Below are 114,364 nucleotides of genomic sequence, written 5' to 3'. Positions count from 1 at the left end.
CACGATGGGTCCGGCCCCGGCCCCCACCCCCGTCGCCGACCGCCTCCAGGTCCCACCCGGCACGGACGTTCTCTACATCGAACGCCTGCGCCGCCTGAACGGCCTCCCCCTCTCCCTCGACCTCACCTACATCCCGCTCGACATCGGCACCGCCCTGCTCGGCGCCGACCTGGAGAACACCGACGTCTTCCGCCTTCTGGAAGCCATCACCGGGCAGCGTCTCGGCCACGCCGAGATCACCCTGGAGGCGGTGAACGCGGACACCCACTCCGCCGCCGTACTCGAAGCCCCACGCGGCGCGGCCGTCCTGATGCTGGAACGCCTCACGCACCTCGCCGACGGCCGCCCGGTCGACCTGGAGTTCATCCGCTTCCGCGGCGACCGCATCACGATGAGCGGCCTTCTGCACCGGTCGTTATGACCACACGCCGGTCGCCGTACCGGCCGCTGTACCGGTCCTGCGCCGGTCCCTGTAACCCGTAACCATCACCCTTGCTCGCGCACCTCCCTGGAGACAGCCATGCCCTTGGTGCCCCAGCGGGCCGACGTGCCCGTGACCATCGACGAGTCGAAGTGCATCGACGGCTGCACGCTCTGTGTGGACATGTGCCCGCTGGACTCCCTCGCCATCGACGAAAGCAACGGCAAGGCCTACATGCACGTCGACGAGTGCTGGTACTGCGGTCCCTGCGCGGCCCGCTGTCCCACCGGAGCCGTCACGGTCAACATGCCCTATCTGCTCCGGTGAGAGGCCCCGATCTCCGATGAATCACCAACGCACCGCAGTCGCCACAGCCGCCGTCGCCCTGCTCCTCCCCCTCAGCGCCTGCGGCGGTGACGCGTCGGCCGGTGACAGCTCCACGGTCACCGTCACCGTCGGCTACCAGTCCAAGACGATCAACACCGTCACCGCCGGCACCCTCCTGCGCTCCCTCGGCTACTTCGAGAAGGAGCTCAACGCCCTCCACGACGGCCACACCTACAGGGTCGACTGGCAGGACTACGCCACCGGCGCCCCCATCACCGCCCAGATGACCGCCGGGAAGATCGACATCGGCTCGATGGGCGACTTCCCGCTCCTCATCAACGCGGCCCGCGGCAAGCAGCTCAACAAGCCCACCCGTCTGGTCTCCGTCACCGGCTACAACCTCCGCGGCGGCCTCAACACGATCGTCACCTCCCCCGGCTCCAAGCTGACCTCCCTCACCGACCTCCGCGGCAAGAAGGTGTCCACGAGCATCGGCTCGGCCGCCGACGGCACCCTCGTCCGCGCACTGCAACGCGCCGGCATCGACGCCGACAAGGACATCGAGAAGCTCAACCAGCAGCCCGCGGTGGGCGCTTCCTCCCTCACCGCCGGCAGCGCCGACGCGCTCTCGCAGTTCGTCGCCTGGCCCGGCCTGCTCGCCTTCCAGGGCAAGGCGAAGGCCCTGTACGACGGCGCCCAGCTGAACCTCCCCACCTTCCACGGCGTCACCGCCCGCGAGGACTTCGCCAAGGAGCGGCCCACCGTCCTGGAGACCTTCCTGAAGGCCCAGGCGGAGGCGACCGACTACCTCGACGAACACCCCGTGACCGCCGCCGAGAAGGTCGCCAAGGCCACCAGCCTGCCCGCCGAGGTCGTCTACCTCTACAACGGCGCCCACGGCATCTCCACCTTCGACCCGGCGATCAAGCCCCAGCTCGTCTCCGCGCTGAAGGACGACGTGTCGGTGCTGAAGTCGGCGAAGCTGACCGGTGACGTGGACGTGGACGCCTTCGTCGACGACCACTACGTCAAGAAGGCCCTCGGCCCGGACTACGCGAAGCGGCTCTCCACCGCGCCCGCCCCGGCCGCGAGCGAGGTCTGGCCCAAGGGCGCCGAAGAGACCCGTAGCTTCAAGACGCCCGCCGAGCTGCTGAGTTACGTCGCCCAGCACAAGTCCGACATCCGCGCCTCCTACGTCCCCGACGCCACCACCGGCACCCTCTGGTTCGCCGACAAGGCGGTCTGGGTGGCCGACGGCGACCAGCTCCTCCCCTTCGTCGCCCCGGCGACCGCCCGGACCTACTTCGCCGAGCACGGCGGCGCCCGCGTCATCACGTACGCCGACGCGCTGGGGCGGGCCTCGTGACCCGGGACGCGCGGCAGACGGACCCTGACACGCGTCGGCGACCGAAGCAGACAGACCCTGCCGTGCCACGACTCCCGAGGCGGGCGGGCCGGTTCGTGCCCCGGTACCCGCGGCGGGCCGGCCGGTACGCGCTGCGGGTCGCCTCGCTGGCGGCCGCCCTCGGCACCTGGCAGCTGCTGACCAGCCTGGACGTCAACCTGTGGCTGCGCTTCTCGCAGTTCCCCACGGTCACCGACGTGGCCCACGCCTTCACCGCCCGGCTGTCCGGCCCCGACTACTGGACGGACCTCGCCGACAGCCTCACCCGCATCCTCACCGGCTTTCTCCTGGCGGCCGTCCTGGGCGTGGCGACGGGCGTACTCGTGGCACGCTCGCGGCTCGCGGAGGACCTGCTCGGCCCGGTGCTCGAGGTGATCCGGCCGGTCCCCGCCATCGCCCTCGTCCCTGTCGCGATCCTCCTGTTCCCCTCCAACGAACAGGGCATCGTCTTCATCACCTGCACCGCCGCCTTCTTCCCGGTCCTCGTCTCCACCCGGCACGCGGTCCGCGCGCTGTCCCCGGTGTGGGAGGAGGCGGTGCTCACGATGGGCGGCGGCCGGTGGCGGATCCTCGCCTCGGTGGTGCTGCCGGGCGCGCTGCCCGGCATCTTCGGCGGCCTGTCGGTCGGCATCGGCGTCTCGTGGATCTGTGTGATCTCCGCCGAGATGATCTCCGGCCAGTACGGCGTCGGTTACCGCACCTGGCAGGACTACACCGTCGTCGACTACCCGGGCGTCTTCGTCGGCATGGTCACCATCGGTGTCCTCGGCTGGCTCACCTCCACGGCCGTGGAGCTGCTGGGCCGCCGCCTGACCCACTGGCTCCCACGCACGTCGTACGCCCCCGGGACGCGTGTCCCCCGGGCCCGCGCTGTCGCCCCCACCCCTGTGACGGCGGGTTCCAAGACCGAGGAGGAGGTGCCCCATGACCAGCTCGTCTGAGGTCCGCTCCACGCGGCAGGCACGGACCGGTGCCGGGCTCACCCTGCGTGGCGCCACGCTCGGCCGCCCTGGCGCGATCGCGCTGGACGAGATGGACCTCGACGTGGCGCCCGGCGAGATCCTCTCCGTGGTCGGCCCCTCGGGCTGCGGCAAGTCGACGCTGCTGCGCACCTTCGCGGGGCTGCTGCCCCCGCTCGCCGGCACGGTCGCCCAGGACGGGGGTCCGCTGACCGGCCCCGCCGCCGACCGCGCCCTGGTCTTCCAGGAGGACGCCCTGCTGCCGTGGCGCAGCCTGCGCGCCAATGTCGAACTCCCGCTCGCCATCCAGGGGTTGCCGCGCGGGCCGCGCAGGGAACAGGCCGACGCCTGGCTCGACCGGGTCGGACTCGCCGACCGGGCCCGGCAGTTGCCGCACCGAGTCTCCGGGGGCCAGCGCCAGCGCGCGCAACTGGCCCGTGCCCTCGCCACCCGACCGCGTGCCGTCCTGATGGACGAGCCGTTCGGAGCGCTCGACGCCCAGACCCGCGCCGGCATGCAGGACCTGCTGGTGGAGGTGCTGCGCGGCACGGGCGCGACCGTCGTCTTCGTCACCCACGATGTCGACGAGGCCCTGTTCCTCGGCGACCGTGTGGCCCTGCTCGGCGCGGGCGGCCTGATCGCGGTCCGGGACGTCCCGAGCCCCCGCGACCGCACGGCGCACGACGACCCGGCGCGCGTGGCACTGCGGCGTGACGTCCTCACCTCCCTCAGTACCTGATTCCTCAGTACGTGAAAGGCACCCTGGTGGACACCACCCCGGACACCCCCACGGCCGGCACCGCGGACAGCCCCCTGGCGATCCCCGCTCTCACCGACGCCGAGGAACTGACCTGCGACGTTCTCGTCATCGGAGGCGGCACCGCCGGCACCATGGCCGCCCTGACCGCCGCCGAGCGCGGTGCGAACGTCCTGCTCCTGGAGAAGGCCCACGTCCGCCACTCCGGCGCCCTCGCCATGGGCATGGACGGCGTCAACAACGCGGTCATTCCGGGTCGTGCCGAGCCCGACGACTACGTCGCGGAGATCACCCGCGCCAACGACGGCATCGTCGATCAGTCCACCGTCCGCCAGACCGCGACCCGCGGCTTCGCCATGGTGCAGCGCCTGGAGTCGTACGGCGTGAAGTTCGAGAAGGACGAGCACGGCGACTACGCGGTCCGCCAGGTCCACCGCTCCGGCTCCTATGTGCTGCCGATGCCGGAGGGCAAGGACGTCAAGAAGGTGCTGTACCGGCAGCTGCGGCGGCGCGAGATGCGGGAGCGGATCCGCATCGAGAACCGGGTGATGCCGGTGCGCGTGCTGACCTCGCCGGGGGACGGGCGGGCCGTGGGGGCGGCGGGCTTCAACACCCGTACGGGGCAGTTCGTCACCGTCCGCGCGGGCGCGGTGATCCTCGCCACCGGCGCCTGCGGCCGCCTCGGCCTGCCCGCCTCCGGCTACCTGTACGGCACGTACGAGAACCCCACCAACGCGGGCGACGGCTACGCCATGGCCTACCACGCGGGCGCCGAGCTCACCGGCATCGAGTGCTTCCAGATCAACCCGCTGATCAAGGACTACAACGGCCCGGCCTGCGCCTACGTCGCCAACCCCTTCGGCGGCTACCAGGTCAACCGGCACGGCGAACGCTTCGTCGACTCCGACTACTGGTCGGGCCAGATGATGGCGGAGTTCGCGGCGGAGGTCGCCTCCGACCGGGGCCCCGTGTACCTGAAGCTGAGCCACCTCCCGGAGGAGTCGGTCTCGGCCCTGGAGTCGATCCTGCACTCCACGGAGCGCCCGACCCGTGGCACCTTCCACTCCGGCCGCGGCCACGACTACCGCACCCACGACATCGAGATGCACATCTCCGAGATCGGCCTGTGCGGCGGCCATTCGGCCTCGGGCGTCCGCGTCGACGAGCACGCCCGTACGACCGTCCCCCGTCTCTACGCGGCCGGCGACCTGGCCTGCGTCCCGCACAACTACATGATCGGCGCGTTCGTCTTCGGCGACCTGGCGGGCTCGGACGCGGCCCACTACCGGCCGTACGAGGGCGAGTTGCCGACCGATCAACTGCACGACGCCCACGAGCTGATCTACCGCCCCCTGCACAACCCGGACGGCCCGCCGCAGACCCAGGTCGAGTACAAGCTGCGCCGCTTCGTGAACGACTACGTGGCCCCGCCGAAGTCGGGCGCCCGGCTGTCCCTGGCCCTGGAGGCGTTCGAGCGGATGCGCGCCGACATCGCGGAGATGGGTGCCCACACCCCGCACGAGCTGATGCGTTGCGCGGAGGTCAGCTTCATCCGTGACTGCGCGGAGATGGCCGCCCGTGCCTCTCTGGCCCGCACGGAATCCCGCTGGGGCCTCTACCACGATCGTCTCGACCACCCGCAGCGCGACGACGCGTCCTGGTTCCACCACCTCGATCTGCACAAGTCCCCCTCTGGTGCGATGGAGTTCACGGCTCGTCCCGTGGCTCCCTATCTGGTCCCGATCGAGGAGTTCACCCCGACCGGCGGTGCGTCCCGGCACATCGGCGAGGTGCACGCCGAACAGGTGGCGAAGGCCGGGGCGCAGGATGTGACTCCGGTGGCCACCCAGGCCGGGGCGGCAGAGCCGGAGCGGGACGGTGACCGGGAGAGCGCTCACGCCCGCCCTGTCGCCGAGCAGTCCTCGGCCCGTCTCCTCGAACTCGTCGCCCTCGCCGAGGAGCAGCCCGAACTCGATGCCCTCCGGCCGTACTTGGCCGACCCTTCTCCCGCCGTCCGACGCGAGTCGGTCGCCGTCCTGACCGAGGCGCTGCCGACGGGGACGGGGCCCGCCCTCGCCGAGGCGCTCCGGGACCCCGCCGCCGAGGTGCGTGCCACTGCCGCCGCCTCGTTGCGCGAGCTCGTCGAGACACTCCCGCCCGAACCCGCCCTGCGCGACGGCCTCGGCGCCGCCCTGGCCGAGTCCGATCCGGTCGTCCGCGCCGCCGCACTGGATGTGCTGCGCGCCCTGCGTCTCGGTGACGCGGCACTCTTCGCGGGCTCTCTGGCGGATTCCGACACCGCCGTCCGCATCGAGGCCGTACGTGCGCTGGTGTCCGTCGACGCCGCCGAAGAGCTCGCCCGCGCGGCGACCATCGACCCGTCACGCGAGGTCCGCGTCACGATCGCCAAGGCCCTGGCGACGGTGTTCGCGGGCTCGGCTGCGGGGGGCTCGGCTGCGGAGGCTGCGACCGGGAAGGGCCCGGCCTCCGAGAACCCGGCTTCGAAGGGCACCGCGCCTGAGAACCCGCGTGCGGCCACCGTCGAGCCCACGCACGACCCCGTGCTCGACTCCGCTTCCGACCCCGACCCCGTCCACACCGCCCTCGCCGCCCTGATCGACGATTCCGACGCCCTGGTGCGCGGCGCGGCCTATGGAGCGCTGGGCACCACCGGCTGCCCCCCACCGCTCGCCACCCGGGCCACGGCCGCTCTGGCCGACCCCGCCTGGCAGGTCCGGTCGGGCGCCGCCACCGCCCTGTCCGCGGCGGACCCCGACACGGCCGTCCCCGCGCTGGCCAAGGCCCTGGCCGACCCGAACGCCGACGTCCGCAAGGCCGCGGTCCTGGCCCTGACCCGCCACGCCGACACCGAGGCTGCCCGGGCGGCCCTGTCCACGGCCACCACCGACACGGACGCGGACGTCAGGGCGTACGCCACCCGGGCCCTGTGAGAAGGCCGGCGCCGGTGCCCGAGCCGGTGCCAGAAACCTCGCCTATGCCTATATCCAGTCCTCCGGCTCGGGCTCCTCATCCATCTCCGGCCAGTCGTCGAAGCCCGATGCCGAACTCGATCCCGAGCCTGAACCTGGCCCCGGGTCGGTGTCGCGCGCCGGGCTCGGCGCGGGGGCCACGCCGGCTTCCGTCGGGTTCGGCGCCGCGGCCCCCGGAGGTCCGCCCAGTCCGGCGAGCACCCCGACCACGCCCTCCCCGTACGTCACCAGCTTCTTCTCACCGACGCCGCTGACCCCACCGAGCTGCCGCACCGAGGTGGGCCACACCGTCGCGATCTCCCGCAGTGTCGCGTCGTGGAAGATGACGTACGCCGGAACGCCGTGTTCCCGTGCCTGCTCGGCCCGCCAGGCACGCAGCGCCTCGAAGGCCGGCTGCAGGGCCTCGGGCAGCTCGGCCACCGCGGCCTTGGCCTTGCGCTCGCCCCGCCCGGAGCCGGACGAGCCGGACCCCGACGCCGACCGCGAGGCCACCGGCTTCTTCGGCTCCTTGCGCAACGGCACCTCCCGCTCCCGCCGCAGCACCGACCCGCTCGCCTCGGTCAGCACCAGCGTGCCGTAGTCCCCCTCGACCGAGAGGAGTCCCTGCGCCAGCAACTGCCGTACGACACCTCGCCATTCGCCCTCGGAGAGTTCCTCGCCGATACCGAACACGGACAGCTGGTCGTGGTCGAACTGGATCACCTTGGCTGTCCGCTTGCCCTGCAGGATGTCGACGATCTGCACCGCGCCGAACTTCTGTCCCCGCTCCCGCTGCAGCCGCACCACCGTCGACAGCACCTTCTGCGCGGCGACCGTGCCGTCCCACGTCTCCGGCGGGACGAGGCAGGTGTCGCAGTTGCCGCAGCCCGTCGGATCGGGGTCCTGACCGAAGTAGGCCAGAAGCTGGCCGCGTCGGCACTGGGCCGTCTCGCACAGCGCGAGCATCGAGTCCAGGTGGGCGGCGGCCCGGCGCCGGAACGCCTCGTCGCCCTCACCGGACTGGATCAGCTTGCGCTGCTGTATGACGTCGTTGAGTCCGTACGCCATCCATGCCGTGGACGGCAGCCCGTCACGGCCGGCGCGGCCCGTCTCCTGGTAGTAGCCCTCGACCGACTTGGGCAGGTCGAAGTGGGCCACGAAGCGGACGTCCGGCTTGTCGATCCCCATGCCGAAGGCGATGGTGGCGACCACGACCAGGCCGTCCTCCCGCAGGAAGCGGGACTGGTGGGCCGCGCGGGTGCCCGCGTCGAGGCCCGCGTGGTACGGCACCGCCTCGATGCCGTTGCGGGACAGGAACTCGGCGGTCGCGTCCACCGACTTGCGCGAGAGGCAGTACACGATGCCCGCGTCACCCGCGTGCTCCTCGCGCAGAAAGCCCAGCAGCTGCTTCTTGGGGTCGGCCTTCGGCACGACCCGGTACTGGATGTTGGGCCGGTCGAAGCTCGCCACGAAGTGGCGGGCCTGCGGCATGTTCAGCCGCTGGGTGATCTCCTGGTGCGTCGCGTGCGTGGCCGTCGCCGTCAGCGCGATGCGCGGGACATCCGGCCAGCGCTCGCCGAGCAGTGACAGGGACAGGTAGTCGGGGCGGAAGTCGTGGCCCCACTGGGACACGCAGTGCGCCTCGTCGATCGCGAAGACCGCGATCTTGCCGCGCGAGAGCAGGTCCAGGGTGGAGTCCAGCCGCAGCCGCTCCGGCGCCAGGTACAGCAGGTCCAGCTCGCCCGCCAGATACTCGGCCTCCACGACTCGCCGCTCGTCGAAGTCCTGCGTGGAGTTCATGAACCCGGCGCGCACACCCAGCGCCCGCAGCGCGTCGACCTGGTCCTGCATCAGCGCGATGAGCGGCGAGACCACAATGCCCGTACCGGGTCTGACCAGGGACGGAATCTGGTAGCAGAGTGACTTTCCGCCGCCGGTCGGCATGAGGACGACGGCGTCACCGCCGGCCACCACATGCTCGATGACCTCTCCCTGCGCGCCGCGGAAGGCCTCGTACCCGAAGACGCGGTGCAGCGCGGCCAGTGCCTCGCTCTGCGTCGCCGACGTCTCGGTGATACCTGGCATCTCGATGATCCCGCCCGTCCCGCCCATAGCCATGTCCCCCGTACGTCGTCCCTCGACCACTGCGTCCACGATAGGGCTCAGGACCGACAGCGCCTGAGTTATCCACAGGCGGCACGGGCCAGGCGGCGCCCGCAGTGTTCCCGCAGTGCGCCCGAGAACAAGGAGTGGGCCCCGGTTCCCCATCGGGGAACCGGGGCCCATCACGCCAGAGGCGCAGGTCAGCGCACGAACACTCCCGCCTGGTTCGCCAGGTCCAGGAAGTACTGCGGCGCGACACCCAGGACCAGCGTCACCGCCACACCGACCCCGATCGCCGTCGTCGTCAGCGGCGACGGCACGGCCACGGTCGGGCCATCGGGCCGCGGCTCACTGAAGAACATCAGCACGATGACGCGGATGTAGAAGAAGGCCGCGATCGCGGACGAGATCACACCCACCACGACCAGCGGGGCCGCGCCGCCCTCCGCCGCCGCCTTGAACACGGCGAACTTCCCGGCGAACCCGGAGGTCAGCGGGATGCCCGCGAAGGCCAGCAGGAAGACCGCGAACACGGCCGCCACCAGCGGTGAACGCCGGCCGAGCCCAGCCCACTTGGACAGGTGGGTCGCCTCGCCGCCGGCGTCCCGTACAAGCGTGACCACCGCGAACGCCCCGATGGTGACGAACGAGTACGCGGCCAGATAGAAGAGGACCGAGGACACACCGTCGGGCGTGGTCGCGATGACACCCGCGAGGATGAAGCCCGCGTGCGCGATGGACGAGTACGCCAGCAGCCGCTTGATGTCGGTCTGCGTGATCGCGACGATCGCACCGCCGAGCATGGTGACGATCGCGACGCCCCACATGACCGGCCGCCAGTCCCAGCGCAGCCCCGGCAGCACCACGTACAGGACCCTCAGCAGCGCGCCGAAGGCCGCCACCTTGGTCGCCGCCGCCATGAACCCCGTCACCGGCGTCGGCGCGCCCTGGTAGACGTCGGGCGTCCACATGTGGAACGGCACCGCGCCGACCTTGAAGAGCAGGCCCATCATCAGCATCGCGGCACCGATGAGCAGCAGTGCGTCGTTGCCCATGGTGTCGGCGAGCGCCGGGTCGACGGTCGTGATCGTGCCGTCGACGACCTGCGCGATCGTCGCGTACGACATGGAGCCCGCATAGCCGTACAGCAGTGCGATGCCGAACAGGGTGAACGCGGAGGCGAACGCGCCGAGCAGGAAGTACTTGACCGCGGCCTCCTGCGACATCAGCCGCTTGCGGCGGGCCAGCGCGCACAGCAGGTACAGCGGGAGCGAGAAGACCTCCAGCGCCACGAACAGTGTCAGCAGGTCGTTGGCGGCCGGGAAGATCAGCATGCCGGCGATCGCGAACAGCAGCAGCGGGAACACCTCGGTGGTGGTGAACCCGGCCTTCACCGCGGCCTTCTCCGCGTCGCTGCCGGGCACCGAGGCCGCCTGTGCGGCGAAGGAGTCGACGCGGTTGCCGTGCGTCTCGGGGTCGAGCCGCCGTTCGGCGAAGGTGAACAGGCCGACCACGCCCGCCAGCAGGATCGTGCCCTGCAGGAAAAGGGCTGGGCCGTCGACGGCGATCGCGCCCATCGCCACGATGCCGGCCTTCGTCGTCGCGTACCCGTCGGAGGCGAGTGCGACGACCGCGGCGAAGGCGGAGGCCAACGCGACCACGGACACGAACAGTTGGGCGTAGTAACGGGACTTGCGGGGGACGAACGCCTCGACCAGCACCCCGATGAGCGCCGCGCCGACGATGATCAGGATGGGCGACAGTTGTCCGTACTCGAACTTCGGTGCGTCGATCTTCGAGATCGGATCGGCCGCGGTTGTCCACAGGCTGTGGACGGCTGTTGCGCTCACTTGGCCGCCTCCACCTCGGGCTGGGGGTCCTTCTTCTGTACATCGGACATGGTCTGCTTGACCGCCGGGTCGATGATGTCCGTGACCGGCTTCGGGTAGACACCCAGGAAGATCAACAGCACCACCAGCGGGGCTACGACCACGAGTTCCCGCACCCTGAGATCCGGCATCGTCGCGACCTCGGGTTTCACCGGGCCCGTCATCGTCCTCTGGTAGAGGACGAGGACGTAGAGCGCGGCGAGCACGATGCCGAACGTGGCGATGATCCCGACCACCGGGTAGCGCGCGAACGTGCCCACCAGGACCAGGAACTCGCTCACGAAGGGCGCGAGCCCCGGCAGTGACAGCGTCGCGAGGCCACCGATCAGGAAGGTACCGGCGAGCACCGGGGCGACCTTCTGCACTCCGCCGTAGTCGGCGATGAGCCGCGAGCCGCGACGGGAGATCAGGAAGCCGGCCACCAGCATCAACGCGGCGGTCGAAATCCCGTGGTTGACCATGTAGAGGGTCGCCCCGGACTGGCCCTGGCTGGTCATCGCGAAGATGCCCAGGATGATGAAGCCGAAGTGCGAGATCGACGCGTACGCCACCAGCCGCTTGATGTCCCGCTGGCCGACGGCGACCAGCGCCCCGTAGATGATGCTGATCAGCGCCAGTACGAGGATGACGGGCGTCGCCCATTTCGACGCCTCCGGGAACAGCTGGAGGCAGAAGCGGAGCATCGCGAAGGTGCCCACCTTGTCGACGACCGCCGTGATGAGGACGGCGACCGGGGCGGTGGCCTCCCCCATCGCGTTGGGCAGCCAGGTATGCAGCGGCCACAGGGGCGCCTTCACCGCGAACGCGAAGAAGAAGCCCAGGAACAGCCAGCGTTCGGTGTTGGTCGCCATGTCGAGCGAGCCGTTGGCCCGGGCCTCGGCGATCTCCTGGAGCGAGAAGCTCCCGGCGACCACGTACAGACCGATCACCGCGGCCAGCATGATCAGGCCGCCGACCAGGTTGTAGAGCAGGAACTTCACGGCCGCGTACGACCGTTGCGTGGACGCCGTCTCCTCGCCGTGTTCATGGGCACGGTCCCCGAAGCCGCCGATGAGGAAGTACATCGGGATCAGCATGGCTTCGAAGAAGATGTAGAAGAGGAAGACGTCGGTGGCCTCGAAGGAGAGGATCACCATCGCCTCGACGGCCAGGATCAGGGCGAAGAAGCCCTGAGTCGGCCGCCACCGCTTGTTGCCGGTCTCCAGCGGGTCGGCGTCGTGCCACCCCGCGAGGATGATGAACGGGATCAGCAGCGCGGTCAGCGCGACGAGCGCCACCCCGATGCCGTCCACGCCCAGCTCGTACCGGACCCCGAAGTCCTTGATCCAGGAGTGGGATTCGGTGAGCTGGTAGCGGTCGCCGTCCGGGTCGAAACGCACCAGGACGACGGCGGCGAGCACAAGGGTGGCGAGCGAGACGAGCAGCGCGAGCCACTTGGCCGCGGTGCGCCGGGCGGCCGGTACGGCGGCTGTGGCGATCGCGCCGAGGGCCGGGAGCGCCGCCGTCGCTGTCAGCAGGGGAAAGGACATCGGTATCAGACCGCCCTCATCAGCAGGGTCGCGGCGACGAGGACCGCCGCACCGCCGAACATCGAGACCGCGTACGACCGCGCGAAGCCGTTCTGCAGCCTGCGCATCCGCCCGGAGAGGCCGCCCATCGAGGCCGCCGTGCCGTTGACGACACCGTCGACCAGGGTGTGGTCGACGTACACCAGGGAGCGCGTGAGGTGTTCCCCGCCTCGGACCAGGACCACGTGGTTGAAGTCGTCCTGGAGCAGGTCGCGCCGGGCGGCCCGGGTGAGCAGCGACCCGCGAGGGGCGAGGACCGGGACCGGACGGCGGCCGTACTGGCCGTACGCGATGGCGACACCGACGACGAGAACCACCATCGTGGCGCTGGTGACCGTCAGGGCGCTGACCGGGGAGTCCCCGTGGCTGTGGCCGGTGACGGGCTCGAGCCAGTGCAGGAAGCGGTCGCCGATGCTGAAGAATCCACCCGCGAAGACCGATCCGAAGGCCAGCACGATCATCGGGATCGTCATGGACCTGGGCGACTCGTGCGGGTGCGGTTCGGCGTGCTCGCCGTGGTGCTCGGCGGCGGGCTCCACGCTCGGCTCGGCCGGAGAGGGCGTCGGAGCGTTGCGCCAGCGTTCCTCTCCGAAGAACGTCATCAGCATCACGCGCGTCATGTAGTACGCCGTGATGGCCGCGCCCAGCAGGGCGCATCCGCCGAGGATCCAGCCCTCGGTGCCGCCCTTGGCGAACGCCGCCTCGATGATCTTGTCCTTGGAGAAGAAGCCGGACAGGCCGGGGAAGCCGATGATGGCGAGGTAGCCGAGGCCGAAGGTGATGAAGGTGATCGGCATGTACTTCCTGAGGCCGCCGTACTTCCTCATGTCGACCTCGTCGTTCATGCCGTGCATGACCGAACCGGCGCCGAGGAAGAGCCCGGCCTTGAAGAAGCCGTGCGTCACCAGGTGCATGATCGCGAAAACGTAGCCGATGGGGCCGAGGCCCGCGGCGAGGACCATGTAGCCGATCTGCGACATGGTCGAGCCGGCCAGTGCCTTCTTGATGTCGTCCTTCGCGCAACCGACGATCGCACCGAACAGGAGCGTGACGGCACCCACGATGGTGACGACGAGTTGGGCGTCGGGGGCGGCGTTGAAGATGGCCGCGGAGCGGACGATCAGGTACACGCCCGCGGTGACCATCGTGGCGGCGTGAATGAGGGCCGAGACCGGAGTCGGGCCCTCCATGGCGTCCCCGAGCCAGGACTGCAGCGGCACCTGGGCGGACTTGCCGCAGGCGGCGAGCAGCAGCATCAGGGCGATCGCGGTGAGCTTGCCCTCGGTGGCGTCACCGGCGAGTCCCGGCTCCTCGAGGGTGCCGAGCAACGGGCCGAAGGCGAAGGTGCCGAAGGTCGTGAACATCAGCATGATCGCGATCGACAGGCCCATGTCGCCGACGCGGTTGACCAGGAAGGCCTTCTTCGCCGCGGTGGCCGCGCTGGGCTTGTGCTGCCAGAACCCGATCAGCAGGTAGGACGCCAGACCGACGCCCTCCCAGCCGACGTACAGCAGGAGGTAGTTGTCGGCGAGGACGAGCAGCAGCATCGCCGCGAGGAACAGGTTCAGGTAGCCGAAGAAGCGGCGACGGCGCTCGTCGTGCTCCATGTACCCGACCGAGTACAGGTGGATCAGCGAGCCGACGCCGGTGATCAGCAGCACGAAGGTCATCGACAGCTGATCGAGTTGGAAGCCGACGTCCGCCTGGAAGCCCTCGACCGGGACCCAGCTGAACAGGTGCTGGGTGAGCGTGCGGTGTTCGGCGTCCTTGCCGAGCAGGTCGGCGAAGAGGACCACGCCGACCACGAAGGACGCGGCGGCCAGGGCCGTGCCGATCCAGTGGCCGACGGCGTCCAGTCTCCGGCCGCCGCACAGCAGGACCGCCGCTCCGAGCAGGGGCGCCGCGACGAGCAGCGCAATCAGGTTCTCCACGATTCAGCGACCCCTTACAGCTTCATCAAACTGGCGTCGTCGACCGAGGCCGAGTGGCGGGAACGGAACAGCGACACGATGATCGCGAGCCCGACCACGACCTCCGCGGCGGCGACGACCATCGTGAAGAAGGCGATGATCTGGCCGTCGAGATTGCCGTGCATCCGGGAGAAGGCGACGAACGCGAGGTTGCAGGCGTTGAGCATCAGCTCGACGCACATGAACACCACGATCGCGTTGCGCCTGATCAGCACTCCGGTGGCGCCGATCGTGAACAACAGGGCGGCGAGATAGAGGTAGTTGACGGGGTTCACTTCGACGCCTCCTCGGCCCGCTTGAGGTTCGCCGGTTGGATCTCGGTACGCTCCAGGCGCTCCGTGGAGCGCTGCTCCAGGACCCGCAGGTCGTTGAGCGCCTCCTGCGACACGTCACGGATCTGTCCCCGCTCCCGCAGCGTCTTGCTGACGGTGAGGTCGGACGGGGTGCCGTCGGGCAGCAGGCCCGCGATGTCCACGGCGTTGTGCCGGGCGTACACGCCGGGCGCCGGCAGCGGCGGCAGGTGCTTGTTCTCGCGCACCCGCTGCTCGGCCAGCTCGCGCTGGGACTTGGGGCGCTCGGTGCGCTCGCGGTGGGTGAGCACCATGGCGCCGACGGCCGCGGTGATCAGCAGCGCGCCGGTGATCTCGAAGGCGAACACGTACTTCGTGAAGATGAGGGCGGCGAGGCCCTCCACGTTGCCGTTGGCGTTGGCCTGGCCGAGACCGTTGAACTCCGTGAGGGAGGCGTTGCCGATGCCCGCGAACAGCAGGACGGCGAAGCCGAGTCCGCACAGCAGGGCCAGCCAGCGCTGGCCCTTGATGGTCTCCTTGAGGGAGTCCGCCGCGGTGACGCCGACGAGCATCACCACGAACAGGAACAGCATCATGATCGCGCCGGTGTAGACGACGATCTGGACGACGCCCAGGAAGTAGGCGCCGTTGGCGAGGTAGAACACCGCGAGGATGATCATGGTGCCGGCGAGACAGAGCGCGCTGTGCACGGCCCTCTTCATGAAGACGGTGCACAGAGCGCCGATCACGGCGACGGTGCCGAGCACCCAGAACTGGAAGGCCTCGCCCGTGGAGGTGGAGTAGGCGGCCAGAGTCATGTCCCCACCTCCTCCTCGGAGGACTTCTCGCCCTTGGAGACGGCGATCTGCTGCTCCGTGCCCGGCGCCGCCTCCGTCACCAGGCCCCGGTAGTAGTCCTGCTCGTCCGTGCCGGGGTAGATGGCGTGCGGGCTGTCGACCATGCCGTCCTCGAGGCCCGCGAGCAGCTGTTCCTTGGTGTAGATGAGGTTGGCGCGGCTGGAGTCGGCCAGTTCGAACTCGTTGGTCATCGTCAACGCGCGCGTGGGGCACGCCTCGATGCACAGGCCGCACAGGATGCAGCGGGCGTAGTTGATCTGGTAGACGCGGCCGTACCGCTCGCCCGGCGAGTAGCGCTCCTCGTCGGTGTTGTCGGCGCCTTCCACATAGATGGCGTCGGCGGGGCAGGCCCAGGCGCACAGCTCGCAGCCGACGCATTTCTCCAGGCCGTCCGGATGGCGGTTGAGCTGGTGCCGTCCGTGGAAGCGGGGAGCGGTGGTCTTCTGCTGCTCCGGGTACTGCTCGGTCAGCCGCTTCTTGAACATGGCCTTGAAGGTCACGCCGAAGCCGGCCACGGGGTTCTGGAAACCGGGCTTGGTCTCCTTGGGCTCCTCAGCCATCGGACGCCTCCTTTCCATCCAGAGATCCGTCACTCTGAGTATCGGGCCCACCACTGACAATCAGCTCCCGCTCGCGGGACGAGCGGCGCCTTGGCACTGGTGGAAGCTCCTGTCCGGGCAGCGGCGGTACGGGGAATCCGCCCGCCATCGGGTCGAACCCGGCCGGTTCCTCGGCGGCCCGCTCGGCCGTCTTCGCCTTCTCGCGGAACATGTCGACGACGAAGGAGAGAAGCAGCAGGACGAGGACCCCGCCGACGACGTACAGGACGATGTCGGCGAAGTCGTAGTTCTCGTTCCTGAGGGTCCGCACGGTGGCGACGAGCATCAGCCAGACCAGGGAGATCGGGATGAGGACCTTCCAGCCGAGCTTCATCAGCTGGTCGTAGCGGACCCGCGGGAGGGTGCCGCGCAGCCAGATGAAGAAGAACAGCAACAGCTGCACCTTGATCACGAACCAGAGCAGCGGCCACCAGCCGTGGTTGGCGCCCTCCCAGAAGGTGCTGATCGGCCACGGGGCCCGCCAGCCGCCCAGGAAGAGCGTCGTCGACACGGCCGAGACCGTCACCATGTTCACGTACTCGGCGAGCATGAACAGCGCGAACTTGATCGACGAGTACTCGGTGTTGAAACCGCCGACCAGGTCGCCCTCGGACTCCGGCATGTCGAAGGGGGCGCGGTTGGTCTCGCCGACCATCGTCACGATGTAGATCAGGAAGGAGACCGGCAGCAGCAGGATGTACCAGCGGTCCTGCTGCTGTTCGACGATCGTGGAGGTCGACATCGACCCCGAGTAGAGGAACACCGACGCGAACGCGGCGCCCATGGCGATCTCGTACGAGATCATCTGCGCGCAGGAGCGCAGCCCGCCCAGCAGCGGATACGTGGATCCGGAGCTCCAACCGGCGAGCACGATGCCGTAGATGCCGACCGAGGCGACCGCGAGGATGTAGAGCATCGCGATCGGCAGGTCGGTGAGCTGCATCGCGGTGCGGTGCCCGAAGATCGAGATCTCGTTGCCGGCCGGGCCGAAGGGGATCACCGCGATCGCCATGAAGGCCGGGATGGCCGCGATGATCGGCGCGAGGACGTACACCACCTTGTCCGCGCGCTTGACGATGACGTCTTCCTTGAGCATCAGCTTGATGCCGTCGGCGAGCGACTGGAGCATGCCCCAGGGACCGTGCCGGTTGGGGCCGATGCGCAGCTGCATCCAGGCGACGACCTTGCGCTCCCACACGATGGAGAACAGCACGGTCACCATCAGGAAGGCGAAGCAGAACACCGCCTTGATGACGACGAGCCACCAGGGGTCGGTGCCGAACATCGAGAGGTCTTCAGCGGCGAGGTACGGCCTCATGCCTCCACCTCCTCGGTGACTTCGGCGGCGAGCGTCGCCGGTCCGATGCGGACGAGTGAACCGGGCCGCGCCCCGGTGTCGGAGGCGACGCCCCCGCCCACGGAGTTCAGCGGGAGCCAGACCACCCGGTCGGGCATCTCGGTGATCCGAAGGGGGAGTTCGACCGTGCCGGTGGCCGCGGTCACGGCGAGCACGTCGCCGTCCTTCACGCCCGCCTCGGCGGCCGTGGCGGGCGACACGCGCGCGTGGGCCGCGTGCCGCGTCCCGGCGAGCGCCTCGTCGCCCTGCTGGAGGAGACCCCGGTCGAGCAGCAGCCGGTGCCCTGCCAGTACGGCCTCTCCGGCGGCCGGCCTCGGCAAGGAGGCCGCGGTCTCCAGGGGGTCGGTGGCGCGCGGCCCGTCCCAGGGTCCCAGCCGGTCCAGCTCCGCGCGCGCGGTGCGCAGATCCGGCAGCCCCAGGTGTACGTCCATGGCGTCGGCCAGCATCTGCAGTACGCGCGCGTCGGTGGGCGCGAGACTGCGGGTCATGTGGTCGGGCTTGAGCGCGGCCTCGAAGAAGCGCACCCGGCCTTCCCAGTTGAGGAAGGTGCCGGCCTTCTCGGCCACCGCGGCGACCGGAAGGACGACGTCCGCGAGCTCGGTGACCTCGCTGGGCCGCAGCTCCAGCGACACCAGGAAGCCGGCCTCCTGGAGTGCTTCACGCGCGCGTGCCGGGTCCGGCAGGTCCTCGACCTCGACGCCGGCGATCACCAGCGCCTGGAGTTCGCCCCTGGCGGCGGCCTCGACCATCTGGCCGGTGTCGCGCCCGTAGCGGTGCGGCAGTTCGGCCAGGCCCCAGACCGCGGCGACCTCGTCCCGCGCGCGCGGGTCGGTCGCCGGACGTCCGCCCGGCAGCAGCGAGGGCAGCGCGCCCGCCTCGACGGCACCGCGCTCCCCGGCCCGGCGCGGGATCCACACCAGCTGCGCGCCGATCGCGGACGAGGCCCTTACGGCGGCGGCCAGTCCGCCCGCCACGGAGGCCAGCCGCTCTCCTACGACGATCACCGCGCCCTCGGCCCGCAGTGCCTCGGCGGCCGTCGCGCCGCCGTCCTCCAGCCCGACCCCGCTCGCGAGCGCTTCGAGCCACTCGGTCTCGGTGCCTGGGGCGGCCGGCAGCAGCGTGCCGCCCGCCTTCTCCAGGCCGCGCGTGGCGTGTGTGGCGAGGGAGAAGACCTTCTGTCCGTGCTTGCGCCAGGCCTTGCGCAGCCTCAGGAAGACGCCGGGCGCCTCCTCCTCGGCCTCGAACCCGACCAGCAGAACGGCGGGTGCCTTCTCCAGAGCGGTGTACGTGACGCCCGTACCGTCGAGGTCACGGCCGCGTCCGGCGACCTGGGCGGCCAGGAAGTCGGCTTCCTCGCCGCTGTGCACGCGCGCGCGGAAGTCGATGTCGTTGGTGTCGAGTGCCACGCGTGCGAACTTGCTGTACGCGTAGGCGTCCTCGATGGTGAGGCGGCCGCCGGTCAGGACCCCGGCCCGCCCGCGCGAGGCGAGCAGTCCCTGGGCCGCGATCTGCAGCGCCTCCGGCCAGGAGGCCGGCACCAGGTCACCCTCCGGGTTGCGCACCAGGGGTGTCTGGAGCCGGTCCCGCTGCTGCGCGTACCGGAACCCGAACCGTCCCTTGTCGCAGATCCACTCCTCGTTGACCTCGGGGTCGTCGGCCGCGAGCCGCCTCATGACCTTGCCGCGCCGGTGGTCGGTGCGGGTGGCGCAGCCGCCGGAGCAGTGCTCGCACACGGAGGGCGAGGAGACCAGGTCGAAGGGACGGGAGCGGAATCGGTACGCCGCCGAGGTCAGCGCGCCGACCGGGCAGATCTGGATGGTGTTGCCGGAGAAGTACGACTCGAAGGGGTCGCCCTCGCCGGTGCCGACCTGCTGAAGCGCGCCCCGCTCGATCAGCTCGATCATCGGGTCGCCCGCGACCTGGTTGGAGAACCGGGTGCAGCGGGCGCACAGCACGCACCGCTCACGGTCGAGCAGCACCTGCGTGGAGATCGCCACGGGCTTCTCGTACGTCCGCTTCTTTCCCTCGAAGCGGGACTCTGCCTGCCCGTGCGACATCGCCTGGTTCTGCAGCGGGCACTCGCCGCCCTTGTCGCAGACGGGGCAGTCCAGCGGGTGGTTGATGAGGAGCAGCTCCATCACACCGTGCTGGGCCTTCTCGGCGACCGGCGAGGTGAGGTGGGTCTTCACCACCATCCCGTCCGTGCACGTGATCGTGCAGGACGCCATCGGTTTGCGCTGGCCCTCGACCTCGACGATGCACTGGCGGCAGGCGCCGGCCGGGTCGAGGAGAGGGTGGTCGCAGAACCGGGGGATCTCGATGCCGAGCTGCTCGGCGGCCCGGATGACCAGGGTGCCCTTGGGCACGCTGATCTCGACGCCGTCGATCGTCAGCGCCACGAGGTCCTCCGGCGGGACCGCCGCCTCGCCCCCGCCCGAGGGAGCGCTGGTGGTCACAGTCATGCGTTCACCTCCGTGCGGTCGGCCCAGGCCGTCGACTTGGCCGGGTCGAAGGGGCAGCCGCGGCCCGTGATGTGCTGCTCGTACTCCTCACGGAAGTACTTGAGCGAGGAGAAGATCGGCGACGCGGCACCGTCGCCGAGGGCGCAGAAGGACTTGCCGTTGATGTTGTCGGCGATGTCGTTCAGCTTGTCGAGGTCGGACATGACGCCCTTGCCGGCCTCGATGTCACGCAGCAACTGCACGAGCCAGTACGTCCCTTCGCGGCACGGTGTGCACTTGCCGCAGGACTCGTGGGCGTAGAACTCGGTCCAGCGGGTGACGGCACGGACCACGCAGGTCGTCTCGTCGAAACATTGCAGAGCTTTTGTGCCGAGCATGGAACCCGCGGCGCCCACTCCTTCGTAATCAAGAGGGACGTCGAGATGCTCGTCGGTGAACATCGGAGTCGAGGAGCCGCCCGGCGTCCAGAACTTGAGGCGATGTCCGGCTCGCATGCCGCCGCTCATGTCGAGGAGTTGGCGGAGCGTGATGCCGAGCGGGGCCTCGTACTGACCGGGATTGGTGACATGGCCGCTGAGCGAGTAGAGCGTGAAGCCCGGGGACTTCTCGCTGCCCATCGACCTGAACCACTCCTTGCCCTTCTGCAGGATCGCGGGAACTGACGCGATCGATTCGACGTTATTCACCACAGTCGGGCACGCATAGAGGCCCGCGACGGCAGGGAAAGGGGGACGGAGCCGCGGTTGACCCCGGCGGCCTTCGAGCGAGTCGAGCAGTGCGGTCTCCTCACCGCAGATGTACGCGCCCGCGCCCGCGTGCACGGTGAGTTGGAGGTCGAGTCCGCTGCCCAGGATGTTCTCGCCGAGGTAGCCCGCCGCGTAGGCCTCACGCACGGCCTCGTGCAACCGCCGCAACACAGGGACGACTTCACCACGCAGATAGATGAAGGCATGCGAAGACCTGATGGCATAACACGCGATGACAATGCCCTCGATGAGGCTGTGCGGGTTCGCGAAGAGGAGCGGGATGTCCTTGCAGGTCCCTGGCTCCGACTCGTCGGCGTTGACAACTAGATAGTGCGGCTTTCCATCTCCCTGCGGAATGAACTGCCATTTCATTCCCGTCGGGAATCCCGCGCCACCGCGCCCGCGCAGACCGGAGTCCTTGACGTACGCGATCAGGTCGTCCGGCGACATGGCGAGCGCCTTGCGGAGTCCCTCGTATCCTTCGTGCCTTCGGTAGACATCCAGAGTCCAGGACTCGTCCTCGTCCCAGAAGGCCGACAGCACGGGTGCGAGCAGCTTCTCGGGGCTGGTGTCTTTGAGTTCGGCTGCCAACGTCATCACTCCCCCTCCTCGGCGGCAGGCCCTGCCGGGTGGGCTGGGTCGGAGGCCGACGTGTCCTGTGGCGCGTCGTGTGAGCTCAGGTGCTCGGTCGGTGACGGTTCATGGACGGCCCTGTCCTGCGGCTCGTCGTGCGGACCGCCTTCGTGCGGACCGCCGTTGCGCGGATGGACCACGCGCGCGGGTGCGGCCTCTCCCCTTGCCAGGCGAAGGCCCACCAGCGAAGCGGGTCCCGCTCCGCCGCTTGCCCCGACGGCCCCGGGCCGCTCGTCGGGGAAGCCGGCCAGGATCCGGGCGGTCTCCTTGAAGGTGCACAGCGGCGCCCCGCGCGTGGGCTCGACAGTGCGGTCGGCACGCAGGTCGTCGACGAGGCGCTTGGCGGTGGCGGGGGTCTGGTTGTCGAAGAACTCCCAGTTGACCATCACCACCGGCGCGAAGTCGCAGGCCGCGTTGCACTCGATGTGCTCCAGGGTGACCTTGCCGTCGTCGGTGGTCTCGCCATTGCCGATGCCCAGGTGTTCCTGGAGGGTCTCGAAGATCGCGTCGCCGCCCATCACCGCACACAGCGTGTTGGTGCAGACACCCACCTGGTAGTCACCGCTGGGCCGCCGCCGGTACATGGAGTAGAAGGTGGCGACCGCGGTGACCTCGGCCGTGGTCAGGCCCAGCACGTCCGCGCAGAACCGCATCCCGGTGCGCGTGACATGGCCCTCCTCCGACTGCACGAGATGCAGCAACGGCAGGAGCGCCGAGCGGGAGTCCGGGTAGCGGGCGATGATCTCCCGCGCATCCGTCTCCAGCCTCGCTCGGACGTCGTCCGGGTAAGCGGGTGCGGGCAGTTCGGGCATGCCCAGGCTGACGCCCCGCTCCGAAGAAGAGGTGGTCACCGGTCGACGCCTCCCATCACGGGGTCGATGGATGCGACAGCGACGATGACGTCGGCGACCTGGCCGCCCTCGCACATCGCCGCCATGGCCTGCAGGTTGGTGAAGGACGGGTCACGGAAGTGGACCCGGTAGGGGCGGGTGCCGCCGTCGGACACGGCGTGCACCCCGAGTTCGCCCTTGGGCGACTCGACCGCCACGTACGCCTGTCCCGGCGGCACGCGGAAACCCTCGGTGACCAGCTTGAAGTGGTGGATCAGGGCCTCCATGGAGGTGCCCATGATCTTCTTGATGTGGTCGAGGGAGTTGCCGAGGCCGTCCGGGCCCAGGGCGAGCTGGGCGGGCCAGGCGATCTTCTTGTCGGCGATCATGACCGGGCCGGGCTGCAGCCGGTCCAGGCACTGCTCGACGATCCTGAGGGACTGGCGCATCTCCTCCAGCCGGACCAGGAAGCGGCCGTAGGAGTCGCAGGAGTCGGCGGTGGGGACGTCGAAGTCGAACGTCTCGTAGCCGCAGTACGGCTGCGCCTTGCGCAGGTCGTGCGGCAGGCCGGTGGAGCGCAGGATCGGGCCGGTGGCGCCGAGGGCCATGCAGCCGGCCAGGTCGAGATAGCCGACGTCCTGCATACGGGCCTTGAAGATGGGGTTCCCGGTGGCGAGCTTGTCGTACTCCGGGAGGTTCTTCTTCATCTTCTTCACGAACTCGCGGATGTGGTCCACCGCGCCGGGCGGCAGGTCCTGCGCGAGTCCGCCGGGGCGGATGTACGCGTGGTTCATCCGAAGGCCCGTGATGAGCTCGTAGATGTCGAGAATCATTTCACGATCACGGAATCCGTAGATCATGATCGTGGTGGCGCCGAGTTCCATGCCGCCGGTGGCGATGCACACCAGGTGCGAGGACAGCCGGTTCAGCTCCATCAGGAGCACCCGGATGAGGGTGGCGCGGTCCGGGATCTGGTCCTCGATGCCGAGGAGCTTCTCGACGGCGAGACAGTAGGCGGTCTCGTTGAAGAAGGACGTCAGGTAGTCCATACGCGTCACGAACGTGGTGCCCTGCGTCCACGTGCGGAACTCGGTGTTCTTCTCGATGCCGGTGTGCAGATAACCGATGCCGCAGCGGGCCTCGGTGACCGTCTCGCCGTCGATCTCCAGGATGAGGCGGAGCACTCCGTGGGTGGAGGGGTGCTGCGGCCCCATGTTGACGACGATGCGTTCGTCGTCGGCGCGGGCCGCGGACTGGACGACCTCGTCCCAGTCACCGCCGGTGACCGTGTAGACGGTGCCCTCTGTGGTCTCCCGAGGGGAGGCATGCGAAGTGCTCACGAGTACGACCTCCGCTGGTCCGGAGCCGGGATCTGGGCGCCCTTGTACTCGACGGGGATGCCGCCGAGGGGGTAGTCCTTGCGCTGCGGGTGGCCCTGCCAGTCGTCCGGCATCATGATCCGCGTCAACGCCGGGTGACCGTCGAAGACGATGCCGAAGAAGTCGTAGGTCTCGCGCTCGTGCCAGTCGTTGGTCGGATAGACGGAGACCAGCGACGGGATGTGCCGGTCGGTGTCCGGGGCGCTGACTTCGAGGCGGATCAGCCGGTTGTGGGTGATCGAGCGCAGGTGGTAGACGGCGTGCAGCTCGCGGCCGGTGTCGTGGGGGTAGTGGACGCCGCTCACGCCGGTGCAGAGCTCGAAGCGCAGGGCGGGGTCGTCGCGCAGGGTGCCGGCGACGCGGAGCAGGTGCTCACGTTCGATGTGGAAGGTGAGCTCGTCGCGGTCGACGACCGTCTTCTCGATCGCGTTGCCGGGCAGGAGACCCTGTTCCTCCAGCGCGCCTTCCAGCTCGTCGGCGACCTCGTCGAACCACCCGCCGTAGGGACGGCTCGCCACTCCCGGGAGCCGGACCGAGCGGACCAGGCCGCCGTAGCCGGAGGTGTCGCCGCCGTTGTTGGCGCCGAACATGCCGCGCTGGACGCGGATCTCCTCGCCACCCTCGCCGCGCTGGCCGGGGAGGTTGTCGGTGCCGAGGTCCTTTTCGGGGTTCACCCCGTTCGACCCGCCCGCACCCGTGGTGCCGTTCGCGTCGCTCACCGCAGCAGCCCCTTCATCTCGATCATCGGCAGGGCCTTGAGCGCCGCTTCCTCCGCCTCCCGAGCCGCCTCCTCGGCGTTCACGCCGAGCTTGGAGGTCTGGATCTTCTGGTGAAGCTTGAGGATGGCGTCCATCAGCATCTCCGGCCGTGGCGGACAGCCGGGGAGATAGATGTCGACCGGGACGATGTGGTCGACGCCCTGGACGATGGCGTAGTTGTTGAACATGCCGCCCGAGGAGGCGCAGACCCCCATGGAGATCACCCACTTGGGGTTCGGCATCTGGTCGTAGACCTGCCTGAGCACCGGCGCCATCTTCTGGCTGACCCGGCCGGCCACGATCATCAGGTCCGCCTGCCGCGGGGATCCGCGGAAGACCTCCATGCCGAAGCGCGCCAGGTCGTAGCGGCCGGCGCCGGTGGTCATCATCTCGATGGCACAGCACGCGAGGCCGAAGGTGGCGGGGAAGACGGACGACTTGCGCACCCAGCCCGCGGCCTGCTCGACGGTGGTCAGTAGAAAGCCGCTCGGCAGCTTTTCTTCGAGTCCCATGACTAAAGGCCTCTCAGTCCCATTCCAGGCCGCCGCGGCGCCATACATACGCGTAGGCGACGAAGACGGTGAGCACGAAGAGCAGCATCTCCACGAGCCCGAAGACACCCAGGGCGTCGAAGGTGACGGCCCAGGGGTAGAGGAAGACGATCTCGATGTCGAAGACGATGAAGAGCATCGCCGTCAGGTAGTACTTGATCGGGAAACGCCCGCCGCCGGCCGGCGTGGGGGTCGGTTCGATCCCGCACTCGTAGGCCTCGAGCTTGGCCCGGTTGTACCGCTTCGGACCGATCAGCGTGGCCATGACCACGGAGAAGATCGCAAAGCCTGCCCCGAGGGCTCCCAGTACGAGGATGGGCGCATACGCGTTCACCGCTCCTCGCTCCTCTCAGTCGGCACTGACTGCTGGCGATGGCGTTGGACCCACATCCGCCTCACCTGTTCCACGAACCCCGCTCGTCCCGGCGAAGATCGAGAACATGTGAAGCAGGTCACAAGCCCAACTGCCTCGCATCCTATGCCTGCCACTCTGTGATCTGCGACACGGGGTATTGGACAAGCTTTGTGATCTCCACCACCTGACGAAGGATCATGAAGTCGGATGAGCGGTGATCTTCACACGCGAAGCGTCCGAGTGATCACGAGAGGTGACATTTGCGCTAGTCAGCGCCGTATGGGCGGGGCGTCTCCATATCAAGAGACTTCCCTTGCATGCAAATTGGTGCTGGACGTGAGGCCTTGATAGAGGGCCGTATTCACACATCAGAAGGAGCGGGCCGTGGGGGTGTGGATGCGTGCACGCGTTCACGAGCGGGGTCCGCTTGTGACCCGCTCGCAATCGGTCCGTGATCTCCCCCGGGACGCAGCCGTTCTTGTAACCGTTGCGTGACCTCCGCCACATCCACAAGAGCCACACAAGAACCAGGGTTGGCCACTCACTGCAACAGATGGTAGGCGGAGGGCAATCCGGACGTAACGACGAAAGGTCATGATCACAGGCTTGATCACCTGCGTCCGCAATGTCCGTTACGGCGTCAATAAAGAGCGACACGCCCGGCGTTCAGAGGTCCGATTGAACAACTGTGGCGCAGCACACGTTTCTTGAAGGTATGGAGGAGCCCCTGATACCGGTTGTTCTCATGTCCCACACCGCTCACATACGCAGCCACCGGAAACCCCGCCGCAGCGCGTCGAAAAACGCGATGCGGGCCGGAGTAGCCGGTGGCGTTCTCAGCACCCTGGCAGTCGTCGGGGCGTCCGGCGCGGCCAACGCCGCCGAGCCGGTGACGCAGACTCTTGAACTGCCCACCCTGACCGCCGACATGTCCACGCAGGTCGCCCAGTCCGCCGACGCCACACAGCAGGCCGCGGCGAACTACCAACTGCAGGCCGAGCGTGACGCGGCCGCCACAAAGGCCGCGAAGCAGGCCAAGGCGGACCTCGCTGAGGCGAAGCAGAAGGCCGCGGCCAAGAAGAAGGCCGCCGAGGAGGCCGCTCGCAAGGCCGCTGCCGAGCGCGCGACCCGCAGCAGCGAGCGGACCACCCTGTCCGCCTCCTCGAGCGCTGACACGTCCGTCAGCACGTCCCCGTCCACGTCGACGGCCACCGGTTCGGCCGCCGCGGTCGTCTCCTTCGTGAAGGCTCAGGTCGGCAAGGCGTATGTGTCCGGCGCGACCGGCTCGTCCGCCTACGACTGCTCCGGACTCGTCCAGTCCGCCTTCAAGCAGGTCGGCATCAGCCTGCCGCGTGTCTCGCAGGACCAGTCGACCGCCGGCACCCAGGTCTCGCTGAGCAACCTGCAGCCGGGCGACATCCTGTACTGGGGCAGCGCGGGCAGCGCGTACCACGTGGCGGTGTACGTCGGTGACGGCATGTTCGTCGGCGCACAGAACTCGTCCACGGGTGTCGCCGAGAAGCCGCTGTCGTACGACCCGCCGACCGGCGCGGTGCGGGTGCTCTGACACCCGGGCACGCACAGTCGTACGGAGGGGGCCGCAGCCGCTCGGGGGCTGCGGCCCCCTCCGTCGTGCCCAAAGATCGTCCGAGGGCTGTCGGTCGAACCGTCGAAGGTGTCGGTCGGGCAGACCGAGCCTGTGGCGCGCGCAGTCGCCCGCCAGGAAGAAGTAGAGGGTGCCCGTCGCGCGGACCGGCGGGCGTTGGACTTCGCACGCCGGTCCGCCAGGACAGCCGCGCTCAGCGACTGGTCGCGCCCTCAGCGACTGATCCGCACCCTCAGCGACTGATCACGCCTTCGGGGCCACCTTGCTCAGCCCGTTGATGATGCGGTCCATCGCGTCGCCGCCCGTGGGGTCGGTGAGGTTGGCGAGCATCTTGAGGGTGAACTTCATCAGCAGAGGGTGGGTCAGGCCGCGCTGCGTCGCGATCTTCATGACCTTCGGGTTGCCGATGAGCTTCACGAAGGCGCGGCCCAGTGTGTAGTAGCCGCCGTAGGTGTCCTTGAGGACGCGCGGGTAGCGCTGGAGGGCCAGTTCACGTCCCGCGGGGGTGGAGCGGGCGTGGGCCTGGACGATGACGTCGGCGGCGATCTGGCCGGACTCCATGGCGTAGGCGATGCCTTCGCCGTTGAAGGGGTTCACCAAACCGCCGGCGTCGCCGACCAGCAACAGGCCCTTGGTGTAGTGGGGCTGGCGGTTGAAGGCCATGGGGAGCGCGGCCCCGCGAATGGGCCCGGTCATGTTGTCCGGGGTGTAGCCCCAGTCCTCCGGCATCGACGCGCACCAGGCCTTCAGGACCTCGCGCCAGTCCAGCTCCTTGAAGGAGTTGGAGGTGTTCAGGACGCCCAGGCCGACGTTCGACGTGCCGTCGCCCATGCCGAAGATCCAGCCGTAGCCGGGCAGGAGGCGGTCCTCGGCACCCCGGCGGTCCCACAGTTCCAGCCAGGACTCCAGGTAGTCGTCCTCGTGGCGGGGCGACGTGAAGTACGTACGCACCGCGACGCCCATCGGACGGTCCTCGCGACGGTGCAGGCCCATCGCGAGGGACAGCCGGGTGGAGTTGCCGTCGGCGGCGACGACCAGCGGGGCTCGGAAGGTGACCTCGCGCTTCTCGTCGCCGAGCTTGGCGTGCACGCCGGTGATACGGCCCGTGCGGTCGTCGAGGATCGGCGCTCCCACGTTGCAGCGCTCGTACAGCCGCGCGCCCGCCTTCTGTGCCTGGCGCGCCAGTTGCTCGTCGAAGTCGTCACGCTTGCGGACGAGGCCGTAGTCCGGGAAGGAGGCGAGATCCGGCCAGTCGAGCTGCAACCGCACGCCCCCGCCGATGATCCTGAGGCCCTTGTTGCGCAGCCAGCCGGCCTCCTCGGAGATGTCGATGCCCATGGCCACGAGCTGCTTGGTGGCGCGCGGGGTGAGGCCGTCGCCGCAGACCTTCTCGCGCGGGAACTCGGTCTTCTCCAGCAGAAGCACGTCGAGTCCGGCCTTGGCGAGGTGGTACGCGGTGGTGGAGCCGGCTGGCCCCGCGCCGACGACGATCACATCGGCGGTGTTTTCGGAGAGGGGCTCGGTCACGGCGGGATCTCCCCAAGTTCTGAATCTACGTGCCGACCGGCACTGGACATGGGCAGTCTATTCAGCAGAATTGATCACCCGGCTGAAGGGCTGCCCAGTGAACCGAGCTCTCCCTGTAGTACGGCTGCGTGTCCCCACCGACGAGGACGCCGTGGCCTGGCACCGGACCTTCGCCCACCCGGACGTCATGGAGTTCCACGGCGGCAAGATCGCGGAGCTCTCGGTCTATGAGGAGCTCACCGCGCGCCAGCGCCGGCACGACGCCGAGCGGGGCTACTGCCTGTGGACGATGCTCGACGAGTCCGGGCAGGTCATCGGCTTCACCGGAGCCCAGCCTTGGGAGCGTGAGTGGGGCCCCGCCGGCGAGATCGAGATCGGCTGGCGGCTCGGACGGGAGCACTGGGGCCAGGGGTACGCCACCGCGGCGGCGCGGATGACGGTGGAGCGGGTACGGGCGGCGGGCGTGCCGAGTGTGGTGGCGATGGTGATGGCCGACAACGCGCGCTCCATCGCGGTGACCCGGCGCCTGGGCATGAGCCTCGCCGAGGTCTTCATGACGCCGACCACCCGCCAGGAGGGGCACTGCTACCGCCTGAAGCTGTAGCACACGCCATCTCACCGAGAGTAATCGACTGCTACAGAAAGAAACTTGGCGCTTCCGGGCGGTACCGGGCCGGGGTTACCCTGCCTGTACCGCTGGGGGTGACATCCGTGCGAATAACACCCAAACCGTCTGATGTACGAGTGCCGAAGCTGGTCGGTCTGATGGCCATGGACGCGCGTGAGGCGGCCGCGACAGGCGGCGTGCTGCTCGCCGCGCCCGACCGCCCCGACTTCCCTCGCACCGTCGTCGACTACGTCGTACGGCAATATCCGCCACCTGGTGTCGAGGTGCCGCGCGGGGCCGTGGTCACCGTCTGGTTCGAGTTCGGCGAGGGCGACGGCGGCGGAGGCGCGGGCGTCCACGAGCCACGCCTGCCCCGGCCGGGCGGCGGCGGTATGCAGCGCGAGCTCGATGAACCGGGCGGCCTCTTCGCCACCGTGGCCGGTTTCGGCTCGCCGTACTGACCGCCGGTCTCGAAGCCGCCCTGCTGCCCCACCGGCCTACTGCCCCACCGGCCTACTGCCCCACCGGCCTACCGCCCGACCGGCCTACCGCCCCACCGCACTACCGCGCCACAGGCCTACTGCCCGTCGGTCTTGTACCCCCGGTGCAGGGCCACGATCCCGCCGGTCAGGTTGCGCCAGGCCACCTTCGACCAGCCGGCCTTGCGCAGCCGCTCGGCCAGTGCGGGCTGGTCGGGCCAGGCGCGGATGGACTCGGCGAGGTAGACGTACGCGTCGGGGTTCGAGGAGACGGCACGGGCCACCGGGGGCAGTGCACGCATCAGGTACTCGGTGTACACCGTGCGGAACGGCGCCCAGGCCGGATGGGAGAACTCACAGATCACGACCCGGCCGCCGGGCTTGGTCACCCGGTACATCTCCCGCAGCGCGGTGTCCGTGTCCTGCACGTTGCGCAGCCCGAAGGAGATGGTGACGGCGTCGAAGGTGTCGTCCTTGAAGGGCAGCCTCGTCGCGTCGCCCGCGGTGAACGGCAGCCAGGTGTGCTTGCGCTTGCCGACCTGGAGCATGCCGAGGGAGAAGTCGCAGGGGACGACGTACGCGCCGGTGCGGGCGAAGGGCAGGGACGACGTGGCCGTACCGGCGGCCAGGTCCAGGACCTTCTGCGCGGGGCGGGCGTCGACGGCCTTGGCGACCTCCTTGCGCCACACCCGGTCCTGGCCGAGCGACAGCACGTCGTTGGTCAGGTCGTACCGTTCCGCCACGTCGTCGAACATCGAGGCGACTTCGTGCGGCTGCTTGTTCAGGGAGGCGCGGGTCACGTGGGCCATTGTTGCAGTACGTCCCCCCGCGCCCACTCAGGGGAGGAACCGCGGCTTCTTCTTCGCGGCCACGTCCTCCACCCACCCGCACAGCAGGATGAAACCGGCGATCAGGACCCAGCCGACGCCGAACATGAACCACTGGCTCTCCAGCGGCAGATACGTCTCGAACGCGGGCACCTTCCAGAACTGGTCGATCAGCGGGACCGCCAGGATCAGCGCGAGCTCGTGCCAGAGGTAGATCGTCACGGCACGGGCGTTGAAGACCGTCACGATCCGGTCCAGGCGGCGGAAGCGGGTCAGTCCGGCGAAGTCGATCCGGAACCGGGCCTTGGCCCACATCAGGAGCATGACGAAACCGGCCGACCAGAAGGCCTGCGCGAGCGGAATCTCATCCAGGTCGTAGGTGCCGAACTCGGCCTGGTGGGAGTAGGCGTACCAGCCGCCGTAACCGAGTGCGGCGAGTGACAGCAGGACCACCACGGCCGGCTTCAGCCGCTGCAGCACACCGTCGCGGTGGGCGAAGCCGAGGATCCAGCAGAACAGGTACGTCGACAGGTCCCACATCGCGCTGCCGACCCGGTTGTCCGGGCCGGACCAGACGAAGTTCAGGGCCAGGATCGGGGTGAGGGACCCGAACAGCACGGGAACGGGGGCGAGTCGGAACACCTTCAGCAGGAGCGGGGACAGGAGCACGAACCAGAGATACGTCCGCAGGTACCAGAGGATCTCCCAGGCCTGCTCGCCCCACGCGTTGCCCGGGGGGTCGCCGAGCGGGACGATCCAGTAGACGATCTGCCAGCCCGGCATCCAGTCGTGGACCAGCATCGCCACGACCACGAACAGGCCCCAGAACCAGAACGGGGGCAGGAGGCGGCGCAGCCGGCTCCTCACCACCTTGAGCGCGGGCCGTTCCAGGGACTTCGCCATCAGGGTGCCGGCCAGGCCGAACATGATCCCCATGGAGGGGAAGACCAGTCCGGCCCAGGCCCAGCCGAAGGTGTGGTAGGTGACGACACGGATGAGGGCGACGGCCCTGAGGGTGTCGAAGTAGCGGTCGCGGCCGGCGGGTTTCGCCGGTGGCGGAGGCTTCTCCTCCTCCGCCCCGACGGCAGCCTCGGCCTCCGGCGCCACCCCCGGCACCGGTTCCGGCCTCGGCTCCTCCAGCACGGGCAGCGCCGCCGTCACGTCGGGCGTCGGCTCCACCTGCCCGTAGTCCATGTACTGCTGCGGATACGGCTGTTGGGGGTACGGCTGTTGCGGGTACGGCTGCTGCGGCGCATACGGCTGTTGGGCGTACTGCTGCTGGTCGTGACCCCCGTACCCCTCGTACCCGTGGTCGGGCTGCTGCCCGTACCCATAGCCAGACCCCTGCGGATGCCCTTGCGGATAACTCTGCGGATGCCCTTGCGGGTATCCCTGCTGCTCCTCCCCCCAGCTCATCAGCTCGCCCCCGCCGGAGTGCCGACCTCGCCGGTCCGCTTCAGTTTCTGCCAGCGCAGGCGGCCGCCGGTGAGGGCGGTGATGGAGGAGTGGATGAGGACGAGGTACATCATCTGGCGGTAGGCCAGTTGTTGCAGGGGCATCATCAGCAGGTAGCGGTACTTCTCGCGGTCGAGGCGGAAGGCGTACGCCGCGCACACGAGTTGGATCGCCAGCACCGCGAACCACGCCAGCAGTGCGGCCTGGAAGTCGATGAAGATCATCGAGTAGGCGGTGAACACGTCGATGAGCGGGGCGAAGACCGGCGTGACGATCTGGAAGATGACCACCAGCGGCATGCCGACCCGGCCGAAGCGTCCCGAAGGGCCCTTGTCCGTGAGGGACTTGCGGTGCTTCCAGAGCGCCTGCATGGTGCCGTAGGACCAGCGGTAGCGCTGCGACCACAGCTGCTTCAGGGAACCCGGGGCCTCGGTCCAGGCGCGGGCGTGCTCCTGGTAGACGACCCGCCAGCCCTCGCGGTGCATGGCGATGGTGATGTCGGTGTCCTCGGCGAGGGTGTCCTCGCTCATCCCGCCGACCTGGAGGACCGCCTCGCGGCGGAACGCGCCGATCGCACCGGGGATGGTCGGCATGCAGCGCAGCAGGTCGTACATGCGGCGGTCGAGGTTGAAGCCCATCACGTACTCGATGTGCTGCCAGGCGCCGATGACGGTGTCGCGGTTGCCGACCTTGGCGTTTCCGGCGACCGCGCCGACCTCGGGGTCGGCGAACGGCTGCACGAGCTGTCGTACGGTGTCCGCCTCGAAGACCGTGTCGCCGTCCATCATCACGACGATGTCGTAACTGGCGCTGCGTACCCCGTTGTTGAGGGCGGCGGGCTTGCCCGCGTTCTCCTGGCGGATGACCCGGACGTTCGTCATGCCGAGGGACTCGGCCGCACTGCGCGCGATCTCGGAGGTACCGTCGCTGGAGCCGTCGTCCACGACGATGACCTCGATCGGATGGGTGCTCTGCGCCAGCGACTTGAGGGTGTTGGCGATGCACTCCTTCTCGTTGTACGCCGGGACGATCACGCTCACCGGCCGGGTGATCGGTGGTCCCCAGCTGAACCGGCGTTTGTTGCGCTGCACGTAGTGCCGGCGGGCGAGGATCAGCATCATGCCGAACCGGCCCATGACGGCCACGCCCACGACGATCAGTGCGACCGAGAGTGTCGGAACGGCCAGCTCGGCGACGGCGACGGCCATGACGAGGGCCTTGCCCTCGTAGAGGGTCGCGCCGGTGGCCTCGCGGTGCGCGGCCTGGAGACGGGACACGGTCGAACCCTGGTTCCCCGTCCCGCCGTTCGGCCCGCCCGTGAGCTGTTCGCCGCCGCCCGCGCCGGGCTGCTGCTCGGCACCGGTCGCCCCGGGCTGCACGCCACCGGTCGCCCCGGACTGCGCACTGCCGGTCGCCCCGGACGCCCCCCGCTCGCTCGCGTTCTGCTCCTCGATGACACCGCTGACGGTGGTGAAGGTGTACCCCTTCGCCTGCATCGTCTCGATGTACTTCGGCAGCGCCTCGACCGTCTGCTCGCGGTCGCCGCCCGCGTCGTGCATCAGGACCGACGCGCCCGTGGTCCCCTTCGGCGTGGCCCACTGGACGATCTTCGAGACGCCCGGCTTCTTCCAGTCGTCGCTGTCGGTGTCGACGAAGACGCTGGTGTAGCCGTCGGCGCCGAGCTCCTTGTAGACGGGCCAGCTGTAGTTGTCGATGGCGTCCGTCTTCGAGGAGTACGGCGCCCGGAACAACGTGGTCGTGATGCCGGCCGCACCCGCCAGCGCGAGCTGCGTCTGCTGCATCTCGCGCCGGACGCGGGCCTCGCTCTGGTAGGAGAGGTCGACGTGGGTGAAGGTGTGGATGCCCACCTCGTTGCCCTGCTCGACCATGTCGTCCACGATGCCCGGGTAGCGCGAGACCATCGACCCGACCAGGAAGAACGTGGCGGGGACGTCGTACTTCTGCAGGATCTTCAGGACGTCGGGCGTGTACGTCGGGTTGGGGCCGTCGTCGAAGGTGAGGGCGATCGTCTTCTTCGGGACGGAGATGGTGGTGGCCTGGCCGCCCCGGAAGGAGATGATCGGCCCGCCGTTGAGGATCTTGTCGGGGACCTCGTCCGAGCTGGCTCCGTCGCGCACGCGCTGGTCGCCGCCGACCTCGGCGCGCAGATAGCCGTCCAGCAGCATGATGCTGGTCAGGCCGAGCAGGAGCAGCAGGGCGAGGATGATCCTCGGTTTCTGCAGTGCCGCGGCCTTGCCCGCCGCCCGTTCCATCCGGGTGGGGGCGCGCCGACGGCCGCGTGAAGGTGTCATCGTCATGTGGTGCCTGCGTTCCGGTCAGTCGTCGGTCGCGGCGACGGACGCCGACACGGTCGGGGCGGAGCTGGGCGGGGCGCCGGTGGCGGCGCCCGTGGGCGGGGTGCCGGTGGGCCTCGCGGGCGGGGTGCCGATACCGCCCTGCGGCTCGGCGCCGCCGGGGCCGGAGTTCTGGAAACCGGCTCGGCCACCGCCGAACGGCACCAGCGAGGACGGGTTCATCGAGGTGCCGATGCCCATGAACGCCATGCTGAGCACGACCGCGTACCCGAGGCAGACGACACCGACCAGGATGCCGATCCGGCGCAGCAGCTTGGAGCGGCGCCCGGAGTTGTCAACGAACACGGGTCCCTCGGCGGACTCGTTGCCGCGTTTACGACGGCGCCCGCGCCCAGCGGCGGCGGCGCGGTTTTCGATGGCAGGCTCAGAATGCATTCTCCGGATATTAGGGAACCTTCACTTGGCCTTAACTCTGACTTTCTTGTGAGCCGCCCATGAGAAAATCGTCAACCTGTCCCTTTCCTGAGAGTTTCCCAGAAAGCCTGCACAACTCCGCACGGAGGGAAAGGAGTCGAATGCCCGAATCGCACATCCACGGTGCACCTTTTGACCATGTCCGCCCGTGAAGTGCCCGTGTGTTTGCTGTTCGAGCGAAGCCCAGCCGCGTGTGAGACATTTCCACTCCGGAAACGCTCGTTGTTTCCGTCCTGAGACAGAAGTCACGAGAGCGGGTGGATACGCAATGCGGAGTCTCCTGAAGCCGGCGGCCGGGCTCACCTGCCTGTTAGCGCTGACCACCGCGGGCTGCTCCGCGGAGTCCGACGGCGCATCGGACGCGGCACCCGAGGCCTCCGAGCAGACGAGCACGGCCCCGAGCGCGACCCCGAGCACTTCCCCGAGCACTTCCCCGAGCGAGGGGGCGTCGTCGGCCACCGCCTACGCCCCGTACGTCAGCGCGACGGACGCCTCGGACCTCGACTCCACGGGCTCCCCCGAGACGTACAACCTGGCCTTCGTGATCTCCGACGGCAGTGGCTGCACGCCGAAGTGGAACGACAACGACGCCATCGGCGCCGCCGCGGTGAAGTCCCGGATCGCGGGGCTGAAGGAGGACGGTGCCAGCGTGCGGGTCTCCTTCGGCGGGGCCTCCGGCGATGAACTCGCGGCGACCTGCGACAGCGCGTCCGAACTGGCCGACGCGTACGGCAAGGCGCTGGACGCGGCCGGCTCCACCCAGGCCGACTTCGACATCGAGGGCGACGAACTGACCGACTCCGACTCGGTGGACCTGCGCTCCGAGGCGATCGCCCTCCTGCAGCAGGACCGCGCCGACCTCAGCGTCACCTTCACGCTCCCGGTGATGCCGTCCGGCCTCGACGCGGACAGCCTGGCGCTGCTGGAGTCGGCCAACGAGCACGACGTGCAGGTCTCCACCGTCAACCTCATGACGATGAACTACGGCGAGTCCTACGACGGCGACATGGGCGACTACGCGCTCACCTCCGCCAAGGCCTCCCACACCCAGCTGATGAAGGTGTTCGGGCTGGCGTCCGCGGCCGCCTGGCGGGGCATGGCGCTCACCTCGATGATCGGCGTCAACGACGTCGACGGCGAGACGTTCACCCTCTCCGACGCGGCGCAGGTACGGACGTTCGCCGCGAAGAACGAGGTCGCGTGGGTGTCCATGTGGGTGACGTTCCGCGACCAGCAGTGCGCGGAGGGGAAAACCGGGGACGACGACGCCAGGACCAACTGCAGCGGGGTGGAACAGAGTTCGGGCGCGTTCGCGAAGGCGTTCGCGGGCTAGGGCCCTTCTGATGGATCTCCGCGGCGTCGTTCGGACGAGGCGTCAACGACGCCTGTGGACCAGACGTCCCGCGCACACCGTCGCGATACAGGCGCCGGTCTCGTCGAAGACCGCCAGGTCGGCGCGGCCGGTCTCGCTGATCGCCGCCGGCTGGGTGCGCGGGAGTACGACGACGTCGTTCCGGTCGGCCGCGACGCGGAGTTCGGGCGAGTCGACGTACTCCTCCAGGACCGTCACCGCGCCCGCCTTCAGCACGGCGTGGACGCGTTCGCGTGGCGACGGGGCCTCGGGGAGCGGGCCCTCATGAACCCGCGCCGGCCCGAGCACCCCGGGCCAGCGCCGCACCCGAGCACCCGGAAACCGCTCCCGCAGCTCCGCCAGCGTGCCCACGGCGGCGACCCGGCTGCCCTCGACCGCCACGGCACCGTCCTTGACCGGCTCCGTGCCGTCCCAGGCCCACCGGACCTCGTCAGCCGCGTGAATAGTCTCCAACTCGGGCTCGGATCAGCTCAGTTGGACGCGAGCAGCTTCAGCTCGGGATGAGCCGTGCCGCCCTCGATCGCCGTGGACGAGATGTGCGACATGACCCGCTCGTCGACGGGGTCGTTCGCCGGGTCGTCGTGCACGACGAGGTGCTCGTACGTCGTCGCCCGCTGGGCCGGGACCCGTCCCGCCTTGCGGATGAGGTCGATGATCTCCATCCGGTTGGAGCGGTGCTTGGCGCCGGCGGAGGAGACGACGTTCTCCTCCAGCATGATCGAGCCGAGGTCGTCCGCGCCGTAGTGCAGCGACAGTTGGCCGACCTCCTTGCCGGTGGTCAGCCACGAGCCCTGGATGTGGGCGATGTTGTCCATGAACAGCCGCGCGATGGCGATCATCCGCAGGTACTCGAAGAGCGTGGCCTGCGTGCGGCCCTTCAGGTGGTTGTTCTCGGGCTGGTAGGTGTACGGGATGAAGGCGCGGAAGCCGCCGGTGCGGTCCTGCACGTCACGGATCATCCGCAGGTGTTCGATGCGCTCCGCGTTGGTCTCACCCGTGCCCATGAGCATGGTGGAGGTGGACTCCACACCCAGCCGGTGCGCGGCCTCCATGATCTCCAGCCAGCGCTCGCCGGACTCCTTGAGCGGGGCGATGGCCTTGCGGGGCCGCTCCGGGAGTAGTTCCGCGCCGGCACCGGCGAAGGAGTCGAGACCGGCCTCGTGGATCCGGGTGATGGCCTCCTCGGCCGACACCCCGGAGATCCGGGCCATGTGCTCGACCTCGCTGGCCCCCAGGCTGTGGATGACCAGCTGCGGGAAGGCCTTCTTGATGGCGGAGAAGTGCTTCTCGTAGTACTCGACGCCGTAGTCCGGGTGGTGGCCGCCCTGGAACATGATCTGCGTCCCGCCGAGTTCGACGGTCTCCTCGCACCGGCGCAGGATGTCGTCCAGGTCGCGGGTCCAGCCCTTGGCGGTGTCCTTCGGGGCCGCGTAGAACGCGCAGAACTTGCACGCCGTGACGCACACGTTGGTGTAGTTGATGTTGCGTTCGATGATGTACGTGGCGATGTGCTCGGTACCCGCGTACCTACGGCGGCGTACGGCGTCGGCGGCGGCGCCGAGCGCGTGCAGCGGGGCGTCGCGGTAGAGGTCGAGCGCCTCCTCCGGGGTGATCCGCCCACCCTCGGCGGCACGGTCGAGGACGGACTGAAGGTCGGCCTTCTCGGGCACCGGGTGTCCCTTTCGTCAAGGGTTGTGGACAGACCGAACCAGCGTACGCCAGCCGTTTCGCGCGACGGACGTCAGGCCGCGTACGCGCCGATCAGCAGCCCGAGATACGTCCCCGCGATCAGGAACGGCCCGAACGGGATCGCCGTCTTGCGCCCCGCGCGCCTGGCGACGACGAGGGCACCGCCGTACAGCGCCCCGAGCAGGAACCCGGCGAAGGTGCCGAGCAGCACGGTCCCCCAGCCGTACCAGCCCAGCGCGGCGCCGGTGCCGAGCGCCAGCTTCACATCGCCGAAGCCCATGCCGCCGGGGTTGACGAGCCACAGCACGAGGTATCCGGCGCCGAGCGCGAGGGCGCCCAGGGCGGCGGTCGGCCAGTGCCCGGTGTGCTCGGGCACCGCCGTGACCACCCCGAGGAGGGCGAGGGTCGCGGCGGCGAGCGGCAGGGTCAGCACGTCGGGCAGCCGACGCACCCGCAGGTCGACGGCGGCGAGCAGCACCCACACGGGCGCCGACAGCAGCCAGACGACGACCTCGGGCCGGGTGTCGGTGGCGGCGGCGAGGCCGGCGCAGAGGAGGGCGGTGACGAGACAGACGAGGGGGGTGCTGGGACCGTACGCGCGCGTCGGCGTGCAGTGCCCGCACCGCGCCGGGCCGAGCCACCCACGGGCCGGCCCGCCGAACGGATGCCCGCCGGGGCAGCGCTCCCGCCAGTTCTCCTCCTCCGGGACGGAGAAGCGGTAGGCGGCGCGCGGCACCAGCACTCCGGTGGCCGCGCCCCACAGTGCCGCGACGGCGATCAGCAAGCCGGTCATCGGCCGATCATCCCACCGCGACCGCACGCATCGATCGCGACCGCACACGTCCATCGCGGCGGTACGCACCCCGCCACAGCGGTACGCACCCTCACGGCGGCACGCACTCTCACGGGGGTACGCGCCCCCGCGTCGGCACACGCGCCCCCGCCCGCTAACCGACCTTCGACAGCCGGGCCTCGGGCCGCCCCGACCCCTCACTGTCGGACTGGTAGTCGAGATCGTCACCGACCGGCGTGATGCGGACGGTGTGGGCGGCCTGGTTGCACACCGCCCGGTTCGACCCGGCTCCGACGGCGGCCGCGACGACCTGTTTGCTCGTCACCTTCTTCACGGTGAGGACGTCGTCGCAGACACCGCCGAGCACGTCCGTGTGCCGGAGGGTGCCCAACTCCTCGCCGACATCGGCCCGGTGGACGGTCAGCCGGAAGGTGCCCATGGACAGCGTGCCGTCAAGGGCGACGGCCTGGCCCTCCCAGGTGCCGAGGTAGGCGGCGGGAACGGCGGCCGGACCGGCCGTGGCCGTGTCCTGGCCCGAGCTCTTCGAGGCGCTCGGCGCCGGTGAGTACGCGCTGTCGGAGTCGGAACCGCTCGCGTCGTCATGGTCCTTGCCCGGCAGCAGGTCGAACAGGAACACCGAGCCCACCGTCACCGCCGCCATCGCGCCCGCGACGGCCAGCGCCACCGTGCAGCTCAACCGCCGCCCCCGCTCACCGGACCCGGCCTCCGAGGTCGCCGAGACGGAGACGGAGAGTCTGCCGGGGCCACGAGGGCCAGAGGGGGCGTCAGAGGGGGTGTCAGAGGGGCGGGAGGGGTCAGAGGGGGATGCCGTGCCCTGCGGTCGGAGGTCGGGCCGCGCGTCACGGGGCTCGGGGACGGGTGCCGGCGGGACCTGGGGAGTCGCCGAACTCGACACCCCCGCCCCACTCGTCCCTTCCAGCACCGGCGGCATCACCGGCGGCGGCCCGAACCGCCCCTCTCCGGCCGCCCCCACCGAGGGGCTGCTGAACCCCACCGGACCCGAGGGAGCCTCCCGCTCGGCCGGCCCGGCGTCCAGGTTCAGCAGCGACACGGCGCTTCTGCTCACCTGTTCCACCAGCGCCCCCGGGAGCCACCCGCCCGCCACCAGCCGGGCCGCGCCCTGAGGCGCCAGTCGCCGGGCCACCTCGCCGGGAGTGGGCCGCGCACCCGGATCCTTGACCAGGCAGGCCGCCACCAGTTCACGCAGATCCCCGTCGAGCGTGCCGAGTTCGGGTTCCTCGTGGACGACCTTGTAGAGGAGGGCGGCGGAGGAGTCGCCGGGGAAGGGTGCCGTGCCGGTCGCCGCGTAGGTGAGCACCGCGCCCAGCGAGAAGACGTCCGCCGCCCCGGTCGCGCCCTCGCCCAGGATCTGCTCCGGGGACATGTAGCCGGGTGAGCCGATGGAGACGCCCGTGGAGGTGAGGGAGGCCGTTGTGTCCGTGGCCCGCGCGATACCGAAGTCGATCAGCAGGGGCCCGTCGAGGGTCAGGAGTACGTTCGACGGCTTCACGTCCCGGTGCACCAACCCCAGTTCGTGCACCGCGGCCAGCGCTTCCGCGAGGCCCGCGCCCAGCGCCCGTACGGTGTGGGCGGGCAACGGGCCGCCGTCCGTGACCGCGGCCGACAGGGACGGACCCGCCGCGTACCCCGTGGCCACCCACGGCACCGCCGCGTCCGGGTCCGCGTCCAGGACCGGCGCGGTCCAGGCGCCGCCGACCCGCCGGGCGGCCTCGACCTCGCGGCGGAAGCGGGCGCGGAACTCCTCGTCCAGCGCGAAGTGCGGGTGCACGAGCTTGACCGCGACCGTGCGGCCTCCGGCGCTGCGGCCGAGGTAGACCCGGCCCATGCCGCCGGAGCCGAGCCGGCCGAGCAGCCGGTAGGGCCCCACGGCGGTGGGTTCATCGACCCCGAGCGGCTGCATGGCGTCCCCTCCCCCGCGCTCCCCCACGTGCTAGCGAGCAGCGTAGTGCGGCGGTGGGCCCGGGATCACGGCTCCAGCAGATCGACCTTCACGTCCGCCGGGAAGCCGGTGGTGGGTCCGACGCGGCGGGCGAACTCCGCGACCGCCTTCAGCTGGGGGTCACCGAAGCGGAAGTCGAGGGTGGTGAAGTACCGCTCCAGGGTCCGCTCGTCGAAGGCCTCCCAGCGGGCCGCCTGCTCGGCGACCTTGGCGACCTCCTCGAGGGAGAGGTTGCGGGAGTCGAGGAATGCCTCGTGGACCTGGCGGGTGATGACGGGCTCGCGCTCCAGGTAGTCGCGGCGGGCCGCCCACACGGCGAAGACGAAGGGCAGCCCGGTCCACTCCTTCCACAGCACGCCCAGGTCGTGGACCTCCAGCCCGAACTTCGGCCCGTCGAGCAGGTTGGCCCGCAGCGCCGCGTCTCCGATGAGTACGGCGGCCTCGGCCTCCTGCATCATCAGGCTCAGGTCGGGCGGGCATGTGTAGTACTCGGGCTCGACGCCGTACCGGTCGGCCAGCAGCAGCTGGGCGAGCCGGACGGAGGTGCGCGAGGTCGAGCCGAGGGCGACACGGGCGCCGTCCAACTCGTCCAGCGGAACCTTCGAGACGATCACGCAGGACATCACCGGGCCGTCGCACCCCACGGCGATGTCCGGGAAGGCGACCAGGTCGTCCGCGTTCTTGAGGAACTCGACGAGGGTGATGGGGCCGATGTCGAGGTCCCCCCGCACCAGCCGCTCGCTGAGCTTCTCCGGGGTGTCCTTGGTCAGCTCGAAGTCGAGCAGCGTGCCGGTTCTCGCGAGTCCCCAGTACAGGGGAAGGCAGTTGAGGAACTGGATGTGACCGACACGCGGCCGGGTGCGAGGAATGTCCACATCGCGAGACTAGCCCTACTGGGGTACGCTCCGGACTCCACCCCCGAGGTCAACCTCAAAAAGATCTTCAAACATTCGGGTGACGTGATCTTGGCCTCTATTGCTTTCGGCTGCCCGCGTGCTAGGCTCGCCGCAAGTTGCAGTTTGGTTTCCCTTGCAGTACAGAGCCTGCGGAGCATGTGACCGCGGGCTCTAGTCGTTTTCAGACGTATGCAGTTGTGCGGCATCTTTTGTTTTCACACTTGCAGGGTTCTGGAGCAGGGCAACCCTTTGGGCCCAAGGAGGGCTTATGGCTACCGGAACCGTGAAGTGGTTCAACGCCGAAAAGGGCTTTGGATTCATCGCCCAGGAAGGCGGCGGCCCCGACGTCTTCGTCCACTACTCCGCGATCAACGCGAGCGGCTTCCGTTCGCTGGAGGAGAACCAGGCGGTTTCCTTCGACGTCACGCAGGGCCCGAAGGGTCCGCAGGCGGAGAATGTCACCCCTGTCTGAGTTCATGAGCCCAAAGCTCTGATCCGGAACCGATAGCAGTACCCAAGGAGCCCCGCGCCACCAGGCGACGGGGCTCCTGCCTTTTCCCGCACCGCGAGGCCGATCCGGCTGTTCATCCGCCCCGACGTCGCCGCCGTGAAGGTACGTGCCCGGTACTGGACCCCTGACGGCTCACCGCTCGTACAGCCCCTCCACCTCCTGCGCGAAGTCTTTCAGCACCGTCTCCCGTCGCAGTTTCATCGACGGCGTCAGATGGCCGGACTCCTCCGAGAAGTCGGTCGGCAGGACGGTGAAGCGGCGGATGGACTCGGGGCGGGAGACGAGTTTGTTGGCCTCGTCGACCGCGCGCTGCAGGATGCCGCGCAACTCCTCGTCGCCGATGAGGAGTTCGGCGGGGACGGGGTGCTTGCCGTTCATTCGGCGCCAGTGGGAGACGCCGGCCATGTCCAGGGTGATCAGGGCGGAGATGTAGGGGCGGCGGTCGCCCAGGACGATGCACTGGGAGATCAGGGGGTGGGAGCGCAGCCAGTTCTCCAGCGGGGCGGGGGCCACGTTCTTGCCGCCCGCGGTGATGAGGATCTCCTTCTTGCGGCCGGTGATCGTGAGGTACCCCTCGTCGTCGAGGCGGCCGATGTCGCCGGTGGGGAACCAGCCGTCGGCGGACGCGGGGGTGACTCCGCCGCCGTGCGGGTCCCAGTAGCCGCGGAACACCTGGTCCCCGCTGAGCAGGATCTCGCCGTCCGCCGCGATCCGCACCCTGGTCCCGGGCAGCGGCCAGCCGACCGTGCCCAGACGGGACTTGAGCGGCGGGGTGACCGTGGCCGCGCCGGTCGACTCGGTCAGGCCGTAGCCCTCGTAGATCTCCATGCCCGCGCCCGCGTAGAACGCGGCGAGCCGGCGGCCGAGTGGTGAGCCGCCGCTGATGATGTGGCGGACCTGGCCGCCCATGGCGTTGCGGATCCGGCGGTAGACGAGGGAGTCGTAGACGGTGCGGGCGGCCTTCAGGGCGGTGCTCGGGCCGGAGCCGGTCCCGGCCTGGCGGGCCTCCATCGCCTCGCCGTAGCGGACGGCCACGTTCGCCGCGCGGTCGAAGGCGGTCGCCCGGCCGCCGGTCTCCGCCTTGGCGCGGGCGCTGTTGAAGACCTTCTCCAGCATGTACGGGATACACAGCAGGAACGTCGGCCTGAAGGCGCTGAGTTCGGTCACCAGGGCCTCCGCCTGCAGGCTCGGCACATGGCCCAGCCGAACCCGGGCGCGGACGCACGCGATCGCCACCATGCGGCCGAAGACGTGGGACATGGGGAGAAAGAGGAGCGTGGCGAGTTCGTCGGAGGTCTTCGACCGGAAGACGGGGTGGAGGAGCTCGATCGCGTTGTCGACCTCGGCGAGGAAGTTCCCGTGCGTCAGCACACAGCCCTTGGGGCGCCCGGTCGTACCCGAGGTGTAGACGACGGTGGCGAGGGTGTCCGGGCCCAGCATCCCCCGCCGTACGGCGACTTCCTGGTCGGGGACCTGCTGGCCGAGCTCCGCCACCCGCTCCAGATGGCCCTTCTCGATGATCCACATGTGCCCCAGGTCGGGCAGCCGGTTGAGCTCCGGGCCCAGCGCCGACGCCTGGGACGCGTGCTCCGTCACCAGGGCCACCGCGCCGGAGTCCTGGAGGATCCAGCGGGTCTGGAAGACGGACGAGGTGGGGTAGATCGGCACGGTGACCAGGCCGGCCGCCCACGCGGCGAAGTCGAGGAGCGTCCACTCGTAGATCGTCCGGGCCATCACGGCGATCCGGTCGCCGGGCATCAGCCCCTCCGAGATCATGCCCTTCGCCAACGCCAGTACCTGCTCTGCGAACTGGGCCGCCGTCACATGCTCCCAGTGCCCGTCCTCCGTGCGGCGGCTGAGGACCCGGTGCCCGGGAGCCGCGTCGGCGTTGTCGAAGGGCAGGTCCGCCAGGGAGCCGTGGGTGACCGGCGGGGCGATCGGCGGCACGGACACCTCCCGGACCTCGCCGTCCAGTCGCCGGATCTCCGGTTCGACCAGAACGGGCGCGCCGTCGTAGTCGTGGCCGGACAGGTAGGAGAGGGACATGGGGCAGCTCCTGAGGCGTGCAGCTCGGTTCCACTCTGCTGCAAGTGGTACGTGCGGTACGTACCGGGACGTTCACCGGCTGTTGCGACTTACCGGGTTACCGGGGGTTAGGACGGTGATCGTACGGGGCCCTCGTGGAAGGTTGGTGCGGGTTCGGGGGCGTTTCGGAGCTGGGCATGTGCAACCTCGGAGGTTACGTGAGGAAGATTCACGTTGACCCTGGTCGGACGGGGTCAGTCGCCCTCCGGGACCGCCGTGACACCTTGACCGCCGGCCGCGCACAGGAGATCAACCCCCGCCCGGTGGAGCCTCGTTCGGCGAGCGGCTTGGCCGGCGGCGTTCAGACGGGCCCCCTTCGACATGGGCTTACCTGCGGTAACCTTACTCCAGAGTAAGGAATCGGGTACGGACAGTGCCCGAAGCTGGAGGTCGTGCGGGTGTGCGGCCAGAGCCTATTGGGGGCGTAGTGACGACCGTGCCGACGACCACCACCCTCACCGGCTCCCCCTCCCTCGCGCCCCTGCTCGCCCGCGGCGCCCTGCTCTCCCCGTTCAAACGGCCCCGCCCGGACGCGGAGTTCGCCCGCACCCGGCTGGTGCTGCCCGGCCTGCGCGTCGACCTGGCGCGACTGGCCGCCTACGAGCGGGTGTGCGGGTTCGCGACCGGGGACGACGTCCTGCCGCCGACGTATCCGCACGTCCTCGGCTTCCCGCTGGCCATGCGGCTGATGAGCGGCCGGGACTTCCCGCTGCCGCTGCTCGGGCTCGTCCACACGTCGATCGAGATCACCCAGCGGCGCGCGATGCCCGCGACCGGGGAGTACCGGTTCACGGTGTACGTCGACGAGTTGGCGCCGCACCGGCGGGGCACCGAGGCCGCGGTGGTGACCGAGGTGCGGGCTGGGGACATGGGGCAGACGTTGGACGCGGGGCGGACGGGGGACGACGGACCGGCGGGAGATGAGGTGGTGTGGGAGTCGAGGAGCACGTATCTGGCCCGGCACGGCACGGACGGTCAGGCAGCCTCCGGGGCAGCCGAGACCTCCGGGGCAGCCGAGACCTCCGCGGCTTCTGCGGTCTCCGTGACCTCCGTGGCCTCCCTGACCGAACAGCGTGATCCGCTGCCCGCCGTCGCCGAGTGGCGGCTCGCCGGGGACGTGGGGCGGCGGTACGGCGCGGCCTCCGGGGACCGCAACCCGATCCACCTGTACCCGCTCACCGCCCGGCTGTTCGGCTTCCGCCGGGCCATCGCGCACGGCATGTGGACGGTGGCCCGCTGTCTGGCCGCGCACGGCACCCCGGCCGCCGCGGTGCTGCGAGCCGACTTCCGGGCGCCGGTTCCGCTGCCGGGGACGGTGACGTACGCGGCCGAGGACGGGCTCTTCGAACTGCGCGCCGCGGACGGCCGTACGCATCTGACCGGGGGTGTCTACCCGCTCGTCTCGTGAGCGGGGTCGGGCGGTGACCAGGGGTGTCCCTCCATCAGGTTCCCCAGGCCCGCCCACGCGAAGTTCATCAGGGTCGCCGCCGCCTGCCGGGCGGTGACACCGTCGGTCGCGTTGGCCCACGCGGCCAGCGACTCGGCGGCGCCGACCAGGGACTCGGCCAGACCGGCGACCTCCCGCTCCGGCAGATCGGGGTCCCGGTGGGCGGCCCGGGCCGCGACGACGATCAGCTGGGTCACGAACGCGACCAACTCCGCACGCATCGCGGTGACCTCGGCGGCGAACGGCTCACCGTGGGTGCGGGCCTGGAGGTGCAGGACCGACCAGCCGTCCGGGTTCTGCGCGGTGTGCCCGAAGAACGCCCGCAGTCCGTCCCAGAGTTGACGGTCGGCCGGCAGACCGGACCGCACTCCGCCCCGGACCGCCTCGGTGAGCGCCCGCGCCTCACGCCGGATGCAGGCGGTGAAGAGGTCTTCCTTCGAGTTCAGGTACAGATACACCAACGGCTTTGACACGCCCGCCAGTTCGGCGATCTCGTCCATCGACGCGGCCATGTACCCGCGCTGGCCGAAGGTCCGTACGGCGGCGTCCAGCATCTGCTGCTCCCGGACCGCCCGCGGCATCCGCTTGCTCTTCACGGCACCCATGAGACACACAGTAGTTGGGTGCCGACCGCTCGGAGTCGGGTCAGGAAGCCTGGCCCTGGGCCCGTACCGTGTCGTCGGCGGTGTCCTCCTGACTGCGGTTCGCCTCCAGGTTGGCCTTCACGCGGTCCACCTTGCGCACGACCTGGATCGAGGCGCGATCGCGTTCCTTGCGGAGCACCACGAAGCTGATCGGGGCGGAGATCACCAGGGCCAGCAGGACGACCCACATGCCGTTGGAGTCGCCGAGGCCGCGCGGGGCGACACCCGAGTAGACGAGGCCCCAGACGACAACGAGGCAGCCCACGAAGATCCCGAGGCGCATCAGTGTGTAGCGGAGCATCTCAATCCACTCTTCCGGTTCCAAAAAGGGGCGCTGTCCAGTGAAGCACGCCCGACCTCCGATCTTGGAGGGGGGTGCGCCGGTGTCAGTGGAGCGGCAGCAGCATGACCACGTCGTCGCGGTCGTCGGCGGGAGCGACGCGTATCGCGTCGGGTATCCGGCCGACCTCCTTGTAGCCGCAGGAGACGTAGAACCGCTCAAGGCCGAGGCCGCCGCGGCAGGTGAGCCGGATCGCCTCGATGCCGTCGAGGGTGCGGGCCGCGTCCGCGGCGGCGGCCAGCAGGTCCCGGCCGTATCCCTTGCCCTGGTGCCGGGGGTGGACCATCACCGTGTAGAGCCACAGCCAGTGCGTCATCAGCCGGTGCGTGTTGAAGGTGAGGAAGGAGGCCGCGGCGACCTGCCCTTCCTCGTCGTATCCGACGAGGAGCCGGGCGCGCCCCTCGACCATCCCCACGAAGTGCTTCACCAGCTCCGGCCGAATCGCCTCCCGGCTCACCGGCGCCACGAACCCGACCGCGCCGCCCGCGTTGGAGACGTCCGTCCACAGATCGAGGAGGCCGTCACGCAGTTCGGGGGTGACGGCCGGGTCGAGGGTGAAGGTAAGGGGCATAGGGCGAGGGTAGTTATTACGCAACGCTCGCCTCAAGAGCGTTCGACGTCACGTACGTCACGTAAGTCCCGCCCCTCAGGGGCGCGGGAACTGCGCGACCAGCCCCCACCGGACCGGCACCCGCACCCGCACCCGCACCCGCACCCGCACATCTGACGCAGGCTCACCCCAGACGCAGACTCACACCCGCATCGCCTGCGGCGACTCCCGACGGGCCGGGTCCGGACCGTCGTACTCGCGGAGGATCTCGTACCGCGTGTTCCGCTCAACCGGACGGAAGCCGGCGTCGCGGATCAGGTCGAGCAGGTCCTCGCGGGTGAGCTTGTTCGGGGTGCCATAGTTGTCGGCGTCGTGGGTGATCTTGTACTCGACGACCGAGCCGTCCATGTCGTCGGCGCCGTGCTGGAGGGCCAGCTGGGCCGTCTGGACGCCGTGCATGACCCAGAAGACCTTGACGTGCGGGACGTTGTCGAACAGGAGCCGGGAGACCGCGAAGGTCTTGAGGGCCTCCGCGCCGGTCGCCATCTGGGTCCGCGCCTGGAGCCGGTTACGGACCTTGCCGTCCTTCATGTCCACGAAGTCGTGCTGGTAACGCAGCGGGATGAAGACCTGGAAGCCGCCGGTCTCGTCCTGGAGCTCACGCAGCCGCAGCACGTGGTCCACGCGGTGGCGGGGCTCCTCGATGTGGCCGTAGAGCATGGTGCACGGGGTCTTCAACCCCTTCTCGTGCGCCAGCCGGTGGATGCGCGACCAGTCCTCCCAGTGGGTGCGGTGGTCGACGATGTGCTGTCGGACCTCCCAGTCGAAGATCTCGGCGCCGCCGCCGGTCAGCGACTCCAGACCGGAGTCGATGAGTTCGTCGAGGATCTCACTCGCGCTGAGCCCGGAGATGGTCTCGAAGTGGTGGATCTCGGTGGCCGTGAAGGCCTTGAGGGAGACGTTCGGCAGCGCCTTCTTCAGCTCGCTCAGCGAGCGCGGGTAGTAGCGCCACGGCAGGTTCGGGTGCAGGCCGTTGACGATGTGCAGCTCGGTGAGGTTCTCGCCCTCCATCGCGGTGGCGAGCTTCACCGCCTCCTCGATACGCATCGTGTACGCGTCCTTCTCGCCCGGCTTGCGCTGGAAGGAGCAGTAGGCGCAGGACGCGGTGCACACGTTGGTCATGTTGAGGTGACGGTTGACGTTGAAGTGGACGACATCGCCGTTCTTGCGCGTCCGCACCTCGTGCGCCAGTCCGCCCAGCCACGCCAGGTCGTCCGACTCGTACAGCGCGATGCCGTCCTCGCGGGTCAGCCGTTCACCGGCCCTGACCTTGTCCTCCAGCTCGCGCTTGAGCCCGACGTCCATGCCCACAACCCTTCTTCGACGACTCCGACAACTCCGCAACCGTACGCCCCCACCCTTCGGGCGGGAGGCGCCCCCGAACGGCGCTGAACGCGCCTATACCTCTTCCGGCAGCTCCCCGACCCGGTTCTCCCACTTCGTGGAGAGCACGACCGTGGTACGGGTCCGGGACACGCCCTTGGTCCCCGACAGCCGCCGGATGATCTTCTCCAGTCCGTCCACGTCCGTCGCCCGCACCTTGAGCATGAACGAGTCGTCGCCCGCGATGAACCAGCAGTCCTCGATCTCGCCGAGGTCCTTCAGCCGGGCGGCCACGTCCTCGTGGTCGGCGGCGTCGGAGAGTGAGATGCCGATCAGCGCGATGACGCCGAGACCGAGCGAGGCGGAGTCGACGGTGGCGCGGTAACCGATGATGACACCGGCCGCCTCCAGCCGGTTGATGCGGTCGGTGACGCTGGGTCCCGACAGACCGACGAGGCGCCCCAGTTCCGCGTAGGAGGCCCGGCCGTTCTCCCTCAGGGCCTGGATGAGCTGCCTGTCCACCGCGTCCATGCGATCGAAGCCTTCCGCTGAAGTCTGAAGAGATCTGAAGAGGTCTGACGAGATCTGTGGAGGTCTGGGGTGGTCCGAGAGTGCGTGACGTGATGCGTACCGCGGTCCGGCGTGGCGCTCACCGGGGACGGGAGCCGCCCAGTTCGCCCTTCCAACGGCGGTACAGCCCGTGTGCGACGCCCGCCGCGTCGAGGACCCGCCCGGCGACGAAGTCCACCAGGTCCTGGATGTGGGTGGCGCCCGCGTAGAAGCCCGGCGAGGCGGGCACCACGCTCGCGCCGGCGTCGTCCAGGGCGACCAGGTGCCGCAGGGTCTGGCCGTTGAGGGGGGTCTCCCGTACGGCCACTACCAGGGGGCGTCGCTCCTTAAGGGTCACGCTCGCGGTCCGCTGGAGCAGGTCCTTCGACAGCCCGAGCGCGACACCCGCGACACACGCCGTCGACGCGGGCACGATCAGCATCCCCTTCGAGGGGTACGACCCCGAGGACGGCCCGGCCGCCAGGTCCCCGGCACCCCAGTACCGCACCCGGTCGATGTCCACCCGGAAGCTGTCGGGCTTCCCGTCGGCCCCCCTGGCCAGCCATTCCCGCAGGTCATCCTGCCAGTGCGCGTCCCTGAAGGAGATCCCGGTCTCGTCGAGCAGGGTGAGCCGCGAGGCCCGGCTGACGATCAGGTCGACACACTCCCCCGCGTCCAGCAACGCGCGCAGCACCGCGGCGGCATACGGCGTCCCGGACGCCCCAGAGACCCCCACGATCCAAGGCACGCGCTGCGATTCTCCTGCGTTCACACCCTGAGCGTACCGGCGCGCGAGGACGTACTCAGGACCGGACTACACCGTGAGGCCCCGCACCAGCAGATCCAGCAGCGCGCATCCGAACAGGGCGATGCCGATGAAGCCGTTGACGCTGAAGAACGCCCTGTTCAGCCGGGACAGGTCGTGCGGGCGGACGATCGAGTGCTCGTAGACGAAGGCGCCGGCCACGATCATCAGGCCCAGCCAGAAGAAGGTGCCCGCGTCCGTCGCCACCGCGTACCAGACGAACAACGCGGTGGTGAGCGCGTGGCAGACCCGCGCCCCCCAGACCGCCGCCGGGATGCCGAAGCGGGCCGGGACCGACAGCACGCCGATCTCCCGGTCGGTCTCCACGTCCTGGCAGGCGTAGATCAGGTCGAAGCCGCCGATCCAGATGCCGACGGCCAGACCCAGTATCACCGCGTCCCAGGACCACTCGCCGGTGATCGCGAGCCAGCCGCCGACCGGGCCCATCGCCTGCGCGAGACCAAGGATGGCCTGCGGGAAGTTCGTGAACCGCTTGCCGTACGGATAGACCACCATCGGGATCACCGCGATGGGGGCGAGGGCCAGACAGAGGGGGTTGAGGAGGGCCGCCGAGCCCAGGAAGACCACCAGGGCGATCAGCGCGCCGGTCCAGGCGTGACGGACCGACATCGCGCCCGTCACGAGTTCGCGGTGCGCCGTACGCGGATTCCTCGCGTCGATCTCACGGTCGATGATCCGGTTGACCGCCATCGCGAAGGTGCGCAGGCCCACCATGCAGACGGTGACCAGCAGCAGCCGGCCCCAGTGGATGTTCTTGTCCGACTGGAACATGGCCGTCAGTGCGGCGATGTACGCGAAGGGCAGGGCGAAGACCGAGTGCTCGATCATCACCAGACGCAGGAACGCCTTGGTGCGCCCTGGTTGCGGAAGAGCGGCAGAAGCGCTGCTCACAGGCCGTACTCCTTCCAGCGGCGGTCGACCTTCGCCGCCGTCTCGGGATCGGACTCCACCATGTCGGGCCAGCCGCCGTCGCGGGTGTAGCCCTCCTCGGGCCACTTGCGCGTCGCGTCGATGCCCGCCTTGCCGCCCCAGAACTGCTGGTAGGAGGCGTGGTCGAGATGGTCGACGGGGCCCTCGACGACGGACAGGTCACGGGCGTAGTCGGTGTTGCCGAGCGCCCGCCACGCGACCTCGTGCAGGTCGTGGACGTCACAGTCCGCGTCGACGACCACGATCAGCTTGGTCAGGGACATCATGTGGGCGCCCCAGACCGCGTGCATCACCTTCTGCGCGTGCTTCGGGTACTTCTTGTCGATCGAGACGATCGCGCAGTTGTGGAAGCCTCCGGACTCGGGCAGGTGGTAGTCCACGATGTCCGGGATGATGATCTTGAGGAGCGGCAGGAAGAACCGTTCGGTGGCGCGGCCCAGCGGTCCGTCCTCCGTGGGGGGCCGGCCCACGACGATCGACTGGAGCAGCGGCCGCTTCCGCGTCGTCACGCAGTCGATCTTCAGCGCGGGGAACGGCTCCTGCGGGGTGTAGAAGCCGGTGTGGTCGCCGAAGGGGCCCTCGGGCAGCATCTCGCCGGGCTCCAGCCAGCCCTCGATCACGACCTCCGCCTGCGCCGGCACCTGGAGCGGGACGGTCTTGCAGTCGACCATCTCGATCCGCTTGCCGGCGATGAACCCGGCGAAGAGGTACTCGTCGATGTCCCCGGGGAGGGGGGCGGTGGAGGCGTACGTCACGGCCGGCGGGCACCCGAAGGCGATCGCGACCGGCAGGCGCTCGCCCCGCCTCGCCGCCACCTGGTAGTGGTTGCGGCTGTCCTTGTGGATCTGCCAGTGCATGCCGATGGTGCGCTTGTCGTGCCGTTGCAGGCGGTAGAGCCCGAGGTTGCGGATCCCGCTCTCCGGGTCCTTGGTGTGGGTGAGCCCCAGGTTGAAGAAGGAGCCGCCGTCCTTCGGCCAGGTGAAGAGCGCGGGGAGCCGGTCGAGGTCGACGTCGTCGCCCTGGAACACGACCTCCTGTACGGGCGCGTCCTGGGACTTCACCTTCTTCGGCGGTACGTGCGTCATCGCGCCGAGCTTCCCGAAGGCCTCCCGTACGCCGATGAACCCCTGGGGCAGCTCGGGCCGCAGCAACCCGCCGATCTTCTCCGAGATCTCGCCGTACGACTTCAGGCCGAGCGCCTTCAGCAGCCGCCGGTCCGTCCCGAAGACGTTCATCGCGAGGGGCATGTCGGAGCCCTTCACGTTCTCGAAGAGCAGCGCCGGGCCGCTGGACTTCTGCACCCGGTCGACGATCTCCCCGACCTCCAGGTACGGGTCCACCTCGGCCTTGATCCGCTTGAGGTCGCCCTCGCGCTCCAATGCCCTGAGCAGTGAACGAAGATCGTCGTAAGCCATGCGGTCAAGTATCCCCGAGCGACTACTCTGGCCCGGTACCTGGGGTCCGTGCACGTGGCCCCGACGACCGTTCCACCGAGAGGACCCATGCTCCGGGTACTGATGTTCCTCGTGCCACTGGCGTTGAGCGTGTACGCGTTCATCGACTGCATCAGCACGAAGGACGAGGACGTCCGCCACATGCCCAAGCCGCTGTGGGCGATCCTCGTGCTGGTGTTCCCGCTGGCCGGCTCGATCTCCTGGCTCATCGCGGGCAAGAAGCGGCACCCGGCCGGCGCGGGCGGACCGGGCGGCCTCACGGGGTCCGCCGGATCGCCGTGGAACCGGGGCGGCGGGCAGCAGTGGGTGGCACCCGACGACAATCCCGAGTTCCTCAAGTCCCTCAAGGACGAGAAGGGCGACAAGGGCGAGAACGGTGAGAACGGCGACGAAGACCGGAAGAAGCGCGGCGATGATCCCGGGGACGACTGACGAAGCCGCAGCCGCTCGTCACCGGCCCGGCGCGTGCCGGGGATGAACCGGGCTGCTCAGCACGTCACTTGAGAGTTTTGACGCGGGCCGAGGTGAGGGCCCGGTCGAAGACGCGTACGTCCCTGATGGTGCCGGGGAAGAAGTCGCTGGGCTGTCCTTGGTGGCTGGCCCTGCCGATCATGAGGGCGCCGGGGGCGGGGGTCGGGGTGGCGTCCTCGACGGCCGCTTCCTGGACTCCGTCGACGTACAGCCGCAGCTTGCGGGCCGGGCCGTCGCAGACACCGACCAGGTGGGTCCAGACGTCGGCCGCGGGGGCGGTGTAGCCGACGGCACGGGTGCCGGGGCGGGCGAAGGCCCAGCGGTTCTCGTCGCTGGAGTACTGGAGATAGAAGCCGCTGATGGCGGTGGCGTCCTGGCTGACGGCGGTGGCGAAGAAGCCCGGCACGGCGGAGAGGCGGACCCAGGCGGCGACCGTGAAGCTGCGGCCGGCGCCGGTCCTCAGCACCGGGCCGTCGGTGATGATCTGGCTGCCGGTCCCGTCGAACTCGGCCCCACCGCCGTCGCCGGTCAGCCACCGGACCCCGGAGGCGGTGCCGTCGTTGCCGCCCGTGGTGTCCCGCGCGAGCGCCCCGGACGTCTCGTCGAGGGGCCAGACGGCGACGGGTTCCGCGAGGCGGGCCGCGGAGGGTGAGGGTGAGGGTGATGCGCTGGTTCCGGCGCCGGTCCGTGCCGCGTCGCCGGCGTCGTCGCCGGCGGACCTGTTGAACCAGACCCCGGCCCCCGCCCCGATCGCGGCGGCCGCCCCGGCCCCGGACAGCAGGAAGGCCCGACGGCTACGGCGCTTGCCGTCACCGTGCCCGGACGACGGACCGTCCGGGGCGGTCGGGCCCTCCGGTCTGGCGGGCGGTGGTGGCTGGGCGGGGTCCCGGTGCGCGATCGGGTGCGCTGTGGGATGCGCGGTGGGATGCGCGGTGGAGTGCGTCGGGTGAACGCGGGTGGGCGGATACGCCGAGTGCGGGGGCGCCGCGGCCTGATGCGGGATCCTGTCGGCCGGGGAGCCCACGGCCTGCTGTGGGATCGAGGCGACCCGGGGATCGACGGCCTGAGGATCAACGGCCTGGGGATCAACGGCCTGGGGCGACGGGCCCGCCGAAGAACCCACCGCCGGATCCGTGTAGCCGTCGCGCGGCAGCATGTCGGTGTGGGGGCCGGTGGCGGGAGGCCACTGCCCGGCGCGCCGCAGGGCCGTCGTGCTCTCGCCGCTCGTCGGACCGAGCCAGGTGAGGATCTCGCGCGGGGTGGGGCGGCGGGCCGGGTCCTTGGTCAGGCAGGCGGAGATCAGGGCGCGCAGGGTCGGGTCGGCGACGGCGCCCACGTCGGGTTCGTTGTGCACGACGCGGTAGAGGAGCGCCGGGGTCGGTCCACCGCCGAAGGGGTTGCCCCTGGTCGCCGCGAACGTCAGCACCGCGCCCAGGCAGAACACGTCGCCGGCCGGGGTGATCTCGTCCCCGCTGATCTGCTCCGGGGACATGAAGCCGGGCGAGCCCGCCATGTGCCCGGTCCGGGTGATCGAGTCGCCCTCGACGCTGCGGACGATCCCGAAGTCGATGACACGCGGCCCGTCCTCGGCGAGCAGCACGTTGGAGGGCTTGAGGTCGCGGTGGACGAGGTTCACGGCGTGGATCGACACCAGCGCCTCGGCCAGCCCGGCCGCCAGCGCCAGCACCGCCCTCGCGCCGAACGGCCCCTGTTCGGCGACCGCCTGTTCCAGCGAGGGCCCGGCGATGTAGCTGGTGACCAGCCACGGCAGCGGCGCGTCCGGGTCGGCGTCCACGACCGGGGCGGTGAAGGCCCCGCTGACCAGCCGGGCCGCCTGAACCTCGCGGCGGAAACGGGGGCGGAACTCGGGCCGCCGCAGCAGCTCCTCGTGCACCACCTTGACCGCGACGAGCCGCCCGCCCGGAGAACGGCCCAGGAACACCCGGCCCATACCGCCCGCGCCGAGCCGGCTCAGTATCCGGTAGTCCCCGACGGAGCGCGGGTCGTCCGGCTCCAGCGCTGACACACATACCTCCTGGCGAGCTCTGCCTTGTGCGGGCAGGCCCAGCATAGGGGTTGTCGAAATCTCGTACGATCTACGACAGTCCGACCGCGGGTCAGCGCGCACCCGCGCCACGCTCGAAGGGGCGGGCGCGTCGTACCGCTGCCTCAGCGCAGCCGGGACGACGACAGGATCGACAGCAGGTGGGCCGGGACCATCACCCACGTGATCACGGCGAGGGCGCCCAGCGCCCAACGGGTCGGCTCGATACCGCCGGTGGCCTGGTCGGCGATCGCCGCGACCAGCAGCACCAGGGACGCCTCGATGCCGTTGGTGACCCTGTGGATCTTGAAGGCGGCCGCGAGCCGCCGTACCGTCGCCACGCCCTGCGAGCGCGGCCGGGTCGACTCGTCGTCCACGACACCCAGCCCGCGCCGGGCCCGCGCCACATCCACGAGGTCCGTCGAGGCCTTCAGCAGCACCACACCGAGCGCGGTCGCGATGCCCACGGACAGCCAGCCGCCGACGCCCGACTCGGCGGCCCGGTAGCCCGCGCCCGCCAGCAGCGCCGCGTCCGCGAGGTAGGCGCCGAGCCGGTCCACGTATATGCCGGACGCGCTGTTCTGCCCCTTCCAGCGGGCGACCTCGCCGTCCACACAGTCGAAGAGGAGGAACAACTGCATCAGGATCACGGCGAGTACGGCACCGGTCAGCCCGGGGATCATCAGCGCGGCTCCGGACGCCACCCCGCACACCACCATCGTCCAGGTCAGCTGGTCCGGGGTGACCGGCGTACGCACCAGCTGCCGGGTGAACCGCAACGAGAGACGCCGCATGTACAGCCGCCCCGCCCAGTGCTCACCGTTCCGGCTCGCCAGCTTGGCCTGCGGCTGACAGACCTCCCGCAGCTCCTCCAGAACCGGAGCACCAACCATGACCGTCCCTCCCACGCACCCGGGGCCCAACTGCCGCAGGTGCGGCGGTGATCGGGTCAGGTTACAGAGCGGGGGCGGTGGTGCTGCGGACGGGGCGGTTCAGGACGCGGACGCGGTGGGACGGTTGTGCAGGTCGACCATCGCGCGGATGTGGGGCGGCAGCCAGTCCTCGGAGGGAGCCGGGCTCGGGGAGAGCTCCGTGAGGACCTGGGCGGGGGTCGGTCGGTGTGCCGGATCATGATCGAGGCAACGGGTGATGACACGGACCAGCCGTTTCGGCAGCAACTCAAGGGCCGACTCAAAGGACTCACCGTCCTTGAGGGGCGCGGCACCCGCAGCGTGACACAGCACCATGCCGAACGCGTACACGTCGGCCGCTGGGGTGACCGTCACTCCGGTGAGTTGCTCGGGTGCGAGGAACCCCAGGGTGCCGGCGACATGGCCGGAGCGGGTGAGCTTGGACCCGTCGAGGGCGCGGGCCAGACCGAAGTCGATGACGCGTGGCCCCATGCCGGAGACGATGATGTTGCTGGGCTTGAGGTCGCGGTGGACGATGCCGCAGGCATGGATGCCGCCGAGCGCCTCGGCGACCCCGAGCGCGAGGGTGTACAGGGTCCGGATGGGCAGCGCGCCGACCTGTCTGAGCAGGTCGTGCAATGAGGGGCCGGGGATGTACTCGGTGGCCAGCCACGGCGGGTCGCCGTCGGGGAACGCGGCCACCACCGGTGCGGTGTGGAATCCGCCGACCCGCTGCACGGAGTCGACCTCACGGCGAAACCGCTTGCGGAACATGGGGTCGTCGGTGAAGTCCTTCTTGATCACCTTGACCGCGACCAGACGCTCCCCCGGGGTCACCCCGAGATACACCGTCCCCATCCCGCCCTGTCCGAGCCGTGCCGTCAGCCGGTAGCGACCCAGTCGGCGCGGGTCGTCGCGGTGGAGCGGCTGGTGTACGGGGGCGTAGGCGGCCGGGACGTACGCCGCTGCGTGCTCACGTGCGCCGTCCTCCGGGCCGCGCGCCGCGGCCACGGCCCGCTCCGTCTCCGCCTGGATCAACGCGGCCTGCCGGTCACCCTCGGCACGGAGGATCGCGGCGCGCTTCTCGCTGTCGGCGCGCATCTGCTCCTCCATCGCGTCCTGGATGGAGGTGGGCGGTTCGATGGCCTTCAGTTCCACGCGGTTGACGCGGATGCCCCACTTGCCAGTGGCCTCGTCGAGGACACCGCGCAGCGCCAGGTTGATCTCCACGCGGGAGGCCAGGGCCCGCTCCAGGTCCATCCCGCTGACGATGTTGCGGAGCGTGGTGACGTTGAGCTGCTCGATCGCCTGGATGTAGCTGGCGACCTCGTAGGTCGCGGCCCGGGCGTCGGTCACCTGGTAGTAGATGACGATGTCGATGTTGACGACCAGGTTGTCCTGGGTGATCACCGGCTGCGGCGGGAACGGCACAACCTGCTCACGCAGGTCCATGCGGTTGCGGATGGTGTCTATGAACGGGACGACGATGTTGAGGCCAGGGGGGAGTGTCCGCGTGTAGCGGCCAAAGCGCTCGACAATGGCCGCGCTCGCCTGCGGGATTGTCTTCAGGCAGCTCGCCGGGAGCCCGACGAGCACCACCCCGGCGACGATCAGTAACACCCAGCCCACGTTCATCGCGACCCCCCTGCTCCCCCGAGGCACCTCTGTGCTGTGCCCTTCTCGGCTGCCGCTGTGCGGAGTGTCCCAGACTCTCCCACGCTGGGACCACCGTCCGAAGCCCGCCCGTCGAAGTCGCCCCCCCCGGTTGCCGCCAGGTCTTTTCGCTCGTTGTCCTAGTGGTCCGGTCGCGGGAGAGTGGTCACCAGGTGGTCACCGGAGAGGGAGGACATGGACCCCATGGATCAGGCGACGGCACACACCTGGCTCGCCGCCGCCGTGAAGGAGGCCCGCGCCGGGCTCGCCGAGGGCGGCATTCCCATCGGCGCCGCCCTCTACGGCCCCGACGGCACCCTCCTCGGCCGCGGCCACAACCGGCGCGTCCAGGACGACGACCCCTCTATGCACGCGGAGACGGCCGCCTTCCGGGCGGCGGGACGGCAACGGACGTACCACGGGACGACGATGGTGACCACGCTCTCCCCGTGCTGGTACTGCTCCGGTCTGGTCCGCCAGTTCGGCATCTCGCGGGTCGTCGTCGGCGAGGCGGTCACCTTCCACGGCGGGCACGACTGGCTGGCGGATCATGGCGTGGAGATCGTGCTCCTGGACGACCCCGAGTGCGTCGGGATGATGCGCGAGTTCATCGGCAAGAACCCTGCTCTGTGGAACGAGGACATCGGTGCCTGAGCCCCGCCCCCAGCCCCGCCCCAACCCCCGCATCCCGACCATCGACCTGCGCCCCTGGCTGAACGGCGCCCCGGACGTCCGCGCCGGCATCGCCCGGACCGTGGACGAGGCCCTCCAGAGCGCCGGGTTCCTCCTGGTCACCGGGCACGGTGTGGACCCGTCGCTGCGTGCCCGCATCCGGGCGTCGGCCCGGGACTTCTTCGCGCTGCCCGCCGAGGCCAAGCAGCCGTACGCGGCGAAGGTCGGCGGGCGCGGCTGGCTGGGGCCGGGCGCGGAGGCCAACGGGTACTCGGAGGGGACCGAGACCCCGCCGGACCTGAAGGAGTCGCTGACGTTCGCGACGCACGAGCCGTTCGACGACCCGGTCGTCAACGCGGAGTGGTACGCGCCGAACGTCTGGCCGGCTCAGACGCCGGAGCTCCAGTCGCTGTGCGAGGAGTACCTGGCGCGGATGGCCGACCTGGAGAAGGAACTGCTGTCCCTCCTCGGCGAGGCGCTCGGCCTCGAACCCGACTTCTTCTCACGGCACATGGACCATCCGACGTACGGCTTCAACATCAACTGGTACCCGGGCACGGAGGTCGTCGGCGACCCGCAGCCGGGCCAGTTCCGCATCGGCCCGCACACCGACTTCGGGACGGTGACCATCCTCGACCGCCAGGCCGGCAAGGGCGGCCTCCAGGTGTACACGGACGAGGGCGGCTGGGAGGACGCGCCCTACGACCCGGACGCGTTCACCATCAACGTCGGTGACCTGTTGGCCCGTTGGACCGGTGACCGCTGGCGGTCGGGGCGCCACCGGGTACTTCCCCCGCCGTCCGACGCGCCCGCCGAGGAGCTGATGTCCCTCGTCTACTTCGGCGAGTGCACGCCGGGCACCCGCGTGGAGTCCGTCCCGGCGCCGGTGGGCCGGGTGGCGCACGAGCCCGTCGACTCCCACGTGTATCTGCGGGCGAAGCTGGACTCGATCACGGTGGACTGACAGCCGCCCTGAACTACACGCCCGCGTAGGAGTGCATGCCGCCGACGAAGATGTTCACGCCGTAGTAGTTGAACAGCCAGCAGGCGAACGCGATCAGGGCCAGGTAGGCGGCCTTGCGGCCCTTCCAGCCGGCCGTGGCGCGGGCGTGCAGGTAGCAGGCGTAGGCGACCCAGGTGATGAACGCCCAGGTCTCCTTGGGGTCCCAGCCCCAGTAGCGGCCCCAGGCGTCGCCCGCCCAGATCGCGCCCGCGATGATCGTGAACGTCCACAGCGGGAAGACGGCCGCGTTGACGCGGTAGGAGAACTTGTCCAGGGACGCGGAGGACGGCAGTCGCTCCAGGAAGGACGTGGCGAAGCTGCCGGGCGTGCCGCCGCCCGCCAGCTTGTTCTCGTACGAGTCCTTGAACAGGTAGAGGATCGTGCTGACGGCCGCGATGTAGAAGACCGCGCCGCAGAGGATCGCGGTCGAGACGTGGATGTACAGCCAGTACGAGTGGAGAGCGGGAACCAACTGGTCGCTGGCGGTGTACAAGACAGTGACGGCGATGCCGAGATCGAGGAGGACCGTCGTGATCAGGAACAGCCCGAGCCAGCGCACGTTCTTCCGCAGCGCGAGCAGCACCAGGTACACCCCGACGGCCACGGTGGAGAAGGTGATGTTGAACTCGTACATGTTGCCCCACGGCGCCCGCCCCACCGACAGAGCCCGTGCGAGCACCCCACCGGACGCGATGAGGAACGCGAGCACGGTGAGCGAGATGGCGATACGCCCGTAGAGGTCGCCCTGCTCGTTCCCGCCGTGCGCCCCGGGCCCGTCCGGCACGTCGCGCGCCCCGGCGGCGGCCCGTACGACGACCTTGGGCCGCTCCAGTACGGCGGTGCCGCCGGCGTTCTGCACGGTCACCGCCGGTGCCTTCGCGCCGCTCCCGGCCTTGGTGGTGAGTGCCGCCGCGGTACGGCCGATCTTGCTGCGGCTACCGAAGATCCATTCGGTGATGTACGCGAAGAAGGCCAGGGTGTAGACGGCCATCGCGGAGTAGATCAGCGTGTTGCTGAGGTTCGCGAGGTTTTCGTTGGTTGCGGCGGCCAGATCGGTTGCGGCGGCGAGAGTCACTTGGTCTCAGCCCCTTCGGCAGGTACGACTTCGGGGTCGGGGATGTCGGGGGTGGGGGTGTCGTCGGAGTCGGAGGCGTCGGACGGGTCTTCTGGGGCGGGGGCGCCCGGTGCCTGGTCGTACAGGATCCCGGCGAGGTCGCCGAGTTCCTGGGGCACCTTGGCGGACTCGCTGCGGCCGAGGCCCGCCATCTCGACGACGGTGACACCGTCGGCGCCCTCGACGGCCCGCACCCACACCCGGCGGCGCTGGATGAACAGGGAGGCGGCGAGACCGAAGATGGCGACCACGGCACCGCCGAGCGCCCAGCCGGCCCCGGGCTGCCGGGTGACCTGGAAGTTGGCCCACTCCTTGATCCCCTTGTCGAAGGTGACCGAGCCGGCGCCGTTCGGGAGTTCCATGGTCTCGCCGGGCCTCAGGTTCTTCCGCAGCTGCTGGCCCTTGGAGTCCTTGAACCCCTTCATGTTGGTCTTGTTGAGCTGGTACACGCTCTGCGGGATGCCCGCGTTGACACCGAGGTCGCCGTGGTACGCCTCCAGGTTCAGCACCGGGTTCGTCAGCGCCGGGAACTGCGAGACCACCGAGGTACCGCCGCCGTAGGTCGGCAGGAAGGCGGCCTGGAAACCGAGCTGGTCCTTCTGCCCCTTGGCGTCGCGGTAGCCGTCCATGACCTTGATCGCACCGGTGGAGGTGACGTTGGAGTCGAGCGGCAGCAGCGGTACGGCGTCATGGAAGACGACCTCGCCCTTGCCGTCGCGCACGGTGATGACGGGCGCGTAGCCGTGGGCGGTGAGGTAGACCTTCGAGTCGCCCACCCGCAGCGGCTCGTTGACCTTGACGGTGGTCTTCTGGTCCTTGCCGTAGGCGCCGATGCTGTAGTCGACGGTCGCCTGGTAGCGGCGCGGGGTGCCCCGGTTCGGGCCGGACGTCTCGTAGGTGCCGGTGAAGTCGTCCAGGGTGAAGCTGAAGGGGTCCAGGTCGTCCTGGCTGAACAGGGTGCCGGACTTGAAGTCGTCGTACTGCGTGAGGGTGTTGGAGAAGCCGTCGCCCTCGACGATCAGTTTGTTGCCCTCGGACTTGAAGAGCTGGCCCCAGGCGAAGGCGACCAGCATCACGACCAGCGCGATGTGGAAGGCGAGGTTGCCGAACTCCCGCAGATAGCCCTTCTCCGCGGCGACCGCGTCACCGGCGACGTGGGCGCGGAAGCGGCGCTTCTTCAGCAGGGCGAGCGCGGCTGCACGGATCTGCTCGGGCTCGGTCTCGGTGCGCCAGGTCGTGTAGGCGGGCAGCCGGGTCAGGCGCCGGGGCGCGCCGGGCGGGCGGCCGCGCAGTTGGCCCACGAACTGCCAGCTGCGGGGCACGATGCAGCCGATGAGGGAGATGAACAGCAGGATGTAGATCGCCGAGAACCACACCGAGCTGTAGACGTGGAAGAGACCGAGTTTGTCGTAGACCGGGCCGAGGATGGCGTGCTTCTGCTGGAAGGCGGCGACCTTCGTCTCGTCGGTCCCGCTCTGCGGGATCAGCGAGCCGGGGATCGCGCCGAGCGACAGCAGCAGGAGCAGCAGCAGCGCGACCCGCATGGAGGTGAGCTGTCGCCAGAACCATCGGGCCCAGCCGATGACGCCCATGGTGGGCAGGTTGGGGGCGTCCTCCTGGGGGGCGGTGGACAGTTGGGAGCCGGCTGCGCCCAGGTCCTGGTCGTCCGACCGCTCGGCGGCGGTGTCGGACGCTGTGTTCGGAGTCGTGCTCATCGTTCAGATCCCCACAGTGAAGCCGTTGGACCAGGTCTGCATCTCCTGCACGATGCTGTCCCACGCGCCGGTCAGCAGCAGCAGCCCGGTCGCGATCATCATGCCGCCGCCGATCCGCATGACCCAGACATAGTGGCGCTTGACCCAGCCGAAGGCCCCGAGGGCCTTGCGGAAGGCGACCGCGGCAAGCACGAACGGGATACCGAGACCGAGGCAGTACGCGACGGTCAGTATGGCCCCGCGGCCCGCGCTGCCCTGCTGGGAGGACAGGGTCAGTACGGAGGCGAGGGTCGGGCCGATGCACGGTGTCCAGCCGATCCCGAACAGCGCGCCGACCACGGGGGCGCCGATCAGTCCGGTGGAGGGCCGCTGGTGGAAGCGGAACTCCCGCTGGGTCATCCAGGGCATCAGCCCCATGAAGAAGACACCCATGAGGATCATGAACACGCCCAGCACCTTGGACGTGACGTCCTTGTGGTCCTGGAGCGTCTCGCCGAAGTAGCCGAACAGGGCCCCGCTGGAGACGAACACGGCGGTGAAGCCGAGGACGAACAGCGAGGAGCCCGCGACCATCCGCCCGCGCCGGGCCTCGGCCAGATCGGTGCCGGTGACGCCGGTGACGTACGAGAGATAGCCCGGGACGAGGGGCAGGACACACGGGGAGAAGAAGGAGACGATGCCGCCGAGCAGCGCGATGGGCAGGGCCACCAGCAGGGCGCCGTTGAGCACCGTGCCGTTGAGGCCGTCGGCGGCGAGCGTGGTGACCGCGGTCACGTCACTTCTCCGCGAGGACCGGCTTGAGCATGGCCCGCAGTTTCTCCTCGCTGAGCGCCTGCAGCGTGCGCGCGGCAATCTTGCCCTCGCGGTCGATGATCAGCGTCGAGGGAATGGCCTGCGGGTTGAGCGTGCCCTTCTCGAAGCGGAGCATCAGCTTGCCCGTCGGGTCGTAGAGACTCGGGTAGCTGACCTCGAACTCCTTCTCGAACGCCTTGGCCAGACTGACCTTGGCGTCGCGGGTGTTGATGCCGACGAACTGGACGCCCTGGTCCTTGACGTCCTTGTAGACCGTCTCGAAGTTCGTCGCCTCGGCACGGCAGGGTGGGCACCAGGAGCCCCACACATTGAGGACGACGACCTTGCCCTTGTAGTCGGCGACGTCCACCTGACCGCCGTCCACGGTCTTGCCGGACAGGTCGGGTACGTCGGCCCGCTCCCCCTTCGCGGCGGTGGAGATGCCGTTGGTCCCGGTGACGAAGTTGGTGTCGCCGCCACCGCCCGAGGTACCTCCCGAGCCGCACGCCGAGAGTGTCAGCGCGGCAGCCGCGGCACCGGCGGTGAGCAGGACGGCGCGGCTACGGATGCGGTTGGTGCGCTGCGCGGTGGACGAGTCTTTCGAGCGCAGGGGGGCGCGGTGGGCGGCACTCATGTGAAAAGTTTCGCATGCCCGTTCCGGGGATCTTGCGCACCCCCCTTGCGGGCGGAAACCCGCATTTCAGGCGGCTTGCCCGGATGCTGTCGAGCCGGTCGCGGGCGTCTCCTTCAGGAGCTCCTTCCAGCCACCGGCGGGCTCCTGGCCGACATCGAGCGAACGGAGCTTGTCCAGCACCTCGGGCTTCTGTACGTCCATCCAGTCCACGAACTGCCGGAAGGAGACCAGGCGTACGTCCTCGCCCTTCTCCTTCTCCCGCGCGATGTGCTTGAACGCCTCCTCGACGGCGTCCATGTAGATGCCGCCGTTCCACTGCTCGAAGTGGTTGCCGACGAAGAAGGGGGCGCGGTTTGTCTCGTATGCCCGCTTGAATCCCTGTATGTACGCCTGCGAGGACTGCTGCCGCCAGCCCGGGTAGTTGTGGGCGGGAGCCTTGGTCGAGTTGATCGACTGGTTCGCCAGCATGTTGTAGTCCATGGAGAGCACTTCGAAACCGCGTCCGGGGAAAGGTATCTGCTGCAACGGCAGGTCCCAGATCCCCCGCTGCTTCTGCGGCCACGTCTGCCGCCCGCCCGGCGAGGAGGCGTCGTAGCGCCAGCCGAGCTCACGGGCGGTGGTCAGCAGGTTGTTCTGGCCGAGCAGGCAGGGCGCCCGGCTGCCGATGAGTTCCTTGTCGTAGTCGAAGGGCAGCGCGGGCAGGTCGGTCCAGCCGGTGTTGGTCCGCCACTCCTTGACGAAGCCCTTCGCCTGGTCTATCTCGCTGCGCCACTGATCGGGCGACCAGTTGCCGACCGTGCCGTAGCCGGAGCAGAAGTGGCCGTTGAAGTGGGTGCCTATCTCGTGCCCTTCGAGCCAGGCGCGGCGGATGTTCGTCAGCGTCGCCTTGACGTGCTCGTCGGTGAGGTAGCCGATGTCGGAGGCGCCGCGGGGGTTGTTCGGCGGGTCGTAGAGACGTTTCTTCGACTCGGGGAGCAGATAGAGCCCCGACAGGAAGAAGGTCATGCTCGCGCCGTGCTCCTTGGCGAGGTCCAGGAAGCGGGGGAAGAGACCGTTGCCGACCTCGCCCGCGCCGTCCCAGGAGAAGACGACGAACTGCGGCGGGGTCTGGCCGGGCTCCAACGGCTCGGGTTTCGCGGGCTGGTGGGGCTGCTTGCCGGTGAAAGCGGTGGAGCCGTCGCCGAGGGGGCGGGCGGTGGGCTTGGGGCTGCTGCTGGGACGGCCGCTCCCGGAACCGCCGGGGTGGCTCGTTCCGTCTGAGGCCGTGAGGCTGCCGCAGCCTGCGAGTCCGGCGGCGGCCGCGACTCCGGCCCCGAGTCCGAGTGCTCCCCTGCGGGTGAGAGTGCGCATGGCATCCCCGTTCGTCGCGTTCTCTGGTGGTCACCCAGTCAGAGGAGGCGACGAACGGGGAGGTTCCTCCGGTGCTTACGGATTTCGTAACAGAGGCTGCGGGAAAGGGTTTACGCCGCGAAAACCTCGCGGGGTTCCGCGTTCACGCCCCGAAGGCCTTGCCCTTGCCCTTGACCGGCTTGGCGCCGGCGAGGAGGTGGGCGGGGACGAGGTCGCGGGCCGGCTCGGTGTAGCCGACAGAGACGATCTTGTCACCCCGGTAGGTGAAGGACGTCAGCGAGGCCAGCGTGCACTGCCGCTTGCGCGGATCGTGCCACAGCCGCCGCTTCTCGACGTACGACCGCACGATCCAGATCGGCAGCTGGTGACTGACGAGCACGGCCTCGTGCCCCCGCGCCCGGTCCTTCGCCGTGTCCAGCGCGCCCATCATGCGCACCACCTGGTCGACGTACGGCTCACCCCACGACGGCCGCAACGGGTTGACCAGGTGCTTCCAGTTCTCCGGCCGCCGCAGCGCCCCGTCGCCGACCCCGAAGGTCTTGCCCTGGAAGACGTTCTCGGCCTCGATGAGCCGCTCGTCGGTGGCGAGGTCCAGCCCGTGCGTCTTGGCGATCGGCGTGGCCGTCTCCTGCGCCCGCTCCAGCGGGGATGAGCAGACATAGGTGACATCGCGGGGGGCGAGATGCTCGGCGACCCGGTCGGCCATCTGCCGGCCGAGCTCGGAGAGGTGGTAGCCCGCGAGACGGCCGTAGAGGACACCGTCGGGGTTGGCGACCTCACCGTGCCGCATGACGTGGATGACGGTGACGTCGCCGCCGTTGCCGTTGTTGGCGTTCTCGCTCACGCGGTGGCCTCCGCAGCCGCTCGGGCCGCCGCCGGAAGGGCGTCGGCGATCCGCTGGATGGCCCGCTCGTCGTGGGCCGTGGAAACGAACCAGGACTCGAAGGACGACGGCGGCAGATAGACACCGTTCGCCAGCAGCGAGTGGAAGAAGGCGGTGAAGCGGTACGACTCCTGCGCCTTGGCGTCCTCGTAGTCGCGGACCGGGCGGTCCGTGAAGAAGACGGAGAACATGTTGGAGGCGTTCTGCACGGTGTGTGCGACACCTTCCTTGGCGAGCGCGTCCGAGACCAGCGCCTGGATCCGCGCCGACACGGCGTCGACCTTCTCGTATGCCGCGTCATCGAGGAGCCTGAGCTGCGCGAGGCCGGCGGCGGTGGCGATCGGGTTCCCGGAGAGGGTGCCGGCCTGGTAGACCGGGCCGGCGGGCGCGAGGTGCTCCATGACATCGGCGCGACCACCGAAGGCCGCGGCCGGGAACCCGCCGCCCATGACCTTGCCGAAGGTCATCAGGTCGGGCCGGACCCCGTCGATGCCGTACCACCCGCTCCGGCTGGTCCGGAAACCGGTCATGACCTCGTCGGAGACGTAGAGCGCGCCGTTCTCGGCACACGCGTCCTTCAGCCCCTGGTTGAAACCGGGCATCGGCGGCACGACGCCCATGTTGCCCGGGGACGCCTCGGTGATCAGGCAGGCGATCTCGCCGGGGTGGGCGCGGAAGGCGGCGTGCACGGCGTCGAGGTCGTTGTACGGCAGGACGATGGTGTCGCCGGCCTGGGCGCCCGTGACACCGGGGGTGTCGGGAAGCGCGAAGGTCGCCACGCCGCTGCCCGCCGCCGCGAGCAAGGAGTCGACGTGACCGTGGTAACACCCGGCGAACTTGATCACCTTGGAGCGCCGGGTGAACCCGCGGGCGAGCCGGATGGCCGACATGGTGGCCTCGGTGCCGCTGGACACCAGCCGCACCTGCTCCAGGGGGTCGATCCGGTCGACCATCGCCTCGGCGAGCGCGACCTCGCCCTCACCGGGGGTACCGAAGGAGGTCCCACGGGAGACGGCTTCCTGTACTGCGGCGATGACCTCGGGGTGCGCGTGCCCGAGGATCATGGGCCCCCAGGAGCAGACGAGGTCGACGTACTCCCGCCCGTCCGCGTCCGTCAGATACGGGCCGGTGCCGGACACCATGAACCGGGGCGTTCCGCCCACGGCACGGAAGGCGCGCACCGGGGAGTTCACCCCGCCCGGTGTGACGGCGGCCGCTCGGTCGAACAGGGCCTGCGAGGCAGGCACGTCGTATGCATAGGGATATTCGTTCATGACCTGCGACTTCTCCGACCTTCCCCGACTTCTCGGACACCGGCTGTCAGTGACCTCCTCAGGGTAGGCCAGCGGGGGCGGGCGACCGCGAGGCCGTCGCCCGCCCCCGACGATCTGCGAAACTGGCCCCTGACACACACAACTCATACGGCCCCGGCGTACGTATAGGTGTACGGAGGCTTGTTCAGGGGCTGCGAAGATCCTGCGGACAGGTGTTTCAACGCACGTTTCGTCAGGCGGCCGTGGGGGAGGTCACTGACACGATGATCGGGTTGCGCGGCGGGGGCCACGCCTCCTAGAAAAGCAGTCGGGTGGAGATATGCATCGCGGTGGCGGACTGGGCGAGGGGACCGACGACCTGGGTCCTCGACGTGCCCGAGGGGGAAGGCACCGACGCGAGGCGGAGGAATCGAACGAACCACGTCAAGGACACGTTGTACCGGGTGTACCGGGTGGACCGAACGAGTCCGAGCTGACCGACCGACGAGTCGAACGGCTCAGGGCGGGGAGCAGGAATGGTGGTCGGGTGGGGGTGACGTACAAGTACTTCGGCGCGCCGGACGGCGCGACCGCGGCCCGCGTCCCGATCTCGATGCGCCCCGAGGAACTCGGCGGCGACGAGCTCGGGATGAACGGCATGTTCACCAAGATCAAGCCGGAGACGATGGCGGCGATGGTCCTCACGGGCATCGAAGGCGTCCCCCTCAACAAGGTGCCCCCACTGGAACTCGTCGTCCTCCACCCCGACTACGCGGTGGTCAAGCTCCCCATGACGGTCGTCGATCCCCTGCGCGGCATCGGCGAGGAAGCGGTCGGCGCGGCGGCGTTCATCTGGTCGACGGTCCCGGACCGGGGCGGGCCGCGGGACGCGTTCAATGTGTACCAACTGCTGCATGAGTGGCAGGACTTCAGCCATCGGTTGCATGAGGCGGGGCATCAGCCTTATTGCCTGGTGTGGCCGTGAGCTGAGGCTTTGGTGGTAGTGGGCGGGGTCTTCGGGCCTCGCCCTTTTCAGTGCCGGAGAAGGGCCGTCAGGCGGCCAGGGCGGGTTGAGGACACAGTGGTTTCGCTGGGGGCGCTGGTGTGCCCTGAGCGGCGGACGGGCGGGCCGCTGCCGTCTTCCGCCTCGTCTTCCGCTTCCGTGAGGGCGTCGTCGCCTGAGCTTCCGGTGCCGGGTTTCATTGCAGGCGTGGTCGTTGACCGGGTATCGAGGCTGAGGCTCCGGCGGCTTTCCTGCCGCCCGTCCGTGATTCTTGTCGCTTCTTGATGGATGGCCTTGGTGTCGTCGGTGCGGCGGAAAACATGGGTGCTGGTGTGTGTCCGGTGATCTGCGAGAGTGCCGGGGCGGATATGTTCTCGAAGCAGTGCGCGGCGGTGCGATAATATGAAAAGAATGCAATAGGTGGGGGGTTGATTTTCGTCTCGTAGTGCATGAGCGGGGCAGCCGGCGGGTACTTCATCGGGGAAGGGCGGGGAGTTCCAGAGGGGAGGGCGTATGGAAACTCCTGATCGCGAAAAGGTGGCAACCAGGCTGCTCGCGGCTTCGGTCAAGCACTCGCTAGATCCCGATACGGAGATCGACTGGGGTGCACAATTGGTGGAGGGGGCATGGTTCCTGTCACCGGAACTTTGTTCGCTGTACGACACGCCGCTGTGGGACCGGATGTCACAAGAGCAGCAGATCGACCTGAGCCGGCACGAGGCAGCCTGCACGGCCTCCATCGGAATCTGGTTCGAGCTCGTCGGCATGCAGGCTTTGCTGCGGCACTGCACAGCCCTCGATCCCACCAGTGAGCACGTACGGTACGCCCTCACCGAAATCGAGGAGGAATGCCGCCACTCGAAAATGTTCGCGAGGGAGGTGCTCCGGCTCGAAACACCCACCTATCGGCCTGGGCGAGTGGATCATATTCTCGGGCACTTTCTTCCTGCACTGCCCTCTTCCTCCATCTTTATCGCGCTGCTGATAGCCGAAGAGGTAATGGACTGGATTCAGCGCCAGACGCTCCGGGACGAGCGAGTGCAGCCGCTGGTGCGTGATGTCATGCGCGTCCATGTCGTCGAGGAATCCAGGCACATCCGGTATGAACGCGAAGAGATGCGTCTCAGGATGAAGAGCGCATCCCGATGCGAAACGGAATTCACTCGATATGTGAGCGCCGTCGTTGCGGGCGTCGTCGCCCGATCGATGATCCGCCCCCAGGTGTATACCTCGGTAGGGATCGATCCGGCCGAGGCCATCGCCGCCGTCCGGGCCAGTGCACACAGGCGGGAGGTGCTGGTCCAGTCGGCGGAGAAGCTGACCACGTTCCTCGGGGACATCGGCCTGTTGTCAGGCCCGTGCCGCAGGCTGTGGCGTACCTCGGGCTTCCTCCGTTGATCTGCCCCCTGCCGAGGCACTGCGCATTTGTGATCCGGTCCAGGGTCAGCGTCCCAGCGGCGGCCGGTCCGTGACGCCGCGTTCATCGAGGACTGCGTCGAGACCCGTGCGGCGACGACTCCCGCTCCATGTCATATGGGGCAGGGCATCAGCGGCCCCCACGAGTTCGATCACGGTGAACGCGGGCGGCGCCGCAGCCGTACCCACACGGACACCGCCGATGAGCCCGCTTCACAGGCTCCGCCTAGGATGATCGCGATGACGAGCTCCGAGCAGCACCTTGGGTCACCGCCCGTGTGGCGGTGGCGGGCGCTGCTCGTGCTCGGGGTGTTGGCCGGGCTCCTGGCCATGCACGCCCTGGCTCCCGGCGGCGCCGGTCATGGACACGCCGCCACGCCGCACATGACGGCCGTCGCGGTCAGCGCTCATGACGACTGCGCCGGGGGCGGTGGGCACTGCGGCGGAGGGCACCTCCAGCACGCCGATCCGACGTGCGCTGCGGCCGCGGTGAGCGGTGCGCCGGTCCTGCCCGCCCTGCTTCCCGACCCGGTGGCCGTCCCCGTACGCGCCGACGCCGTCTGCCCGTATGCGGGTGAGGCCCCGGACAGCGCACGCGCGCCACCGTCTCTGGCGGAACTCCAACTCCTGCGGATCTAGACACCACGCGGCACCACGTCACCTGTACGGCGACGCGGTGCGCCTCGGCATGTCCAGATCCCTTTTCGCACGGCACAACAGGAGTTCCAGCATGCGCAACACCCGTACCCTGACCCGGCGCGCCGTCCTCACGGCCGCCTCCGTCACCGCCGCACTCGTCCTCGCCGCCTGCGGCAACGACAGCGGGAGCGGGAGCGGCGGTGACGCGGGCGGTGACAGCTCCGCGTCCTCGTCCGCGAGCGCCGGCGCCACCGCCGGTGCGCACAACGCCCAGGACGTGTCCTTCGCGCAGGGCATGATCCCTCACCACCGGCAGGCCCTGGAGATGGCGAAGCTCGCCGCCGACCGGGCCTCCTCCGCCAAGGTCAAGGACCTCGCCGCGCGCGTCGAGAAGGCGCAGGACCCGGAGATCAAGACCATGAGCGGCTGGCTGAGGTCCTGGGGCGAGGACGTCCCGACCTCGTCCGACAGCACGGCGGAGTCCATGCCCGGCATGGACCACTCGGGCGGATCCGCGATGCCCGGCATGATGGACGGCTCGGACATGGACGAACTGGAGAAGGCGTCCGGCGCGGACTTCGACACCATGTTCCTGACCATGATGATCGACCACCACAAGGGCGCCGTCGACATGGCCGGCACCGAGAAGAGCAAGGGCGAGTACGGTCCCGCCACGTCCATGGCCGACGACATCGTCACCGCGCAGACCGCCGAGATGACCGAGATGAACAAGCTCCTCGGCAAGAGCTGACGCGCAGAGGGGCGGGGGCCGGTGTGCGCGCCGGTCCCCCGCCCCCTCAGTGCTGATGCCCGTCGGCGGGCTCTTCCGTGGCCGTCGGCCCGCCGGACCGAACCGTGAACGCGGCGGTGTGGACGCGGCCTTCGTGCTTGAAGTCGAGGAAGAGGCGGTAGATGCCGCTGCTCGGCGCTGTGGCCGTGAACGAGATGTCCGGGCCGGGCTCGGTCACGCCGTCGCCGGGTTCGCCGCCCGGGTGGACGTGGAGGTAGGCGAGGTCGCCGGAGCGCAGGGCGACCAGGTGGCCGTAGGCGCCGAGGTAGGGCTGGAGATCGGTGACCGGCACGCCGTCGCGGGAGACCGTGAGTTTCAGTTCGCCGGCCGCGCCCGGGATCGGCTTTCCGGCCAGTTCGACCTCGTAGCCGTCGGTCCTGGCCGTGGCGTTGGGCGCCGGCAGCGGCTGCGCCTCGTACGGGCCTGACGCCGCGAGGTCCGCACCGAGGGTGAGGTTCTCGGCCCCCCGCCCCGCCGGGGTGAAGTCTGCGAAGACCCGGTAGCCGCCCGCCCGGGGCAGGTTGACGGGGGTGCTCCAGGTTCCGTCGGCGGCGCGGGTGGGGTGCAGGTGGCGGTAGGTGACCAGGTCGCGTGAGGCCAGGATGAGGTGGAGTTCCTTGTCGTGATCGCGCCGGTACGCGGTGACGGCGCGGCCGTTCCCGTCCCGGATGGCGAAGCGCAGATCGGCCTGCCGTCCTGACCTGACCCGAGGGGTCCTGAGGTCGAGGGTGTAACCGCCCTCGGTGACCTGAAGTCCGCCGACCGCCGAGGCCGATGCCCGCCCCGCGCGACCGCCGCCTTTCTCCGGTGTCGGTGATTCCCCGCTGTGGCCGTCGTGCGGGGACGCCGGCGCCTCGTTCGCGACGACGGGGTCGACGCCCCTGCCCACGCCGTAGGCGGTACCGAACGTCGCGGCGAGTGCGGCGGCGAACGCGGTGACCTTCAGACCAGCATGCATCAGTGCCTCCTGCGAACAGGGCCCTCGATCCGTGGGCGAGGGTCTCGATGCACTTCAAAATACCCCTGGGGGGTATAAAGTCAACCGCCTGCACTGGTTGCCCTGTATACCCTCCTGGGGTATACAGGGAGTCGGCGGATCAAGTACCCCCACCCCGTACCCCCACCCCGTATCCGTGCCGACGAACGTGATCGAACCGACCAGGAGGAAGCCCATGTCTTCGACCGGAGTCGCCGCCGAGGTGGAGCTCGCCATCGGAGGCATGACCTGCGCCTCGTGCGCGGCGCGTATCGAGAAGAAGCTCAACCGCATGGAAGGGGTGACCGCCACCGTCAACTACGCCACCGAGAAGGCCAAGGTCAGCTACGGCGGTGACGTCTCCGTACGCGACCTGATAGGCACCGTCGAGGCGACCGGGTACACCGCGCGGGAGCCCGCCCCCGTACGCGTCCCGGCCGAGAGCGGCGACGGCGACACGGTGGACGCGGACGACGAACTGCGGCCGCTGCGGGAGCGGTTGGTCACCGCGGTGGTGCTGGCGGTCCCGGTCGTCGCGATGGCGATGGTCCCGGCGCTGCAGTTCGAGTACTGGCAGTGGCTGTCCCTGACCCTTGCCGCACCCGTGGTGACGTACGCGGCATGGCCCTTCCACAAGGCGGCGTTCACCAACGCGCGGCACGGCGCGGCCACCATGGACACGCTGATCTCGGTCGGCACGTTGGCCGCGTTCCTGTGGTCGTTGTGGGCGCTGTTCTTCGGGACCGCGGGCATGCCCGGCATGACGCACCCCTTCGAACTGACCATCGCCCGCAGCGACGGCGCCGGGAACATCTACCTGGAGGCCGCCGCCGGCGTGACCGCCTTCATCCTGGCCGGGCGCTACTTCGAGGCACGCTCCAAGCGCACGGCGGGCGCGGCCCTGAAGGCGCTGCTGGAGCTCGGCGCGAAGGACGTCACCCTGCTGCGCGCCGACGGAAGCGAACAGACCGTCCCCACCTCCGAGTTGAAGGCCGGCGACCGCTTCCTGGTCCGCCCCGGCGAGAAGATCGCCACCGACGGGACAGTCGTCGAGGGCTCCTCCGCCGTCGACGCCTCCATGCTCACCGGCGAGTCCGTCCCCGTCGAGGTGGCGCCCGGCGACGCGGTCACCGGTGCCACGCTCAACGCCGGTGGCCGCCTCGTCGTCGAGGCCACCCGGGTCGGTGCCGACACCCAACTCGCCCGGATGGCCAGGCTGGTCGAGGACGCACAGAACGGGAAGGCCGCAGCTCAACGGCTCGCGGACCGGATCTCCGGGGGCTTCGTACCGATCGTGATCGCCCTCGCGCTGGGCACCCTCGGCTTCTGGCTCGGCAACGGCGCCGGGCTGACGGCCGCCTTCACCGCCGCCGTCGCCGTACTGATCATCGCCTGCCCGTGCGCCCTCGGCCTGGCCACACCGACCGCGCTCATGGTCGGCACCGGACGCGGCGCCCAACTCGGCATCCTCATCAAGGGCCCGGAGGTCCTGGAGTCAACCCGCGAGGTCGACACCATCGTCCTCGACAAGACCGGCACCGTCACCACGGGCCATATGACCCTGCTGGCCGTGCACACCGCGGACGGCACCGACGAGGCCGAAGTGCTGCGGCTGGCCGGTGCGTTGGAGCACGCCTCCGAGCACCCGATCGCCCGCGCCGTGGCCCAGGGGGCACTGGAGAAGACGGGCTCGCTGCCCGCCCCCGAGGACTTCGCGAACGTCCCCGGTCTCGGTGTGCGGGGCATCGTCGACGGCCATGCGGTCCTGGTGGGCCGGGAGCGGCTGCTGGCCGACTGGGCGATGGAGCTTCCGGCGGGGCTGTCCGCTGCCAGGACGGCGTCCGAGGCAGCCGGTCGTACGGCCATCGCGGTCGCCTGGGACGGTGAGGCACGAGCGGTGCTCGAAGTCGCCGACGCGGTGAAGGAGACCAGTGCGGAAGCGATCACCCGGTTGCGGGCCCTCGGGCTGAGGCCGATCCTGCTGACCGGCGACAACCGGGCCGTGGCCGAGTCCGTCGCCCGCGAGGTCGGCATCGCACCCGAGGACGTCATCGCCGAGGTGCTGCCCGAGGAGAAGGCCGGCATCGTCAAGCGCCTCCAGGACGAGGGCCGTTCGGTCGCCATGGTCGGCGACGGCGTCAACGACGCGGCCGCCCTCGCCCAGGCCGATCTGGGACTGGCCATGGGCACCGGCACGGACGCCGCGATCGAGGCCGGCGACCTGACCCTCGTACGGGGCGACCTGCGTGCCGCGGCGGATGCCATCCGCCTCGCCCGCAAGACCCTCGGTACCATCCGCTCCAACCTCTTCTGGGCCTTCGCCTACAACGTGGCCGCGCTCCCGCTCGCCGCGGCCGGCCTGCTCAACCCGATGATCGCCGGAGCCGCCATGGCCTTCTCCTCGGTCTTCGTGGTCGGCAACTCCCTGCGACTTCGCTCCTTCCAGGCCACCCGCTGAACCCATAGGAAACGGAGACGACGTACATGAACCACAGCGATCACCACACCGACACCCCGCACGACCAGGACGCCGACGGTCATCACCACCACGATCACGCCTCCCACGCCGATCAAGCGGGCCACGCGGGTGTCTCCTGGGCCATGGCCATGAAGGCGACACTGCACTGCCTGACCGGGTGCGCGATCGGCGAGATCCTCGGCATGGTCATCGGTACCGCCCTCGGCTGGGGCAATGTGCCGACCATGGTCGTCGCGATCGTCCTCGCGTTCCTGTTCGGCTACTCCTTCACCCTGTTCGCGGTACGCAGGGCCGGGCTGGACCTCAGGTCCGCCGTCAAGGTGGCCCTGGCCGCCGACACCGTCTCCATCGCCGTGATGGAGCTGGTCGACAACGCCATCGTCGCCCTCACCCCGGGCGCGATGGAGGCCCAGCTGTCGGACGGCCTGTTCTGGTCGGCCCTCCTCGGCGGCTTCGCGATCGCCTTCCTGATCACCACCCCCGTGAACAGGTGGATGATCGGCCGCGGCAAGGGCCACGCCGTCGTCCACGCCTACCACTGACAGCCCGGCCATGGCGCGTACCACTGACAGCCGGCCACGGCGCGCCCGTGCCGTTACCGCAGCGGCGCCGTGTCCAGCAGTTCGCCGGCCATCCGTGCCGCGGGCGCCTCGGTCTGTTCGGCGACGCGGCGGAAGGTTTCCTGGGCGGGGCGGGCCGGCCATTCGGCGGGCAGGTGGCGGGCCGGGAGCCGGGGGTCCGTGCGGATGGTCCAGAGCCATTCGCTGACCAGCCGCAGCCGGGTCCCGATCGGGTCGTCCCCGGACCCGGCGTTCAGATGGGCGGTCCAGCGCTTGTCGAAGGAGACGTAGCGGGCGGCGATGGACTCCAGGTCCCAGGTGTCGCGGATCATCAGCCCGATGTCGGTGGCCTCGTCGGCCTGGGCGTGGAAGATCTTGACGTGGGCGGCGAGGCCGAGTTCCGCGACGATGCCGGCGACGTCGACCCTCCCTGGCGCGACCCACAGCCCGCTGTACAGCGCGCCGAATCCGGACCACGCGAGCTGTGAGCGCAGGTCGTGGCGCTGGCGCTGCCAGGACTCGGGCAGCGAGAAGCCCAGCAGCGTCCAGGCCCCGTCCCAGTCGTCGTTGACCGCGCCCTTCTGCCAGATACGGATCCGGCCGTCCTCCAGGACGCGCGTCGCCTGCGCGGTCAGGCCGAAGTACATCCTGCGGCCCTCCCGCTGACGCCGCAGCAGGCCCCGGTTGACCATGCGGGTCAGCGTGGACCGTACGGCCTGTTCGCCGACGCCGACGCGGCCGAGCACGTCGATGATGCTGCCCGAGTAGACACCGAGGGCGCCCGCGTCCAGGACGTGGTTGCCGAAGAAGGCCAGCATCAGCGACTGCGGGCGCGGCTGCGGGCCGCCCGAAGGGTCGCTGCCCGAGATGTCGTCGTCCTCCACGCTGGCAAGACTACGACCGCCCGCTTTCGGTGCGGCGGGCGGTCGTGCCGCGTCAGCGGTGGTCGGCCGGGTGGGCAAGGTCGTACGGCCGCGGGTACGGGGCGGGACGGTAGGCGACGTAGCGGGCGGGGGAGGTCGGGTCGGCCGCGGCGGCCCTGGTGTTGAGGGACCCCGGGTCGGTGCCGTGCCAGCCGCCGGTGGTGACGCGGTCCTCCAGGGTGTGCAGGGCGGCGAGTTGCTCGGCGGGGCTGAAGGTGCAGTGCCCGGCGTTGTCGACGTACGCCTGTCGCAGCAGGGGTGCGGAACCGGCGGCGGTGACGGCGCGGCGCAGGGCGCTCTCGGTCTGGACGGGGACCAGTGCGTCACCGGTGGTGTGGATGTCGATCTGCGGTGTGGTGAGCCGGCCGGTGAAGGAACTCGTCCGGCTCATCCACGCGACGGCGGCCGGGTCGGCGCTGATGCGTGGGGCGCGGTTGAGGGTGGCGAGGTCGGCGCGCAGGGAGAGGCCGGCCTTCTTGTACAGCTCGGTGACCTCCTTGTGGACGGAGGAGCGGCCGAGCATCGCCGCGTAGTCGACGCCGGTGTTCCAGGACATGTTGCCGCCCGCGCGGCTCTCGGCCTCCTGCCGCCAGGTGAGGGCGGCGGTCTGCAGCAGGCCCTTCACGGCCGGGTACTGGTTGGCCTGCTGCGCGTCCCAGTCGGTCGCGGCGGGCCGGGACTGTGTGGGCGCGTTCCAGCCCGGGATGTTGTGCAGGGCGGCGGCGAGGGCGATACGGGCCCGCCCGGCGGCCGTGGACTGGGCCGAGTCGACCGCCTCCGTCAGCGCCTTCGCCGCGTTGGCGGCGGTCGCCTGGTCGGGCAGGCCGGTCAGCGGGATGTCCTTGCCGGGCGCGAGGAGCGTCTTCAGGGCGAAGACCGGGTCGAGGGTGTTGTTCCAGTTGGCGACGCCGCCGTGGACGAGGCCGCAGATGGACATGGAGCCGTCGATGCGGTCGGCGTGGCGCTCGGCGATCGCGGTGGTGACGAGCCCGCCGTACGACTGGCCCCAGGCGAGGGTGCGCCGGGCCGTGCCGAAGCGGGCGGTGAAGGCGGAGAGGGTGGCGAGCTGGTCGGGCACCGCGTCCGTCACCGCCCAGCCGGTGCGGGCGTACGAGGAGCCGACAAGTGCGTAGCCCTGCTGGAGCAGGAGGGCCTTGGTGGCGTCGTCCGGGGCGTTCCGGGCGGGGTTGGCCGGGCCGGGTGTGTAGCCGTGGCTGAAGAGCAGGACGGTGCCGTTCCAGTCGGCGGGGACGTCCATCAAGTACGCGGCGCCCGAGGGGAGTTGGCCCTCGATGTGCTGCGCGGGCCCGGCGGCCGTGGCCTGCGCCGCGGAGGCGGGCAGGGCGGTGACGGCCAGCAGGAGGGCCGCGGCGCAGGCGGTGCGACGCGCCGTGCGGTCATGGGTGCGGCCACTGAGGCGGGTACGGGTGCGGGTACGAAGGAGACGGGTGCGGGTGCGGGTGCGCGTCGTCATGCGGGGATCTCCTCCGTGTGGGGGGTGGTGGAGTGTTCGGTGGTGTCGGTGAGCGACGCCCCGCTGGTCTCCCGCAGGAACACGACGGTCACGGCGGTGACGACGGCGCCCCCGCACAGCAGCAGGGCGACAGGGGTGCTGGAGCCGCCGTTCCCGGCCACCAGGCTGCCGGCGATCATCGGGGAGAAGCCGGCGCCGATGAGGGTGGCGCCCTGGTAGCCGAGGGAGGCGCCCGTGTAGCGGACCCGGGTGCCGAACATCTCGGTGAGCAGGGCGCCCAGCGGGCCGTACATCGTGGACTGGGCGATGCCGTGCCCGAGGACGACGGCGAGGATCAGCAGTCCGGGCGACTTCGAGTCGACCAGCGCGAGGACGGGGAAGGCGAGCGCCGCCGAGGCGAGGGCTCCGGCGAGGACGACCGGGCGGCGGCCGATCCGGTCGGAGAGCGCGGACGCGCAGGGCAGCACGACCAGGGCGACGCAGGCGGAGACCGTGAGCGCGGTGAGCACCTGCGGGCGGGCGTAGCCGATGCCGGTGGCGTACGCGATGAGGTAACTGGTCAGCAGCGACTGGGCGGTGAAGGCGCCGATGCCGACGCAGCAGGCCAGCACCAGGGGGCGCGGGCGGCGCAGTACGTCGAGGATCGGCAGCCGTGACTCGGCGTTGTCCTTCTTCACCTCGGCGAAGAGCGGGCTTTCGACGACCTGGAGCCGGACGAAGAGGCCGACGCCGAGCAGCACCACGCTCAGCAGGAACGGCACCCGCCATCCCCAGGCCGCGAACTCGTCCTTGGGGAGGGCGACGACGAGCGTGACGACGGCGGTGGACAACAGGGAGCCGAGCGGGGCTCCCATCTGCGTGAAGCTGGACCACAGTCCGCGCCGCCGCTCACCCGCGTGCTCGACGACCATCAGGGTGGCGCCGCCCCACTCGCCGCCGATGGCGATGCCCTGCACGACCCGCAGGGCGATCAGCAGGACCGGCGCCCAGACACCGATGGTGTCGTACGTGGGCAGCAGACCGACGAGGAAACTCGCGCCGCCCATCAGGCCCATGGTGAGCAGCAGCATCGACTTGCGGCCGAGCCGGTCGCCGAAGTGACCGAAGAGGATGCCGCCGAGCGGGCGGGCGACATAGCCGGCGGCGAAGGTGCCGAACGCGGCGATCGTGCCGACGGCGGGGTCGGCACCGGGGAAGAACAGCTCGCCGAAGACGAGGGCGGCGACGGTTCCGTAGACCAGGAAGTCGTAGAACTCGACGGCGGTGCCGAGCAGTCCGGACAAGGCGACTCGGCGGAGCTGGCGGGCGCGTTCGGGGGACGGGGGCGCGGGCGGTGATGCGATGGGGGACGGGGACATCGCGGTCTCCCTTGAGCGGGGGAAGGACACCGTGAAGTTAGGCTCTTGAGTCACCTCCGTCAATAAAGTGCACAACATTGGACCGCGGTAGTCCCCTGGCGCACCCCCGGAACGCACCCCAGACGGAGTCCTCGCGCTTCCCGCTCAGCCGCCCCCGACCGTGAACCCGATCACCACCCCGCCCCCGTCCCGCCGGATCGCGAACGGGGTCCCCCCGTGCGCGAGCGCCACCTCCCGCACGATGGACAGGCCGAGGCCGGAGCCGGGCAGGGAGCGGGCGTCGGCGGCGCGGTAGAAGCGGTCGAAGACCCGGATGAGATCGGCGTCGGCGATACCGGGGCCGCGGTCGAGGACCTCGACGCGCACGGTCCCCGGCCGGGCGGGGCCGGTGACGTCGATCTCGATGGGCGCGGTGCCGTCACGGTCGAACTTCGCCGCGTTGTCGACGAGGTTGGACAGGGCGCGGGTCAGCATGCCGGGCCGGCCGTCGGTCGTGGTGTCGCCGCTCGCGCGGAGCAGGATCTGTCGGCCGGTGCGGCGGCGGGCGAGGCCGGCGACGTCCTCGGCGATGTCGGCGAGGTCGACCCGCCGCGGCGGCTCGGTGTCGGACTGCCCGGCCGCGAGATCCACCAACTCGTTGACCAGATCGGTGAGTTCACGCGCTTCCTGGCCGAGGTCCGCGACCAGCTCCTCGCGGGTGGCAGGGGGCAGCTCGTCGATCCTGCGGAGCAGCGAGATGTTCGTACGCAGCGAGGTCAGCGGCGTCCGCAGCTCGTGCCCGGCGTCCTGCACGAGACGCCGCTGGTCCTCCTCGGACTGGGCGAGGCGGCCGAGCATGCGGTCGAAGGCGCGGCCGAGGCGGCCGACCTCGTCGTAGCCGGTGACGGGCACCTGGATGCCGAGCCGCCGGGTGCGGGCGACGTCCTCGGCGGCCGAGGTGAGGATCACCAGGCGGCGGGTGATGCGCCGGGCCAGCCACCAGCCGAACAGGCCCGCCCCGACCACCACCGCGGCCATCAGGATCAGGGTCCGCTGCTGGAGCGCCCGCAGCAGGTCCTCGGTGTCACTGAACTCCTGCGCGACCTGCACCGCGCCCCGGCCGCCGCCGAGGGAGACGGTCGCGACACGGTAGACGTCGCTGCCGACGCCCACGTCCTTGTGCTCGACCATCCGCCCGGCCACGACGACGGCCGCGGTCTCCCGGTCGGGGTCGGTCACCGGCAGGCCCGGGCGGCCCGGGTCGACGATCGCGCCGTCCGGCCCCAGTACCTGCACATCGGTCCGGGCCGGCCGCACGAGGTCGTGACCGGGCGCCGACGAGGAGAAGTCCTCCGGCGCCATCCGGTGCTGCCGCACCTCGTCCCGCAGATCCTGGACGACCTGGTCGAACACGGACTCCTGGTCCACTCGGACCAGCCGCGCGGCCGCGCTGTACGACAGCACCCCGACCAGGACCGTGACGGCGGCGGTCACGATGGCGAAGGACAGCGCGAAGGTGGTGCGCAGGGACAGCAGCCGGGGCCGCCGCGAGGACAGCAGTCGCCCGAGCCGGCCCACTCAGTCCTCCCGCAGCACGTAACCCACCCCGCGGACCGTGTGGATCAGCTGGGGCAGGCCCGGTTCGTCGAGCTTGCGACGCAGGTAGCCGACATACACGGCGAGGTTCTTGGAGCCGGGACCGAAGTCGTAGCCCCAGATGCGGTCGTAGATCGTGGAGTGGTCGAGGACGATGCCCGCGTTGCGCACCAGCAGCTCCAGGAGCTCGAACTCGGTGCGGGTCAGCTCCAGCTCACGCGTCCGGCGCCAGGCGCGGCGGGCCTGTACGTCCATGCGCAGCCCTGCCGCCTCGATCTGCCCGTCCGGGGCCGACTGCGGTTTCGGCACGCCGGTCAGGGGGCCGACCGGGCTGGTGCGGCGCAACAGGGCACGCAGCCGGGCGAAGACCTCCTCGACGTCGAAGGGCTTCACCACGTAGTCGTCGGCGCCCGCGTCCAGGCCGGCGATCCGGTCCTGGGTCTCCACGAGCGCCGTCAGCATCAGGATCGGCGTGCGGTCGCCCTCGGCGCGCAGCACCCGGCACACCTGGAGGCCGTCGATGCCGGGCATCATCACGTCCAGGAGGAGCACGTCCGGCGGGGTCCGGTGGGCCTGCGCCAGCGCCTCGACGCCGTCGGCGACCGCGGTGACCCGATAACCCTCCAGGGTCAGGGCCCGCTCCAGGGCGTGACGGATGGCACGGTCGTCTTCGGCGAGCAGCACGGTTCGGGACACGTCCTCAGTGTGCCCCGGCCTCGGGCGGCCGGGCCGTGTGAGGGTTCTTACGGTCACCCTTCTTACTGGGATCTCACCGTCACACGGCCCGGCCGCACGGTCACGCCCGCAGCGCCGCGAGCCGGTCCTCGAAGGGCACGACGGCGCCCTGGGTGGCCTGCTTGGCCTGCGTGGCCTGCGTGGCCTGCGTGGCCATCGACAGCCCCGTCATCAGTCCCACCAGCTCCCCCGCCGCCCGTTCGATCCGCCCGTCCAGCCCCTCGGCGCCCCAGTCCTCCGAGGCGGCGTACACCCCGGTCGGGACGACGACGGCCCGCAGGTAGGCGAAGAGCGGCCGCAGCGCGTGGTCCAGTACGAGGGAGTGCCGGGCGGTGCCGCCGGTCGCCGCGATCAGCACCGGCTTCCCCGCCAGGGCGTCCACGTCGCTCACGCTGAGCACGTCGAAGAACGACTTGAACAGCCCGCTGTACGACGCCGAGAACACCGGAGTGACGACGATCAGCCCGTCCGCCCCGGTCACCGCGTCGATCGAGGCGGCGAGGCTCCGCCCCGGGAACCCGTTGGTGAAGTTGTGCGCGATCTCCACGGCGAGGTCGCGCAACTCGACGACCTGCGTCTCGATGACCTGCGTCTCGACAACCTGCCCGTCGACCGGGGTGTCCCGGCCCACGGCGGCGGCCAGCCGGTCGGCCAGCAGCCGGGTGGACGACGGGACACTCAGCCCGGCCGATACGACGACGAGCTTCATTCGGCGGTCACACCCTTCGGAGCGGCGGCGAGCAGCGACTGGTGGGTGGGCGCCTCGGGCACATCGGCCGGACGCCCGACGGCGAACTCCTTGCGCAGCACCGGCACGACCTCCTGGCCGAGCAGGTCCAGCTGCTCCAGCACGGTCTTCAGCGGCAGTCCGGCGTGGTCCAGCAGGAACAGCTGGCGCTGGTAGTCACCGGCGTACTCGCGGAAGGCCAGGGTCTTCTCGATGACCTGCTCCGGGGAGCCCACGGTCAGCGGGGTCTGCTCGGTGAACTCCTCCAGCGACGGCCCGTGCCCGTAGACGGGGGCGACGTCGAAGTAGGGCCGGAACTCGCGCACCGCGTCCTGGGAGTTCTTCCGCATGAACACCTGGCCGCCGAGGCCGACGATCGCCTGCTCGGGCGTGCCGTGCCCGTAGTGGGCGTACCGGCTGCGGTAGAGCTCGACCATCCGCTTGGTGTGGTCCGCGGGCCAGAAGATGTTGTTGTGGAAGAAGCCGTCGCCGTAGTACGCGGCCTGCTCGGCGATCTCCGGCGAGCGGATCGAGCCGTGCCAGACGAACGGCGGTACGCCGTCCAGCGGGCGGGGCGTGGACGTGAAGCCCTGCAGCGGGGTACGGAACTTCCCCTCCCAGTTCACGACGTCCTCGCGCCACAGCCGGCGCAGCAGGGCGTAGTTCTCGACGGTGAGGTTGATGCCCTCCCGGATGTCCTTCCCGAACCACGGGTACACCGGGCCGGTGTTGCCGCGCCCCATCATCAGGTCCACCCGGCCGTCCGCCAGGTGCTGGAGCATCGCGAAGTCCTCGGCGATCTTGACCGGGTCGTTGGTGGTGATGAGGGTGGTGGAGGTGGACAGGACCAGCTTCTCCGTCCGCGCGGCCACGTACCCGAGCATGGTCGTCGGGGACGAGGGCACGAACGGCGGGTTGTGGTGCTCGCCGGTCGCGAAGACGTCGAGCCCCACCTCCTCGGCCTTCAGCGCGATGGCGACCATGGCCTTGATCCGCTCGCGCTCGGTCGGCGTACGGCCCGTGGTCGGGTCCGGCGTGACATCGCCGACGCTGAAGATCCCGAACTGCATGGTCGCTCTACCTCCAAGTTGTTTACCGTTCAACTACACCCCTGGAACGGTCATCCGGTCCGGCGTATTCCCGGCGTGTTCCCCGAGGTACTCCCTCACGCGTTCCCTCACGCGTTCCCTCACGCACTCGTTCACGCATTCCGCCCGCCGGCCTGCGTACCCATCCCGATGTCAGTGCCCCGGCCTACGATCCCCCCATGGCCCCCGTACGCCGTGACACCCGAGGCATCGTCGACGCCACGGAGCTCTTCGCGCACGTGGACTTCCGCCGCGTCGAGCCCGCCGAACCGCTGCGCCGGTACGTCGAGCAGTACTGGCTGATCGACTGGAACCTCTCCGAGCCGTACGTCTCCCATGTGGTCCCGCACCCGGCCGTCAACATCGTCTTCCAGCGGTTCCCGGACCAGGAGCCCTTCGCCGAGGTCGCCGGTGTCCAACGCGGCCTGTTCGCACAGAAGTTGGAGGGGCGCGGCCGGGTGTGCGGCGTCAAGTTCAGACCGGGCGGCTTCCGCCCCTTCGCGCCGGAGCGGGCGGTGACGGAGTGGACGGGCCGGCGGCTGCGGCAGCCCGAGGTGTACCCGGACACGGACCCCGCCACGATCCTCACCCCGGACGACGAGGCCGCCCGCGTGGCCGCCCTGGACGCGTTCCTGCTGACGCTCGGCCCGCACCCCGACCCCCAGGCCGACCTGGCGATGGCCCTCGTCGAGCGCATCGGCACCGACCGCACGATCCGCCGCGTCGCCGACCTCGCACGCACCGAGGGCGTCTCCGTACGACTCCTGCAACGCCTCTTCGCCGGGTACGTCGGCGTGGGCCCCAAGTGGGTCATCCTGCGCCACCGCATCCACCAGGCACTGGAGCGCGCCGAGACCGAGGAGGCGATGGACTGGGCGGCCCTCGCCGCCGACCTCGGATACGCCGACCAGGCCCACCTGGTCCGCGACTTCACGACCACGGTGGGAGTGCCGCCGACCGCGTACGCGGCCAACCGTCGGCAGGCCGGAGAATCGCACTCACAACGCCAGTGACCCGAGCCGACGAGCTCCGGTCCAACATCCGCCGAGAAAAGCTCGGCCGACGTGTCACACTCCCGGCGCGCATCGCGTCAACCCGGTGAACGCGAACCGATCAAAGCCCCTGACAAGGTCGTGCCGACCAGGTCGTCCTCAGTCGGTTCGCCCCGATCACCGAGGAGCATTCCATGTCCGTCGCCCACGTCGTCGTCACCCTGATCGCCGCCGCCATGGCCGGCTACTCGGGCGTCGTCATCCTCACCCGCGCCCAGTGGATCATCCAGGCCCTGACCGACTACAGCGTGCCGCGCGCCTGGTGGCCCCGGCTCGGCGCCGCCAAGGTCGCCGGGGCCATTGGCCTCCTGATCGGCCTCTTCGTTCCGGTCATCGGCGTGGCAGCCGGCATCGGCCTGGTCCTCTACTTCACCGGCGCGGTCGTCACCGTCGTACGGGCGCGCCGGCACGCACACATCCCGTTCCCGCTGGTGTACGCCGCCCCGGTGATCGGCGCCCTGACCCTGGGCGTGCTGAGCTGACCCCGATGACCCCCCGGGCCTCAGGGGGACCAGCGGCACGGAACGTCGGCGATCGAGGACGGCCGAGGGCGGTCGCGGGCGCGCATGCGAAGCTGCCCGCATGCTCGTCCTCCGCTCCGCCGCCCTGTTCGTCGTCGCCGCCCTCTTCGAGATCGGCGGCGCCTGGCTGGTCTGGCAGGGCGTGCGCGAACACCGCGGCTGGATCTGGATCGGCTCGGGCATCCTGGCCCTCGGCGCGTACGGTTTCGTCGCCACCCTCCAGCCGGACGCCGACTTCGGCCGCATCCTCGCCGCCTACGGCGGTGTCTTCGTCGCCGGTTCGCTGGCCTGGGGCATGGTCGCGGACGGCTACCGCCCGGACCGCTGGGACGTCACGGGCGCGCTGATCTGCCTCGCCGGCATGGCGGTGATCATGTACGCGCCGCGGGGCGACTGAGCGGACCCGCGGTCACGGCGTCGCGTCGGGCAGCAGCCCCAGCTGCCCCAGGAAGTCCATCTCGTCGAAGTAGAGCCGGTAGTCGACGATCCGTCCGTCCTTCACGGTCGCGATGTCCACCCCGCGGATCCTGACCTCCTTCTGCGTCGCGGGGAGGGTCTCACCGGTGGGCAGTTGGAGCGGCCCGGTGTTCCGACCGCGGTAGACGCCCTCGTCGATGGCTGTGTCGCCGACCTCGTACGCGTGCGACGTCTCGAACGTGGCCCCGGGGACCGCCTCCGTCATCTGCCGCCAGTACTCGACGATGTGGTCGCGCCCGCGGATCTCCCCCTCGTCGGGGGTGACGGCGACCGCGTCCTCGGCGTACAGCTCGGCGACGACCTTCAGGTCGGGATGCGCGGTGACCGCGTCCGTGAACCGGTCCATGACCTCACGTGCCTGTCCCATGATCCACCTCCACAGAAGTCAGGGGATCACCCACCTCATTGTCCCACCGGGTCCCACGGCGGGGGAGTCCGGCCGCGGAACGAGACCCCAGGCCGCCCGTCCACCCCACCCCCCTATCCTGGCCGGACAGGCTTCCGCCCCACCCGTCCGCTGAGTCCGCCCGGTCCGCACACTCCGAGGAGCACCCCCATGGCCACCGCCGCCCCGTCCGCCGTCTCCCGGATCGCCGTCGTCACCGGTGCGAGCAGCGGAATCGGCGCCGCCACGGCCCGACAGCTGGCCGCGGCCGGCTACCGCGTCGTTCTCACCGCCCGCCGCAAGGACCGTATAGAGGCGCTGGCGGAGGAGATCATCGCGGCGGGCCACCAGGCGACCGCGTACCCGCTGGACGTCACGGACCGCGCGGCGGTGGACGAGTTCGCCTCCGCGTTCCAGACGATCGGCGTGCTGGTCAACAACGCGGGCGGAGCCCTCGGCGCCGACCCGGTGGCCACCGGCGACCCGGCCGACTGGCGCACGATGTACGAGACCAACGTCATCGGCACCCTCAACGTCACCCAGGCCCTGCTCCCCAAGCTGGACGCGAGCGGCGACGGCACGATCGTCGTCGTCTCCTCCACGGCCGGCCACGGCACGTACGAGGGCGGCGGCGGCTATGTCGCCGCCAAGCACGGCGCCCACGTCCTCGCCGAGACCCTGCGCCTGGAGATCGTCGGCCGCCCGGTCCGCGTCATCGAGATCGCCCCCGGCATGGTCAGGACGGACGAGTTCGCCCTCACCCGCTTCGGCGGCGACCAGGAGAAGGCCGAGAAGGTCTACGAGGGTGTCGCCGAACCGCTCACGGCGGACGACGTGGCGGACACGATCGCCTGGGCGGTGACCCGCCCCAGCCACGTCAACGTCGACCTCCTGGTCCTCCGCCCCCGCGCCCAGGCATCCAACACGAAGGTCCACCGGGAGCGGTGATGCCGGACGCCGAACGGGAGCAACGCCGCCTGCTGGAGGAGAAGAAGAACGAACGCCACATGTGGATGTGGCTGGCGTACTTCCTCTTCGGCATCCACATCGTGGCCTTCGTCATGATCTACGCGGTGACACACGCGCCGAAGTGACGCCGCCCCGCGTCCCGCGCGTCAGCCCTTCACGCACACGACCTGCTTCAGCTTCGCCACGACCTCCACCAGGTCCCGCTGCTGGTCGATGACCTGCTCGATCGGCTTGTAGGCGCCCGGGATCTCATCCACGACGCCGGAGTCCTTACGGCACTCCACGCCCCGCGTCTGCTCCTCCAGGTCCTTCGTCGAGAACCGGCGCTTGGCCGCGGTGCGGCTCATCCGCCGACCCGCGCCGTGCGACGCCGAGTTGAAGGACTTCGCGTTCCCGAGGCCCTTCACGATGTACGAACCCGTGCCCATGGAACCGGGGATGATCCCGTACTCGCCAGAGCCGGCCCGGATCGCACCCTTGCGGGTCACGAGCAGGTCCATCCCGTCGTAGCGCTCCTCCGCGACGTAGTTGTGGTGTGCGCTGATCTCCGCCTCGAAGGTCGGCTTCGCCTTCTTGAACTCCCGCTGGATCACGTTCTTCAGAAGCGCCATCATGATCGTGCGGTTGTACTTGGCGTACTCCTGCGCCCAGAACAGGTCGTTGCGGTACGCCGCCATCTGCGGAGTGTCCGCCACGAAAACCGCGAGGTCACGGTCGACCAGGCCCTGGTTGTGCGGGAGCTTCTGGGCGACGCCGATGTGGAACTCGGCCAGTTCCTTGCCGATGTTCCGGGAACCGGAGTGGAGCATCAGCCAGACGGAATCGGTCGTGTCCGTGCAGACTTCGACAAAATGGTTGCCGCCACCGAGCGTCCCCATCTGCTTTTCAGCCCGCTCGTGACGGAATTTGACCGCTTCCGCGACCCCGTCAAACCGCCCCCAGAAGTCGTCCCACCCCGCGGTGGCCAGCCCATGGAACCGCCCGGGCTCAACGGCGGAGTCATGCATCCCCCGCCCCACCGGAATCGCCTGCTCGACCTTCGACCGCAGCCGGGACAGATCCCCCGGCAGGTCGTTCGCCGTCAGAGAGGTCTTCACCGCCGACATCCCGCACCCGATGTCCACGCCCACCGCCGCGGGACACACGGCCCCCCGCATCGCGATGACGGACCCGACCGTCGCACCCTTCCCGTAGTGGACGTCCGGCATGACCGCCAGGCCCTTGATCCACGGCAGGGTCGCCACGTTGCGCAGTTGCTGGAGGGCACCCTCCTCGACCGTCGACGGGTCGGTCCACATACGTATCGGGACCTTCGCACCCGGCATCTCCACGTACGACATATCGCCCTCATTCCCCCGTGAAACAACAGAAGTTACACATCGCAAAAACCGGAGCCAGGATCAACGAAAGGGACAACGGACCGGCGTCCACGGCCATGTGTGCGATAGACATTGTCTCCAGGGGGCGCCCCCGTGCGGCAAGCGATTAACCAGCGGGGACACTGAGATCCCACGTGCGCGCACCAGCCCACAGACACCGTCGAGAGGAGCCTGACCGTGCAGCGGAAGGCGTACGTACCCGGCGTCGCCGCGCTCCTCGCGGCCCTGCTGGCCGGCTGCACCGGCAGCTCGGACGACGACGGCGCGACGGACAACGCGAACCCCGGCACCGTCGGCACCGCCTCCGCAGCCGCCGAGCCGGGCCGGTACCGCACACTGCCCGAACCCTGCGGCGCGGCGGGCCGGAGCACCCTCGACTCGCTCCTGCCCGGCATCCGGCAGCTCACCGACGAGGACCAGCGGGAGAAGGCGTACGCGGGCGAGGCGACCCACACCTTCGACACCGACCGCAAGGTGGGCTGCCGTTGGAAGGTGGAGTCCAGGGACGCCACCGACCATCTGCTCGTCGACTTCGAGCGGGTGGTGTCGTACGACACCACCGTGAGCGACGACAGCGAGGCGCAGGAGTTGTTCGCGAAGTTGGAGGACGTGGCCGACCTGCCGGAGCCGGCGAGCTCCAGTGCCACGTCGGACGTGAGCAGCGGCGACGAGAGCGGTGCGAGCACCGGCAGTCCCAGTCCCACGGCCACCCCGACCGGCTCCGCCTCGGCGCCCTCGTCCCCTTCTTCGCCGTCCTCCGCCGCCTCCTCCTCTGCTTCCTCTTCCTCTTCCGCGTCCTCGTCCCCCACGTCCTCGTCCACCGTCCCGCCGATCGATCTCCAGCCCCGCCTCCTCGACGATCTCGGCGACGAGGCGTTCCTGGACGACGCGTTGAGCAGCTCCGGTTCGACGGCCCAGCAGCGCACGGTGACTGTGGCGTTCCGCACGTCGAATGTCATCGTGACGATCGCGTACGAGGAGCAGTCGGCGACTCTCGGAGTGGCTCCCGACAGCAAGGAAATGCAGGACAACGCGCGGAAACTGGCCGCACAACTGGACGACTCCCTGACCGGCTAGAGCTCCTTCACAGGCCTCTCACCCACACGCACAAAGCAGTCGAACAAAGGCCGCACAGGTTCCTCACCGCGTACCGTGGCCCCTCGGACCCGATCCGACGGCAGGAACCACAAGCGTCATGAGTGAAGGAACCATGCAGCGATCAGCACATCGAGACCGGCCGTACGAGCGAGACCAGAGCGAGCGGCGGGCCAAGAGCCGCAGCCGCGTCCTTGTCTGCGCGGCGGTGGTCCCCGCGATGCTGATCGCCGCCGGCTGCTCGTCGGACTCCGGCTCCGACGACGCCGGCAGCAAGAGCGACAGTCCGGTCGGTGCGGAGGCGACATCGTCCCCGAGCGCGTCACCGACGGTGCAGGCGGCGGCGTACAGCTCGCTCCCGAAGCCGTGTGCGGTGGTGTCGAAGAAGACCCTGGTCGACCTCGTGCCGAAGGGGGCGAAGTCCGGCAAGGAGGGCACCTCCGGCGACACGGCGACACGGGCCGGCTGTTCCTGGGACAGCCTCGACAACAACGGCGTCAAGGGTTCCCAGTTCCGCTGGTTGAACATCTCGATGCTGCGTTTCGACTCGGACACCTCGCGCGGCACCGGTGACAAGCAGGCGCAGGCGTACTACGCCAAGCAGATCCAGGACGCCCAGTCGGTGGACGGCGCGAAGAACGCCAAGTCCGAGCCGCTCTCCGGGACGGGCGACCAGGCGACGACGGTGACGTACGACCTGAAGAAGAAGGAAGGCTCCTTCAAGCAGCAGACGGTCGTCACGCGCGTCGAGAACGTCGTCGTCACCGTCGACTACAACGGCGCGGGCCTCGCCGGTGAGAAGACGCCGAGCGTCGCCACCCTGACGAAGCTCGCCGAGAAGGCGGCCAAGGAGACGGTGGCCGCGGTGTCGGAGGCGAACGGCGAGGGCAAGTCGAACGACGAGGGCGGGAGCACGGCGGGCAGCTCGCCGTCGGCGTCGAAGAGCGCCTCCCCGTCGAAGTCCTCGTCGGATTCCTCGTCGAAGTCGCCCTCGAAGGCCGCGTCGAAGTCGCCCTCGAAGAGCGCCTCCGCGTCCAAGTCGGCGACGAAGAGCTGACTGTCACACACGGACGCCAACGCGCAGCTCAAGGCGTCTGTCTGACGGAGCCCGGTCTTCCCTGCAGACCGGGCTCCTGACGGACCGACGACGCGTCCGACGCACACATGTGCCACTCTGTTGCGCGCAACAACACGCAATGGGAGGGGAGTACGAGTGGCCGCGCCAGTGCAGCTGACTCGAACGCACCGCATCCTCATCGGTGTGGTCGTGTTCGGCGCCGTGATCATCGCCGGCATCGGCTTCGCCGGTTCGTACGCGGCTGTCCGCGAGTTGGCCCTCCAGAAGGGCTTCGGGAACTTCTCCTATGTGTTCCCGATCGGCATCGACGCGGGTATCTGCGTCCTGCTGTCCCTTGATCTGCTTCTGACCTGGATCCGTATCCCCTTCCCGCTGCTGCGGCAGACCGCCTGGCTGCTGACGGTGGCGACGATCGCCTTCAACGGCGCGGCGGCCTGGCCGGATCCGCTGGGTGTCGGTATGCACGCGGTGATCCCGATCCTGTTCGTGGTCTCCGTCGAGGCGGCCCGGCACGCGATCGGCCGAATAGCCGACATCACGGCCGACAAGCACATGGAGGGCGTCCGCCTCACCCGCTGGCTGCTCTCCCCGGTCCCCACGTTCCTGTTGTGGCGCCGGATGAAGCTGTGGGAGCTGCGTTCGTACGAGCAGGTCATCAAGCTGGAGCAGGAACGTCTCGTCTACCGGGCCCGCCTCCACTCCCGTTTCGGCCGGGGATGGCGCCGCAAGGCGCCGGTGGAGAGCCTGATGCCGCTGCGGCTGGCGCGCTATGGCGTGCCGCTGGCGGAGACGGCTCCGGCAGGCCTTGCGGCGGCGGGAATCGAGCCGGTCCTTCTGCCCCGGGCGCCCCGGCAGTCCGAGGTCCCCGCGGTGACCGCGGGCCAAGGTGCCACCGGGGCGGCTTCCGATCCGCGGCGAGCGGCGGCGCCTCCCGGCGAGCAGCGGCTGGAGCTCGACGGCACTCCCCAGGCGGGCCGGCCGGACGACCAGCCCGCGCCCGAGCCCGAGTACGCACAGGATGCTGCCCAGCCGCAGTCCGGCCCCGACTCCGAGCAGAACCCCTGGTTCCGGACGCCGGTCGAGGTCCAGTACCAGGGCGGTTACGACCCCACCTACGACCCCTCGGAGCAGTACGCCCGGTGGTACGAGGAGCAGCAGCGGGCGGACGAGTACCGCGAGCAGTTCGACGAGGAACCCCCGGCCCAGGATCCCTCGCCGGAGGAGACCGGCACGTTCCCGATCCCGGTGGGCCCGAACCGCACCCGCGAGCTCGGCGAGGGCGGCGGCACCCCGGCCGTCGAGCCGGACGAGGAATCGTTCTACCAGGTCTTCAAGCAGTCGATAAACGGCGGCTACCCGTCCCCGCGCCAGTTCGGCGACAACGTCGAGGCGACGTACGGCACGCCCGTCCCGGACGCCGAGGCGAAGAAGATGGTCCTGCACTTCCAGAACCGCCACACCGCGGAGCTGGAGGACGACCACATCGCCTGAGCGGCACCGCGGACAGCCGGCGAACCGGCACCGCGTACAGACGACGATGGGGGCGCCCGGCGAACACCGGGCGCCCCCATCGTCGTAGCGAAGCGGCCTACACCACGACGGAGCGGCCTACGTCGTGACGGAGCGGCCTACTCCCCGAGCAGGGCCCGCACCCGCTCCTGACCCACCGCCAGCAGCAGCGTGGGCAGTCGCGGCCCCGTGTCCCGGCCGACCAGCAGGTGGTACAGCAGCACGAAGAACGACCGCTGGGCGGTCTTGATCTCCGGGGGCAGCTCCTTGGGGGTGGCGTCGGCCGGGAACCCGGCCTGCACCTTGGGCACGCCGTAGACGAGGTGGCTGAGCCCGTCGAGGGACCAGTGCTCGGCCAGCCCGTCGAGCAGCAGCCGCAGCGACCGCTGGGACGCCTCGTCGAGGGACTTCAGCAGGTCGTGGTCGGGCTCCTCGCGCACGATGGTCCGCTGGTCGGCGGGCACCTGCGTGTTGGTCCACGTCTCGGCCTTGTCGAAGCGCGGCCGGACCTCGTCGAGCGAGGCGAGCGGGTTGGCGGGGTCGAGTTCGCTGAGGATGCGCAGGGCCTGGTCCTCATGGCCGGCGGTGATGTCGGCGACGGACGCGAGGGTCCGGTACGGCATCGGCCGCGGGGTGTGCGGCAGCTCGCCGGTGGCGGTCCGCACGGCACGCGCGTGCGCGGCGATGTCCGCCGGGAGGGCCGAGCTGTCCACGACCTTGGCGTCCAGCTTGTCCCACTCGTCGTAGAGACGCTGGATCTCCTGGTCGAAGGCGATCTTGAAGGACTGGTTGGGCCGGCGACGGGCGTACAGCCAGCGCAGGAGCTGCGGTTCCATGATCTTCAGCGCGTCGGCGGGGGTGGGCACGCCACCGCGGGAGGACGACATCTTGGCCATCCCGGAGATCCCCACGAAGGCGTACATCGGCCCGATCGGCTGCTTGCCGCCGAAGATCCCGACGATCTGCCCGCCGACCTGGAAGGAGGACCCGGGCGAGGAGTGATCGACACCGCTCGGCTCGAAGACGACGCCCTCGTAGGCCCACCGCATCGGCCAGTCGACCTTCCAGACCAGCTTGCCGCGGTTGAACTCGTTGAGCCGGACCGTCTCGGAGAAGCCGCAGGCGGCGCAGGTGTACGTCAGCTCGGTGGTGTCGTCGTCGTACGAGGTGACGGTGGTGAGGTCCTTCTCGCAGTTGCCGCAGTACGGCTTGTACGGGAAGTACCCGGCGGCGCCGGAGCTGCCGTCGTCCTCACCGGCCGCGCCGGAGCCCTCGGCGGCCTCCAGTTCGGCCTCGTCGAGCGGCTTCTGCTGCTGCTTCTTGGCGGGGGCCTTCTTGGTGCGGTACTGGTCGAGGATCGCGTCGATGTCGCCCCGGTGCCTGATCGCGTGCAGGATCTGCTCGCGGTAGACCCCGGAGGTGTACTGCGCGGTCTGGCTGATCCCGTCGAACTCGACGCCCAGTTCGGCGAGCGACTCGACCATCGCGGCCTTGAAGTGCTCGGCCCAGTTCGGGTGGGCGGAGCCGTGGGGGGCCGGGACGGAGGTGAGCGGCTTGCCGATGTGCTCGGCCCAGGACTCGTCGACGCCGGCGACTCCGGCGGGCACCTTGCGGTACCGGTCGTAGTCGTCCCACGAGATCAGGTGGCGCACCTGGCGGCCCCGCCGCCGGATCTCGTCGGCGACGAGGTGCGGGGTCATGACCTCGCGCAGGTTCCCCAGGTGGATGGGGCCGGACGGGGACAGTCCGGAGGCGACGACCACCCGTTTGCCCGGGGCCCGACGCTCCGACTCCTCGATGACCTCATCCGCGAAACGGGAGACCCAGTCGGTGGTCTCGGCGCTCTGAGCCACGATCGGCACGTCCTCTTTTTCTGAAGGTTTCACACGGGCAGCCGTTACGGTCGTACGGCCGACACCCCATTCTCCCAGACCACCTCGCGCCCAGGAAAACCGCTTTGCGCCCCGTGGGATACTGGGCAGGCCCACCTATTCCCACGAGGAGAACGGCACCCACTCCTATGGCCCCGGTCACGTCCCTCACCGCTTCCGTCAACCAGCGTCTCGCGTCCGCCCTCTCGGCTGCCCTGCCGGAGGCCGGCTCCGCCGACCCGCTGCTGCGACGTAGCGACCGGGCCGATTTCCAGGCCAACGGGATCCTGGCCCTCGCCAAGAAGGCGAAGGCGAACCCGCGGGAGCTCGCGACCGAGGTCGTCTCCCAGGTGGTCACCGGTGACCTGATCAAGGACATCGAGGTCTCCGGCCCCGGCTTCCTGAACATCACGCTCACCGACCGGGCGATCACCGAGAGCCTGGCCGCGCGGCACGCGGACCCCGACCGTCTGGGCGTGCCCTTCGCCGAGAACGCGGGCACCACGGTCATCGACTACGCCCAGCCGAACGTGGCGAAGGAGATGCACGTCGGGCACCTCCGGTCCGCGGTGATCGGTGACGCCCTGCGCGGCATGCTCGACTTCACCGGCGAGCGCACGATCGGCCGGCACCACATCGGCGACTGGGGCACCCAGTTCGGCATGCTCATCCAGTACCTGATCGAGAACCCCGGCGAGCTTGCCCCGGCGGCCGACGTCGACGGCAATCAGGCGATGAGCAACCTGAACCGGGTGTACAAGGCGTCGCGCGCGGTCTTCGACTCCGACGAGGAGTTCAAGGAGCGGGCGCGCAAGAGGGTCGTCGCCCTGCAGTCGGGTGACAAGGAGACGCTGGACCTGTGGCAGCGGTTCGTGGACGAGTCGAAGGTCTACTTCTACTCCGTCTTCGAGAAGCTCGACATGGAGATCCGCGACGACGAGATCGTCGGCGAGTCCGCGTACAACGACATGATGGCCGAGACGGCGCGGCTGCTGGAGGAGTCCGGTGTCGCCGTGCGCTCCGAGGGCGCGCTCGTCGTCTTCTTCGACGAGATCCGCGGCAAGGACGACCAGCCGGTACCGCTGATCGTGCAGAAGGCGGACGGAGGTTTCGGCTACGCCGCCTCCGACCTCTCCGCGATCCGCAACCGCGTCATCGACCTGCACGCGACGACGCTGCTCTACGTCGTGGACGTACGCCAGTCCCTGCACTTCCGGATGGTCTTCGAGACGGCCCGGCGGGCGGGCTGGCTGAACGCTGACGTCACCGCGCACAACATGGGCTACGGCACGGTGCTGGGTGCGGACGGCAAGCCGTTCAAGACGCGTGAGGGCGAGACCGTACGCCTTGAGGACCTGCTGGACGAGGCTGTTCAGCGGGCCGCCGAGGTCGTCCGGGAGAAGGCGCGGGACCTCACCGAGGACGAGATCCAGGAGCGGGCCGCGCAGGTCGGCATCGGTGCCGTGAAATACGCGGACCTGTCGACGTCGCCGAGCCGGGACTACAAGTTCGACCTGGACCAGATGGTCTCGCTGAACGGCGACACGTCCGTCTACCTCCAGTACGCGTACGCCCGTATCCGGTCGATCCTGCGCAAGGCGGGCGACGCCTGCCCGGCCGCCCACCCGGAGCTGGATCTGCACGAGGCGGAGCGGGCGCTCGGCCTGCACCTGGACGGCTTCGCGGAGACGGTCGCGGAGGCCGCCGCCGAGTACGCCCCGCACAAGCTGACGGCGTACCTGTACCAGTTGGCGTCGCTGTTGACCTCGTTCTACGACAAGTGCCAGGTCCTGAGCGACGACAACCCGACAGAGGTCGTCGAGAACCGCCTGCTCCTGGTCGACCTGACGGCCCGCACGCTCCACCGGGGCATGTCGCTGCTGGGCATCAGGACACCGGAACGGCTCTGAGCCACACGGAAGCAGAGACACGCTCGGCCCGTCCTCTCCCCCGAGGGAGGACGGGCCGCGGCGTGTTCGGGGCTCAACGCCGTTGTCAGTGGCTGCCCTTACAGTCACCGACATGGCGACACTTCCCAACCCCCTGCCGAAGCTGGCGGACGACCCGAGCGGCGCGTCCCTCGGGCTCGAACTCCCCGCCGGAAGTCTGATCGACACGACCGACGAGGGCCCGTGGCACGAGCCGTTGCTGTGGTGCGCCAACGAGCGGGCCCTGCCCGGCGGTTGGGCCGCGCTGGAGCCCGCGCGACGGATGGCCGGTCTGCTGCCCCTGGTCATCGACGTCGGCGGCGGCCACGGCGGCCCACAGGACTGGGAGTTGGCGCCGGGAGACACCTCGTACCCGGGAGACCACGACCCCGAGGAGGTACTGGCCAACTTCTGGAACGAGTCCGACTGGCCCGACCAGGCCACCCCCACCCCCGCGCCCACCCCCACCCCCGCGCCCGACTCCGCGATCTCCCCCGACTCCGCTCGCTCACCTGAGGCCGATCCGGACTCCGTCGCGGCGAAGTTCGCGGACTCCCTCCTCACGGGCGAGGGCGCCATCAAAGACCCCCGGCTCGCCCTGGTCCCGGCCCGCCGCAGCGCCGACCTCCCGGCCGTGATCGGCTGGATGGGCCCGGCCAACCACGAGAGCGACCCCGGCCGCCTGTGCGCGGTGCTCCGCTCCTGGGAGGACCGCTTCGGCATACGGGTCGTGGCGCTCGGCTTCGACCACCTGCTGGTCTCCGTCGCCGTCCCGCCCACGGCCCTCACCGAGGCGGAGGCACTCGCCGCCGAGCACTTCGCGTTCTGCCCGGACAACTTCCGACAGGACGGCGACCCGACGGTGCGCGAGTACGCCGAGCGACAGATCCTCAACCAGCCGACGTGGCACTTCTGTTGGGACTGACCGAGACGCTCACCACCACGGACGGGAACCAACCGCCTATTGGCCGCTGCCCCCAGCCCCACTCCCAGCCCCTCTCCCGGCCCCTATCCCAGCCCTTCTCCCAGCCCTTCTCCCAGCCGCCGCAGTCCCTCCTCGATCTCCTCCGGCGTCTGCGTCACGAAGCAAAGACGCAAGCTGGAGCGATCGGGCTCACCGGCGTAGAAGGGCGCGCCCGGCACATAGGCCACGTCGTGCCGCACCACGCGCGGCAGCAGGGCCGTGGTGTCGTACGACTCCGGCAGCCGCGCCCAGAGGAACATGCCGCCCTCGGGGCGGGTCCAGTCGGAGCCCTCCGGCAGCGCCTCCTTCAGCCCCGCGAGCATCGCGTCCCGGCGCTCCCGGTACACCCTGGCGACCCGTCCGACGTGGGCGTCCAGGTCCCGGTCGGCCAGATACCGTGCCGCGGCGAGCTGGTTGACGGTGGGGGTGTGCAGATCGGCGGCCTGCTTGGCGACCGCGCAGGCCCGCCGCAGCGCACCCGGCGCCCGCAGCCAGCCGAGCCGCAGCCCCGGCGCCATCACCTTGGAGAAGGAACCGAGCAGGACGACCCGGTCGCGGGCCTCCTCGTGGGAGGCGATCCACGGCACCCGCTCACCCTCGAAGCGCAGCTCGCCGTACGGATCGTCCTCCACGATCCACAGCCCCCGCCGCGCGGCGACGGACGCGACGGCGGCCCGGCGCTCGGCCGACAAGGTCCGCCCGGTCGGGTTCTGGAAGGTGGGCACGGTGTAGAGCAGCTTGGGCCGCTCCCGCACCACCAGCTCCTCCAGTTTCGCCGGATCGAGCCCCTCCGCGTCCCCCGGCACCGCCACGATCCGCGCGCCCGCGAAGCCGAAGGCCTGAAGTGCCGCCAGATAGCAGGGGCTTTCGACGAGGACCGTGTCCCCGGGTTCCAGGAGCGCGGTGGCGAGCAGGGACAGCGCCTGCTGCGAACCGGTCGTGACCAGGATGTCGTCGGCGTCGGTGGGCAGCCCCCGCGCCGACGTACGGGCGGCGAGCGCGGTCCGCAGCGCCGGTTCGCCCTCCGTGGTGGAGTACTGCAGGGCCTGGGCGGGCGCCTCGGCGAGCACGTCGCGGAACGCGGCCGCGATGCCCTCCTGGTCGAACAGCTCCGGCGCCGGCAGCCCACCCGCGAAGTTGATCACCTCGGGGCGGGCGGTGACGGCGAGGATGTCCCGTACCGGCGAGCCACCGATCGTCCGGGCCCGGGCGGCGAGGGACGGCACGGGTGCGGAGGTGGGCGCGGGATCAGTGACCGTCATGACACGGCTCCTTCGGCTGCGGAACGACTCGTGCCCGGAGCCTAGAGACCTACATGCCCCCTACAAGCAGCTTTCCACGATACGGACGCCCCCGGCCCTGACCCCCGACCTCAGGCCTTCTCCGCAACCGCCGCGTACACATTGATATCCGCGTCCGTGACGTCGTTGATGTCGGCGTAGCGGACCTTCTCGATGTCGTCGAGGGTGGCCAGGTAGGCGGCCTCCGGCTGCTCGGGGACGGGAGCCGCGTTGTCCGGCCGCCAGTGGTGGGCGGGGACGACACCCGGCTCGGCGAGTTCCAGGGAGTTGTCGATGAAGAACCGCTCGACCTCCGCCGCGGACCGCAGCACGAAGGTGAACCCGCGCTCGGTGTACGTCCGCTGGACCGCGCGGATGTTCGCGGGATTGAGGTCCTCCGTCAGATGGCTGAGGACGAGCCGGCTGCCGGAGGGCAGCGCGTCGAGGAACTCCCGCACGATCGGGTACGCCTGCTCGTCCTCGACGAAGTGCAGGATCGCGACCAGGCACAACGCGACGGGCTGGTCGAAGTCCAGCGTCTTCGCGGCCTGTTCGAGGATCTGCGCCGGGTCCTTGAAGTCGGCGTCGATGTAGTCGGTCAGTCCGTCGGGCCCGCTGGTCAGCAGCGCACGCGCGTGCGCGAGCACGACGGGGTCGTTGTCGACGTAGACGACCCGCGAGTCCGGGGTGATGCGCTGGGCGATCTGGTGGACGTTCTCCGCGGTGGGCAGCCCGGTGCCGATGTCGAGGAACTGCCGGATGCCGTCCCGCCGGGCCAGGTCCGTGACGGCCCGGCGCAGGAAGTCCCGGTTGTGCCGTACGTCGAGGTAGCCGCGCGGGTTGGCGGCGAGCGCGGCGGCGGCCGCGTCCCGGTCGACGGGGTAGTTGTCCTTGCCGCCGAGGAAGACGTCGTAGACGCGGGCCGGGTGCGCCTTGGTGGTGTCGATCCTCCGTCTCAGCTCGGCGGGGTCGTGGCTGAGGGCGTCACCGGACATCGGCGTCTCCAGTCATTCAACAGACAAGCATTGGTCAACAACCTAACTCTCAGTGCCACTTGATGGTGCCCGCAGCTCGACTTCCCACGTCCCACGTCCCGCACAGCCCCTCAGGGACACAACGTCCCAGCAGGTCAACGCAGTTCCCGCCGTTCCGCCGTCCCGAATCCCCGGACAGGGCTGGCAACGGACGCCGATCACCCACAGGCTGTGGATCAGCGACCGTCTCCCCCGACGCCACCGAAGGAGAGAGCCGACCCATGTCCGCACGCACCGCCCGCCTCCGCCTGCTCGCCGCATCGGCAACCGTGCTCGCCGCACTCATGCTCACGGCCTGCAAGGACGGAACCGGCGTACGCGACGAGGGCCCCTCGACCCTGTCCCCGTCGCCCCACACCACACACTGACTCCGGGCAGACCCGAGGGCCCTACCCCAGCTTCTGGGCGACCTCGGTGGCCCAGTAGGTCAGGATGTTCCGCGCACCCGCCCGCTTGATTCCGGTGAGGGACTCCAGGATGGCCCGCTCCCGGTCGATCCACCCCTTCTCGGCGGCGGCCTCGATCATCGAGTACTCGCCGGAGATCTGGTAGGCGGCGACCGGCACGTCCACGGCGTCCGCGACACGCGCGAGGATGTCCAGATAGGGCCCGGCAGGCTTGACCATCACCATGTCGGCCCCCTCCTCCAGATCCAGGGCCAGCTCCCGCAAGGACTCCCGCGCATTCGCCGGGTCCTGCTGATACGTCTTCCGGTCACCCTTCAACGAAGAGCCGACGGCCTCCCGGAAGGGCCCGTAGAACGCGGACGCGTACTTGGCCGTATAGGCCAGGATCGCCACGTCCGTCCGCCCGACCTGATCCAGGGCCTCCCGGATGACCCTGATCTGCCCGTCCATCATCCCGCTGGGCCCCACCACATGGGCTCCGGCGTCGGCCTGCACCTGGGCCATCTCGGCGTACCGCTCCAGAGTCGCGTCGTTGTCGACACGCCCCTCCGTGTCCAGCACGCCACAGTGCCCGTGATCGACCGTCTCATCGAGACACAGATCGGACATCACCAAGAGATCGTCCCCGACCTCGGCCCGCACATCACGAAGAGCGACCTGCAAAATCCCGTCCGGATCGGTCCCCGGAGTACCGACCGCGTCCTTCTTCGACTCCTCCGGCACACCGAACAGCATGATCCCGGAGATCCCGGCGGCCACGGCCTCAGCGGCGGCCTTCTTCAGACTGTCCCGCGTGTGCTGCACGACACCGGGCATCGCAGCGATCGGCACCGGCTCCGCAGCCCCCTCGACCACGAAGGCCGGGAGGATGAAGTCGGCAGGATGCAGCCGCGTCTCAGCGACCATGCGCCGCATGACGGGGCTGGTTCGCAGCCGCCGCGGCCGCGTGCCGGGAAAGGATCCATACATCGTCATGCCACCACGCTACGCCCGCCCCAACACCCCCTTTGCCGACGAGCCGTCGGCCCGCACCCCGGGGGCGGCCCGCCCGCACCCGTCGACAGCCGCACCCGCCTACAGCGCCGAGGGGACAGGCCGGGGGCCGTCGATGGCCGCACCCGCCCACGGCGCCAAGGGGACGGGCCGGGGGGTGTCCGCCCGCAGCGGTTGGCGCGTCAACACCGCCCGCTCCTTGAGAAACCGATTCCGCGCCGTTCCGAGGACGGACACCCCCCGGCCCGTCCCCGACCCCCCACCGCCCCGCAGGCGCCCCACATGCGCCCCAAACCCCACAGGTCCAAGCTGGAAGTAGCCCCCAGCCCCAGTCCCCCGCGCAGCCCACAGCGCCCCCGGAGGACACGATGACCACCACCCACCACACCCCCGACCTCTTCGCCCTGTCCGACATCCACGGCCCGGTCCTGCGCCCCGGCGACCCCGGCTACGCCGACGAGGTCACCGGCTTCAACCTGGCCGCCCTCCACACCCCCGACGTGGTCATAGGAGCAACCGGCGCCGCCGACATAGTGACCGCGATGCGCTGGGCATCCGCCACCCACACCCCCGTCGCAGTCCAGGCCACCGGCCACGGCGCGAACTTCCCCATCGACAGCGGCCTGCTGATCACCACCACCCGCATGACGGAGGTCGACATCGCCCCCACCGCCCGCACCGCGACAGCCGCCGCAGGCGCGAAGTGGCGGCACGTCCTGGACGCGTCGACCCCCCACGGCCTGGCCGCCCTCACCGGCACCTCGTCGGACGCCGGAGTGGTCGGCTACACCCTCGGCGGCGGCCTCCCGATCCTGGGCCGCGCCTACGGCTACGCGACCGACCTGGTCCGCTCCTTCCAGGTCGTCACCCCGGACGGCACCCTCCACGAAACGGACCACACCAACGAACCCGAACTTTTCTGGGCGCTACGCGGCGGAAAGGGCAACGTAGGAGTAGTCACGCAAGTGACCTTCGACCTGCTCCCCGTAGCCCGCATCCTCGGCGGCGCCGTCTACTGCCACGGCGAGCACACCGAGCCCCTCCTCCGAGCCTGGGCGGACTGGACACGGACCGTGCCCCCGGAGATGTGCAGCGCGTTCAGTCTGCTGCGCCTCCCCCCGATCCCCCAGATCCCCGAACCCCTGCGCGGCGGCTTCTGGGCCCGGGTGGCGATCGCATGGACCGGCGACACCACAGAAGGCGAACGCCTCATCGCCCCCCTACGCGAGGCGGCCCCCGTGGCGGTCGACACGGTGGAGGAGATGGACTACGCGGCAATGGACCGCATCTACATGGACCCCCAGGACCCACTCCCCGCCCGAGAATCCTGCAAGCTGCTCCGCGACCTTCCCCCGGACGCCATCAGCACGCTCCTCGCCGAGGCGGGCCCGACCGCAAAGGACTACCCGATCCTCATGGTGGAGATCCGCCACATGGGCGGAGCCCTGTCCCGCCCGGCGGCCGTCGAGGACGCGATCTGCGCCCGCGACGCCGCCTACTTCCTGCAAACGGTGGCGATCGTGGCATCCCCACCGGCCGCCGAGGCGACAGAGCAGGCCACGGCAGCCCTCAACACCGCGATGGCCCCGTACGGCACGGGCCGCACGATGGTCAACATCCACGGCGCCCCGGGCGACGAACAGGACCGAGCCCGAGCATGGACCCCGGAGGTCTACGCCCACCTCCGCCGGGCCAAGCAGAACTACGACCCGGCGAACCTGCTCCGCTACGGCCACACGGTGACCCCGGCCTGAAAGACCGACGCCCCCGCTCAGGTCGTCGTACGCCCCGCCCCGCTCAGGTCGTCGTACGCCTCCGCCGAGCCCCCGGCCGCCGCTCGCTGGGCCGAGTCACCGGATCCCCGGCCTCGAGCGCGGCGGCCCGCCGCCGCATCCCGAAGTCGGCGAGGGCCTCGGCCAGCTTGTGCACGGACGGCTCGGGAGCCATCACGTCCACCCGAAGGCCATGCTCCTCGGCGGTCTTGGCGGTGGCCGGCCCGATACACGCGATGACCGTCACGTTGTGCGGCTTACCGGCGATACCCACCAGGTTCCGCACTGTGCTCGACGAGGTGAACATGACGGCGTCGAACCCACCACCCTTGATCGCCTCCCGAGTCTCGGCAGGCGGCGGCGAGGCCCGCACGGTCCGGTAGGCCGTGACGTCGTCGACCTCCCACCCGAGCTCGATGAGGCCCGCCACCAGCGTCTCGGTGGCGATATCGGCACGCGGCAGGAACACCCGGTCGATCGGGTCGAACACCGGGTCGTACGGAGGCCAGTCCTCCAGCAACCCGGCCGCCGACTGCTCCCCGCTCGGCACCAGATCCGGCTTCACGCCGAAGGCGACCAGCGCGTTCGCGGTCTGCTCCCCCACCGCGGCGACCTTGATCCCCGCGAAGGCACGCGCGTCGAGCCCGTACTCCTCGAACTTCTCCCGCACGGCCTTGACGGCGTTCACGGAGGTGAAAGCGATCCATTCGTAGCGGCCCGTGACGAGCCCCTTGACCGCCCGCTCCATCTGCTGGGGCGTCCGCGGCGGCTCGACGGCGATCGTCGGCACCTCGTGCGGCACGGCCCCGTAGGACCGCAGTTGGTCGGAGAGCGAGGCCGCCTGCTCCTTCGTACGCGGTACGAGAACGCGCCACCCGAACAGCGGCTTGGACTCGAACCATGAGAGCTGTTCACGCTGAGCCGTGGCGGACCGCTCACCGACCACGGCTATCACCGGCCGGCCGCCCTCCGGGGAGGGCAGCACCTTGGCCTGCTTCAGCGTCTGGGCGATGGTCCCCAGGGTCGCCGTCCAGGTCCGCTGGCGAGTGGTCGTACCGGCGACCGTGACGGTCAACGGCGTGTCGGGCTTGCGACCGGCGGACACCAGTTCGCCGGCGGCCGCCGAGATGGAGTCGAGAGTCGTCGACACGACAACCGTCCCGTCCGACGCCCCCACCTCCGTCCAGCACCGGTCCGAAGCCGTCCGCGCGTCCACGAACCGGACGTCGGCGCCTTCGGCGTCCCGCAGGGGCACACCGGCGTAGGCGGGGACGCCCACGGCCGCAGCGACACCCGGCACGACCTCGAAGGGCACCCCCGCGTTGGCGCAGGCCAGCATCTCCTCGGCGGCGTATGTGTCGAGCCCGGGGTCCCCGGTCACCGCACGCACGACCCGCCTGCCGCCCCGCGCGGCCTCCATGACAAGATGTGCGGCATCCCGCACGGCGGGGGTGCCGGCGGTTGTTGACGCGCTGTCAACAACCGTTAGTTGGGGCGCGCCTGTGCCCGGAACCGGACCCGAGAACGGGTCCGAGTCCGTGTTCACGACGGCGACACCGGACCTGGCATGCGTACGTACGACGTCGAGCACTTCGTGCCCGGCGACGAGGACGTCCGCGTGTGCCAGCGCCTCGACGGCGCGCAGAGTCAGTAGTCCCGGATCTCCGGGTCCGGCACCGAGGAAGGTGACGTGCCCGTGTTCAGGACCAGCGGGAAGAGTGGTGGGGCTCACTGTGCTTGCTCCCCCATCAGACCGGCCGCGCCCTGGGCAAGCATCTCGGCAGCGAGTTCGCGACCGAGCGCCATTGCCTGGTCGTACGTCTCGGGCACGGGACCGGTGGTGGACAGCTGCACCATCCGCGTGCCGTCGGTCGTACCGACGACGCCGCGCAGGCGCATTTCCTTGACAATCTGCCCGTCGGCCAGCAGGTCGGCCAGCGCACCCACAGGGGCGCTGCAACCGGCCTCCAGGGCGGCGAGCAGTGACCGTTCGGCGGTCACGGCGACCCGTGTGAACGGGTCGTCGAGCTCACCGAGGGCGGCGATCAGGTCCGCGTTGTCCGCGGCACACTCGATCGCGAGTGCTCCCTGGCCGGGAGCGGGCAAAACCGTGTCGACCGACAGGAAGTCGGTCACTTCGTCGATCCGGCCGATCCGGCTCAGTCCGGCGGCGGCCAGGACGACGGCGTCCAGCTCACCGTCCTGGACGTACCCGATGCGGGTGTCGACGTTGCCGCGGATCGGGACCGTCTCGATGTCCAGTCCGTGGCCGCGTGCGTACGCGTTCAGCTGGGCCATCCGCCGCGGCGAACCCGTACCGATCCGGGCCCCGCGCGGCAGGTCGGTGAACTTCAGCGCGTCCCGGGCGACGATGGCGTCCCGCGGGTCCTCGCGCGCGGGCACGGCGACCAGCGAGAGCTGGTCGGGCTGCCCGGTCGGGAGGTCCTTCAGCGAATGAACCGCCAGATCGATCTCGTCCTTCAGCAGTGCCTCGCGCAGCGCGGTCACGAAGACGCCGGTGCCGCCTATCTGCGCGAGGTGCTCTCGGGAGGTGTCACCGTACGTGGTGATCTCTACGAGCTCGACGGGCCGTCCGGTCACCTGGCTCACGGCGTCCGCCACCTGCCCGGACTGGGCCATGGCGAGCCTGCTGCGCCTGGTCCCGAGCCTCAATGCCTTGCTACTCATGCCGGCCCTCGGTTCTTGCCGTTGTTCTCGGTGCTTTCCTCGGCGCGGGAGACGGAGGCCACCGTCTCTTGGTCGAGGTCGAACAGGGTGCGCAGCGCGTCCGCGTACCCGGCGCCGCCGGGCTCGGCCGCGAGTTGCTTGACCCGTACGGTCGGCGCGTGCAGCAGCTTGTCGACCACGCGCTTCACGGTCTGCGTGATCTCGCCGCGCTGCTTGTCGTCGAGCCCGGGCAGCCGACCGTCGAGCCGGGCGATCTCGCCGGCGACCACGTCGGCGGCCATGGTGCGCAGGGCGACCACGGTCGGCGTGATGTGCGCGGCCCGCAGCGCCGCCCCGAAGGCCGTGACCTCGTCGGCGACGATACGGCGGACCTGGTCGACGTCGGCCGCCATCGGTGCGTCGGCGGCGGCCTCGGCCAGCGACTCGATGTCGACCAGCCGCACCCCGGTCAGCCGGTGCACGGCCGCGTCGATGTCGCGCGGCATGGCGAGGTCGAGCAGGAAGAGCGTGGGCTCGGGGCGCGGGATCTCGGCGACCGGTTCGGGCTTGCGACGCTCGGGCACCCGCCCGATGACGTCCGCGGTGGCGGCGAGCGCGGCGATGGCGTCCGTCTCCTCGGCCGGGTCGAGCGTGGTGACGAGGCCGGCGGGGGTGGAGTTCTGTTGACGCGAGGTGCCGTTGTCCACCCAGGCGGCGTGCTGTTCCAGGTCCGCGGCGGCCATCCCGGCCACGGCGGCCTCGCCGAGCACGGAGAACCCGGCGGTCGCCGGTACGGCGGGCAGGTCGAGCGGACAGCCCTCCTCGGCGCCGAGGCTGGTGGGCGGCAGCGCGGTCGATGCGGCAGTCGTACGGCCGGAGCCGGAGGCCGCGTGGTCCACGCCCGGCAGCCGCGCCGCGGCGGAACCGCCGCCGCCCTCGGGGCCACGCCCACTCACGGCCGCCGCGATCGCCTCGGCCGTGAGTACCAGTCCGGTCGCTCCGGTGCAGGAGACGGCGACATCTGCACGTGTCAGCTCGACCGGCACCGATTCCATCGGGACCGCGCGGGCCAGCACGTCCGTGTCGTCGCCCTCGGCGAGTATCTGTGCGAGGCGCTCGGCGCGGTCGGGGGTGCGGTTGGCGACGACGATCTCGGCGACCCCGGCTCGTGCGAGCGTGGCCGCGGCCAGCGAGGACATCGAGCCGGCGCCGATGACCAGCGCCCGCTTGCCGCGGGCCCAGGGCTCGACCGCCGTACCGGACGCCAGCTGTTCCAGGCCGAAGGTGACCAGGGACTGTCCGGCGCGGTCGATGCCGGTCTCGGAGTGGGCGCGCTTGCCGACCCGCAGGGCCTGCTGGAACAGGTCGTTCAGGAGTCGCCCGGTGGTGTGCAGGTCCTGTGCCTTCGCCAGGGAGGCCTTTATCTGGCCGAGGATCTGCCCCTCGCCGACGACCATCGAGTCGAGCCCGCAGGCCACCGAGAAGAGGTGGTGGACGGCCCGGTCCTCGTAGTGCACGTAGAGATAGGGAGTGAGCTCCTCCAGGCCGACGCCGCTGTGCTGGGCGAGCAGCGTGGACAGCTCGGCGACACCGGCGTGGAACTTGTCCACGTCGGCGTACAGCTCGATGCGGTTGCAGGTGGCGAGCACCGCGGCCTCGGCGGCCGGTTCGGCGGCGACCGTGTCCTGGAGCAGCTTGATCTGGGCGTCCGCGTTCAACGTGGCCCGCTCCAGCACGCTGACCGGGGCGCTGCGGTGGCTCAGCCCGACAACGAGGAGACTCATGCCGGCATCACGGCGGGGACGTCCCCGTCTGGTCCCTTGTCGGCGGACTCCTTGCGGGCGGCGGCGGTCGGGGCCGCGCCGTCGGCGGCGGCGGCCTCCTCGCCGGCCTTGCGCTGCTCGTGGAAGGCGAGGATCTGCAGCTCGATGGAGAGGTCGACCTTGCGCACGTCGACGCCGTCCGGCACGGACAGCACCGTCGGTGCGAAGTTCAGGATGGAGGTGACCCCGGCGGCCACGAGTCGTTCGCAGACCTGCTGGGCGGCACCGGCGGGCGTGGCGATGACGCCGATCGACACGCCGTTGTCCGAGATGATCTTTTCGAGCTCGTCCGTGTGCTGCACGGGGATCCCGGCCACCGGCTTTCCGGCCATCGCGGGGTCGGCGTCGATGAGCGCGGCGACCCGGAAACCACGGGAGGCGAACCCGCCGTAGTTGGCCAGGGCGGCGCCGAGGTTGCCGATACCGACGATCACAACCGGCCAGTCCTGGGTCAGCCCCAGCTCACGCGAGATCTGATAGACGAGATACTCGACGTCGTAGCCGACACCACGGGTGCCGTACGAACCCAGATACGAGAAATCCTTGCGCAGCTTCGCGGAGTTGACTCCGGCGGCGGCCGCGAGCTCCTCGGAGGAGACCGTGGGTACCGAGCGCTCCGAGAGTCCGGTCAGCGCGCGGAGATACAGCGGAAGTCGGGCGACGGTGGCCTCGGGAATCCCTCGGCTACGGGTCGCCGGTCGGTGAGTTCGGCCAGTTGCCACGGTGCTCCTGCGGGTAGAGCGGGGCTGCAGGCGGTCACACGTCCCCGGACCGCCCCGTCGACAGCAGGCTATGTCTTTGTGAACGCGTGCACAAAGATGGTGTCCGATTTGCCCGGCCAACGTGACCGGGGTCACGCGCCTCCGGCGCAGTGGTGTGGAACCGGCGCACAAGCGCCACCGTTCCTTCTCTCTTGGGGGCAAAACCGCACCCTCTCCTCTACGATCCCCGCCCCCGAGACCTGTTCGTCGTCGATCCTAAGCCAATGCTTTGCGAAGGCGTTCCTCGTTCACACGCCAAAAAGTGTGCTGTTCACCGTCCACAAGGACGACCGGAATCTGCTCCCAGTACTGGTCATGGAGTTGGGAGTCCTGGGTGATGTCCTTCTGCTCCCAGGAAACGCCGAGCTCGGCACACACCTTCTCCACGATCGCCTGTGCGTCGTCACACAAATGGCAGCCGGGCTTCCGGATGAGTGTCACGAGCCGGTCCTGCGGGGCTGGGCCGTTACGGCGGAAGAGTGGAGTCATGTCGTCCATTCTCCCGCTTGTTTAACGGCACAGTCGCGGAGAGTTCACAGCCTTCAAACCTCACGACTCCGGAACCACCGAACAAACTGGCTATGCTCACGCCATGGCCGCTCTCGGATGGCTCACCCCCCGTAGGCGCTCCGCCACGGCACGCAGCGTGCTCGCAGGCGAGGCCTCGGCGGAGGCAGCGCGCAAGTCCACACAGGACGTCGTCGGCGAGGAGCCGGAGTTTCCGGTGCACGGCGACGCACACGCCGCCGCCTTCTTCGACCTGGACAACACCGTGATGCAGGGCGCCGCGCTGTTCCACTTCGGGCGGGGCCTGTACAAGCGGAAGTTCTTCGAGACCCGCGACCTCGCGAAGTTCGCCTGGCAGCAGGCGTGGTTCCGGCTGGCCGGCGTCGAGGACCCGGAGCACATGCAGGAGGCCCGGGACTCCGCGCTGTCCATCGTCAAGGGCCACCGCGTCGCCGAGCTGCAGTCGATCGGCGAGGAGATCTACGACGAGTACATGGCCGAGCGCATCTGGCCGGGTACCCGGGCCCTCGCCCAGGCCCACCTCGACGCCGGTCAGAAGGTCTGGCTGGTCACCGCGGCCCCGGTGGAGATCGCCCAGGTGATCGCCCGCCGCCTCGGTCTGACGGGCGCGCTTGGCACGGTCGCCGAGTCGGTCTCCGGCGTCTATACGGGCAAGCTGGTCGGCGAGCCCCTGCACGGCCCCGCCAAGGCGGAGGCGGTCCGCGCCCTGGCCGCGGCCGAGGGCCTGAACCTCTCCCGCTGCGCGGCCTACAGCGACTCCCACAACGACATCCCGATGCTGTCCCTGGTCGGCCACCCCTACGCGATCAACCCGGACAGCAAGCTCCGCAAGCACGCCCGTCGACTGGAATGGCGCCTGCGGGACTACCGCACGGGCCGCAAGGCGGCGAAGGTCGGAATCCCGGCGGCGGCCGGTGTGGGCGCGGTGGCAGGCGGCACGGCGGCGGCGATCGCGCTGCACAAGCGCCGTCGCTGACCGCCGATCCCCGGTTCCTGCCCCCGCACCCGGCTGTCCAGTCGCGTTGGCTGCACACGGCCACAACACGCCCCGGACCGGGACCGAATACGGACCATTTCGATCAACAACCTGTCACTGTCTGGCACTCGATAGGGCGTCAATCGGTTACAGAAGCGCCGTAATCGACGATTTTAGCAACTGCGTGTAGCAGGGCCTGCACTAAGCGTTATTCTCCTCAGACGCAATCCGGATCCCCTTCCGTCGCTACGACGGGTGAACGGTTCCGCACTGCACGTGATGGAAGCTCTGCCTCTGGGAGTCCCGTGTACCCACACGTCGGGGTTGACGCCTCGGGCCTGGCTACGCTGCGCGCAACGGTCCAAGACCTGTTGCGCGGCTTCGTCCCCACCGCGTACGCCGTCCCTGCCCTCGCCGTTGCCACCACCCCCGTCGGCCCGTGCTACGCGCTCGCCGACGGCAGCGCCGCCGTCGGCAGACGAGGGCGCTCGACCGGTGCCGCACCCGTCCGCCGTCCCGCCGCGGACAGCGACAGCGCCCGCATGATGGACCTGGTGGAACGCGCACAGGCCGGCGAGTCCGACGCCTTCGGCCGCCTCTACGACCAGTACAGCGACACCGTGTACCGGTACATCTACTACCGCGTGGGAGGCAAAGCCACCGCCGAGGACCTCACCAGCGAGACGTTCCTGCGTGCCCTGCGCCGCATCGGCACCTTCACCTGGCAGGGCCGCGACTTCGGCGCCTGGCTGGTGACGATCGCCCGCAACCTGGTCGCCGACCACTTCAAGTCGAGCCGCTTCCGGCTCGAAGTGACCACCGGCGAGATGCTCGACGCCAACGAGGTCGAGCGCTCACCCGAGGACTCCGTCCTGGAGTCCCTCTCCAACGCCGCACTCCTCGACGCCGTACGACGGCTCAATCCACAGCAGCAGGAGTGCGTGACCCTTCGATTCCTCCAGGGTCTCTCCGTCGCCGAGACCGCCCGTGTGATGGGCAAGAACGAGGGGGCCATCAAGACCCTCCAGTACCGGGCCGTCCGCACCCTCGCCCGGCTCCTCCCGGACGACGCGCGCTGACAGCGCACGCTCGGTAACACCCAACTCGCAGTCGGTGAAAGTCCGTTGGCTCTCCGATCCGATCATCCGCCGTCCGTAACCCAAGTGCCGCGCCACTCGTTGTGCGGGATGCAGGCTCCCTGTGGTCACTCCCTGGCCGACTTCGATCACCCGATCGGGTAAGTGCGGCCAGGGCGTGCAACCCTCAGGACCCCCTGGGGAGTCGACCGTCTCGACGAGAGGAGGTGCCGCCAGTGATCGCAAACGTTTCGGCGCACCGGCGGGCGAACGCCTTCGCCCAGGCCCTGGAGGACCAGTCCGACCGGGGCACGGCGGCCGAGCAGTCCGAAGGACCCCCGCCGTCCCCGGCTGCTGCGGAACAGACCGAGCAGGGCCGACTGGCGGCCCTCGCGGCGTGTCTCGGCGAGCTGCCGAAACCGCAGCTGGACCCCGAGGTCAAGGTCGTCCAACGGGCCCAGCTCGTGGCCGCCATGGAAGCCATGCTCCTGGAGGGCACGGCAGCGGGCGGAGGGGCGGCGGACGCTTCGGTCCCCGAGCAGCGGTCCCACCGGGCGCGGGGCTCGCACCGGGCGAGTCCGCTGGGGAAGTTCCGGCCGCGTTCCCGCCTGGCCAAGGGCCTTGCCGCGGGCGGGCTCAGCGTCGGGGTCGCCGCGGGCGCCTTCGGCGGTGTCGCCGCCGCCAGCTCGGACGCCCTGCCCGGTGACTCGCTCTACGGCCTCAAGCGGGGCATCGAGGACTTCAAGCTCAACCACATGTCCGAGGGCGACGACGAACGCGGCGTGGCCTACCTCGACCAGGCTTCCACCCGCCTGAGCGAGGCCCGTCGGCTGATGGAGCGCGATCGTGGCGGCCACCTCGACCACGAGTCCCTCGGCGAGATCCGCCGCACCCTGTCCGGCATGCAGCACGACGCGTCCGAGGGCCACCGCCTGCTGACCGCGGCGTACCAACGCGACCCGGACTCCCTGGGCCCCATCCAGGCCCTCGACGCCTTCTCCCGCTCACACCGCGACGCCTGGGGCGCGCTCCGCGACAGGCTTCCCGTGCAGCTCGGTGACGTGAGTCAGCAGGTGTCGTCGGTCTTCGACGCCATAGACGAAGAGGTCGCTCCGCTGCAGTCCCTCCTCCCTCGGCCCCCGGCCGAGAGCAACGGCGGCACCGGCCGACATCAGGGCTCCGGATCGGCGTCCTCCGACGCCTCGTCCGGTTCCGGCCGCTCCTCCGCACCCCGCACCGGCGGCAGCAGCGGCAGCTCCACCGACAACAGCGGCACCGGAAGCCACAGCCCCAGCAAGTCGGCCGGCTCCACCGGCGAGGACGACGGCCTGCTCGGCGGCAACACCGGCGGCCTCCTCGACCCGCCCAAGGACACCGGCAGCACATCCCCGTCCACCAGCAACCCACCCACCACCGAACCGGACGTCACCCTCCCGCCCCTGCTCCCCGGCCTCCTACCCGGCCTGGACATCGACGGCGACAACGCCCAGTAGCCCCTTCGGTGCCTACGGCGATGGGGCGCCCCTCTCAGGAGGGGCGCCCCATCGCCGTACAACGCGCTGTTCCGCCGTCAGAAGAACACCGACCGCCGCTGCACCAACAACTTGTACAACGTGTGCTGGATCTGCTCCCTGACCTGGTCGGTCAGGTTGAACATCAGCATCGGGTCCTCGGCGGCCTCCGGCGGATAGCCGTCCGTGCGGATCGGCTCGCCGAACTGGATCGTCCACTTGGTCGGCAGCGGGATCGCACCCAGCGGGCCGAGCCAGGGAAAGGTCGGCGTGATCGGGAAGTACGGGAAGCCCAGTACGCGAGCCAGGGTCTTGGCGTTGCCGATCATCGGGTAGATCTCCTCGGCCCCGACGATGGAGCAGGGGATGATCGGCGCTCCCTGCCGCAGGGCCGTGGAGACGAAACCGCCGCGGCCGAAGCGCTGAAGCTTGTAACGCTCGCTGAAGGGCTTGCCGATGCCCTTGAAGCCCTCCGGCATCACCCCGACCAGCTCGCCCTTGGCCAGCAGCCGTTCGGCGTCCTCCGCGCAGGCCAGCGTGTGACCCAGCTTGCGGGCCAGCTCGTTGACCACCGGCAGCATGAAGACCAGGTCCGCCGCCAGCAGACGCAGATGACGATCGTCGGGGTGGTGGTCGTGGACGGCGACCTGCATCATCAGGCCGTCCATCGGGATCGTCCCCGAGTGGTTGGCGACGATCAGGGCGCCACCCTTCGCCGGGATGTTCTCGACGCCCTTCACCTCGACCCGGAAGTACTTCTCGTACAGCGGCCGCAGCAGGGACATCAGGACCTGGTCGGTCAACTCCTCGTCGTAGCCGAAGTCGTCGACCTCGTAGTCACCGGTGAGGCGGCGGCGCAGAAAAGCGAGACCGCCCGCGACACGCCGTTCCAGGCCGCCGGGTCCGCTGTCGTCCCGCGCCTGCTCGGGCGGCTCTTCCTCACCGATCACAGGAACATCATCCTGCGCGGGCGGCCTGCTGGGCAGGGGCTGGACCTCACGGACCAGCGGAGATTCCGTGCCGTTTCGCCGACTCCCCGCACTCCGGCGCCGCGACGGCCGCTGCGCGGCGCTCCCGCGGGACCGGTCGTCGTCGAACGGAATGACCTTGGCGTCCGCCATCGTTGATGCGCTCCTCAGTTGGCGCTCTGCGTCGGGGGGTGACCGCCGCCCGCGAAGGGCAGCGCGGCGATCCGGTCGACAGCCCCGGCCACGGCCTCGGGCGGCAGGAGTCCGGGGCCGCGGCTGCGCGCGAAGTCCGCGAAGGTCTCCGCCGTCGTGTACTTCGGCTGGAACCCGAGTGTCTCCCGCATCTGGGTCGTCGCCACGACCCTGCCGTGGGTCAGCAGCCGGATCTGCTCGGGCGAGAAGTCCGTCATGCCCAGCGTACGCACCAGCGAGCCCGCCCAGGTGACGGCGGGCAGCAGCAGCGGCACGGTGGGCCGGCCGAGCCGCCGCGCACACTGCGACAGCAACAGCACACCGTCGCCGGCGATGTTGAAGGTGCCACTGTTGAGCGTGCCCCGCGCCGGTTCGTGCGAGGCGATCCGCAGCACTTCGATCACGTCGTCCTCGTGCACGAACTGCAGGCGCGGGTCGTAGCCCAGCACGGTCGGCAGGGCCGGCAGCGAGAAGTACGACGCGAGCGGGGTCTCCGCGGTCGGACCGAGGATGTTGGCGAACCGCAGCACGCACACCGCGACGTCGGGCCGCCGCCGGGCGAACCCGCGCACATACCCCTCGACCTCGACGGTGTCCTTGGCGAATCCGCCGCTGGGCAGCGACTTGGCCGAAGTGGTCTCGGTGAACACGGCGGGATCCCGGGGCGCGGACCCGTAGACGTTCGTACTGGACTTCACCACGAGCCGCTTGACCGTCGGGGACTTCTGGCAGGCGCCGAGCAGCTGCATGGTGCCGATGACGTTGGTCTCCTTGACCGAGGTCCGGCTGCCGCTGCCGAGGGCGGTCGCGGTCACGTCCAGGTGGACGACCGTGTCGGCGGCCGTCTCCGCGAGCACCCGCGCGATGGTGGGCTGCCGCAGATCGGCCTGGATGAAGTCGGCACCGCCCAGGTGGTGTTCGGGCGGAATCGCGTCCACGGCGATGACCCGGTCCACCTGTGGGTCACGCTGGATCCGTCGTACGTACCGGCCCCCCAGTTGACGTGCCACCCCGGTCACGAGCACGACCTTGCCCAAGATCAGCGCCTTCCTTCCACCCTCGTACTCCGCCGAGTCCCCGTGTACGGCCAACCTAGCGGGTCGGTGTTGCGCTGTGATGACCGCCCAATGCACGAAGTGACGGCATACACAGACGTACGACGAGACCAAGCCATGTGGATGTCGTGCGTACGCACAACGCCGGATCCTGGTGTCCGGATACGCGTGTGGCCCCCCACCGGGTGTGGTGGGGGGCCACAGACACGCTTCTTACGCGGCGTCGCTTACTTCTTGTTGCGACGCTGAACGCGCGTGCGCTTGAGCAGCTTGCGGTGCTTCTTCTTGGCCATCCGCTTGCGCCGCTTCTTGATAACAGAGCCCACGACTACCCTCGCTCACTTCTCATCACTCGGTGCTGGGCGCCATGGGCCCATACGACCTACGAGGGGCTAGCCTACCCGCCCGAGCGCTGAGGTCGTAATCGAGGTGCCGGGGAGGCCCTTGACCTTGCCCTGAGGCTTCCCCGGCCTGTCGTCGTCAGGCGGTTTCCACCCCCACATAGCTCTCACGGAGGTACTCGTGAACCGCTTGCTCGGGGACGCGGAAGGACCGCCCCACCCGGATAGCGGGCAGATGACCGCTGTGCACCAACCGGTACACGGTCATCTTCGACACTCGCATCACCGAGGCGACTTCCGCCACGGTAAGGAACTGAACCTCGTTCAGAGGCCTCTCGCCAGCTGCAGCCATGACACACCTGAACCTTCCGCACTCGACGGCCACCGGCTTCCCCTTCCGGTGACTCTTCGTCGTTGCGTGCTCACTCCCCAATGTAGGGGCGGGTGATGCAAGTGGGGAAGAGGTGCACCCATCGGCGGCCTACTGTGACAGACACGCTCGATTGAGTACGTAGCGGGTAAGCGGCCGGTAGTAATCAGACCGCACAGCGTCATCAAGTGGAACGACGACGGACACCACACCCTCAGCCTCCCCCACGAACAGCGCGGGGTCGTCGGTATCCGCCAGCCCCATGGCCTCGAACCCCAGCTGACCTGCCCCGCAGACCCACCCATGATCCCCGATGACGAGCTCGGGGAGAGGTCCGCCGGCATCCGCGGCCGCCGCCAGCGCGGTACGAACCGGGAGCGGTGAATGCGTGTGTGCGCCGGTCTCACCACCGGAGCCCGACGCGCGGGGTTCGCGTACCAGCGCGACTCCTCGTACGTAGTCAAGGTTGTACGTGCGTAGACCGAACTGGGTCGTTATGTCGACAGAGTGACCCTGCGCTGGGGTGAGAACGGCACATCCAGCCGCCGACAGCGCGTCCGCCAAGGCGGCGTAGAAGCCGAGCAGCCGATGCGGGTGCCCGGTGCCGAACAGTACGGGCCCGCCACGCTCGGCCACCGCGGCGAGCCGCTCCGCGAAGGCATCCAGAGCCTCCAGCGTCAGCTCCGGATCAATCACATCATGACCAGATGTATACCCCGGATCGTCCGAAACCCCACACTTGTCCGCCATCAACTCGATCAATTCCCGCTCCCCCCAAGCCCATTCAGGATCAATCCCGATCAGAACCCGAGGATCACGAGCCGCGAACAGCCGATAACTCCGAAGACTCTCCTCCCGCGAGGTAGCCACACTCCCAGCCAACCGAGCAGCCAGCAGATGAGCCCGCATAGCCCCAGTGCTCAACACCCCAGCGATGCTGACGCACCAACCCCACCCACACGACACGAACGAGAAAACACCGCACAGTTGGCGTAACAACGGAAGCGCGACCGGCGACGACCGGATCCCGATCCAGAGACGCAGGGGATACGGCCCCCGGCCCGGGCCCCAGGGACAGTGCCCCGGAAAGGATGCAGTGGGCACAGCCCCGCAGGCGGCCCAGGGGCACAGCCCCGCAGGCGGCCCAGGGGCACAGCCCCGCAGGCGGCCCAGGGGCACAGCCCCGCAGGCGGCCCAGGGGCACAGCCCCGCAGGCGGG

Annotated in this window: 103 protein-coding genes and 2 pseudogenes (1 of these 105 only partly in view); 36 read left to right on the top strand and 69 right to left on the bottom strand. The window is 69.9% G+C overall.

Features of this window, described 5'->3' with window-relative positions; all coding sequences use genetic code 11:
- From AB0H86_RS37400 to AB0H86_RS37375, 6 genes are all read left to right on the top strand, one after another.
- On the top strand, positions 1-421 hold the 3' portion of the coding sequence (locus AB0H86_RS37400; RefSeq protein ID WP_362449359.1) for a GntR family transcriptional regulator. 368 nt of this gene lie to the left of the window's left edge; 421 of the gene's 789 nt are visible here — the last part of the coding sequence; its start codon lies beyond the left edge, outside the window; its stop codon occupies positions 419-421.
- A gap of 99 nt (positions 422-520) precedes the next feature.
- On the top strand, positions 521-748 hold the full coding sequence (locus tag AB0H86_RS37395; protein WP_030790138.1) for a ferredoxin family protein: 228 nt from the start codon (positions 521-523) through the stop codon (positions 746-748).
- Between the two features lie 16 nt (positions 749-764).
- Entirely contained in the window at positions 765-2,114 is a 1,350-nt protein-coding gene (locus tag AB0H86_RS37390; protein WP_362449357.1) for an ABC transporter substrate-binding protein, read from the top strand.
- 95 nt (positions 2,115-2,209) lie between these two features.
- Positions 2,210-3,094: an ABC transporter permease gene (locus AB0H86_RS37385; protein ID WP_362449388.1), complete on the top strand. Its 885-nt coding sequence runs from the start codon at positions 2,210-2,212 to the stop codon at positions 3,092-3,094.
- Positions 3,078-3,851, top strand: a complete 774-nt coding sequence (locus AB0H86_RS37380) for an ABC transporter ATP-binding protein (protein ID WP_362449355.1) — start codon at positions 3,078-3,080, stop codon at positions 3,849-3,851. Before AB0H86_RS37385 ends, AB0H86_RS37380 begins: the two co-directional genes overlap by 17 nt.
- 11 nt (positions 3,852-3,862) lie before the next feature.
- Positions 3,863-6,820 carry a fumarate reductase/succinate dehydrogenase flavoprotein subunit gene (locus AB0H86_RS37375; protein ID WP_362449353.1) on the top strand — a complete coding sequence of 986 codons (2,958 nt, stop codon included), beginning with the start codon at positions 3,863-3,865 and terminating at the stop codon, positions 6,818-6,820.
- Between the two features lie 48 nt (positions 6,821-6,868).
- Here AB0H86_RS37375 and recQ read toward each other — a convergent pair whose 3' ends face one another.
- From recQ to AB0H86_RS37300, 15 genes are all read right to left on the bottom strand, one after another.
- Positions 6,869-8,950 (bottom strand): DNA helicase RecQ, encoded by a 2,082-nt coding sequence (gene recQ, locus AB0H86_RS37370; protein WP_362449386.1) that lies wholly within the window; start codon positions 8,948-8,950, stop codon positions 6,869-6,871.
- A 191-nt stretch (positions 8,951-9,141) separates the two neighbouring features.
- Positions 9,142-10,791, bottom strand: coding sequence for an NADH-quinone oxidoreductase subunit NuoN (gene nuoN, locus AB0H86_RS37365; protein ID WP_362449351.1), 1,650 nt, complete (start codon positions 10,789-10,791; stop codon positions 9,142-9,144).
- The gene (locus AB0H86_RS37360; protein ID WP_362449349.1) at positions 10,788-12,359 is read right to left on the bottom strand and encodes an NADH-quinone oxidoreductase subunit M; all 1,572 of its coding nucleotides are present in this window, start codon (positions 12,357-12,359) and stop codon (positions 10,788-10,790) included. Before AB0H86_RS37360 ends, nuoN begins: the two co-directional genes overlap by 4 nt.
- A gap of 5 nt (positions 12,360-12,364) precedes the next feature.
- Entirely contained in the window at positions 12,365-14,329 is a 1,965-nt protein-coding gene (gene nuoL / locus AB0H86_RS37355; RefSeq protein ID WP_362449347.1) for an NADH-quinone oxidoreductase subunit L, read from the bottom strand.
- A gap of 14 nt (positions 14,330-14,343) precedes the next feature.
- Positions 14,344-14,643, bottom strand: a complete 300-nt coding sequence (gene nuoK, locus AB0H86_RS37350; RefSeq protein WP_004927567.1) for an NADH-quinone oxidoreductase subunit NuoK — start codon at positions 14,641-14,643, stop codon at positions 14,344-14,346.
- Positions 14,640-15,476 (bottom strand): NADH-quinone oxidoreductase subunit J, encoded by an 837-nt coding sequence (locus AB0H86_RS37345; protein WP_362449345.1) that lies wholly within the window; start codon positions 15,474-15,476, stop codon positions 14,640-14,642. Before AB0H86_RS37345 ends, nuoK begins: the two co-directional genes overlap by 4 nt.
- Complete coding sequence (gene nuoI / locus AB0H86_RS37340; RefSeq protein ID WP_362449343.1) at positions 15,473-16,075, bottom strand: NADH-quinone oxidoreductase subunit NuoI; 603 nt, start codon at positions 16,073-16,075, stop codon at positions 15,473-15,475. Before nuoI ends, AB0H86_RS37345 begins: the two co-directional genes overlap by 4 nt.
- Positions 16,068-17,432: an NADH-quinone oxidoreductase subunit NuoH gene (gene nuoH, locus AB0H86_RS37335; RefSeq protein WP_362449341.1), complete on the bottom strand. Its 1,365-nt coding sequence runs from the start codon at positions 17,430-17,432 to the stop codon at positions 16,068-16,070. The genes nuoI and nuoH overlap by 8 nt, the downstream gene beginning before the upstream one ends.
- Positions 17,429-19,933 (bottom strand): NADH-quinone oxidoreductase subunit G, encoded by a 2,505-nt coding sequence (locus AB0H86_RS37330; protein WP_362449339.1) that lies wholly within the window; start codon positions 19,931-19,933, stop codon positions 17,429-17,431. The genes nuoH and AB0H86_RS37330 overlap by 4 nt, the downstream gene beginning before the upstream one ends.
- Complete coding sequence (gene nuoF / locus AB0H86_RS37325; protein WP_362449337.1) at positions 19,930-21,279, bottom strand: NADH-quinone oxidoreductase subunit NuoF; 1,350 nt, start codon at positions 21,277-21,279, stop codon at positions 19,930-19,932. The genes AB0H86_RS37330 and nuoF overlap by 4 nt, the downstream gene beginning before the upstream one ends.
- Positions 21,276-22,163, bottom strand: a complete 888-nt coding sequence (nuoE, locus tag AB0H86_RS37320) for an NADH-quinone oxidoreductase subunit NuoE (protein ID WP_362449335.1) — start codon at positions 22,161-22,163, stop codon at positions 21,276-21,278. Before nuoE ends, nuoF begins: the two co-directional genes overlap by 4 nt.
- Entirely contained in the window at positions 22,160-23,482 is a 1,323-nt protein-coding gene (locus tag AB0H86_RS37315; RefSeq protein ID WP_362449333.1) for an NADH-quinone oxidoreductase subunit D, read from the bottom strand. The genes nuoE and AB0H86_RS37315 overlap by 4 nt, the downstream gene beginning before the upstream one ends.
- The gene (locus tag AB0H86_RS37310; protein WP_362449331.1) at positions 23,479-24,240 is read right to left on the bottom strand and encodes an NADH-quinone oxidoreductase subunit C; all 762 of its coding nucleotides are present in this window, start codon (positions 24,238-24,240) and stop codon (positions 23,479-23,481) included. Before AB0H86_RS37310 ends, AB0H86_RS37315 begins: the two co-directional genes overlap by 4 nt.
- The gene (locus AB0H86_RS37305; RefSeq protein WP_362449329.1) at positions 24,237-24,791 is read right to left on the bottom strand and encodes an NADH-quinone oxidoreductase subunit B family protein; all 555 of its coding nucleotides are present in this window, start codon (positions 24,789-24,791) and stop codon (positions 24,237-24,239) included. The genes AB0H86_RS37310 and AB0H86_RS37305 overlap by 4 nt, the downstream gene beginning before the upstream one ends.
- A 13-nt stretch (positions 24,792-24,804) precedes the next feature.
- A complete protein-coding gene (locus AB0H86_RS37300; RefSeq protein ID WP_007383963.1) occupies positions 24,805-25,164 on the bottom strand; it encodes an NADH-quinone oxidoreductase subunit A in 360 nt (119 codons plus the stop codon).
- A gap of 766 nt (positions 25,165-25,930) precedes the next feature.
- Between AB0H86_RS37300 and AB0H86_RS37295 the strand changes: the two genes are divergently transcribed.
- The gene (locus tag AB0H86_RS37295; protein ID WP_362449327.1) at positions 25,931-26,752 is read left to right on the top strand and encodes an NlpC/P60 family protein; all 822 of its coding nucleotides are present in this window, start codon (positions 25,931-25,933) and stop codon (positions 26,750-26,752) included.
- A 282-nt stretch (positions 26,753-27,034) separates the two neighbouring features.
- Here the strand turns inward: AB0H86_RS37295 and AB0H86_RS37290 are convergent, their stop codons facing one another.
- Positions 27,035-28,318: a geranylgeranyl reductase family protein gene (locus AB0H86_RS37290; protein ID WP_362449325.1), complete on the bottom strand. Its 1,284-nt coding sequence runs from the start codon at positions 28,316-28,318 to the stop codon at positions 27,035-27,037.
- Positions 28,319-28,388: 70 nt separating this feature from the next.
- Here AB0H86_RS37290 and AB0H86_RS37285 point away from each other — a divergent pair, with 70 nt between their 5' ends.
- Both AB0H86_RS37285 and AB0H86_RS37280 read left to right on the top strand, forming a co-directional pair.
- Positions 28,389-28,922 (top strand): GNAT family N-acetyltransferase, encoded by a 534-nt coding sequence (locus AB0H86_RS37285; RefSeq protein WP_362449323.1) that lies wholly within the window; start codon positions 28,389-28,391, stop codon positions 28,920-28,922.
- A 107-nt stretch (positions 28,923-29,029) separates the two neighbouring features.
- The gene (locus AB0H86_RS37280; protein ID WP_362449321.1) at positions 29,030-29,386 is read left to right on the top strand and encodes a PASTA domain-containing protein; all 357 of its coding nucleotides are present in this window, start codon (positions 29,030-29,032) and stop codon (positions 29,384-29,386) included.
- A 116-nt stretch (positions 29,387-29,502) separates the two neighbouring features.
- Here the strand turns inward: AB0H86_RS37280 and AB0H86_RS37275 are convergent, their stop codons facing one another.
- Genes AB0H86_RS37275 through AB0H86_RS37260 form a run of 4 tightly spaced genes read right to left on the bottom strand, consistent with a single transcriptional unit; the run spans position 29,503 to position 34,436 of the window.
- The gene (locus tag AB0H86_RS37275) at positions 29,503-30,204 is read right to left on the bottom strand and encodes a demethylmenaquinone methyltransferase (protein WP_362449319.1); all 702 of its coding nucleotides are present in this window, start codon (positions 30,202-30,204) and stop codon (positions 29,503-29,505) included.
- A gap of 36 nt (positions 30,205-30,240) precedes the next feature.
- On the bottom strand, positions 30,241-31,647 hold the full coding sequence (locus AB0H86_RS37270) for an acyltransferase (protein WP_362449317.1): 1,407 nt from the start codon (positions 31,645-31,647) through the stop codon (positions 30,241-30,243).
- Positions 31,647-34,004 carry a bifunctional polysaccharide deacetylase/glycosyltransferase family 2 protein gene (locus AB0H86_RS37265; protein ID WP_362449315.1) on the bottom strand — a complete coding sequence of 786 codons (2,358 nt, stop codon included), beginning with the start codon at positions 34,002-34,004 and terminating at the stop codon, positions 31,647-31,649. The genes AB0H86_RS37270 and AB0H86_RS37265 overlap by 1 nt, the downstream gene beginning before the upstream one ends.
- Before the next feature lie 18 nt (positions 34,005-34,022).
- Positions 34,023-34,436, bottom strand: coding sequence for a hypothetical protein (locus AB0H86_RS37260; RefSeq protein ID WP_362449314.1), 414 nt, complete (start codon positions 34,434-34,436; stop codon positions 34,023-34,025).
- Between the two features lie 307 nt (positions 34,437-34,743).
- On the opposite strand from AB0H86_RS37260, the gene AB0H86_RS37255 reads away from it, so the two are divergent.
- Complete coding sequence (locus tag AB0H86_RS37255) at positions 34,744-35,808, top strand: chitinase (protein ID WP_362449312.1); 1,065 nt, start codon at positions 34,744-34,746, stop codon at positions 35,806-35,808.
- Between the two features lie 42 nt (positions 35,809-35,850).
- Here the strand turns inward: AB0H86_RS37255 and AB0H86_RS37250 are convergent, their stop codons facing one another.
- The 5 genes from AB0H86_RS37250 to AB0H86_RS37230 form a co-directional block, all read right to left on the bottom strand.
- Positions 35,851-36,300, bottom strand: coding sequence for a hypothetical protein (locus tag AB0H86_RS37250; RefSeq protein ID WP_362449310.1), 450 nt, complete (start codon positions 36,298-36,300; stop codon positions 35,851-35,853).
- Between the two features lie 17 nt (positions 36,301-36,317).
- Entirely contained in the window at positions 36,318-37,517 is a 1,200-nt protein-coding gene (mqnC, locus tag AB0H86_RS37245) for a cyclic dehypoxanthinyl futalosine synthase (RefSeq protein ID WP_362449308.1), read from the bottom strand.
- A gap of 71 nt (positions 37,518-37,588) precedes the next feature.
- Positions 37,589-38,329, bottom strand: a complete 741-nt coding sequence (locus tag AB0H86_RS37240) for a prepilin peptidase (protein ID WP_362449306.1) — start codon at positions 38,327-38,329, stop codon at positions 37,589-37,591.
- Positions 38,330-38,483: 154 nt separating this feature from the next.
- Positions 38,484-40,271 carry a protein kinase gene (locus AB0H86_RS37235; RefSeq protein ID WP_362449304.1) on the bottom strand — a complete coding sequence of 596 codons (1,788 nt, stop codon included), beginning with the start codon at positions 40,269-40,271 and terminating at the stop codon, positions 38,484-38,486.
- Positions 40,272-40,336: 65 nt separating this feature from the next.
- On the bottom strand, positions 40,337-41,185 hold the full coding sequence (locus tag AB0H86_RS37230) for a menaquinone biosynthesis protein (protein WP_362449302.1): 849 nt from the start codon (positions 41,183-41,185) through the stop codon (positions 40,337-40,339).
- A 289-nt stretch (positions 41,186-41,474) separates the two neighbouring features.
- On the opposite strand from AB0H86_RS37230, the gene AB0H86_RS37225 reads away from it, so the two are divergent.
- Positions 41,475-41,678 (top strand): cold-shock protein, encoded by a 204-nt coding sequence (locus tag AB0H86_RS37225; RefSeq protein ID WP_003998944.1) that lies wholly within the window; start codon positions 41,475-41,477, stop codon positions 41,676-41,678.
- A gap of 171 nt (positions 41,679-41,849) precedes the next feature.
- On the opposite strand, the gene AB0H86_RS37220 is transcribed toward AB0H86_RS37225, so the two are convergent.
- On the bottom strand, positions 41,850-43,763 hold the full coding sequence (locus tag AB0H86_RS37220; RefSeq protein ID WP_362449300.1) for a long-chain fatty acid--CoA ligase: 1,914 nt from the start codon (positions 43,761-43,763) through the stop codon (positions 41,850-41,852).
- Between the two features lie 475 nt (positions 43,764-44,238).
- On the opposite strand from AB0H86_RS37220, the gene AB0H86_RS37215 reads away from it, so the two are divergent.
- Entirely contained in the window at positions 44,239-45,210 is a 972-nt protein-coding gene (locus AB0H86_RS37215) for a MaoC/PaaZ C-terminal domain-containing protein (protein WP_362449298.1), read from the top strand.
- On the opposite strand, the gene AB0H86_RS37210 is transcribed toward AB0H86_RS37215, so the two are convergent.
- The 8 genes from AB0H86_RS37210 to AB0H86_RS37175 form a co-directional block, all read right to left on the bottom strand.
- Positions 45,192-45,854: a TetR/AcrR family transcriptional regulator gene (locus AB0H86_RS37210; RefSeq protein WP_362449296.1), complete on the bottom strand. Its 663-nt coding sequence runs from the start codon at positions 45,852-45,854 to the stop codon at positions 45,192-45,194. The two genes, AB0H86_RS37215 and AB0H86_RS37210, sit on opposite strands and share 19 nt — an antisense overlap.
- A gap of 40 nt (positions 45,855-45,894) precedes the next feature.
- The gene (locus tag AB0H86_RS37205; protein WP_362449294.1) at positions 45,895-46,194 is read right to left on the bottom strand and encodes a DUF4229 domain-containing protein; all 300 of its coding nucleotides are present in this window, start codon (positions 46,192-46,194) and stop codon (positions 45,895-45,897) included.
- A gap of 85 nt (positions 46,195-46,279) precedes the next feature.
- Positions 46,280-46,804, bottom strand: a complete 525-nt coding sequence (locus AB0H86_RS37200) for a GNAT family N-acetyltransferase (protein WP_362449292.1) — start codon at positions 46,802-46,804, stop codon at positions 46,280-46,282.
- Between the two features lie 180 nt (positions 46,805-46,984).
- Complete coding sequence (gene mqnE, locus AB0H86_RS37195; protein ID WP_362449290.1) at positions 46,985-48,148, bottom strand: aminofutalosine synthase MqnE; 1,164 nt, start codon at positions 48,146-48,148, stop codon at positions 46,985-46,987.
- 93 nt (positions 48,149-48,241) lie between these two features.
- The gene (locus tag AB0H86_RS37190) at positions 48,242-48,697 is read right to left on the bottom strand and encodes an Lrp/AsnC family transcriptional regulator (RefSeq protein WP_362449288.1); all 456 of its coding nucleotides are present in this window, start codon (positions 48,695-48,697) and stop codon (positions 48,242-48,244) included.
- 118 nt (positions 48,698-48,815) lie between these two features.
- A complete protein-coding gene (locus AB0H86_RS37185; protein WP_362449286.1) occupies positions 48,816-49,463 on the bottom strand; it encodes a UbiX family flavin prenyltransferase in 648 nt (215 codons plus the stop codon).
- Between the two features lie 66 nt (positions 49,464-49,529).
- Complete coding sequence (mqnP, locus tag AB0H86_RS37180) at positions 49,530-50,432, bottom strand: menaquinone biosynthesis prenyltransferase MqnP (protein ID WP_362449284.1); 903 nt, start codon at positions 50,430-50,432, stop codon at positions 49,530-49,532.
- The gene (locus tag AB0H86_RS37175) at positions 50,429-51,886 is read right to left on the bottom strand and encodes a menaquinone biosynthesis decarboxylase (protein WP_362449282.1); all 1,458 of its coding nucleotides are present in this window, start codon (positions 51,884-51,886) and stop codon (positions 50,429-50,431) included. Before AB0H86_RS37175 ends, mqnP begins: the two co-directional genes overlap by 4 nt.
- Before the next feature lie 87 nt (positions 51,887-51,973).
- Between AB0H86_RS37175 and AB0H86_RS37170 the strand changes: the two genes are divergently transcribed.
- Complete coding sequence (locus AB0H86_RS37170) at positions 51,974-52,357, top strand: PLD nuclease N-terminal domain-containing protein (protein WP_362449280.1); 384 nt, start codon at positions 51,974-51,976, stop codon at positions 52,355-52,357.
- 64 nt (positions 52,358-52,421) lie between these two features.
- Here AB0H86_RS37170 and AB0H86_RS37165 read toward each other — a convergent pair whose 3' ends face one another.
- From AB0H86_RS37165 to AB0H86_RS37150, 4 genes and pseudogenes are all read right to left on the bottom strand, one after another.
- Complete coding sequence (locus AB0H86_RS37165; protein ID WP_362449278.1) at positions 52,422-54,422, bottom strand: LamG-like jellyroll fold domain-containing protein; 2,001 nt, start codon at positions 54,420-54,422, stop codon at positions 52,422-52,424.
- A 143-nt stretch (positions 54,423-54,565) separates the two neighbouring features.
- Complete coding sequence (locus AB0H86_RS37160; RefSeq protein ID WP_362449276.1) at positions 54,566-55,333, bottom strand: CDP-alcohol phosphatidyltransferase family protein; 768 nt, start codon at positions 55,331-55,333, stop codon at positions 54,566-54,568.
- Between the two features lie 99 nt (positions 55,334-55,432).
- Positions 55,433-56,182: pseudogene (locus tag AB0H86_RS37155) on the bottom strand (serine/threonine-protein kinase); the annotation flags it as partial.
- 54 nt (positions 56,183-56,236) lie between these two features.
- Positions 56,237-56,986: pseudogene (locus tag AB0H86_RS37150) on the bottom strand (SPFH domain-containing protein); the annotation flags it as partial.
- A 213-nt stretch (positions 56,987-57,199) separates the two neighbouring features.
- Here AB0H86_RS37150 and AB0H86_RS37145 point away from each other — a divergent pair.
- Positions 57,200-57,658 carry a nucleoside deaminase gene (locus AB0H86_RS37145; protein WP_362449274.1) on the top strand — a complete coding sequence of 153 codons (459 nt, stop codon included), beginning with the start codon at positions 57,200-57,202 and terminating at the stop codon, positions 57,656-57,658.
- The gene (locus AB0H86_RS37140) at positions 57,651-58,640 is read left to right on the top strand and encodes a 2-oxoglutarate and iron-dependent oxygenase domain-containing protein (protein ID WP_362449272.1); all 990 of its coding nucleotides are present in this window, start codon (positions 57,651-57,653) and stop codon (positions 58,638-58,640) included. The genes AB0H86_RS37145 and AB0H86_RS37140 overlap by 8 nt, the downstream gene beginning before the upstream one ends.
- A gap of 13 nt (positions 58,641-58,653) precedes the next feature.
- Here AB0H86_RS37140 and ccsB read toward each other — a convergent pair whose 3' ends face one another.
- The 7 genes from ccsB to hemL all read right to left on the bottom strand — a co-directional run bounded on the left by ccsB (position 58,654) and on the right by hemL (position 66,441).
- On the bottom strand, positions 58,654-59,754 hold the full coding sequence (gene ccsB, locus AB0H86_RS37135) for a c-type cytochrome biogenesis protein CcsB (protein WP_362449271.1): 1,101 nt from the start codon (positions 59,752-59,754) through the stop codon (positions 58,654-58,656).
- Positions 59,751-61,508, bottom strand: coding sequence for a cytochrome c biogenesis protein ResB (locus tag AB0H86_RS37130; protein ID WP_362449269.1), 1,758 nt, complete (start codon positions 61,506-61,508; stop codon positions 59,751-59,753). The genes ccsB and AB0H86_RS37130 overlap by 4 nt, the downstream gene beginning before the upstream one ends.
- A gap of 3 nt (positions 61,509-61,511) precedes the next feature.
- The gene (locus tag AB0H86_RS37125; RefSeq protein WP_362449267.1) at positions 61,512-62,282 is read right to left on the bottom strand and encodes a cytochrome c biogenesis protein CcdA; all 771 of its coding nucleotides are present in this window, start codon (positions 62,280-62,282) and stop codon (positions 61,512-61,514) included.
- 1 nt (position 62,283) lies between these two features.
- The gene (locus AB0H86_RS37120; protein WP_362449265.1) at positions 62,284-62,934 is read right to left on the bottom strand and encodes a TlpA disulfide reductase family protein; all 651 of its coding nucleotides are present in this window, start codon (positions 62,932-62,934) and stop codon (positions 62,284-62,286) included.
- A gap of 66 nt (positions 62,935-63,000) precedes the next feature.
- A complete protein-coding gene (locus AB0H86_RS37115) occupies positions 63,001-64,284 on the bottom strand; it encodes a hypothetical protein (RefSeq protein WP_362449263.1) in 1,284 nt (427 codons plus the stop codon).
- A gap of 142 nt (positions 64,285-64,426) precedes the next feature.
- Positions 64,427-65,074 (bottom strand): histidine phosphatase family protein, encoded by a 648-nt coding sequence (locus AB0H86_RS37110; RefSeq protein WP_362449385.1) that lies wholly within the window; start codon positions 65,072-65,074, stop codon positions 64,427-64,429.
- A 50-nt stretch (positions 65,075-65,124) separates the two neighbouring features.
- Positions 65,125-66,441, bottom strand: a complete 1,317-nt coding sequence (gene hemL / locus AB0H86_RS37105; protein WP_362449261.1) for a glutamate-1-semialdehyde 2,1-aminomutase — start codon at positions 66,439-66,441, stop codon at positions 65,125-65,127.
- A gap of 319 nt (positions 66,442-66,760) precedes the next feature.
- Here hemL and AB0H86_RS37100 point away from each other — a divergent pair, with 319 nt between their 5' ends.
- From AB0H86_RS37100 to AB0H86_RS37085, 4 genes are all read left to right on the top strand, one after another.
- On the top strand, positions 66,761-67,405 hold the full coding sequence (locus AB0H86_RS37100; protein WP_362449259.1) for a hypothetical protein: 645 nt from the start codon (positions 66,761-66,763) through the stop codon (positions 67,403-67,405).
- Positions 67,406-67,936: 531 nt separating this feature from the next.
- Positions 67,937-68,821: a diiron oxygenase gene (locus tag AB0H86_RS37095; RefSeq protein WP_362449257.1), complete on the top strand. Its 885-nt coding sequence runs from the start codon at positions 67,937-67,939 to the stop codon at positions 68,819-68,821.
- Between the two features lie 258 nt (positions 68,822-69,079).
- Positions 69,080-69,478, top strand: coding sequence for a DUF6153 family protein (locus AB0H86_RS37090; protein ID WP_362449255.1), 399 nt, complete (start codon positions 69,080-69,082; stop codon positions 69,476-69,478).
- 91 nt (positions 69,479-69,569) lie between these two features.
- The gene (locus tag AB0H86_RS37085; protein ID WP_362449253.1) at positions 69,570-70,229 is read left to right on the top strand and encodes a DUF305 domain-containing protein; all 660 of its coding nucleotides are present in this window, start codon (positions 69,570-69,572) and stop codon (positions 70,227-70,229) included.
- Positions 70,230-70,275: 46 nt separating this feature from the next.
- Here AB0H86_RS37085 and AB0H86_RS37080 read toward each other — a convergent pair whose 3' ends face one another.
- The gene (locus AB0H86_RS37080) at positions 70,276-71,226 is read right to left on the bottom strand and encodes a hypothetical protein (protein ID WP_362449251.1); all 951 of its coding nucleotides are present in this window, start codon (positions 71,224-71,226) and stop codon (positions 70,276-70,278) included.
- A 214-nt stretch (positions 71,227-71,440) separates the two neighbouring features.
- Between AB0H86_RS37080 and AB0H86_RS37075 the strand changes: the two genes are divergently transcribed.
- Both AB0H86_RS37075 and AB0H86_RS37070 read left to right on the top strand, forming a co-directional pair.
- Positions 71,441-73,702, top strand: coding sequence for a heavy metal translocating P-type ATPase (locus AB0H86_RS37075; RefSeq protein WP_362449249.1), 2,262 nt, complete (start codon positions 71,441-71,443; stop codon positions 73,700-73,702).
- 26 nt (positions 73,703-73,728) lie between these two features.
- Complete coding sequence (locus AB0H86_RS37070) at positions 73,729-74,265, top strand: DUF4396 domain-containing protein (protein ID WP_362449247.1); 537 nt, start codon at positions 73,729-73,731, stop codon at positions 74,263-74,265.
- A gap of 53 nt (positions 74,266-74,318) precedes the next feature.
- Here AB0H86_RS37070 and AB0H86_RS37065 read toward each other — a convergent pair whose 3' ends face one another.
- From AB0H86_RS37065 to AB0H86_RS37035, 7 genes are all read right to left on the bottom strand, one after another.
- The gene (locus AB0H86_RS37065; protein WP_362449245.1) at positions 74,319-75,167 is read right to left on the bottom strand and encodes a PaaX family transcriptional regulator C-terminal domain-containing protein; all 849 of its coding nucleotides are present in this window, start codon (positions 75,165-75,167) and stop codon (positions 74,319-74,321) included.
- Between the two features lie 52 nt (positions 75,168-75,219).
- Positions 75,220-76,680: a hypothetical protein gene (locus AB0H86_RS37060; RefSeq protein WP_362449243.1), complete on the bottom strand. Its 1,461-nt coding sequence runs from the start codon at positions 76,678-76,680 to the stop codon at positions 75,220-75,222.
- Complete coding sequence (locus tag AB0H86_RS37055) at positions 76,677-78,038, bottom strand: MFS transporter (protein ID WP_362449241.1); 1,362 nt, start codon at positions 78,036-78,038, stop codon at positions 76,677-76,679. The genes AB0H86_RS37060 and AB0H86_RS37055 overlap by 4 nt, the downstream gene beginning before the upstream one ends.
- 144 nt (positions 78,039-78,182) lie before the next feature.
- Positions 78,183-79,595 (bottom strand): ATP-binding protein, encoded by a 1,413-nt coding sequence (locus tag AB0H86_RS37050; RefSeq protein WP_362449239.1) that lies wholly within the window; start codon positions 79,593-79,595, stop codon positions 78,183-78,185.
- Complete coding sequence (locus AB0H86_RS37045; protein WP_362449383.1) at positions 79,596-80,297, bottom strand: response regulator transcription factor; 702 nt, start codon at positions 80,295-80,297, stop codon at positions 79,596-79,598.
- A 112-nt stretch (positions 80,298-80,409) separates the two neighbouring features.
- Entirely contained in the window at positions 80,410-81,057 is a 648-nt protein-coding gene (locus AB0H86_RS37040) for an FMN reductase (RefSeq protein WP_362449237.1), read from the bottom strand.
- A complete protein-coding gene (locus AB0H86_RS37035; RefSeq protein ID WP_362449235.1) occupies positions 81,054-82,145 on the bottom strand; it encodes an LLM class flavin-dependent oxidoreductase in 1,092 nt (363 codons plus the stop codon). Before AB0H86_RS37035 ends, AB0H86_RS37040 begins: the two co-directional genes overlap by 4 nt.
- Positions 82,146-82,342: 197 nt before the next feature.
- Here AB0H86_RS37035 and AB0H86_RS37030 point away from each other — a divergent pair, with 197 nt between their 5' ends.
- The 3 genes from AB0H86_RS37030 (at position 82,343) to AB0H86_RS37020 (ending at position 84,133) form a co-directional block, all read left to right on the top strand.
- On the top strand, positions 82,343-83,176 hold the full coding sequence (locus tag AB0H86_RS37030) for a helix-turn-helix domain-containing protein (RefSeq protein WP_362449233.1): 834 nt from the start codon (positions 82,343-82,345) through the stop codon (positions 83,174-83,176).
- A 173-nt stretch (positions 83,177-83,349) separates the two neighbouring features.
- The gene (locus AB0H86_RS37025; RefSeq protein WP_362449231.1) at positions 83,350-83,697 is read left to right on the top strand and encodes a DoxX family protein; all 348 of its coding nucleotides are present in this window, start codon (positions 83,350-83,352) and stop codon (positions 83,695-83,697) included.
- 100 nt (positions 83,698-83,797) lie between these two features.
- Entirely contained in the window at positions 83,798-84,133 is a 336-nt protein-coding gene (locus AB0H86_RS37020) for a YnfA family protein (protein WP_362449229.1), read from the top strand.
- A gap of 12 nt (positions 84,134-84,145) precedes the next feature.
- Here AB0H86_RS37020 and AB0H86_RS37015 read toward each other — a convergent pair whose 3' ends face one another.
- On the bottom strand, positions 84,146-84,580 hold the full coding sequence (locus AB0H86_RS37015; RefSeq protein WP_362449227.1) for a nuclear transport factor 2 family protein: 435 nt from the start codon (positions 84,578-84,580) through the stop codon (positions 84,146-84,148).
- Positions 84,581-84,769: 189 nt separating this feature from the next.
- Here AB0H86_RS37015 and AB0H86_RS37010 point away from each other — a divergent pair, with 189 nt between their 5' ends.
- Positions 84,770-85,546 carry an SDR family NAD(P)-dependent oxidoreductase gene (locus AB0H86_RS37010; protein ID WP_362449225.1) on the top strand — a complete coding sequence of 259 codons (777 nt, stop codon included), beginning with the start codon at positions 84,770-84,772 and terminating at the stop codon, positions 85,544-85,546.
- The gene (locus tag AB0H86_RS37005; RefSeq protein WP_362449223.1) at positions 85,546-85,692 is read left to right on the top strand and encodes a hypothetical protein; all 147 of its coding nucleotides are present in this window, start codon (positions 85,546-85,548) and stop codon (positions 85,690-85,692) included. Before AB0H86_RS37010 ends, AB0H86_RS37005 begins: the two co-directional genes overlap by 1 nt.
- Before the next feature lie 21 nt (positions 85,693-85,713).
- Here AB0H86_RS37005 and AB0H86_RS37000 read toward each other — a convergent pair whose 3' ends face one another.
- Positions 85,714-86,907, bottom strand: coding sequence for an RtcB family protein (locus AB0H86_RS37000; RefSeq protein WP_362449221.1), 1,194 nt, complete (start codon positions 86,905-86,907; stop codon positions 85,714-85,716).
- A 216-nt stretch (positions 86,908-87,123) separates the two neighbouring features.
- Here AB0H86_RS37000 and AB0H86_RS36995 point away from each other — a divergent pair, with 216 nt between their 5' ends.
- The 3 genes from AB0H86_RS36995 (at position 87,124) to AB0H86_RS36985 (ending at position 90,610) form a co-directional block, all read left to right on the top strand.
- On the top strand, positions 87,124-88,023 hold the full coding sequence (locus tag AB0H86_RS36995) for a DUF3558 domain-containing protein (protein ID WP_362449219.1): 900 nt from the start codon (positions 87,124-87,126) through the stop codon (positions 88,021-88,023).
- 133 nt (positions 88,024-88,156) lie between these two features.
- Positions 88,157-89,098, top strand: a complete 942-nt coding sequence (locus AB0H86_RS36990; protein WP_362449217.1) for a DUF3558 family protein — start codon at positions 88,157-88,159, stop codon at positions 89,096-89,098.
- 156 nt (positions 89,099-89,254) lie between these two features.
- Entirely contained in the window at positions 89,255-90,610 is a 1,356-nt protein-coding gene (locus AB0H86_RS36985) for a DUF2637 domain-containing protein (protein ID WP_362449215.1), read from the top strand.
- 137 nt (positions 90,611-90,747) lie between these two features.
- Here AB0H86_RS36985 and lysS read toward each other — a convergent pair whose 3' ends face one another.
- Positions 90,748-92,490 (bottom strand): lysine--tRNA ligase, encoded by a 1,743-nt coding sequence (gene lysS, locus AB0H86_RS36980; protein WP_362449213.1) that lies wholly within the window; start codon positions 92,488-92,490, stop codon positions 90,748-90,750.
- Between the two features lie 158 nt (positions 92,491-92,648).
- Between lysS and argS the strand changes: the two genes are divergently transcribed.
- Together argS and AB0H86_RS36970 are read left to right on the top strand one after the other, a co-directional pair.
- Positions 92,649-94,409, top strand: a complete 1,761-nt coding sequence (argS, locus tag AB0H86_RS36975) for an arginine--tRNA ligase (RefSeq protein WP_362449211.1) — start codon at positions 92,649-92,651, stop codon at positions 94,407-94,409.
- Between the two features lie 112 nt (positions 94,410-94,521).
- Positions 94,522-95,352 carry a DUF4253 domain-containing protein gene (locus AB0H86_RS36970; protein WP_362449209.1) on the top strand — a complete coding sequence of 277 codons (831 nt, stop codon included), beginning with the start codon at positions 94,522-94,524 and terminating at the stop codon, positions 95,350-95,352.
- 83 nt (positions 95,353-95,435) lie between these two features.
- Here AB0H86_RS36970 and AB0H86_RS36965 read toward each other — a convergent pair whose 3' ends face one another.
- Both AB0H86_RS36965 and AB0H86_RS36960 read right to left on the bottom strand, forming a co-directional pair.
- Positions 95,436-96,653, bottom strand: coding sequence for a PLP-dependent aminotransferase family protein (locus AB0H86_RS36965; RefSeq protein WP_362449207.1), 1,218 nt, complete (start codon positions 96,651-96,653; stop codon positions 95,436-95,438).
- A gap of 110 nt (positions 96,654-96,763) precedes the next feature.
- On the bottom strand, positions 96,764-97,666 hold the full coding sequence (locus AB0H86_RS36960) for an SAM-dependent methyltransferase (protein WP_362449205.1): 903 nt from the start codon (positions 97,664-97,666) through the stop codon (positions 96,764-96,766).
- A 260-nt stretch (positions 97,667-97,926) separates the two neighbouring features.
- Between AB0H86_RS36960 and AB0H86_RS36955 the strand changes: the two genes are divergently transcribed.
- Positions 97,927-98,073, top strand: coding sequence for a hypothetical protein (locus AB0H86_RS36955; protein WP_362449204.1), 147 nt, complete (start codon positions 97,927-97,929; stop codon positions 98,071-98,073).
- A gap of 21 nt (positions 98,074-98,094) precedes the next feature.
- On the opposite strand, the gene hemB is transcribed toward AB0H86_RS36955, so the two are convergent.
- A complete protein-coding gene (gene hemB / locus AB0H86_RS36950; RefSeq protein ID WP_362449203.1) occupies positions 98,095-99,087 on the bottom strand; it encodes a porphobilinogen synthase in 993 nt (330 codons plus the stop codon).
- 386 nt (positions 99,088-99,473) lie between these two features.
- Between hemB and AB0H86_RS36945 the strand changes: the two genes are divergently transcribed.
- Positions 99,474-100,859: an FAD-binding oxidoreductase gene (locus tag AB0H86_RS36945; protein WP_362449201.1), complete on the top strand. Its 1,386-nt coding sequence runs from the start codon at positions 99,474-99,476 to the stop codon at positions 100,857-100,859.
- 43 nt (positions 100,860-100,902) lie between these two features.
- On the opposite strand, the gene AB0H86_RS36940 is transcribed toward AB0H86_RS36945, so the two are convergent.
- The 5 genes from AB0H86_RS36940 to AB0H86_RS36920 all read right to left on the bottom strand — a co-directional run bounded on the left by AB0H86_RS36940 (position 100,903) and on the right by AB0H86_RS36920 (position 106,617).
- Positions 100,903-102,609: a bifunctional uroporphyrinogen-III C-methyltransferase/uroporphyrinogen-III synthase gene (locus tag AB0H86_RS36940; RefSeq protein ID WP_362449199.1), complete on the bottom strand. Its 1,707-nt coding sequence runs from the start codon at positions 102,607-102,609 to the stop codon at positions 100,903-100,905.
- Entirely contained in the window at positions 102,606-103,565 is a 960-nt protein-coding gene (gene hemC, locus AB0H86_RS36935) for a hydroxymethylbilane synthase (RefSeq protein WP_362449197.1), read from the bottom strand. Before hemC ends, AB0H86_RS36940 begins: the two co-directional genes overlap by 4 nt.
- Positions 103,562-105,328, bottom strand: a complete 1,767-nt coding sequence (locus AB0H86_RS36930; protein WP_362449195.1) for a glutamyl-tRNA reductase — start codon at positions 105,326-105,328, stop codon at positions 103,562-103,564. Before AB0H86_RS36930 ends, hemC begins: the two co-directional genes overlap by 4 nt.
- Positions 105,325-106,089 carry a redox-sensing transcriptional repressor Rex gene (locus AB0H86_RS36925; protein ID WP_362449193.1) on the bottom strand — a complete coding sequence of 255 codons (765 nt, stop codon included), beginning with the start codon at positions 106,087-106,089 and terminating at the stop codon, positions 105,325-105,327. The genes AB0H86_RS36930 and AB0H86_RS36925 overlap by 4 nt, the downstream gene beginning before the upstream one ends.
- 255 nt (positions 106,090-106,344) lie before the next feature.
- Positions 106,345-106,617 carry a glutaredoxin family protein gene (locus tag AB0H86_RS36920; protein ID WP_362449191.1) on the bottom strand — a complete coding sequence of 91 codons (273 nt, stop codon included), beginning with the start codon at positions 106,615-106,617 and terminating at the stop codon, positions 106,345-106,347.
- Between the two features lie 103 nt (positions 106,618-106,720).
- Between AB0H86_RS36920 and AB0H86_RS36915 the strand changes: the two genes are divergently transcribed.
- The 3 genes from AB0H86_RS36915 (at position 106,721) to AB0H86_RS36905 (ending at position 110,201) form a co-directional block, all read left to right on the top strand.
- A complete protein-coding gene (locus AB0H86_RS36915; RefSeq protein ID WP_362449189.1) occupies positions 106,721-107,632 on the top strand; it encodes an HAD-IB family hydrolase in 912 nt (303 codons plus the stop codon).
- A gap of 305 nt (positions 107,633-107,937) precedes the next feature.
- Entirely contained in the window at positions 107,938-108,711 is a 774-nt protein-coding gene (locus tag AB0H86_RS36910; RefSeq protein ID WP_362449187.1) for an ECF subfamily RNA polymerase sigma factor, BldN family, read from the top strand.
- Between the two features lie 233 nt (positions 108,712-108,944).
- Positions 108,945-110,201 (top strand): DUF5667 domain-containing protein, encoded by a 1,257-nt coding sequence (locus AB0H86_RS36905; RefSeq protein WP_362449185.1) that lies wholly within the window; start codon positions 108,945-108,947, stop codon positions 110,199-110,201.
- Between the two features lie 77 nt (positions 110,202-110,278).
- On the opposite strand, the gene AB0H86_RS36900 is transcribed toward AB0H86_RS36905, so the two are convergent.
- The 5 genes from AB0H86_RS36900 to AB0H86_RS36880 form a co-directional block, all read right to left on the bottom strand.
- A complete protein-coding gene (locus tag AB0H86_RS36900) occupies positions 110,279-111,340 on the bottom strand; it encodes a lysophospholipid acyltransferase family protein (RefSeq protein WP_362449183.1) in 1,062 nt (353 codons plus the stop codon).
- Between the two features lie 14 nt (positions 111,341-111,354).
- On the bottom strand, positions 111,355-112,416 hold the full coding sequence (locus tag AB0H86_RS36895; protein ID WP_362449181.1) for an NAD-dependent epimerase/dehydratase family protein: 1,062 nt from the start codon (positions 112,414-112,416) through the stop codon (positions 111,355-111,357).
- A 245-nt stretch (positions 112,417-112,661) separates the two neighbouring features.
- Positions 112,662-112,760 carry an AURKAIP1/COX24 domain-containing protein gene (locus AB0H86_RS36890; protein ID WP_003948845.1) on the bottom strand — a complete coding sequence of 33 codons (99 nt, stop codon included), beginning with the start codon at positions 112,758-112,760 and terminating at the stop codon, positions 112,662-112,664.
- A gap of 154 nt (positions 112,761-112,914) precedes the next feature.
- On the bottom strand, positions 112,915-113,127 hold the full coding sequence (locus AB0H86_RS36885; protein ID WP_004984898.1) for a helix-turn-helix domain-containing protein: 213 nt from the start codon (positions 113,125-113,127) through the stop codon (positions 112,915-112,917).
- A gap of 129 nt (positions 113,128-113,256) precedes the next feature.
- Complete coding sequence (locus AB0H86_RS36880) at positions 113,257-114,072, bottom strand: phosphatase (protein WP_362449179.1); 816 nt, start codon at positions 114,070-114,072, stop codon at positions 113,257-113,259.
- Positions 114,073-114,364: the final 292 nt, after the last annotated feature.

It is taken from the genome of Streptomyces sp. NPDC050997, assembly GCF_040660135.1.
In the GTDB taxonomy this organism is placed as follows: domain Bacteria; phylum Actinomycetota; class Actinomycetes; order Streptomycetales; family Streptomycetaceae; genus Streptomyces.
Note: the sequence above shows the minus strand (reverse complement) of the source record. Positions and strands in the feature narration are given on the sequence as shown.

What these genes read in the sequence shown, in the direction of transcription:
- AB0H86_RS36915 (WP_362449189.1), top strand. Translation starts at nt 106,721, where the DNA reads ATGGCCGCTCTCGGATGGCTCACCCCCCGTAGGCGCTCCGCCACGGCA.
- AB0H86_RS36990 (WP_362449217.1), top strand. Translation starts at nt 88,157, where the DNA reads ATGCAGCGATCAGCACATCGAGACCGGCCGTACGAGCGAGACCAGAGC.
- AB0H86_RS37020 (WP_362449229.1), top strand. Translation starts at nt 83,798, where the DNA reads ATGCTCGTCCTCCGCTCCGCCGCCCTGTTCGTCGTCGCCGCCCTCTTC.
- AB0H86_RS37210 (WP_362449296.1), bottom strand. Translation starts at nt 45,854, where the DNA reads ATGGGTGCCGTGAAGAGCAAGCGGATGCCGCGGGCGGTCCGGGAGCAG.
- AB0H86_RS36960 (WP_362449205.1), bottom strand. Translation starts at nt 97,666, where the DNA reads ATGTCCGGTGACGCCCTCAGCCACGACCCCGCCGAGCTGAGACGGAGG.
- AB0H86_RS37270 (WP_362449317.1), bottom strand. Translation starts at nt 31,647, where the DNA reads ATGAGCTGGGGGGAGGAGCAGCAGGGATACCCGCAAGGGCATCCGCAG.
- AB0H86_RS36920 (WP_362449191.1), bottom strand. Translation starts at nt 106,617, where the DNA reads ATGACTCCACTCTTCCGCCGTAACGGCCCAGCCCCGCAGGACCGGCTC.
- AB0H86_RS37120 (WP_362449265.1), bottom strand. Translation starts at nt 62,934, where the DNA reads ATGAGTGCCGCCCACCGCGCCCCCCTGCGCTCGAAAGACTCGTCCACC.
- AB0H86_RS36945 (WP_362449201.1), top strand. Translation starts at nt 99,474, where the DNA reads ATGACCACCACCCACCACACCCCCGACCTCTTCGCCCTGTCCGACATC.
- AB0H86_RS37145 (WP_362449274.1), top strand. Translation starts at nt 57,200, where the DNA reads ATGGACCCCATGGATCAGGCGACGGCACACACCTGGCTCGCCGCCGCC.
- hemL (WP_362449261.1), bottom strand. Translation starts at nt 66,441, where the DNA reads ATGAACGAATATCCCTATGCATACGACGTGCCTGCCTCGCAGGCCCTG.
- hemC (WP_362449197.1), bottom strand. Translation starts at nt 103,565, where the DNA reads ATGAGTAGCAAGGCATTGAGGCTCGGGACCAGGCGCAGCAGGCTCGCC.
- AB0H86_RS37305 (WP_362449329.1), bottom strand. Translation starts at nt 24,791, where the DNA reads ATGGGACTCGAAGAAAAGCTGCCGAGCGGCTTTCTACTGACCACCGTC.
- argS (WP_362449211.1), top strand. Translation starts at nt 92,649, where the DNA reads ATGGCCCCGGTCACGTCCCTCACCGCTTCCGTCAACCAGCGTCTCGCG.
- recQ (WP_362449386.1), bottom strand. Translation starts at nt 8,950, where the DNA reads ATGGGCGGGACGGGCGGGATCATCGAGATGCCAGGTATCACCGAGACG.
- AB0H86_RS37205 (WP_362449294.1), bottom strand. Translation starts at nt 46,194, where the DNA reads ATGCTCCGCTACACACTGATGCGCCTCGGGATCTTCGTGGGCTGCCTC.
- AB0H86_RS36955 (WP_362449204.1), top strand. Translation starts at nt 97,927, where the DNA reads ATGTCCGCACGCACCGCCCGCCTCCGCCTGCTCGCCGCATCGGCAACC.
- AB0H86_RS37255 (WP_362449312.1), top strand. Translation starts at nt 34,744, where the DNA reads ATGCGGAGTCTCCTGAAGCCGGCGGCCGGGCTCACCTGCCTGTTAGCG.
- AB0H86_RS37295 (WP_362449327.1), top strand. Translation starts at nt 25,931, where the DNA reads ATGTCCCACACCGCTCACATACGCAGCCACCGGAAACCCCGCCGCAGC.
- AB0H86_RS37060 (WP_362449243.1), bottom strand. Translation starts at nt 76,680, where the DNA reads ATGACGACGCGCACCCGCACCCGCACCCGTCTCCTTCGTACCCGCACC.
- AB0H86_RS37005 (WP_362449223.1), top strand. Translation starts at nt 85,546, where the DNA reads ATGCCGGACGCCGAACGGGAGCAACGCCGCCTGCTGGAGGAGAAGAAG.
- AB0H86_RS36885 (WP_004984898.1), bottom strand. Translation starts at nt 113,127, where the DNA reads ATGGCTGCAGCTGGCGAGAGGCCTCTGAACGAGGTTCAGTTCCTTACC.
- nuoH (WP_362449341.1), bottom strand. Translation starts at nt 17,432, where the DNA reads ATGAGGCCGTACCTCGCCGCTGAAGACCTCTCGATGTTCGGCACCGAC.
- AB0H86_RS37085 (WP_362449253.1), top strand. Translation starts at nt 69,570, where the DNA reads ATGCGCAACACCCGTACCCTGACCCGGCGCGCCGTCCTCACGGCCGCC.
- AB0H86_RS37130 (WP_362449269.1), bottom strand. Translation starts at nt 61,508, where the DNA reads ATGAGCACGACTCCGAACACAGCGTCCGACACCGCCGCCGAGCGGTCG.
- AB0H86_RS37265 (WP_362449315.1), bottom strand. Translation starts at nt 34,004, where the DNA reads ATGACGATGACACCTTCACGCGGCCGTCGGCGCGCCCCCACCCGGATG.
- AB0H86_RS37390 (WP_362449357.1), top strand. Translation starts at nt 765, where the DNA reads ATGAATCACCAACGCACCGCAGTCGCCACAGCCGCCGTCGCCCTGCTC.
- AB0H86_RS37360 (WP_362449349.1), bottom strand. Translation starts at nt 12,359, where the DNA reads ATGTCCTTTCCCCTGCTGACAGCGACGGCGGCGCTCCCGGCCCTCGGC.
- AB0H86_RS36930 (WP_362449195.1), bottom strand. Translation starts at nt 105,328, where the DNA reads ATGAGTCTCCTCGTTGTCGGGCTGAGCCACCGCAGCGCCCCGGTCAGC.
- AB0H86_RS37235 (WP_362449304.1), bottom strand. Translation starts at nt 40,271, where the DNA reads ATGCAGCCGCTCGGGGTCGATGAACCCACCGCCGTGGGGCCCTACCGG.
- AB0H86_RS37395 (WP_030790138.1), top strand. Translation starts at nt 521, where the DNA reads ATGCCCTTGGTGCCCCAGCGGGCCGACGTGCCCGTGACCATCGACGAG.
- AB0H86_RS37260 (WP_362449314.1), bottom strand. Translation starts at nt 34,436, where the DNA reads ATGCATTCTGAGCCTGCCATCGAAAACCGCGCCGCCGCCGCTGGGCGC.
- AB0H86_RS37110 (WP_362449385.1), bottom strand. Translation starts at nt 65,074, where the DNA reads ATGCGGCACGGTGAGGTCGCCAACCCCGACGGTGTCCTCTACGGCCGT.
- AB0H86_RS36965 (WP_362449207.1), bottom strand. Translation starts at nt 96,653, where the DNA reads ATGACGGTCACTGATCCCGCGCCCACCTCCGCACCCGTGCCGTCCCTC.
- AB0H86_RS37035 (WP_362449235.1), bottom strand. Translation starts at nt 82,145, where the DNA reads ATGCAGTTCGGGATCTTCAGCGTCGGCGATGTCACGCCGGACCCGACC.
- AB0H86_RS37010 (WP_362449225.1), top strand. Translation starts at nt 84,770, where the DNA reads ATGGCCACCGCCGCCCCGTCCGCCGTCTCCCGGATCGCCGTCGTCACC.
- AB0H86_RS37000 (WP_362449221.1), bottom strand. Translation starts at nt 86,907, where the DNA reads ATGTCGTACGTGGAGATGCCGGGTGCGAAGGTCCCGATACGTATGTGG.
- AB0H86_RS36900 (WP_362449183.1), bottom strand. Translation starts at nt 111,340, where the DNA reads ATGGCGGACGCCAAGGTCATTCCGTTCGACGACGACCGGTCCCGCGGG.
- AB0H86_RS37090 (WP_362449255.1), top strand. Translation starts at nt 69,080, where the DNA reads ATGACGAGCTCCGAGCAGCACCTTGGGTCACCGCCCGTGTGGCGGTGG.
- AB0H86_RS37170 (WP_362449280.1), top strand. Translation starts at nt 51,974, where the DNA reads ATGCTCCGGGTACTGATGTTCCTCGTGCCACTGGCGTTGAGCGTGTAC.
- AB0H86_RS37100 (WP_362449259.1), top strand. Translation starts at nt 66,761, where the DNA reads ATGCATCGCGGTGGCGGACTGGGCGAGGGGACCGACGACCTGGGTCCT.
- AB0H86_RS37160 (WP_362449276.1), bottom strand. Translation starts at nt 55,333, where the DNA reads ATGGTTGGTGCTCCGGTTCTGGAGGAGCTGCGGGAGGTCTGTCAGCCG.
- AB0H86_RS37040 (WP_362449237.1), bottom strand. Translation starts at nt 81,057, where the DNA reads ATGAAGCTCGTCGTCGTATCGGCCGGGCTGAGTGTCCCGTCGTCCACC.
- AB0H86_RS37190 (WP_362449288.1), bottom strand. Translation starts at nt 48,697, where the DNA reads ATGGACGCGGTGGACAGGCAGCTCATCCAGGCCCTGAGGGAGAACGGC.
- AB0H86_RS37070 (WP_362449247.1), top strand. Translation starts at nt 73,729, where the DNA reads ATGAACCACAGCGATCACCACACCGACACCCCGCACGACCAGGACGCC.
- hemB (WP_362449203.1), bottom strand. Translation starts at nt 99,087, where the DNA reads ATGACGATGTATGGATCCTTTCCCGGCACGCGGCCGCGGCGGCTGCGA.
- AB0H86_RS37025 (WP_362449231.1), top strand. Translation starts at nt 83,350, where the DNA reads ATGTCCGTCGCCCACGTCGTCGTCACCCTGATCGCCGCCGCCATGGCC.
- AB0H86_RS37200 (WP_362449292.1), bottom strand. Translation starts at nt 46,804, where the DNA reads ATGCCCCTTACCTTCACCCTCGACCCGGCCGTCACCCCCGAACTGCGT.
- AB0H86_RS37380 (WP_362449355.1), top strand. Translation starts at nt 3,078, where the DNA reads ATGACCAGCTCGTCTGAGGTCCGCTCCACGCGGCAGGCACGGACCGGT.
- AB0H86_RS37220 (WP_362449300.1), bottom strand. Translation starts at nt 43,763, where the DNA reads ATGTCCCTCTCCTACCTGTCCGGCCACGACTACGACGGCGCGCCCGTT.
- mqnE (WP_362449290.1), bottom strand. Translation starts at nt 48,148, where the DNA reads ATGGACGTCGGGCTCAAGCGCGAGCTGGAGGACAAGGTCAGGGCCGGT.
- AB0H86_RS37080 (WP_362449251.1), bottom strand. Translation starts at nt 71,226, where the DNA reads ATGCATGCTGGTCTGAAGGTCACCGCGTTCGCCGCCGCACTCGCCGCG.
- AB0H86_RS37015 (WP_362449227.1), bottom strand. Translation starts at nt 84,580, where the DNA reads ATGGGACAGGCACGTGAGGTCATGGACCGGTTCACGGACGCGGTCACC.
- AB0H86_RS37055 (WP_362449241.1), bottom strand. Translation starts at nt 78,038, where the DNA reads ATGTCCCCGTCCCCCATCGCATCACCGCCCGCGCCCCCGTCCCCCGAA.
- AB0H86_RS37345 (WP_362449345.1), bottom strand. Translation starts at nt 15,476, where the DNA reads ATGACTCTGGCCGCCTACTCCACCTCCACGGGCGAGGCCTTCCAGTTC.
- AB0H86_RS36970 (WP_362449209.1), top strand. Translation starts at nt 94,522, where the DNA reads ATGGCGACACTTCCCAACCCCCTGCCGAAGCTGGCGGACGACCCGAGC.
- AB0H86_RS37075 (WP_362449249.1), top strand. Translation starts at nt 71,441, where the DNA reads ATGTCTTCGACCGGAGTCGCCGCCGAGGTGGAGCTCGCCATCGGAGGC.
- AB0H86_RS37240 (WP_362449306.1), bottom strand. Translation starts at nt 38,329, where the DNA reads ATGACCGGCTTGCTGATCGCCGTCGCGGCACTGTGGGGCGCGGCCACC.
- nuoI (WP_362449343.1), bottom strand. Translation starts at nt 16,075, where the DNA reads ATGGCTGAGGAGCCCAAGGAGACCAAGCCCGGTTTCCAGAACCCCGTG.
- AB0H86_RS37225 (WP_003998944.1), top strand. Translation starts at nt 41,475, where the DNA reads ATGGCTACCGGAACCGTGAAGTGGTTCAACGCCGAAAAGGGCTTTGGA.
- AB0H86_RS37115 (WP_362449263.1), bottom strand. Translation starts at nt 64,284, where the DNA reads ATGCGCACTCTCACCCGCAGGGGAGCACTCGGACTCGGGGCCGGAGTC.
- AB0H86_RS37330 (WP_362449339.1), bottom strand. Translation starts at nt 19,933, where the DNA reads ATGACTGTGACCACCAGCGCTCCCTCGGGCGGGGGCGAGGCGGCGGTC.
- AB0H86_RS37095 (WP_362449257.1), top strand. Translation starts at nt 67,937, where the DNA reads ATGGAAACTCCTGATCGCGAAAAGGTGGCAACCAGGCTGCTCGCGGCT.
- AB0H86_RS37030 (WP_362449233.1), top strand. Translation starts at nt 82,343, where the DNA reads ATGGCCCCCGTACGCCGTGACACCCGAGGCATCGTCGACGCCACGGAG.
- AB0H86_RS37175 (WP_362449282.1), bottom strand. Translation starts at nt 51,886, where the DNA reads ATGGCTTACGACGATCTTCGTTCACTGCTCAGGGCATTGGAGCGCGAG.